This is a genomic window from Streptomyces sp. NPDC002403 (assembly GCF_053593015.1).
The window spans coordinates 56802-168384 of the sequence record NZ_JBSFBQ010000006.1; the positions used below are offsets into that span (position 1 = coordinate 56802).

Below are 111583 nucleotides of genomic sequence, written 5' to 3' on the forward strand. Positions count from 1 at the left end.
GCCACCCGTTCCGGACCCAGCGGCGGTCACCTGGCGCTACCTTCATGGCCATGGCTCAATGGCGCAATGGCAACGGCACGTTGACGGTCACCGACGGACAGGGCGGGCAGGGGGAGGAGATACCGCTGCGGATCGCGGCCTCGTACCGGGCCCGGAGCCGCGGGCTGCTCGGGCAGGACGGGATCGACGGTGCTCTTCTGATCACGCCGTGCGGGAGTGTGCACAGCTTCCGGATGCGGTTCACCATCGATGTGGCGTATCTGGACCGGAAGTTCAAGGTCGTGGCGGTCCACACGATGAAGCCCGGCCGACTGGGCATGCCCCGGCTGCGGGCCCGGCACGTGGTGGAGGCGGAGGCCGGGGCGATGGAGAAGTGGGGGATCCGGCCGGGGGTCCGGGTGGCAGTCGTCCAGAACGAGGCCGACCGGAAGTGAGCGTGCGGACCGGCGGCGTGCGACCGTTCGAAATCCCCTGCCGCTGAGATTCGGCAGGACCACCACGACGGCCCTGCGGGCCGAGAGCCAGGAGAACGGGGGCCGCGGCCGGCCCGGCCCCCGCCCCCGCTACGGCCGGAGCTTCGTGCGGGACAGCGGCAGGGCCGGCGCGATGGACCACAGGACCTCGGCCTCGTCCTCGCCGGGGTTGTCCCAGGCGTGGGCGGCCCGCGCCGAGAACGTGGTCGAGTCCCCGGCCTCCAGGATCCTGGGCTCGCCGTCCACGCTCAGCCGCAGCGTGCCGCGGACCATGTAGGCGAAGACCGTCTCGGCCTCCAGGCTGTACGCGCCGCCGGAGCCGCCGCCGGGCCGCAGGATCGTCCGCATGACCTGGACGTGCCGTTCCTCGGCGGGTGTGAGGAGGAACTCCTCGATGCCGTGCCCGCCCATCTCCAGCTTGGCGCCCAGGCCGCCCTTGACCACGTCCTGGTCCGGATAGTCGAAGAGCGTGGCGATGCCGGTGCCCAGGGCCTCGCAGATCCGGATCAGGGTCGGGACGGAGACCGAGGTCTTGCCGCGCTCGGCGAGGCTCACGAACCCCTTGGTCACACCTGCCGACTCGGCGACCTGAGCGAGCGTCAGCCCCTGCGCCAGGCGGAGCTCGCGCAGCCGCGGACCGATCGTGGACATGTGACTGTCAGGGGCTTCGGACATGGCGGACACGCTACCTGTCGGGGAGGTCACGGTCGGTGGCCGGGTGAAGACGCAGGTCAAAAGGGTTGCGGGAAGGGTCTTTACCCATCGAGTTTAGTGCTGTAAAACTTGACGAAAGTTTAATGGCGCTAAACAAGACGCCCTCGGCGGGCCGCTGTGCCGCCCTTCGCCGACCGTGCCGCCCTCCCCCTTTTGACCGTTCCGCACCACCCGAGGAGTAAGCCGATGAGCTCCCCGTCCTTCCAAGAGAGCACCGCGCGCACCGTGCGCGGCGTCGTCTTCCGCTCCCCGGGCCAGGAGGTGGCCGTCGCCGACGTCACCCTGGCCCCGCCCGGCCCCGGGGAGGTCGAGGTCGCCGTGGCGGCGGCCGGCGTCTGCCACTCCGATCTCCATGTCCTGCGCGGCGAGTGGGACCACCCCACCCCGGTCGTGATGGGGCACGAGGGCTCCGGCGTGGTCACCGCGCTCGGCGACGGCGTCACCGGCCTGGAGATCGGCGACCATGTCGTCCTGTCCTGGGTCCCCTCCTGCGGCACCTGCCGCTTCTGCCTGGCCGGACGCCCCGCCGCGTGCAGCCTGGTCGCCGAGGTCGTGGCGCCCGGCGGAGTGCTCTACGACGGCACCAGCCGGCTCTCGGTCGACGGCGAGAAGGCCCACCACTACCTGGGCGTCTCCTCGTTCGCCGAGCGTGTCGTGGTCCCCGCCTCCGGCGCGATCAGGGTGCGCAAGGACGCGCCCCTCGATGTCATCGCCCTGGTCGGCTGCGCCATCGCCACCGGTGTCGGCGCGGTCCGCAACACGGCGGGCGTCGAGGCCGGGGCCACCGTCGCGGTGATCGGCTGCGGCGGCGTGGGCCTGTCCTGCGTGCAGGGCGCCCGGCTGGCGGGGGCCGGCCGCATCGTCGCCGTCGACGTCGTCCCGGAGAAGCTGGAACTGGCCCGCCGGCTCGGCGCGACGGACGCGGTCGACGCCCGCGACGGCGATGTCGTCGAGGCGCTGCGCGCCCTGGTCCCGGAGGGCCTGGACTACGTGTTCGACGCCATCGGCAAGATCGAGACCACCGAGCAGGCCATCGCGGCGCTCGGCCAGGGTGGCGCCGCCGTCATCGTCGGCCTCCCGCCGACCGGCCGCACCGCCCGCTTCGACCCGCTCGCGCTCGCCGAGGCCGACCAGCGCATCCTCGGCTCCAACTACGGCTCGGTCGACGCCGGCCGGGACATCCCGGCGCTGGTGGACCTCGTGGTGTCGGGCGAGCTCGACGTGGAATCGATGATCTCGGCACGGCGTCCGCTGGACGAGGCGGCCGACGCACTCGCCGACCTCGCCGCCGGCCACGCCCTGCGCCAGCTGCTGATGATGGAGGACCGGACATGAGCACCGCCGGAAAGCAGCCCACCGCCGCGAAGCCCGCCGACGGCCTGGCCCACCGCTCCGTCTCCACCTTCGAGGTCGGTGCGCAGAGCGTCGCGAACGTCGCGCCCAGCGCCGTCATCGCGTTCGCCCCCGCCAGCATGGCGGCCTCCGCGGGCAACGGCGCCTGGTTCTCCTTCTTCCTGGCCATGGCCGCCGTACTCGCCATCGCGTACTGCATCTGCGTCTTCGCCCGCAGGCGCGCCGGGGTCGGTTCGCTGTACGCCTTCTCCCGGCTCTCGCTCGGGGCGCCCGGCTCGTTCGTCACCGGCTGGGCGCTGCTCATCGGTGCGGTCTGCATCGGCTCGGGTTCGCTCGCCGGGGCCGGCTACTACACGGCTCGCGCCCTCGACCAGATCGGCATCGGGATCTTCACCGGGATCACCGGTCAGATCCTGCTGGACGTACTGCTGGCCGCGGTCGCGATGCGGCTGACGATCGCCAGTGTGCGGACGGCGGCCCGGGTCGCCTCGGTGCTGGAGGTCGTGTCGATCGTCCTGATCGTGGTCGTGCTGCTCCCCGCCTTCTTCAAGAGCGGGAACATCATCGACACCGACCAGCTGAGCCTCAGCGGCTCCACCCTCGACGGCATCGTCTTCGCCGTGGTGCTGGGTGTGCTCGGCTTCGTCGGCTTCGAGGGCGCCGCCTCGCTGGGCGCCGAGGCCACCGACCCGTACAAGGCGATCCCCCGCTCGGTGATGGGCAGCGCGGTGCTGGCCGGTGTGCTGTACATGTTCGCCACGTACGCGCAGGTCGCCGGGTTCGGCGGGGCGGACGCGCTGGGGAGGAGCTCCGACCCGATGGACGAGCTGGCGGAGATGTCCGGTCTCGGCTTCCTGAAGTTCTTCCTGCACGCGGGCTTCGCGGCGTCGTTCGTGGCCGTGGTGATGGCCTGCATCACCGTCGCCGCCCGGCTGCTGTTCGGCATGGCGAAGGAGGGGGTGATGCCGGCCCGGCTCGGTGTCGCCCACCCGCGCCACCGCACCCCCTCCGCCGCGATCTGGACCATCACCCCGTTCGTCGTCGTCCCCGCGGTGCTCGTGGTCGGCGCCGGGACCGCGCCGCTGAACGCGACGTCGTACATCGACACCATCGGCGTCTTCGGCTACATGCTCAGCTACACCCTGGTGTGTCTGGCCGCTCCGCTGTTCGTACGCCGGATCGGGGCCCGGGGACTGATCGTCACCTGGGGCCTGGGGCTGATCGGTGCCGCCGCGATGGTCTACGTCTTCTACCGCAACCTGTGGCCGGTCCCGGCCTGGCCGCTGAACGTGCTGCCGTACGTGTTCGTCGGCGCGCTGGTCGTGGGCATCGTCGGCTTCGCCGTACTGCGGGTCCGCAGACCCGAGGTCGCCGAGCGCGCGGGAACGTTCGCGGACGACCTGGACTGACAGCCCGGCGCGTCCCGCTCCCTTCCCCCGATGCCCCGTCCCCCGCTCCTCGCGGTGGGGCGGGGCATCACCGTTGGGCCCGACTTTGGGGCCAAGGGCCCAGGTCACCCGGCTCGTACACCCGTACGCTCACGTCGACCCGCATGCGGAACTGCGGGCACAGGCATGGCGAGTGGGCGTCGGAGAGGAAGAACCGTGACTGGTGGCGGGGGCTGGGGAAGCGGAGGCGCGGGCCGGATACCACCGCGGAACGGGGGTGGTGGCTCCGGCGCGAGCAGTGGCGTGTTCTTCGCACTGACCCGCAGCTGGGCCGCCGGCGCCCTGGTCTACATCGCCGCCGGGTATCTGGTGTCGCGCGGGCTGGTCGAGCTGCTGGCCAGCGACGAACGGCTGACCAGCTTCGGCTGGCGCCTGGCCCTGATCCACGTACCCAGCGTCATCACGACCGTTCTCACGGTCCTGGCCTCCGCCCGCGTCCTGCCCGACGAGCACCGCGAGTCGCGTCCGCTGACCCTCGCCGCCGCCCTCACCGTCCCGGTGGCCGCGCTCGTCTACGGGCTGGCCGTGTCCTGGCATCTCGTGGACGTCGAGGGCACGTTGATGCCGTTCGTCGCGCTGGCGACCGGCTCGGCGGCGGGGCTGGCCGTCGACCGCCTCCTGGACGACCGCGCGGACGAGCCGGAGCCCGCTCCGTACCAGCCGTACTCCTGGCGGGACGGCGGCGCCACCGCCATGGAGTACCTCGGGGTGGTCGTCCTCGTCGTCACGCTGATCGGCGCGATGTCCATGGCGGGCGTCGGCGGCCAGATCGGCGAGCGCATCCGCTGCGCGATCAACTCGCTGGGCGGCGGCGGTGGCAGCTGCTCCACGGGCGGCGGCGACACCACCGCGAAGCCGAAGACGGACGCCGACTACGAACCCAAGATGTGCCAGGTCTCCAGCGTCTCCGACACCGTCGGCGACAAGGTCAAGATCGGCTGGTTCGAGTGGGGCAACGAGTACGGCTTCCAGCAGAAGGTCAGCCAGGCCAAGACGGATGTGAACGGCGACGGCAAGGTCGACGAGAACGACAAGCTGGTCTACATGACGTTCACGGACGCCGCCTCGGCCGGCGCCACCGCCAGCACCCCCGGCGTCAAGCTCGGCAAGCTGGGCAAGGCGGATGTGGACGTCGGTGGCGGCATCAAGATCACCAACGGTGACACCTGGGTCTTCAAGAGCGAGGAAGAAGCCAAGAAGATGCGGGACGACATCGAAGAGATGAAGATGTGGGAGACCTCGACCAAGTACAGCGGCGGCTACGGCGGCGGCTGGTACTCCGGGATGAAGTGGGCCGACAAGAAGAAGGACGTCGAGAAGAAGATCGGGGACAAGAAGATCTCCTACTCGACCATCGGTCTCAACGTCTACGCGGACGGCGGACTCTCCATCAGCGCGGGCGACGAGGCCAAGCTCGGCGCGAAGCTCGGCGGCAAGGCGAAGTTCTCCCCCGAGGTCACCATCACCAAGGACGACGTCAACGGCAACGAGTCGTACACGTACACCGCCAAGCTCGAACTGGAGGGCAAGGTCGGTGGTTCGGCCGGTCCGCTGGGCGGCACGGCCTCCGCGAAGGACAGCCGGACCGGGGCGGTCACCGTCACCCGTGACCAGAAGACCGGCAAGATCGTCCGCATCGACATGACCCAGACCGTCGAGACCGGCGCGACGACCGACAAGGGCGACATCAGCGGCGACAACGGCAAGACGGGCGACGACAAGCGCGGCGGCAAGGTCAGCGGCTCCGACTCCTCCGGCGACACCGGTATCGAGGTCCAGACGAACTCGATCGTCTTCGGCAAGGACACCGACCAGGCCACCGAGGCCAAGCGGGCCATCGCCGAGCAGTGGCTGGACGGCTCCGGCAACAACACCGCCCCGTTCGAGTACATGTTCGGCGATCATTCCCTGGAGCAGAAGCCCACCGGAACCGACCCCTTCGACCAGCTGATGTACCAGGACGGCCTGTCGAGCAAGATGAAGTACAACGGCCAGACGGACGCCCAGGAGTTCGGCTTCGAGGTCTCGCTCGGCATGAGTCTGGGATTCTCCATCTCCGACGAGCACAAGAAGGAGACACTGACGGACGCGGAGTTCCTCGGTGCTCCGCAGGGCGACAAGCGCTCGTACCTTCCGTACAGCTACTGCGCGAAGTAGCGGTACGGGACGCACCAACCGCGCACGACGAAGAGGCGATAGGCGATGACGACGAAGAAGACGTACCGGACGATCGGCGCGACCGCTGCCGCCGCCATCGGCTTCGCCCTGCTCACCGGCTGCGGCGGGGACTCCGCCGCACTCCCGGAGGGCTGGAGCAAGCTCGACACCAAGAGCCTCTCCGTCGGCTACCCCGGGGACAAGGGCTACAAGGAGCAGCCCGCGGCCGACCGGGCCAAGGGCAACGCGGCCGTCGCGCTCAAGGAGGAGGGCGGGCTGCGCACCGGAATGGTCTCCGTGCAGCTCGACTTCGCCACGGGCGTGGACAGCGCCGACGAGGCGGCGTCCGCGGCGGGCGCCGGCATCGGTCTCGGGGCGACCCGCAAGGGGACCGAGGATGTGCGGCTCGCGGGTGCGGAGAGCGCCCGTGACGCACGCCGGATCGACTACGAGTTCACGTCGAGCGGCGAGGAGCGGACCCCGGCACCGGGCACCCGGATGACGGGGGTCGTGGTGGCGGGGGTCGATTCGAAGGACGTGCCGTTCGTGGTCCGGATCAATGCGGTGAAGGGCTCGCTGAGCGCGCGGGACCTCGACGCGTTCGTCGACTCGATCACGGTCAAGTAGCGGACCGGGAGCGCTCGTCCATGCAGATCCTGCCCGGCGGCACGGCCACGTTCCTGCTGCTGTTCGGCCTGTTCCTCGGCGCGTTCGCGATCCGTTCCGCGCTGCGCCTGAACCGGGTGCTGCGGCTGGTCCGGCACGGCGAACACGCCGAGGGGCGGTGCGCGGACCGCCGCACGGTCGACCGGGGGCCGGGCATGGAGCGGAGTTACGCCACCGAGTACGTCTTCGCGTTCCGCACCCGTGACGGCCGCGAGATCGAGTTCACCGACCATGCCCCTGGCCCGTTCGGCTTCGAGATCGGGGCGCCGGTCCGGGTCAGTTACGACCCGGCCGACCCGGCGGGCCACGCCACGGTTGCCGGGCCCGGGGCGTGGGGTCCGGTGGTGATGCCCGCGCTGTTCGCGCTCGGGCTCGGGGTGTTCGCGGTGGGGCTGCTGCTGGGGTTCGCGGCGATGCGGGGCTGGCTCTGAGGCGTACGCCCGCTCGGGGAGCGAGCGGGCCCGCAGTCGTCAGAACTTGTCGCGGTCGATCGGCAACGGGAGCGGCGTCAGCGAACCGGCCGCCCGCAGTTCCCTGTTGGTCTCGATGATCGTCTCATTGTCCGGTGCGGTCGTGCCGCCCCGGGTGAGATCGATGACCAGGCCGCCGGCCTCGGTACGGGTGTACGTACCGTCGAGCCCTTCGGGCGCCTGTGCCGCCCGCCCGGCGGAGAGGTAGACCGCCCGGCCGCACCGGGGGTGGGAATTCTTCAGCTCGAATTGCTCTGCCACCGCTTCGTACTGGGAATCGTTGTACACCTGACCGGCGTCAATGTCCCAGGCATCGGCGATGATCCGCAGAATGTCGGGCGCCCGCCGGATCACCTCGGTCGATTCGTCCAGCTCGCGCGAGCGGAAAGCGAGCGAGATCGAATTCGTGACGTACGGCGACGACCCACCCGCGTGAATTGCCGCGGTGACACGCAATTTCCCGCGATTGTGCGCCCACAGGGAAGCCGTGTAGCCGACCACATCGAGATCGGGCCCTTGGTTCTTGCGCTCGATGTAGTCGACCAGTACGTCTTCCGACACCGCGTCCCCCGACGGCACCACCACGGGGTCGGACGCGTCACCGCGCCCGGCATCGTGCCAGTCGCCGAATGTGGCGCCGTCCACTTCCTCCAGCGCGGCGAGAGTCATTGCCCATCGTCTGCCGATCTCCCGGACATCCTCTTCCCGGACGCCCCAAGAACCGTTGACGACGACATAAAGCACGGAACTCTCCCTCAGCCTTCGGAATTGCGCCCGGCGCCCGCGTTCAGCCGACGACATCTCCCGGCGTGTTGATCACCTTAACGTCGATGTTCCGATCCCGGAACATCTTCCTGGCCGCATCGGCGACGTCGGGATCGGACAGGTGCCATTCGACCGGCTTGCCCCGCGCGGCGTCCAGCTGGCGGGTTGCCTGGTCGGCCCAGCGGCTGGCGAGATCCGGCGCGAGTTCCCCGGTCTCGGCGTTGTAGTACTTCTTGCCCGTGTACCCGTACTTCGCCTCCAGGTACGTGCCCCGCGAGGCGTCCCAGCCGTCGAAGTCGACCGGCTTGCCGGTGAGCTTGTCCAGCGCTACCCGGTACTCCTTGCCCCGGCCCACCTTGGAGATCTGCTCCTGGTAGCGGGCGCCCATCTCCGTCGGGTAGTTCCAGACGCCGGGCTTGATCTCCTGCCAGTTGCCCGCGCCGCCGTCCTTGGCCCCGGCCGGCGGGTCCTTGAGGTCCTTGTACCAGGCCGGCTTCGGCTGGTTCTGGGCGTCCTGCAGGGCCTTGCGGCGCTTGGCCGCGTCCGCGGCCTTCTTCGCCTCGTCGGCCAGCTTCTGGGCCTCGTCGGCGGCGGCCTTCTTCTCCGGGTCGACCTCGTCGCACTTCCCCATGAGGAAGCCGACGGGAACGGAGGCCGGCGGCGCGGCCAGGAGGCCGGTGCCGGAGCCGGACAGTCCGACGCCCGCGCCGCTGCCGTACGGGATCCGTACGCGGCCGCCCATCCCGACGGTGCAGCCCTTGAGTCCGGCCTGCTCGGCGGCGTCGTCGGCGTGCTGCTGCGCTTCCTTCGCGGCCTTCTCCGCGGCCGTGACATCGCCCGCCTTGGCGGCCTTCTTCGCCTTGGACGCGGCCTCCGAGGCCTTCTCCGCGAACTCGCCCAGCTTGCCGAGTTTCCCGAGCTTGCCCAGCTTTCCGAGCTTGCCGACGAGCTTGCCCTCGCCGTAGCCGGGGATGAACAGCGAGCCGATGTTCCAGAGACCGGTGCCGATCGCCTGGCCCTCGTTGCCGTTCTTCCACATGTCCCGGACGTCGTCGCCGATGAACACGTCGTCCAGGGCCTTGAGGCCGGTGCCGCCGGACGCCTTGGTCCAGTCCCAGACCGCGCCGAGGTAGTCGCCCTTGGACCACTTGTCCCCGGCGCCCTTGGAGTCCTGGCTCCACTTGTCGCCGAGGCTCTTGCCGTAGTCCTTCAGGCCGTCCCACGCCTTGATGGGGTGGAAGATCGTGTCGATCGTGCCGGTGATGTCGCCCCACAGCCCGTCGCCGACCAGGCCCTTGAAGAAGCCGCCGGTCTGGTGCGCGGCGCAGGAGAAGAACGCGCCGACGCCGGAGGTGCAGCTCTCGCCGGGCTTGTCGTCGCCGCTGTCGCCGCCGCCGTCCTGGTCGCCGCCGTCCGGCTCGCCGGAGCTGTCCACGTCGTCGCCGCCGTCGTCGACCTGGGTGACGGTGTCGTCCCCGCCGGAGCCTCCGGAGCCGCCCGAACCGTTGCCCGCGCTGCCCGCCGAGCCGGTCCCGCCGGAGGCGTCGGTCCCGCCGGCGGCGTTGTTGCCTCCGGCGGCGGTGTTGCCTCCGGCGGCGGTGTTGCCCCCGGCCGCGTCGGAACCCCCGCCGTCCGTGCCGCCCGTGGCGACCGATCCGCCGGCGTCCGTACCGGCGGAGTCCTTGCCGCCGGAGGCGGACGACCCACCGGAGTCCTTGCCGTGTCCGGCCTCCACATTGCTGCCGGGCGCGGGGCAGGCACTGCCGGTGAGCCGGCAGATCGCGTCCTGCATCCCGCCGGTCAGCTGGGCACCGATCCCCGTGACGACGAGCCCGCCGATGAGGGCCACGACCACCAGGACCATGCCGAGGTATTCCATCGCGGTCTGCCCGGCGTCGTCCCGGCGCCACCTGATCATGCGCGCGATGCTGAACCGCCGGTGCGGCGCCCGCTGTTCCAGGGGCAGCTCGAACCATTCGCGCGAGTTCGCCCGGAACAGCAGGACGATGACGGCGACCGGCATCACCAGTTGTGTGACACCGCGCCCGCCCCCGTCCCCGCCGAGGGTCGCCAGCGCTCCGAGGACGAGCCAGACGTGTACGGCGAGCAGACCGCGCCGGACCCAGGTGCCGCCGGTGCGCACGTACAACGAGAGCACGAACGCGAACACGCTCGGCAGCGCCGCGTACAGCAGCAGCCCGAGCAGCTGGCCGTCGACCTCGTCGACCGCCGACGCCACCGTCAGCACACCGATGCCGCCCAGGGCGGCGGCCGCGAAGAGGAGCCGTACGAGGATCAGCACCGCCTGCAGCGGGCGCGGCAGGGAGTGCCTGCCCCCCTGCCGGCCCATGGCGGCATCCCCACCGACGACTCCGCCGCCGGCACCGCCCGAAACCGCAAATCCGCCTATGCCAGACACGACGAGTCCCCCAGCTTGCCGGTGTACGGCCACAGTTCAGCCACTCCACGCATCCGACCACACCGGCACCCTTCGGGGCATGGGCCTCAGGACCCAATGCAAGGCTCAAAGTTGCCGAATACGACGGAAGTCACGAAGCGGATCACCGGGCGGCGGGGATGTCGCTACCGGACGGGCACCTCGCTCCCGAAGAGCATCCAGGGCGACTGGTCGTACGAGCTGACGCCCGCCAACTGCGGCTGCATCGCGGCGATCTCGTGCCGGACGGCCAGTGTGTCCGGCCAACTGTCGAAGTACGTCGTGCCGTTGACGACGACACCGCTCCAGTCGGTCGCCACGGAGGCGCCCTCGCGGTCGACGACGAAGCCGATGCAGAGGACGGAGGCCCGCCCTATCGCCTCCCTGATCGCCCTCGCGGCGACCTCCTGCTCGTCCCCGGAAAGCCGGCCGAAGCCGAATTCCAGTGCGACGACCCCGTCCCGCATCCGGCGGACCCGTGCGGGCACATCGGTCCCGCTGTTCACCCACAACAGGAACTCGACGCTGTCGAGCCGTTGCAGTCCGGCCAGGAGCACGAGCTGTTCCCTGGTCACCCACGACGGGGTCCCCCGCGGCCCCGGCCCCGGGCCGAGGAGCGTGACCCGCCTCGTGACCGGGTGGGCGAGCCGCAGCCCCGCCGCGTCGAGATCATTGAAGAGCGACTCGGAGTCCGGGCGACTCCAGCCGAGGTGGTACGAGTAGAAGAATCCGTCACTCATCGACACATCACCCCATGCGAGACAGGTGGAGCGTGAAGTTCCAGATGCGTGCGGGCATGCCGGACAGGCGCTCGTCCGGGCGCCGGTCAGGTGGCTCGCAGTTGGTCGTGCACGAGCCTAATGAGGCCCGATCCCCGGGGCGTGGGCCCAGGGACCCAGGGGCGGGCCCCAATGGACAATCCGGTGGACAGGAGGCGTCCCGTCGCAGATCGTGTACGCCGATGACACGCACCGATACGCCTCCCGCACGGGACGAGCGCACCCAGCTGGCCACCTTCCTCGACTACGCCCGCGACACCGCACGCGCGAAATGCGAGGGCGTCTCGCCGGACGACGCCCGCCGGGCCCCGCTGCCCGGCTCTCCGCTGATGACGATCGCCGGGCTGGTCAACCACCTCAGCTGGGTCGAGTACTACTGGTTCGAGGTGGCCTTCCTCGGCGGTGCGGACGAAGGCCCGTGGACGGACGAGGACCCCGACCGCGAGATGCGCATCGCGGTGGACATGCCGCTCGCCGACGTACTGTCGCTGTACGAGGAACGGACCACCCGCTACCGCGAGTTGGTGGCCTCCCACGACCTGGACACCCTGGCCGTGCGTCCGCGGGGCGACGGCGACCACCCCGATCTGCGCTGGATCGTCCTGCACCTGATCGAGGAGACCGCCCGGCACAACGGCCACCTCGACCTGATCCGGGAGATCGTCGACGGCACCACCGGCGCGTAGGACCGCCCGACGCCTCGCACCCGCCCGCCAATGCCTCCCGTTCGGATCACACCGGGCTCGCGGGGCCCGATCCGAACGAAAGGCCCTAGCCGATCGCGGCGACGGCGGGTGCGATGCGTTCGGCGATCTGGTGGGTGTAGCTGACCGGGTGCCGGTCGGGCAGCACCTGGATCTCGCTGATGCCCAGAGCGGCGTACGCCTCGGCGTCGGCGAGGAACGCGGCCGGCTTCTCCAGCACCGGGCCGTTGTACATCACGGTCTTGGTGATGGCGTCGTAGTCGCGGTCCTCCGCGGCGCAGTGGGCGCGCAGCACGTCGAGCTTGTGGGCCACTTCCTCCTGGCCGGTGGCGAAGAGATTGCAGGCGTCCCCGTAGCGGGCGACCAGGAGCAGGGTCTTCTGCTCGCCCCCGCCGCCGATCATGATGGGCGGGTGCCCGCCGATCGGTTCGGGTACGCACAGCGTCTCGGCCAGCTGGTAGTGCCTGCCCCGGAACGGGCCGTTGTCGTCGCTCCACATCTGGAGGCAGATCCGGATGGTCTCCTCCAGCCGCTCGAACCGTTCGGCGACCGGGACCACCGGCACCCCGAGCCCGTACTGCTCCCGCTCGTACCAGGAGGCGCCGATGCCCAGCCTGGCCCTGCCGCCCGACAGCACGTCGAGGCTGGTGACGATCTTCGCCAGCAGGCCGGGGTGGCGGTACATCACGCCCGTGACCATCAGGCCGAGCGTCATCCGCTGGCTCACCGCCGCCACGTAGCCGAGCGTGGTGTAGCCCTCCAGCATCGGTTCGTCGGCGACGCTCTGCCCGGTCTCCATCTGGAAGTAGTGGTCCATCACGGTGAAGGACGTGATCTCCGCCTGCTCGGCGATCCGCACCGACTCCGCGAGCGTGGGCGCGATGAGCGCGGGGTCGGCCGGCGTCGAGTAGTTCCAGTAGTGCAGACCGAGCTTCATGTCCCGCCTCCCGTCCGGCGCCGTCGACCACCTCGCGCAGTCGGCGCTCACGCTACGCGGGGTGCCGGTCGTCGGCATGTCGGGCGGCGCACCGCGGCGACGGCTTCCGCATGCCGGGCCCGGCGCTACTACGCACCGGGCCCGGCCGCGACGGCCCTGCCGCCGATGGCCGGAGCGGCCTTCATCGCCTCCACCCAGGTCGCCGCCCGGCTCTGCCACCGGCCGGTGCCCCGCACTCCGATCGTGCCGGGCCTGCTGCTGACGGCGGTAGGCCTGGCGATCCTGACCGGGATCGACGCCGACAGCTCGTACACCGCGCAGGTGCTGCCCGGCACGCTGCTCATCGGCTTCGGCACCGGTCCGGCCTTCGCACCGCTCCTCGCCACCGCGACCGGCGAAATCTCCCCGCAGGGCTCCGGCGGGACCTCGACGGTGGTTCTCGGGGCCCAGAGCCTGGGCGGCTGGGCCGCCTGGCCCCTGTTCGGCACCGTCCTCGCCTCGGTGATCTCCGCGCGGCTCTCCGATGTCCAGGGCATTCCCGGTCAGCTGATCGACGCGGCCCAGGCCGGTCTCCCGCTCGGGCAGCGCCTGCCGTCGCCGTAGTCCGGCACCCTGGAGCTGATCGACAGGGCGGTCGTGAGCGGGTACTCCGCAACCCTCTGGTGGGCGGCCTGCCTCACCCTGCTCGCGAGCCTGCTCGCCACCCTGCCGATCAGGGGCAGGGCCCCCAAGCTGTGACGCCCCCGGCGGACGGCGGCCCCGCGCACTGCCCCAACGATCAACCCGGAGGCCCCAGTTGCGCGTCAATGGCACCGAGGGGGCAGCCCTTGCCCCCTTCGGTGACCTGGAGGCACAACGCATGAGGCAACGGGCTGTACGCATCTCCGCACTCGCCCTGGCGGTGACCGCGGCCGTGGGAGCATCCGCATTCACCCCGCCCGCACACGCGGTGCAGGCACCGCACGCGGCGCGGTCGTCGGCCGGCCACGAGGCGACCTCGGCGGCCCTGCGTGATCTGGTCGAGAAGGGCGGACAGCCCGGGGTCGCCGCCAATGCCGTGGACGGCAGGGGAAGTTGGTACGGATCAGCCGGTCACGCCGACACCGCGACCGGTCGCGAACGTTCCCCCGGCGACCACTTCCGCGGGGCCAGCATCACCAAGACGTTCATCGCGACCGTGCTGCTCCAGCTGGAGGCGGAGGGGCGGCTGAGCCTGGACGACTCGGTCGAGACATGGCTGCCCGGCCTGGTGCGGGGCAACGGGTACGACGGCAGCCGGATCACCCTGCGCCGACTGCTCAACCACACCAGCGGGATCGCGAACTACACCGCGGACCCCGAGTTCGTGCACAACGCCGCGGGCCCCGGCTTCCCCGAGCACCGATACGACACCCACACACCCGAGGAACTGGTGGCGATCGCGCTCAGGTACCCGCCGCAGCCCGATCCGGAGAAGACACCGTCGTACTCGAACACCAACTACGTGATAGCCGGGATGGTCGTCGAGAAGGCGACCGGCCATTCGTATGCGCGGGAGGTCACCCGCCGCATCATCCGGCCGCTGAAGCTGCGCGGCACGTCGTTCCCCGGCACGTCCCCGCGGATGCCGGACCCGCACCCCGTCGCGTACTCCCGCTTCCACCAGGATGCCCCGGACGCCGAGATCCATGACACCACCGAGCAGAACATGACCTGGCTGGGCGCGGCCGGCGACATCATCTCCACCACCGGAGACCTCAATCGCTTCCAACGCTCCTTGATGCGCGGCGAGTTGCTGCCTCCGGCGCAGATGAAGGAGATGCTCGACGAGGTATCGCTGGGCGATGGGACCGGTTTCGGGCTCGGGGTCGAGTTCGCCCAGCTGTCCTGCGGCGTGAAGGTGGTGGGCAAGAGCGGCCGTACGAACGGTTCGCTGTCCGCGATGGTCGGTACGCCGGACGGGAGGCACCAGCTGACGTTCAACGTCAACGGCGACTGGCTGGAGAACGGATCGCTCTACGTCGACACCATCGAGGCGGAGTTCTGCGGCAGGACGTCGCCCTCGACGCGACGCGGCTCCGCCCCTCTCCCCGACTCGTTCGCCATGCTCCCCCGGTCCGAGGGCTGACCGGGCCCACCGAACGCCCTCACCCGAGCCCGGAGGCAGTCAACTCACCGTAGCGGCGCGGGAAGCCGCCGCTACGGTGTCCTGCATGACCGACAACAGCTTCTGGACGTCGCCCGCGGACCGGATGGTCCGCGGCAGCGGGACGCGCCACGACATCACCGTCCTCCTGCCGCCCTTCACCGTCACCGCCCGGAGCCTTCCGCCCCATGACCCGGCCGCGGCACGCCGGTTCGCCGAGTCCTTCCCCACCGTCGACGCGGTCCTGGAGGATCTCGGACTCCGCCCCGCGAGCGAGTCGCCCGAACTCGCCACGCGCGCCGATCTCGATGTGGTGCGGGCCGGCGTCTGGGGCAATGTGCTGGCCATCAGCGACCCGGCCCTGGCCGACAACGGCAACGACACCCCCCTGTTCCACGAGGCGCAGAGGCTGCGCGAGCGCTTCCCCGACGCCCGGATCGTGGGCAGGGTCGAGGTCGACTGCGGGGAGGACCACACCGAGGACATCGTCTGGCTCCCGGACGGCACCATGTTCCACGCCTCCGGCTGGCCCACCGGCGAACCCTGGGAGCTGTCCGGCGACCCGCACGCCGTGGCCGCCGCCCTCGGCATCACCGCGCAGGAACTGGAGGACATCGACGTCGACCTCGACGCCGAGCCCGGCGAGGTCGAATGGGAGGACTTCGTCTCCCTGGCGCTGGGCGAGGCCGACCCCTGGCCCTGGCCCCATCTGAAGACATCGGCCTTCGGCGTCCGTCACACCCGCTCCCGCACCCGCGCGATGGAGGAGCTGTACTTCCTCGGCGGATAACCAACCTGTGAGAACCCTGTGTTGACGCCACGCCGACTCCGTCAACGCCGTGCTTGGCATCCGGCCCCGCCCTAGGGTGAAGGCGCGGCGCGTACATGTCACGGGGGCCTCATCGCGCCGCCCACACACACCCTCCAGCCCCCATCAGTGAGGGAAGAGCGGCATCTTGAACAGAACTCTGCACATACCGAAGCGTTGGCGGATCGCCGCCCGCTTGACCGCAGCCCTCGGCCTGGCCGGGGCCGTGACGCTCACGGGGCTGCCCGGCAGCCCGGTCGAGACCGCTTCCGCCGCGCCCACGGCCAAGCTCAGGCCGGGCACCGGGAAGCGCTGCGACCAGAAGCACCTGGGCAGGACCTACGACAGGACACCGTCCAACTCAGGTTTCCCCTCCGGGCCGACGAACTTCGACAAGTGGGCGGGGAACCCGAAGAACTTCAACTACCCCTTGCCGGGAAAGGCGTTCGACGGACTGAAGGCCCCGACGGCGGCCGAGAAGGCCAAGGCCCTGTCCAAGGACCCCGACCCGGAGAAGAACGTCGACGCCTGGGAGGCCCAGGCCAAGGCCTCGGGGAAGCCCGCCGACAAGGCGATGGAGATCTACGCCCGCTACCTTTCCAAGCAGCGCCCGCAGACCTTCGAGCGCTGGTTCGACAAGATCTACATCCGCAACGAGATCAACAACAGCAAGGGCGCCTCCTTCGAGGGGCGCCTCGTCAAGGACTTCAACCTCGTCGGCCCCGACTGGCTGTGCGAGGTGTACGTGGACATCTTCGACGAGAACGGCAAGAAGACCGGGTACCGCAAGTACGACGCGTACAACAAGGTCACCAAGGAGTTCAACGAGTTCAAGTCCAACAGCCTGCTGCGCAACAAGCAGCTCGGCCAGGACCGCATCATCGCCCGGTCCATGCCCGACCACACCTTCCGCTACTCCGGCGCCAAGAACTTCAGCGCCGGGCAGATCAAGAAGATCAACGACTTCAACGCCGAGGTCGAGCGGATGCGGCCCGGCAGGACCAACCAGGTGCGCGGCTTCCAGCGCCAGTACAACGCGATCCCGCAGACCAAGCCCATCCGCGGCTACTCGCAGTACGACCGCTGGTTCGCCCCCGGCTGCGCCGGCAGCGGCACACCGACGCTCCAGGCCACGGGTGCCTCGTCGTGCGGAACCCGCGGACCGGTCAACGACCGGATCCGGGAGTCCGGGCGCACCCTGGAGGAGGCCAAGCGCTTCCAGGCCGAGGCCCGGCGTCTCGACACCCGCGGAACTCTTCCCCGGGGCGGCCCGGGCGGTGTCGACTTCACCACGCTCGAACTGCGTTACGTCGGCGGCCTGGCCAAGGGCAAGGGCATGGAGTACTCCATGAAGGCCGACATGATGCCCGATCCGGACAACAACCCGGGCTTCGGCGGCGAGGCCAGGATGACCCTCGCCTCGGACTCGCTGTTCACCTGGCTGGCGCTCACGCCCGAGAAGTTCTGGGTCAACCTGAACCCTGACCAGCCGGACAGGATCATGGACAGCTCGTTCGCGAAGACGGACGCGGGACGGGTCCTGCTCGAAGCCGACCTGGAGATGAAGCACGACTTCGCCGCGGCCATCAACCCGGAGAAGTTCGACTCCGCCAAGCGCTTCTGGGACAACGCACCGCGCCGGGACGGCATGCCCTGCTTCCCCGAGGTGCGCCTGTGGATCGAGCCGGAGCCGGCCCAGGTCCGCGAGCAGGACGGCGGGATCTACATCCTCGACGCGCCGCTGAAGGTGTCCACCGAGTGGATGGACATGGACTGGTCGGTGCCGGGCGCCCGTGAGTGCAAGCTGACCGACCCGGAGAAGCGGGCGAGCGAGAGCCTGCTGCGGACGAACGTGATGCCGGAGGTCGACAAGCGGGTCAACACCGACCCGAAATACGCCGACCTGCGACGCGTCTACACCTCCCGCGTCGCCGCGGAGTGGATCCGCCTGCAGGACGCGAAGAAGGAGACCGACTTCCGCCCGATCATCAACAGCAACAAGGCCGACCGGTGGCCGCTGCGCGCCCCCAACGAGACGTGGACCAAGCAGGGGACGTACGACCGGTACATGAAGTCGCTGCGCGAAGGCGTCGAGTGGTTCAAGCTGGAGTACGGCGGCCAGGTCTACAACCAGGGCGTCGGCGGTGTGGACTTCTCCAAGTCGCCGAAGCGCAACATCCCCCGGGTCCGGTTCAACGTGGAGAACCGGACCCTGGACACCACCACCAGGACGTCCCTGAAGTCGGACGACACGTCCTACCGGGACACCGACATCCTCTACATGGGCAGTGACTCGGTGGGCGACACCGGCGGCGCCGACCCCACCCCGACACCGACCCCCACCCACCCCGGGCCGACCGACCCGCCGTCCACCCCGGCACCGTCCCCGTCCCACCCGGCGGGCGGCGACCACAACAAGCCGACCCCGCAGGGCAAGGCCCCGGAGGGCAACCTCGCCCACACCGGCTCCGACACCCCGGTGGGCCTGCTCTCCGCCCTGGCGGCGGCGATCGTGGCAGCGGGCGGGGCCCTGGTGTGGTGGATGCGCCGACGCCGTACGGGAACGAGCTGACCGGACAGGCACCGGCACGCGCACCTGAGCACGCTTGATCGACGGGCCCCACTCCCTGACTCACGGGGGTGGGGCCCCGGTCGTTCCTGCCGCCGCCGGTCGCCGATCTCCGATCTCTGATCGTTTCGGCGACGACCGATGAGTCCTGTCACGATCGGCGGTCAGTCAGTAGTAGACAGTTCATGCACCACACCACGTGACCTCGGGAGACCTCAGATGCGCACCCTGATCAGCACCGCCTTCATCTCGCTCGACGGAGTGGTGGAGGCCCCGGGCGGGGAGCCCGGCTACCGGAACTCGGGGTGGACCTTCAAGGACATCGAGTTCGTCCCGGAGGCCTTCGAGATCAAGGGCCGCGAACAGCAGGAAGCCACCGCGATGATGATGGGCCGGGTCAGCTACCAGGCGTTCAGCCCGGTCTGGCCGGACATGGCGGACTTCGCCGACTACAAGGTGATGCCGAAGTACGTCGTCTCCACCACCCTCGCCGAGGACGACCTCGTCCAGAACTGGGGCGAGACCACGATCCTGCGCTCGCTCGACGAGATCGCCGCCCTGAAGGAGACCGACGGCGGCCCGATCATCATCCACGGCAGCGCCACCCTCAACCGCGCCCTCTCGGACGCCGGCCTGATCGACCGCTACCACCTCCTGGTCTTCCCCCTGCTCCTCGGCGCGGGCAAGCGCCTGTTCAGCGACACGGACAAGGACACCCAGAAGCTGAAGCTCGTCGAGCACGAGGCGTACTCCAACGGCCTGCAGAAGAACGTCTTCGACGTCGTCCGCTGAAGCCCGGAGGACTCCGGCCCTTGGATACGGACGCTGTGTGGTGTCATGGCTCCGTGAACCGCGCCGTGGAAGAGACCAACCGCCGGATGCTCAGGGCGCGGGACGCGATGGACCGCGCCTATGCGCAGCCGCTGGACGTCCCGGCCCTGGCCCGGATCGCGCATGTGTCCCCGGCGCACTTCACCCGTACGTTCCGGTCCACGTTCGGCGAGACACCCCACCGCTACCTGCAGCGCCGCCGGGTCGAGCGCGCGATGTTCCTCCTGCGGGAGACCGACCGCAGCGTGACGGACATCTCCTACGAGGTCGGCTTCGGCAGCCCGGGGACATTCAGCCGCACGTTCCACGACATCGTCGGCCGGTCGCCGAGAACGTACCGCAGGGAAGCGACGGCCACGGGCGTCCCGACGTGTTTCACCATGACATGGACGCGGCCGAGCAGCTGAGCAGTTCTGGATAAGTTTTCCGCAGGCCGGCCCCGTAGCGTGATGCACATGTTCAACGCCATCACGCACTCGCAGATTTACGTCCTCGACCAGGACGAGGCCCTCGACTTCTACGTCGGCAAGCTCGGCCTGGAGGTCGCCGCCGATGTGGACCTGGGCATCATGCGCTGGCTGGCCGTCAGCGTCCCCGGTCACCCCGAGCGCCAGATCCTGCTGGAGAGGCCGGGCGCCCCGGCCATGTCCGAGGAGACGGCCCAGCAGGTACGGGAGCTGGTGACCAAGGGCGCGATGGGCGGCTGGCTCATCTTCACCACGGACGACTGCCGCAAGACGTACGAGACTCTGCTGGCCCAGGGCGTCGAGTTCACCGAGGAGCCCACGGACCGCCCGTACGGAACCGACTGCGGCCTGCGCGACCCCTTCGGCAACCGCATCCGCTTCACCCAGCCGAAGAGCTGAGCACACTCCCGATCGCCCGGCGGGGGCCGGAGCGGGGACGCTCCGGCCCCCGCGTGCGTGTGTCCGGGGCGCGTATCGAGTCGTGATCGTTGGGTGGTCCGGTTGGGGAACGAGCTCTCCTGATACGGCTCCTCTGCGTGTCCTGGTCCGCGCCCCCAGTCGCACGCATGGCGGGCACCTCTGCGAAGATCGCCTCGAAGGCGGCCACCGATCACCGGGGCCGACCTACGAGAGGACAACTTCATGACGCTCATGACGAGCAAGCCCACGGTGGCCATTCTGGGTCCGGGCGGCATCGGCGGTCTGCTGGCCGCCCTGCTGTCCCGCTCCGGCCACCGCGTCATCTGCCTGGCCCGCGAAGCCACGGCACGCACCTTGCGCGGCAGCGGGATCGAGGTGCACAGCCGCCAGTTCGGCGACTTCACCGCAGCCGTGGAAGCGGACACCGAACTGCGAGAGCCGGTCGACGCGTGCCTGATCACCGTCAAGCAGACCGCCCTGGACACCGCACTCACCCGCGTCCCGCCCGCAGCCCTCGGCGACGCCCTCCTCGTACCGCTGCTGAACGGCGTCGAGCACCCCGCCACCCTCCGCGCTCGCTACCGGCCTGACCGGGTGGCCCCCGGAGTGATCCGCGTGGAGTCGACCCGGCTTGCCTCCGATGGCAGCGGGCCCGTCGTCATCGAGCACGGTAGCCCGTTCGTCGAGATCGACCTGGCGGCCGGCACGGCACCCCGCCCCCACATCGAAACCCTGGCGACCGCCCTCTCCGCCGCGGGCGTGACGGCCCGCCTGACCGAGGACGAGACCGCAGCCCTGTGGGCAAAGATGGCCTTCCTCGCCCCCTTCGCCCTCCTCACCACCCGGTACGGCGCGCCTCTCGGAGAGGTCCGCACCCGTCACTACGACGAGTTGGAGAGCCTGGTCGCCGAAACCGCCGCGGTGAGCCGCGCCTGCGGCGCACCGGTGGACGCCGCTCAGGCCCTGGCGCGCTACGACGCCTTCCCTCCCGACGCCAAGTCCTCCATGCAGCGCGACGCCGAAGCGGGCCGACCGCTGGAACTCGACGCCATCGGCGGGGCGCTGCTGCGCGCGGCCGACCGCCACGGTGTGCTCGTGCCGGTGGCGACCCGCGTGGTACGGGAACTGCAGTCCGCAGGCCACTAGGCCTCTCGTTCGGATCACGCCGGGCTCGCGGGGCCGGGCACGCGCACTCGCCGCGTTGTCGTCACTCGCCAGGGCTCCGCCCCGACTCCCTCCTCCGGCCGCAGCTCAGAGCTCCGGGAAGGGTGCCGCCTCGTCCATGGCCCGCAGCAGCTTGCGCGCCGCTTCGGCCTCTTCCGGCCGCACGGACGAGGCGAGGCCCTCGACGACAGGCCGGCCTGCGAGCACTGCCGCCCTGGCTGCCGCCTCCCAGGCGGGTTGTTCCTGGAAACTTGTGTTCCTCGAACCGCACGCCGCTGCGGCGGAGTGCCATTGCTCCGCCTGGAAGATGCTTTCCAGTAGGTCCAGCAACTCCGGCTTGCCCGAAATGTGCGGGGCCCCGACCAGTTCCAGAAGGAAGGGGACGGTCGGGGCTGTCGCCTCCCCGACGACAAGACCCAACGCGCAGAGGATGTCGCCGAGTTCATCCATCGCCAGGTTGACGGAATCTCCACTTCCATAGGCAATTCGGGAGAGCAGGGGCGGTATGGCTCCGGCGGGGGCCTGTCGCGCATCACGCAGCGCCTTCCAACGCACGCCGGCGACGCCCCTGAGCAGACTTCCCACGCACTGCCTCCTTTCGCCTGCTCGCCTTCTCGTCAGACCTCAGTGTCCTGCGCTCGCGATCGGCGTCAATCCCCGGCTCGCAATCCGACCCGCAGCCCTGAGCGTCGACTCCTCGCCGGGTGAATGATCTCCGCCATGCCGGGTGTGATCACTGCGGCGGAGCCGTCCTGGATCGGGTGGTCGGCGACATTCGCCACTACATAGCAGCGGTCCGAGCCGACGGTCACCACTGCAGCCATCGGCTCGGGGTCGGCCGGCTCCTCGTCCTCCGGTTCCAGCAACGGTCCGCAGGAAGTGCCGCGCCCGCGGTCACGTACGCGCTCCGGGTCCAGTCCCAGGTAGGTCCGCAGATCAGCCGGGTCAGGCTGACCGAGGGGCAGACTGCGGAATCGTCTCCTGGAGCCTCAACGAGGCAACTGCACCCATGACTTGATGCCGCGCTGCGGCGGTTTGGCCTCGACGGCACCCCACTCCCCGCCCCAGTCGTCCACAACGGCCGCCAGCAGCCAGAGCGCCCGTCGGCGCCGCGTCTCGCAGAGCGTGGCCAGGTCGGGTTCTGCGTGATGCGGGTGCTGGTCCCAGACCAGGAGCCTCACCGCTTCGTCCCGCTGGCGCAGGGACACGTAGAGCTCCTTCCCCGGGCTCATTCTGGCGGTGACCCCGACCAGCTCGTCCACTGCGTGCGTGGCCGGCCAGACGTACGGGGCGAGCCCGTGCGCCTCCAGCGCGGCGGCGACCACGGTCCGCCCGATGTACGCGCTGCGGACGTCACCCGGCAACGTGAAGCTCAGCCCGAGCCCGCGCCCGGAGCGGCCCTTCGGGCGGAGGTAGGGCCGGGGGTGCGGCTGCTGGCTCGTTCGCAGGGTGGGATGCGGATACGGATACGGATGCGGATACGGGTACATGGACGGGACCGGCATACGTGTCTCGGCGGCGGCCGGACAGAGTGCGGCGATCGGGGATGAGTGCATGGCTGATTCCCCTTATGCGGGTGATGAGTTGGCGGTGTCTCTCTCTTCGCGTGGGCGCGCACGGGTGGCTCACGTTGTTGTGTTGCGGACGAGCAGTGGCCTGTCTCCCTGACGCGGGACCGCCCCTCCCAGGACAGGAGGATGCGGGCAGGACCGCGTGATGCACTTCCAACTCGTCGGCGCTGCGTGAGCGGTGCGTTACCTAACGTAGCGCAGACATGGCACACGTGTCGCCAAGCTGGAGGCAATTACCTCCACACTGTTGGACTGGGCGCCCTGTGCAACGGCAGACTGTTCCCACAGTCCATGGAAGAGAGGGCCCATGCCCAGCAGTTCCACTCCGACGGAGCGCCAGAAGCGACTCGGCGCCGAGCTGCGCAAGATGCGCGTTGCAGCCGAGGCAACTACCGCGTACGCAGCCGGACTGCTGGGAGTCGACCGGACGAAGATCTCCAACATGGAAGGCGGGGTCCGCCCGATCGCGTCCGCACGCGTTCGCACCTTGGCCTGCAACTACGCCTGCGCCGAAACCGTTTACGTCGATGCGCTCGTCGAAATGGCCGAGCAGCGCGAACGCGGCTGGTGGGATCAGTACAGGGGCACACTCCCGCCAGGCCTCCTGGACATCGCCGAACTCGAATGGCACGCGACACGCATCCGTACCGCGCAGACCGTCCATCTTCCCGGCCTGCTCCACACCGATGGGTACGCCCGGGCGGTGTTCGGCGCCGTGCTGCCCGAGCTGTCCCGCCTGGAGATCGAACTGCGGGTCGCACATCGCATGGAACGGCAACAGGTGCTCGACCGCGAGGATCCCATCGAATACGTGGGCTACGTCCATGAGGCAGCCCTGCGCATGCAGTTCGGTGGCCGAGACATCACGCGCGAGCAGCTGTTGCATCTCTGCGAGATGTCGGAACGCAAGCACGTCGATGTGCGGGTGATCCCGGTGGACCGGGGCGCTTTCCCCGGAGCTGGGCACGCACTCCTCTATGCCCACGGCGTCGTGCCGCAGCTCGACACCGTGCAGCTCGATTCAGCTCATGGCCCGGAGTTCATGCACGCGGATGCGCAGCTGACCAAGTACCGCGCACACCTGAACTGGATGGAGGACGCCTCGCTGTCTTCCGCCGAATCCCGGGACTTCATTCGCGCCGTCTCCCGCCAACTCTGAGGAAGTTCAGCATGACTGACATCAACTGGGAAGAACCGTACTGCGGTGAGGGAAACAACTGTTTCCGGCTGGGCACCGACATAGAAGGCAACGGATTCATCGCCGTGAGAGGCGAGGAGGATCGTTACCTCGTCGACAGCCGCGAGGCCCTCCAGCAGCTGATCCGCGACATCAAGGCCGGCAAGGCCGACCACCTGATGTGAAGCGCGAAGGGCCCGGCACCGCGATGTGCTCGCGGTGCCGGGCCCTGTTGTGGCGCGGTTCCTCAGGAAGACGTGCCGCGCGGGAAGGAGACCTCCACGCGACGGTTCTTCTTGCGGCCCTCTTCCGTGCTGTTGTCGGCGATCGGGTACTGCTCGCCATAGCCACGGATCTCGAAGGTGACGGTCGAGCCGAGATCCTTCACCAACACCGCCTGCACCGCGTTGGCGCGCTGCTTGGACAGCACGTCACCGTGGGCCGACGAGCCGAGGTTGTCGGTGAAGCCGAAGACCCGCACCTTGGTGGCCTTCTGCTTCTTGATCTCGGCGGCGATGGCGGCGATACGGGAGTTGGCCGCGGAACTCAGCTTCGCGCTGTCCTTGCCGAAGAGAACCTCGGCCTGGAGCGCGAACTTGATGCTCGCGTTGCTGTCCTCGCGGCGCTCTTCGCCGCCCATGTCCTCGACGACCTGGATGATGTCGAGGACCTTGGCGGGGGCGAGCGTGGCACCGTCGACCATCTTGAGGTCGGGGTCCTTGCCGTCCACGGCCACCGGCGGGGCCGCCGATGCCTCGGTACCCGGCGGTACGCTCGGTCCGTCATCGGCCAGCGCGGCCGAGGCACCCATGACGGACGTGCCGGCCATCAGCACCATCGCCGCAAGGGTCATGCCTGCCAGTTGAATCGGACCACGCCGCATGCAGGTGTTTGTCATCTCGCCCGTCACCCGGAGATCTTCAGCGACGTGGTGGCGAACGTCGGCAGGTTGAAGTCGACCTCGGTCGTCTCGGCGGGCGGCGCCGGGAACTGCATGAACACCGGGACCGACGCGCCGGGCTGGACAGCGGACATCCCGGTCGTGCACAGGCAACGACCATCGGTGTCCCGGAGGATGTAGTAGCGCTTCTTTCCGGCCTTGTCCACGAGCGTGGCGCCACCGACGGAGTTCAGGTTCTTGCTGACAATGGCGGCCTCGCCCCCGGCCCAGGCGGACGGGTTGACCACGGTCTGGCCCTGGTTCTTCAACTCGCCCTGAACCGTGACGAAGCCGCCGGAGTCCCGCTTCACCTGATTGACGACCAGCAGCATGTTCTTGTCGCCCCTGGCCTCAGCGAGCTTCACATTCGGGTCCACGTTCTCTCCGGCCGCGGTGTCCTCCTGCTTCTTCCCCTTGTCCTCGTCGGAGGACTTCGGAGACGCGGGGGAAGACGGCGAACCGGTGTCCTTTGTCCCTCCGCCGTCGTCGGCACCGCAGCCGGTGACGGCCAGGGCCAGTGCCGCCGTCATCGAGACAGCTGCCACTACCCTTCGGGACTTGATGGAGCGCCGAATGCTCATCGCTTCTGATTCCTTTACTCGTCGTTCACTGTCAACTGTCGACCAGGTGCACGTCAAAGAGAATCTTGCTCACCTGTTCCCAGGGCGGAGGGCTGCTCGGACTGATCTGGAGCATCTCTCCTCCCCTGCACGAGAAGAAGTACATGTCCTGCACGGTGTCGTCGTTGTAGTCGACGGACCTCCACGTGGGGCAGCGCCACTCGATGACGGCGGTGGCGTGCCCCTTGGCGAACGTGCGCTTCATGCCGGGAACAACAGACGCACCCACAGGCTTGAGCGTCTTGACGTCAACCCTGATCTCGTCCCGCTCCCCGCCGGGCGTGGCGACACATCCGGGCGGGGTGAGCTTCGCGTCGTTCTCTGCGGCCATCGCCTGCGCCGCAGGGCACCCGGTGACAGGGTGTGCCTGGAGGAACATGTCCAGCATGCTCTCGGGAAGAGAAGCGAGGAACGGGCCTTCGAACTGCTCACGGGACTGCTGAGCGGCAGCCAGCGCGGCAGCATCTGCCGCACCCTGGGCCCCATTGCGCAAGGCAGCGGCCTTGCCGACGGTAAAGAAGGCAAACGCGAGGAAGAGCAGGCCCGCCACCATCACAACATAGATGGGGAAAGCCTGCCCTGCCTCGCCGCGAAGCTTCGCGGTCATTAGCCGGCCTTGATCTGCGACACCAGGTCGGAGATCTTGCTCGAGATCGAGCCGCCGATGCCGGAGGCCGCGATCGCGCCGATGATCGCCACGACCACCAGGATGATGCCCAGGTACTCGAACGCCGTCTGGCCGCGGTCCTTGGCCTCGTAGCGCTTCTGGATCGCGCTGACCGTGGTGTTGGCCCAGCCGTTGATGCGAACGGCGGTCTTCAGGGTGATGTTCGACATGGTGATCCCCTCCGGGTTCGGCCGACCGGTAGCCGGCCGACTCGCAAGTTTCATTGGTGTCGCCTGCGGTACCGGCTTCCTCCTGGCCGGTGCCGCTGGCGACATGAGAAACATACGGCGGCGCGACCCGCACGCCGGAGGGTCCCAGGGCCCATTCCCGGGCCCAAAGCGTCAGTTGGGTCTGCGGCACCCGCACATGTCGCCAGGACCCATGTCCCGTCACGGCTACGTTCACGCTCTTCTGCTCAGCCACGGTGACCACCGGCCTCGCGAACTCCGCTGCCCGTGGAGGGGGCCGTGCCGAGCCAGCGGGCGATGGCCTCGCTACGGCTCGCGCTGTGCAGCTTGGTGAAGATGCGGTTGATGTGGTTCTTGACCGTCTTCTCGCTGATGAAGCAGGTGGCGGCGATCTGCTGATTGCTCATGCCGGAAGCGATCAGCTCCATGACCTCCACCTCCCGTGAACTCAGCCCGTACTGCTGCCTGTTGAGCTTCGCGCCCGGTTCCCCGGCCATGGAAGACTGTGCCACAACTGGTTGCAGATGCGAAAGACCCTGCGATGAGTGGACCGGGCGCGGCGCAGGTCGAGGCGGTTCGGGCTTGAGTGCGTGTGCAGGCGCACCGTGTTGCTGAACGGAACTCGGGCCGTGGCCGTCGTACCCGGGACCCTGGTAGGGAACGCCTCTGGTCAGCGCCGTTCCGAGCCCCTCCGGAAGCGGTCGCGACTGCGGCCCTGGGCCCTGGCGCATGTGGGCAAGGAGGGCGTTCGCCGCGGTGGCGGTGAAGTGGGCCCGGCCGTCCTTCGTGTCGCGTACGGCCTGTACCAGCTGATCGGCCGTGAACTCGCCGTGGACCAGATAGCCGCTCGCGCCCAGGCGCAGCGCCTCGTGGACGATCTCGTTCTCCCGGCTGTAGGTCAGCATCATCACGGGGGCGATCTGCACGAGGTGCGGCAGTGCGGAGATGCCGTCCACGCCGGGCATCCGGACATCGAGCAGGACGACATCCGGACGGTGCTGGACGGCCATGTCGTAGGCCTGGCGCCCGTCCATGGCCTCCGCGACGACGTCGATGTCGTCGCGGCCGGAGAGCAGGACGCCGAGGCCGGCCCGGACCACCGGGTTGTCGTCGGCGACGACGACCCTCAGGGCGCCGGGCACGGCCATGGGTGCCGCCGCGGGAAAGGGGGACATGGGCTCGGATGCCGCGGGCTGCTGGGAGACAGGGAACGCGTGGGAGCTGGGCTCCGAGGTGAGCGGTGTGACGTGCGGGGACGTGTGCTGGGACGCGTGGTGCTGTGCGGCCCGGTTCTGGCCCGACGCGCGGGAGACGTCGTCCGGCATCTGCGACCTCCTCTCAAGGGTCTGATGGGGGGTGAGGGTGAAGACGGAGCGGTTCAGTCGGGCTGCTCCGCGCCGGCAGTGGCGAGCAGAGCTGCGATCGGGAGTTCCAGGCGGACCTCGGTGCCCTTGGTCGCCTTCCCCTTTCCGATACGGATACGGGCGCCGATGGAAGCGGCCCGCTCGACCATTCCGACCAGGCCGAAGTGCCCGGCGTGCCGGAGGTCGTCGAGCGTCGTGCCCGGGGGCAGGCCGCGCCCGTCGTCGTACACGCTGACGCGCAGGACGTCGCCCTTCACACCTGCGAGTACGACGAGGTAGGTGGGTTGTGCGTGACGGTGGGCGTTCTCCATCGCTTCGGAGGCGATGGTGAGCAGCTGCCGGGCGACCACCTGTGGGACCTGTGGGATCGGGATGTCGTTGATGAGTCGGAAGGTGGCGGTGAGCTCGTGGCGTCGGGTGAAGTCGTCGGCGCGGGCCCGGAGCTCGCGCGTCACGTCCACTCCTCCGTCCAGCCCGGACTCGCGGCGCAGGTCGGAGAGCAGTTCACGGGACTCGGCGGCGGCCCGGCGGGCGGCGCGGGCGACCAGCTCGGCCTGGTGCCTGACGGTGAGCGGGTCCATCCGGTCGGAGGACACCGCCAGGCCGTCGGCCGCCAGCGCGAGGCCGTGCAGGGTCTTGGCCACCGAATCGTGCATTTCCCGGGCGAGGCGCGCGCGTTCGCCCTCCACGGCCTCGCTGACAGCAAGCCGCGCCTTGGTTTCGGTGAGGGCCTGACTGGCGGAACCGAAGCGGAGGAGGAGGTTGCGCAACGTGACTCCGACCGCTCCGGCTATCACGCAGAAACCGGGAAGGAGAAACGCCGTCGCGCCCCCAGCCTCCAGCCTCGGATCGGTCCCGTACACACCGAGCACGATCGCGGTCTGAAGCGCCGCGAAGATGGCGGCACCCCGCCAGCCGTGGACCAGCCCGGCCAGCATCGGGGTGCACACGGTGACGTAGGCGAGAGTGGATTCCGGTGAGGCGGTGATCAGCAGCAGGGCCCCGAAGAAGGCGTCGATGCCGAGCAGCCAGGGGTGGCGCAGCAGAACCGGGCCGAAGCGTTCCCAGTCACGGAACAGCACGTAGCTGCCCATGAAGGTGACGAGGATGGCCGAGCCGATCAGCCAGGTGGCCAGGCCCGAGGCCGTGTGATCGATGGCGAACGGTGTGGCGACGGCGATCATGGCGAGCCGGAAGCCGAAGACCTGGCGGCACATCGCCTGGAGCGCGTTGAGCTGGATCGCGAACGCCGGTCGTGCCCCGGGATCGGCGATCGCCTGACGCACCTGCGCGTTCAGTCCCGACTGGATGCTGCCGAGTTGGAACGACATGGACGTCTCACCTCCCCCCGGCGGATCTGCCCACCGTCCGCCTCGTTCACGTCATCCGCCCATGAGGGTGCTGAAGTCGACGTTGACCCCGTAGACGAAGCCGACCGTCAGCATCACGAGCGTTCCGGGGAGAAGGAACGTGGTGACCGCGAAGGTCGCCTTGGGAACGGCCCTGGCCGCCTTCCGGCGGGCGTTCTGGGCATCCGTGCGCCGCATGTCGTTGGCTATCTGGATCAGCGTCTCGACGATCGGCGCACCGAGTTCCTCGCCCTGCTGGAGTGTGGTCACGAACATCGCGACCTGCTCCGAGTCATTGCGCTTGCGCAGCTGCTCGAATGCCTCCCGGCGGCTGACGCCCATATCCATCTGGCGCAGGGTGATACGCAGCTCGTCGGCCCAGGGGCCCTCGTACTTGTCGGCGACGCGGGCCAGTGCCTGCCGGAAGCCGAGACCGGCGGAGACCACGACGGCGAGCACATCGAGGAAGTCCGGAAGCGTCCGGTCGATGTGGTCACGTCGGATGCGGACCGCGGACCAGATGCCGACCTCGACCCAGAACAGTCCGAAGGCGATCAGCACCAGGGAGAGCAGGATCTGCCCGCGGATGATCATCGAGAAGGCGCCGAGCAGGCCGAGCCCGCCGTAGACGGCTCGGCGGGCGGCGTAACGGTCGATGGTCAGACCGCCGGGGTTACCCGCCATGTCGATCTGACGGCGCTTCTTGTTGACCGCCTTGGGGCCCATCATCCTCAGCACCATGGGGGCCCAGCGCATGCCGAGACGGTCGATGCCGGAGCCGACCGCACTGGTACGGGTCGAGCCGACTTCCAGAGCGATCGCGAGGTCACCGGGAAGCTTCGCGTCGGCCCGGTACATGCGGACACCCGCGATGGCTCCGAAGACCGCCAGTCCTATGACGCCTGCCAGCAGCAGGTCCATGTGTGCGCCGCCCATCAGACGTCGATCCTGGAGAGACGTCGGATCACTATGAACCCGATCGCATAGAGAGCGAGGGAGACGATCACCGCTACCTGGCCGATGAACGCGCCGGTCATACGGTCGAGAGCGCCGGGCATGACCGCGTTCATCAGGAGCATGGCACCCAGCCCGAAGGCGGGTACGGCATAGGCCGTGACCGTCACCTGGGAGAGCTGGGTCTTGACCTCGCGCCGGGTCTCCTTGCGCTCCTCCAGCGTCTCGGTGAGGTTGCGCAGCGAGCTGACGACCGTACCGCCGGCCCGGTTGGAAAGGACCAGGGTGGTCACGAGGACGACGAGCTCGCGGGAGGGCAGCCGGTCGGTGAGTTCGCTCATCGCGTCCTCGAGCGGCTCACCGACGGCAAGGCGCCGGGAGACCCGGGCCAGTTCCTCACCGGCCGGGTCCTCCATCTCGTCCGCCGCCATGCTGATGGACGTACGCAGCGCCAGGCCGGCCTGGGTGGCGTTGGCCAGGATGCGGGCGAGCTCGGGAAGCTGGTTGATGAAGTGCTCGGTGCGCTTGGTCCGCTGCCAGTTCAGGAAGGCGTTGGTTCCCCAGAGGCCGATGAGGGCGGCGACGGGGCCGAAGAAGCTGGCGAGCATGGCCGAAGCGATCATCCACAGCCCGGCCAGGGCGACGACGGCGTAGACGAAGAACTCGCCCGGGGTGATCTCGAGGCCGGTGGCGGCCAGCTTCAGTTCGAGCTTCCGGCCCAGGCCGGTCTTCCGTAGCCGGCTGTCCAGAGCCCGGAACCGGCGACGGCGGCCCGCCTCCGGTATGTGCCCGGTGTGCGAGAGCCGGTCCACCAGGGCGTCCCGGTCGGCCCTGCCACCGCTGTAGGCATGCAGACCTGCGACGCCGGTGACACCGGCGAGCAGCGTGACGCCGATGGAGAGTAGAGGGAGATTCGTCATGGCTCGGTACCTAGTTGGCCTCTCGGGTGGCGAGCTGTTCGGCGGATTCGGCAACCCCGAAGGCCTGCGGGATGGGCTGGCTGGCCATGTAGAGGCGCTCGGCGATCTTGCGCGGGATCGGGAGGTACTTGAACTCGCCGTTGATCCGTCCTTCGGCGTCCATGGGCTGGGCGTCGAACCGGGCAACGGACACGATGCGGTAGGGGTCCCTGCCGTGCGAGTCGAGAACGGCGATCTCGGTGATCTTGCGGGAACCGTCGGCGTGGCGGGTGAGCTGGACGATCACGTCGACGGCGCTGTTGATCTGGTCGTGCAGCGCCTCGAACGGGATCTCGATCTCGGACATCGAGGCCAGGGTCTGCAGACGCATGAGAGCGTCCTCGGCGTTGTTGGCGTGGACGGTGGCGAGTGAGCCGTCGTGACCGGTCGACATGGCCTGGAGCATGTCGAGCGATTCGCCGCCGCGGACCTCACCGACGACGATGCGGTCGGGGCGCATACGCAGGGAGTTGCGGACCAGGTCACGGATGGTGATCTGGCCCTTCCCCTCGACGTTCGCCGGCCGGGACTCCAGCCGGATGACGTGGCTCTGCTGGAGCTGGAGCTCCGCGGAGTCCTCGATGGTGACAATGCGCTCGCTGTCGGGGATCAGACCGGAGAGCGCGTTGAGGAGTGTCGTCTTCCCGGTACCTGTGGCTCCGGAGACGATCACGTTGAGTTTCGCCTGGACGAGCCCGGACAGCAGAATCAGCATCTGATCGTCGAGCGAGCCGACGTTGATCATTTCCTGGAGGGTGAAGGCCCTCGGGAACCGTCGGATGGTGAGCGTCGCACCGGTCAGCGACAGCGGCGGAATGATGACGTTGACACGCTCACCACTGGGTAGACGCGCGTCAACCATGGGGTTTGACTCGTCGACGCGGCGGTTGACCGTCGACACGATGCGTTCGATCGTCTGCATCAGCTGCTCGTGCGAACTGAAACGCATCGGCAGCTTCTCGACCTTGCCGCTGCGCTCGACGAAGATCTGGTCCGGTCCGTTCACCATGATCTCGGTGATGGACGCGTCCTCGAGGAGCGGTTCCAGAATGCCGAGCCCGAGGGCCTCGTCGACGACCCGGCGGATCAGCTGAGTGCGTTCGACGGTCGAGAGGACCGGCCCTTCGCGGCTGATGATGTGGCTGAGCACACGCTCCAGCCGCGCTCGCCGGTCTGCGGCGGCGAGCGAGGACATCTCGGCCAGGTCGATCTCTTCGAGCAGCTTGGCGCGGTACGTGGCCACCATGTGGCTGTCCTCCCGCGCCCCGCCGTTCTTCTCGGGGGCGGTCATGCGTGCCCGCAGACTCATTGCGTAACTCCTCGCTCAGACGTGCTAGTGGTGCTCCGGTGTTGCGATGCGGGCCCCGCTCACCCTCGCGGCATGGTGGAACTGCGGCTGGCCCAACCCCAGTCGTCGATCCCGGGCACAACGGAGGGAATCCGCACGCGGGTGGTGTAGGTGACGTCGCCGGATCCACCGTGGCGCCTGAACTTCGAGTTCTTGTGGCTTCCGAGCCAGTCGCTCATCGCGTCGCGCCCCGCCCGCTCCGAGTCCCCGCGCGGCACGTCCTGGGTGGCGGTACGCGCGGCCGCACGGGCACCGGTGCCCGCCTGGTTGGCGGCGTACGCGGCGACCCCCAGCTGAATCGCGAAGAGGCCCACCAGGAGCAGCAACGGGATGAATCCCATGTACTCGATGGCGACCTGGCCGCGATCCCGGCGGGATGCGGCGGCCTTCCGGTCCGGTGTGTGTGCGCGCATGCTCATCGCTCGGCCTCCAGCGGCGACGCGGCGTTGCCCTCGATGGTCATCGGCCAGTTGAGTACTCCAGGCACCAGTACCGGCACCCGCAGCTTCACCGTGGCCTTGTACAGCGCGCCCGAGCTCTCGCATGTCGTCCGCTTCATGGACTTCCGCCAGACCGGCGGCAGGTCTTCCTCGGCTGCGTCCCGGCACGCCTGTCCGCGCGTGCCCTGTGCGATGGCGCCCTTGTGTGCCGCCTGGTCCGCCGAGTTCCCCGCCAGGGAGAACGTGTAGCCGATCAGCGCGCACTGCCACAGTGCGACCAGCAGCAGGATGATCAGCGGTGTGACACCCAAAAACTCGATCGCCGTCTGCCCGCGGTCGCGCCTGCGGCCGAGGAGACGGGCGCGCATGCCGTCCCCCGCCGGGGCGGCGTCACCGTAACGCCTTCCCCGTGTCTCCGTGTCTTTCGTCTCGGTAAGTGCCATTGGTCAACTTGCCCCCTAGGTCGTCGGCCGTTTCCTGGAGTCGCCGTCGCGGTCGCGCCGGCGCCCGATCGAGCCTCGGTCGTTCTTGAACTTCGCGCCGGACTTCGCGCCGCTCTTCTCCTTCTCAGGAACCTTGACGATGCCGAGCTCGCCCGCAAGGGCCCAGAGGGCCTGTTTGACCGTGCTCTTGGAGTCGAGTTCGTGCAGCCGGCCGGCGTCGACGACGGCCTGGAGTTCCTTGAAGTTCGCCGGAATCGCGGTGTTGGCCGTGGTGGTGCCGGTGATCTTCTCGATCAGCTGCGGCTGGATCTCGGTGTTGCGGATGAAGCGGTTGACCACGGTGACCGTCTCCTCCGCCTTGCGGATCTGGAGCCGGTCCCACATCCGTACGACACGCTTGGCGCCGCGCACCGCGATCACATCGGGTGTGGTGACCAGCAGTGCCGTGTCGGCCATCTCGATGGCCGCCGCGCTGGCGCCCTGGAGCTGGCTGCCGCAGTCGACGATCAGGACCTCGTAGCGCGAACGCATGGCGCTGACGATCTGCCGGGCCGAGCGGTCGCTGACCTCCTCGGCGCTCTCGCCCTCGCCGGGTGCCAGCAGCAGCGCCAGACCGGTGCCGTGACTGAACACGGCGTCGGACAGGACGCGCGGTGATATGTCGGTGATCGTCGACAGGTCGACGATGGAACGCCGGAACTGCACATCGAGGTACGAGCCGATGTCACCGGCCTGGAGGTCCATGTCGACCAGGGCGACACTGCGCCCGGACGCCTGGGCGGCCAGGGCGATCTGCACGGCGGTGAGGGTGGTCCCCACACCGCCCTTGGCGCCGCTGACGGTGATGACCGTACCGCCGGGACCGGTGAAGACATCGTTCCCGGTGGTCAGGTGGCGGCGGACTCCGACGGACCATTGGGCCGCGGATTGAACCCTGTTGGCCAATTCCTCGTAGCTGAGGGGGAGGGTGACGACGCCTCGTGCGCCCGACTCCATCGCGTTCGAGAACAGACCGGGGGTGACATCGGCGGTGATCAGCACGACCCCTATGGCGGGGAAGCGCAGGGAGACCTCCCGGATCAGTTCCAGGGCCGGCACCGGTCCGATCCGCTCGTGGACCAGCACGACCTCGGGCAGATCGTCGAGCGACTCGCCCGCGAGGCGGGCGAGGGTGTCGATGAGCTGGGTCGAGTCGCTGACCGGAGCGGCCGGCTCCGCCTCGGGGAGCTGGCTGAGCAGGGTGGTGACGGATCTGGCCGCGTCGACGTCACCGACGGCCGGGAGGATCCTCGTGGTCATTCGATCCTCACTTGTCCTTGTCGAGCGTGTAGGAGCGGTCGCCCGGACGGATGGTGCTGTCGCTGCCGGAGGCGAGGAGCGCGAGACGTACGTGCTCCGCGAAGGACTCGGCGTAGGCGATGCGCTGGGTGTCGAGCGTGTTGAGCGCGAAGGTGATCGGGACGGCCTCGGTGCCCATGTTGGACTTGCCGTCGTGGTTGGGCTCCAGGGCGGTCAGCTTGCCGACGTCCAGGACCTTGGCGTTGGAGACGATGACCTTGGACTGGGAGGGCTCGCCGTCGCGCTCACCGGCGAAGGTGGCGTAGATGTTGACGGTGGCGCCGGGGGTGATCTTGCCGGCGACACCGGTCGCGGCGTCGATCATGATGGCGATCTCCTGCTCCCCGGGCTGCAGTTCGGGGCGGCGCTGCATCATGTCGGACTGGAGCAGGGAGCCCTTGCGCAGCTGGGTGACGGCGATCTTGCCGTTCACCTCGGAGAGATCGGTGACCGCGTTCTGGGACAGCCAGCGCTTGGGCATCGAGATCTTCTCGAACTGCCCGGAGGACAGGGCGGTATAGGGCGCTACGTCGGACTTCAGCTGGTAGGCCGAGACCTCCGGCCCGACCTTGGAATTGACATCGCTGATCACCGAGAGCACGCCGGCGAAGGCGCCGAAGGCGCACAGAACCGACAAAAGCAGGAGTATCACGCCGCGGCGCTGACGGGAGTTCATGGGCCGGACAACCTCGTTCGATTCGGATGCTTGGGGCAGCGGACAGAAGGGCGTCTACGGAGGAAAGCGGAAGCGCTAGGACTGCGGTGGTGCGAGCGCTCCATGGCTGAGGACACCGGCAGAGTGCATTCGGTTCGCGGCTGCGGGTAGCGGGGAGGAGCAGAACCCGCAGCGGTCACCGATGAGTTCCATTCCGCACCAGTGGCAGTTCTCACGGCGTACGGAGGCCACCAATTGGTACAGGACGGAGATGTCTGGCAGGTAGGCGGCGAATTCCACCAGTTTTCCGGTTCCCCACCATGCCGGGGATTCGGACGGAAGTGCGGACTCGTGAATGGACTGGACCTTCCACGCGGGCGCGAGGGTCTCCTTCACCCACTCCGACTGGGACTGCCCCTTGGCGGTCATCAGGTGGGTGCCGAATTCGGGTCCGGTCGGCGGGTCGGCCTTCGGGCCGACCCTGACGAGCTGCGGTTCGGGCCCCGCGACCACGGCGAACTGCGAGCCGGGTACCCAGGACTTCGCATGGGTCCTGAGGTCGACCGGGACCCGGTCGAACTTGGTGACGGAGTGGAGCAGGGCGCCGGCGTGGATGTAGTGCGTCAGCAGCCGGGCGGCGGAGGCGACCACTCCCGGGCTGAAGTCACAGATGGACAACTGGCGCAGCTGCCTGACGAGTACGGCGACGCCCAGCGGCGGGAGGTCCACCTTCACCAGGGCGACGCGGTCGCTCTCCAGGACCGAGCGTACGGAGTAGAGCCGGCGCTCGTGCGCGGGCGAGATGCCGGACGGGTAGACGGCGACTACATAGCCGTGCTGTTCGAGCAGCACGTGCATGTCACCGATGGCCATCTCCAGCGCCTGGGCATCGGGTGCCTGCAGCAGGGCGGCTGTCGGTGTCTGCTGATCGGTCGGAGGTAGTACCAAGTCAGCACTGGTCACTGCTATTGCGGTCGGCACGCTGTTCCCCGTTTCGGCTCCGGCCGGACGCCGGTCATGACGTCGGCCGCAATCGCTCCTGCTCCGCGGTTCTGCCTCAGCACTTTATCCACGTCCTACCTGGCAGAGAACACTTTTCGGAGGCCAGTCCGACAACATGTGCGAGGCGCCCGCGTATCGCCTGAGTGCTAAATCGGATCAAATCGAAAATGGTCAACTTCTGTACAACTGCGGAGGGTTACGGATCCACCTCCCGGCCACCTTGCTCCGGGAATTCATCCGTGCACGTCAGCGCGGATACGGAACCCTGCGCACCGGCGTCGCCCCGGAGGCCGGATCGTCACTGTCCGAGCACCCCACCCCTTCACCCGCACGCGACCCGGAGAGGTCAACAAAACGTCAATTCCCAGGCGCGCCGACTGGACTTCGACGGCCCGCGGAGGGCGTCGCGGGGCACAAGCGGAGCGCGTACGGGCGCATCCGGCGGACACGATCGCCGCGGGTCCCGTTGCCAGAGGTCTTGACAACTTGATTGGTCTGGACCAGTTTATCGGCCAGCGGTGGCCACCGTTCCTCAACTCCACATCCCCTTCTTCTCCCCGTCACCTCCAGGACGGTCCGGAGTACCGCCGGTCCCCCGCCGGCTCCTCCCCGGGCACCCCCGGCAGGCATCCCCAACTCCCCACGGAGGCAGCAAGTGGAACGTTCCCCCCTCAGCGGCCACAGAATCCACGGGCGCCGCCGAATCCGGCTCGGCGCCGCCATGGCCGTCCTCGCGGCCGGCGCGCTGACCGCCACGGGTCTCACCGGAAGCGCCCAGGCCGCCGACATCAACGTCGCCAAGAACGCGGGCTTCGAGTCCGGGCTCGCCAACTGGTCCTGTACGGGCGGCAGCGGCACCACCGTCTCCTCCCCCGTGCACGGTGGCACCGCCGCTCTCAAGGCCACGCCGTCCGGCCAGGACAACGCGCGGTGCACGCAGACCGTGGCCGTGAAGCCCAACTCGACGTACTCGCTCAGCTCCTGGGTGCAGGGCGGGTACGCGTACCTCGGCGCGAGCGGCACCGGAACCACCGACGTGTCGACCTGGTCACCCGGCTCCGGCAACTGGACCCAGCTCACCACCACCTTCAAGACCGGTCCGAGCACCACCTCGGTCGATGTCTACACGCACGGCTGGTACGGGCAGTCCGCGTATCTGGTGGACGACGTCTCGGTCAACGGCCCCGACGGCGGGGGCGGCACCGACCCGGAGCCGACCATTCCGTCCGCCCCGGCCGGGCTCGCGGTCGGCGCGACCACCACCTCCTCCGTGTCCCTGTCCTGGAACGCGGTGTCCGGCGCGACCGGCTACACCGTCTACCGGGACGGCCAGAAGGCGACCACGGCCACCGGGAACTCGACGACCGTCACGGGGCTGGCCGCCGACACGGCGTACCAGTTCGCGGTGACCGCCACCAACGCGGCCGGCGAATCCGTCAAGTCGACGACGGTCAGCGGCCGTACGGCCAAGGAGGGCGGCGGCAATCCCAACCCCGGCACCTCCGTCCCCAAGCACGCGGTGACCGGCTACTGGCAGAACTTCAACAACGGCGCGACCGTGCAGAAGCTCAGTGACGTACCCGCGAACTACGACATCATCGCGGTCTCCTTCGCCGACGCCACGACCACGCCGGGCGCCGTCACCTTCAACCTGGACACGGCGGGCCTGAACGGCTACACCGTCGACCAGTTCAAGGCCGACGTGAAGGCGAAGCAGGCGGCCGGGAAGAACGTCATCATCTCCGTCGGCGGCGAGAAGGGCTCCATCTCGGTCAACAGCGACGCCTCCGCGACCAACTTCGCGAACTCGGTCTACTCGCTCATCCAGGAGTACGGCTTCAACGGTGTCGACATCGACCTGGAGAACGGTCTCAACTCCACGTACATGACGAAGGCGCTGCGTTCGCTGTCCCAGAAGGCGGGCTCTGGCCTCGTCATCACGATGGCCCCGCAGACCATCGACATGCAGTCCACCGGGGGCGAGTACTTCAAGACGGCGCTCGGCATCAAGGACATCCTGACCGTCGTCAACACCCAGTACTACAACAGCGGTTCGATGCTCGGCTGTGACGGCAAGGTCTACTCGCAGGGCTCGGTGGACTTCCTCACCGCACTCGCCTGCATCCAGCTGGAGGGCGGTCTCGACCCGTCCCAGGTCGGCCTCGGTGTGCCCGCCTCCCCGAGCGGCGCGGGCAGCGGCTACGTGGCGCCCTCGGTCGTGAACGCGGCCCTGGACTGCCTGGCCTCCGGCACCAACTGCGGCACGTTCAAGCCCTCGAAGACGTACCCCGGCATCCGGGGCGCGATGACCTGGTCGACCAACTGGGACGCCAAGTCGGGCAACGCCTGGTCGAACGCGGTGGCCCCGCACGTGCACGGCCTGCCGTAACCAACGGCTGGTGCGTGTCCTGGGCCAGGTGCGTGTCCGACGCCCGGTGCGCACGACTCGGCCGGTACACACACGGCAAGCGGCCCTGACCTCCTGCCGGCATCAATGACCAGCAGCGCCGCCGCTCCCCCGGCGGCGCTGCTGCACGTTCCGGGTCCGGCGGCCGTCCCGCTCCTGTCCCGGACCGGCAACAGAGTGTCCGGGACTTCCCTCATTCCATGGCTGTTCGAGCGCGGGCGTGGCACCGTTGTCGGGCTCGACGGTGATGCGACAGGGGGAGAGTCATGGCCGGGGCGCGGGTGCAGGCACTGGGCGCGGACGATCCGGCGACGCTCGGACCGTACCGGCTGATCGGACGGCTGGCGTCCGGCGGCATGGGGCGGATCTATCTGGCCCGCGGCGGGGAACGCGGCGGGCAGGGGCTCGTCGCCGTGAAGACACTGCTGGCCGAGGGGGACGTCAGCCAGACCGACCGGCGGCGCTTCGCCCGCGAGGTGTCGCTCGCGCAGCGGGTCGACAGCGCGTACACGGCGCGCGTACGGGACGCCGACGCGGAGGCCGAGCGGCCGTGGATGGCCATCGACTACATCGCCGCGCCCTCGCTCGCCGAACTCGTCCGCACCTGCGGGGTGTTGCCCGCTTCGGCCGTACGGTGGATCGCCGCCGGGACGGCGGAGGCGCTGGTGACCCTGCACGGTCTGGGCATCGTCCATCGTGATGTGAAGCCGCAGAACGTGCTGCTGCCGCTGGACGGGCCGCGGGTCATCGACTTCGGCATCTCGCACGCCAGCGATCTCACGCTCACCGGGCTCACGCTCGGCACGATCGCCTTCACCTCCCCGGAGCAGGCGCGCGGCGAGGCGTCGACGGCGGCCTCGGACGTGTACTCGCTGGGCGCGACGCTGTTCCTGCTCGCCACGGGACGGCCGCCGTACGCCGCGGACGGCGACACCCTGCGGCTGCTGGCCCGCGTCCAGCGCGGTGAACTCGACCTCGACGGACTGCCCAAGGAACTCGTCCCGACGATCCGCCCCTGCCTCGCCGCCGACCCGGCCGGGCGCCCGGCCCCCGCCGCGCTGCTCGCCCGCTTCCGCCGGGACCAGGCGGGCCTGCCGGCGACGCACAGCGGTACCCGCTGGCTGCCGCCGCGGTGGACGGAACTGATCGGTGCGTACGCGACCCAGGGCCTGGAGCTCGCGAACGCCCGCCCCGCGAACCCGGCGGCCCCGACCGCCGACGCCCCCACGAACGTGGTGCCGCCGCCCCGCCCGACGATGGTCTACACGGAGCAGCGCAAGGCCCGCGCCGCCCGCGACCGCGCCCGCCGCGACCGTACGCGGCAGGAGCTGGCGGCGCTCGCGGAGCTGGCGGAGCGGCAGCGGGCGGAGCAGGCCGAACGGGAGCGCGAGGAGCGCGAACGGGCCGAAGGCGCCGAGCGGGAACGCGCGGAGCGCGAAAGGGCGCAGGCGGCCCGCCAGGAGGCTCAGCGCGCCGAGCGGGAACGCGCGGAGGCCGCCCGCCAGGAGGCCGCACGCGCCGAGCGGCAACGGGCCGCGCAGGACCAGGCCCGGCGGGAGGCGGCCGCGCGGGAGCGGGCCAGGCGGGAGCGGGCCGAGAGGCAGCGCGCGGAGGAGGCCGCCCGCGCCGAGCAGGCGATCCGCGCGGCGCGTGCGCGGGCGGCCGCTTCCTCCAACGCCTCGGCCGGCAACGCCTCGCCCGCCGGGAACGCGCGTCCGTCGGGCGGCTCCTCGGGCAGCTCCTCGAACTGGGGCTGGCTGATCGCCGTCGCCGTCGTCGTCGCCCTGATGATCTGGCAGCCCTGGAACACCTCGGGGAAGGCGGGCGGCAGCGGCGGTTCCTCCGCCGGCACCACCACTTCCGGTGCCGTCACGTCCGGCAGCGGTCTCGACACCCACTCCGACGACGAGAACACCGGCACCGACGACGAGAGCGGCGACTCCGGGGGCACCTCGGACGAGCCGACCCCGACCCCGACCCCGACCCCCACACCCACTCCGACACCCACCCCGACACCCGACGCCATCGACCGGGCGTTCCGCGCCGTGAGTGCCGGCGACTGCCTCGATGTGTACAACGACGGGCACGGCAAGATGAGCGCCACGACCCCGGTCCGGGTCAACTGCCGTGCTGGAAACGCCTATATGCATGTCAACCAGGTCACCTCACGGCCCGGGGAATCCAGCTCCTGCGACACGGGGCAGGGCTTCACCTGGTGGCACAAGTCCGGTGTGGACGGGGTCGAGCGCACGCTCTGCCTCGACCGCGTGTACCAGGTGGGCCAGTGCTTCCCCGCGCAGGTCCAGGGGGCCGTCGACGCCGATCTGACGGTGGTGCTGTCCTGCAACTCGTCGACCGTCCCCCGGGCCGGCCAGTCGATCCTCCGGATCACCGGGTACTACCGGGCGCCCTCCGCCGGTACCAAGTGGACCTGCCCGGCCGGGAGCGGGGAGCGGTTCTGGTACTGGCAGGTGAACAACGGCCGGAGCATCATCTGCGCCTCGGCGGCCTGACGGACGCGGCCCTTCGTCCCCGTGCGCCTCCCCCCTCCCCCGTCCCGGAATCCTCTGCGGCGCTGTCGGTGCTCTCTGCTAGCTTCGTGCGGCTCGTGTGATCCACGAGCCTTCAGCAAACACAGGGGAGGGCCACTTGACCAGGTTCGGGAGAAGACGCAGACGCGGTCGGATGGTGGTGGGGAGCTGCTTGGCGGCGCTGCTGGCCACGCCTGCCGGTACGGCGTACGCGGTGGACAATCTGCCGCCGAAGCAGCCGTTGGTCCAGGACCTCCAGACGCAGGGCAAGGCCTGCGCGACCGGCGACGACATGCCCTACGTATCGGAGCCGCCCAGGCTCAGCGCCATGCTGTACGACCCGGAGGAGGACAATCAGCCCTCCGAGTCCAGCCCGGTCAAGGGCGAGTTCGAGGCATGGTGGAAGGACGGGGCAGGGGCGGAGCAGCGCCGTGCCTACACCACCATCACGTTGTCGTCGGGGTCTCGCCACTACTGGACCTTGCCCGACGACATCCCGGCGAACACGGTCGTCTCCTGGCACGTCCGCGCGAACGACGGCAAGGCGACCTCCGCATGGAGCGATGAGGGCGACGGCTCGGTCTGCTCGTTCGTGTACGACGACATGAACCCTGAGAAGGCGACGCTCGGATCCCCCGAGTACCCCGAGCCGGAGGACGAGTTCTGGGTGGACGGGGTCGGCGTCTACGGCCACTTCACCATGGACTCGCCCTCCGACGACGTGGTGTCGTACACGTACCGATTCCTGGGCGGCCCGCAGGAGACCGTCTTCGCCGAGCAGCCCGGCGCGGCTGTGACCGTTCCGTACCTGCCGCTCACTTCCGGGCCCAAGTCGCTGACGGTCCGTGCGATCGACCGGTCGGGCCGAAGCAGTGGGGAGTCGCGGTACGACTTCAACGTGAAGTCCGGGCGTGCCCCTGTCGCCCGCTGGAAGCTGGACGATCCGGCAGGCTCCCGCTCGGCCGCTGCCGAGACGGGCGCCGTCGCCCGTGCCGGGACCGGCGTGACCTTCGGCGGCCCGGCGCCCTCGGGCACCGGAGCCACCGCCACGGCCCGCCTCGACGGCAGCGGCCACGGCTTCCTCACCACGGACGCCCCGGCCACCGACATCCGAGGGACCTTCGCCGTCAGCGCCTGGGTGCGGCCCGCCGAAACCGGTCGGGACATGACCGTCGCCAGCCAGGACGCGGCCGGGAGGCCCGGCTTCGGCCTTGGGCTGCGCGACCAGGACCCCGGCCCTGTCTGGTCGTTCGCGATCGCGGGCGCGCGGGTGTCCGGTGGCACGCCCGAGACCGGCGAGTGGGCCCATCTGCTGGGGCTGTACGACGCGGAGACCGGCCGCGCCCAGTTGTACGTCAACGGTCATGAGGTCGGCACCGCGGCAGAGGCGACTCCCGCCGAGGCGGCCGGCGCGTTCCAGATCGGACGCGCCCTCGGAGCCACCGGCTACCGTGACCGGTGGCATGGTGACATCGGTGACGTACAGGTCCACGACCGGGTCGTGGTCCCGGACGAGGTGGCCGAACTGGCACTGCGCAAGCCGAAGCTGCTCGGCCACTGGTCGATGGAGACCGCGGCGGACGGTACGAGCCCCGAGCAGTCGGACGGCGCACCCCTGCGGCTCGGTGCGGGAGCCTCGATCTACCGGGGCTCCGACAGTTCCTGCATCCCCGAAGCGGACCCCGACTGCCCCTACGTACCGCCGCCGCTCGTCGGCGACGGGCATCTCCGCCTGGACGGCGGGACCGGGTACGCCGCTGCCGACGGACCCGTCGTGGACACCGGGGACGGTTTCACCCTCGGCGTCGTCGTGCGCCTCGCGGACTCCGCGCCGGCCCACCCGATGACCGTGCTCTCGCAGGCCGGCGAGCACACCGACGCGTTCAAGGTGCGCTACGAGCCGTCCACGCACGCCTGGCAGCTGGTTGTGCCGGAGAGGGACGAGGCCGGGGCCCCCGAGAAGGTGGTGTCCCAGATCGCGGGCGCGGACGGCGGCGTGGGCCAGGGGCATCGCCTCGCCGTGGTCTACGACGACGGAACCGACACGATCAAGCTCTACCTCGACGGCTACACCAACGCCGCGGCGAGCGCGACTCTCCCTCACGGCCCGCACAGCACCGGTGCCCTCCAGATCGGCCGGGCCCAAGTCGGTGACGGTTGGGGCGAGTACCTCCACGGCGATGTGGACGAGGTGCAGGCCTACTCCGGTGCGCTGCGGGACGAGGACGTGCTCGGCCTGGGCTGGGGTACGGATCCCTGCCTGTGCTGATCCGTCCGTTGCTGACCCGTCCCCGCTGAGCAGGGACGCCGGCCTCCCGACGGCCCGCCGGAACCGAGGTTCCTGCGGGCCGTCGGGCTTCGGGCAGCCGCCGGGTATCACGGCCGGGACCCGATGAAGCCCTCGCCCTAGATCACCAGGCTGAGCAGCGCCGCCACCGCGAACCCCGCGACGCACAGGACCGTCTCCAGGACCGTCCAGGACTTCAGGGTGTCGCGTTCGGAGATGCCGAAGTACTTCGACACCATCCAGAAGCCGCCGTCGTTCACGTGCGAGGCGAAGATCGAACCGGCCGAGATCGCCATGATGATCAGGGCCAGATGGGCCTGCGAGAGGTCCTGGCCCTCGACCAGGGGGACGACGATGCCGGCGGTGGTGACGATGGCGACGGTCGCCGAGCCCTGGGCGACGCGCAGGACCACGGAGATCAGCCAGGCGAGCAGGATGACCGGCAGGCCGACGTCGTTGAAGGTCTTGGCGAGGGCGTCCGCGATGCCGCTGGCCTTGAGGACGGCGCCGAACACGCCGCCCGCGCCGACGACCAGCAGGATGTTGCCGACCGGCTTGAGGGACGAAGTGGACACCGATTCGAGGGACTTGCGGGACCAGCCGCGGCGGATGCCCAGCAGGTAGTACGCCAGTACCAGCGCGATCGTCAGGGCGACGAAGGGGTTGCCGAAGAACTCGATGACGGAGCGCGGGGTGGAGGGGTCCAGCGCGATGGAGGAGAACGTCGCGGCCAGGATCAGCACCAGTGGAGTGCCGGTGATCGTGAGTACGGTGGAGAGCGCGACCGGCTCCTCGCGCGGGGTGACTCCGGCGGCCCGCTGCTCGGCGACGACCGCCGCCCTGGCCTCCTCGGCGGCCTCGACCATGTCCTGCGGGACCGCGACGAATATGCGCTTCCCGATCCACGCGGCGTAGCCCCAGGCGGCGAGGACGGACGGGATGCCGACGACGGCGCCCATCAGGATGACCCAGCCGAGGGAGACGTGGAAGAGTCCGGCGGCGGCGACCGGTCCCGGGTGCGGCGGCAGGAAGGCGTGGGTCATCGAGAGGCCCGCCAGCAGCGGCATCGCATAGAGCAGGATCGACTTGCCCGAGCGTTTGGCGGCGGCGTAGACGATCGGTGCGAGGACGAAGATGCCGACGTCGAAGAAGACCGGGATGCCGAAGATGAGGCCGGTCAGGCCCATGGCGAGCGGGGCGCGCTTCTCGCCGAAGAGGTTCAGCAGGCGGGAGCTCAACACCTCGGCGCCGCCGGAGACTTCGAGGATCGAGCCGAGCATCGTGCCGAGCCCGATGATGATCGCCACATGGCCGAGGATGCCGCCCATGCCGGATTCGATGACGGAGACGGCGGCGGACCTCTGGACCGTGCCGAAGAGTTCGGTGACGGAGAGTCCGGCGCCCAGGCCGACGGCTATGGAGACGGCGAGCAGCGCGACGAACGGCTGCAGCCTGACCTTGATGATCAGGAAGAGGAGGAGCGCGATCCCGAGGGCGGCGACGGTGAGCAGACCGGCGGTGCCGTCGATCAGCGGAAGGATGCCGCCGGTGTGGGGCGGTGTCTCGGCCGGTGGTGGGTTTGCGGCGAGCAGCATGCGTGACTCCGTTGTCGGAGAAGGTTTTCGGGTGTGGGGGAGCGCGGCACGGCGCTCCTGCGAGGTGGAGCGCCGTGCCGTGCGCGTGGAGCCGGTGCGGCAAGTGGATCAGCTGGTTCAGCCGAGAACCGCGAGGGCGTCGATCTCGATCAGCAGGCCCTTGGGGAGGCCGACGTAGACCGTCGTACGGGCGGCGGGGGCCGCCTTGAGGTTCTGCTCGGCGAAGTAGGAGTTGTAGATCTCGTTCATCTCGGCGAAGTGGTCCACGTCCGTGAGGTAGACGCGCATCATCATCACGTCGTCCCAGCTCGCGCCGCCCTCCTCCAGGATCGCCTTGACGTTGGCGAAGGTCTGGAGGGTCTGCTCGCGCAGCGTCGGACCGGCGGGGGTCGGGGCCTGGCCCTCGACGGCGGGCAGGAAGCCGACCTGGCCGGCGACCTGGAGGATGTTCCCCTTCTTCACCCCGTGCGAGAACTTCGCGGGGGGCGTGGTGTGGGTGCTCGGGGTGAGGGCGATCTTCTCGGTCATGGCTTTCAGGCTTTCTTGGGTCGGGTGGTGCCGGAGTATTCCCGGCTGATGGTGTCGGCGGTGCGGCGCACCAGCGGGAGCAGGGTGAGGAGTTCCTCGGCCGTGACGACGACATTGGGCGCGGACACCGACATCGCGGCGACGACCCGCCCGTCCGCCCCCCGGATGGGGGCGCCGATGCAGTTGATGGACTCCTCGTGGCCGCCGAGGTCGGTGGCCCAGCCCTGTTCGCGGACGGCGGTGAGCTCCTTGAGGAAGGCACCGGCGTTCGGGGTCGAACGGGACGTGTACATGGGGTAGTCGAGCTTCTCGGCGACGGCGCGCCGCTCGGGCTCGGAGAGGTCGGCGAGGAGCAGCTTCGCGACGGCGGCGACGGTGATCGCGACGGGCTTGCCGATCCGCGAGTACATCCTGACCGGGTAGCGGCTCTCGACCTTGTCGATGTAGAGGACCTCCTGCTCCTCGTACACCGCGAGATGCACGGTGTGGCCGCAGCTCTCGTTGAGTTCGACGAGGTGGGGGTGGGCGATCTCCCGTACGTCGAGGTTCTCGACGGCCTCCTGCGCGAGGGCGAAGAGCCGGGCGCCGAGGCGGTAGCGCTGGTCCTGCTGGCGGTAGACGAGCCCGTGCTCGTGGAGCGTACGGAGCAGGCGCAGCGCCGTGGACTTGTGGACGCCGAGCCGCTCGGCGACCTGGCCGAGGTCGGCGGGTCCCTGGGCGAGCAGCGGCAGGATGCTCAGCGCCCGGTCGACGGTCTGACTCATGTCGTACGTACCTCCTGGTCGTCCCCCGTCCACCCGGGGCCGAGACGAAGTCTCCCCCAGGCCTCGTCGTCCAGTGCGGCAAGGGCGTCGGCGTGCGCGCGGGCCGGCGGGGCGGTGAGGTCGCCGGGGACGGTGAGGACGGCGGCGGCCATGAGGTGGCCGTGCCGGACGCGGTCGCGCACGGGGAGGTCGCGGAGGGTGGCGGAGAGGAAGCCGGCGGCGAAGGCGTCGCCGGCGCCGACGGGTGCGACGACGTCCACGCGCAGGGCGGGGACGGTGGTGACGTCGTCGGCCCCGGGCCCCTCACCCGTCCCGTCCCCGGGCCCGGTCCCGGAGAAGACCGTCGCGCCCTCCGCGCCGCGCTTCACGACCAGGACGGACGGCTCCGGCAGCGCCGCGCGGATCGCCTCCGCGCCGGTCACCCCCCATGCCTCCTGCGCCTCGTCCTCGCCGACGAAGACCAGGTCGCTGCGGCGGGCCAGGTCGAGGAGCACCTCGGGGGACGCGTCGGCGTCGCGCCACAGGCCGGGCCGGTGGTTGACGTCGAAGGAGATCAGCGGGCGGCCGGGGCGGGGCGTGGTCAGGTCGTGGAGCAGGTCCAGGCAGTCGGCGGAGAGCGCCGCGGTGATGCCGGACAGGTGCAGGACCCGGGCCGCGGGGAGCGTCTCGTACGGGATGTTCCGCGGCGACATCGCGGAGGCGGCGGAGCCGGCCCGGTAGTAGGCGACCTCGTGCACATCGGTGGCCCGGTCGGTGGCGGTGCGGAAGTAGATCCCGGTGGGCCGCGAGGGGTCGCGCCGCACTCCGGAGGTGTCGACCCCGTACCCGGCGATCGCCCCGACGAGGTGGTCGCCGAAGCCGTCCGCGCCGACCCGGCTGACCCAGGCCGCCCGGTGCCCGGCCGCGGCCAGCGCGCAGGCGACGTTGGACTCGGCGCCGCCGATGCCGCGGCCGAAGGAGGGCACGTCGGCGAGGCGTCCGGGCTGCGACGGCAGGAACGTCACCATGGACTCGCCGAGGCACACGACTTCGGCGGTCGTGGCGGCGTCGGCGGTCCTGGCCGGGGTTCCGGACACTCGGGGCTCCTCGCGGGTTCGGTGATGCGGTTCGGGGCGCGGCGGGGGTACACGCCATTGACCCGGCGTCGGCTCGGATGTTAGACAGCGTCAAGCGATATACGCAATGGGTGTTGCATATGATGCAACGACGACTTCGATCGAGGAGACCCCCTTGGGTGCCGACCGTCCTGTGTCCGGACTCGCCGACGAGCCCGTCGACCACCGCTTCAAGGCGCTCCCGCCCGACGCGGAGGGCCTGACCGTCGGCGCTCTCGCCGCCGAGCGGCGCAACCTCTTCACGGGCGGCTTCACCACCCCGGTGCTCGCCCTGTCCGCCGAGTCGGTCGAGCACAACCTCGCCCTCCTGGAGACGTACGCGGAGCGCCACGGGCTCGCCTTCGCCCCGCACGGCAAGACCTCCATGTCCCCGCAGCTCTTCGCCCGCCAGCTGGAGTACGGCGCCTGGGGCATCACCGCCGCCGTGCCGCACCAGGCGCGGGTGTACCGGGCGTACGGGATCCGGCGGATCTTCCTCGCCAACGAGCTCGTCGACGCCGCGGCGCTGCGCTGGCTCGCCGCCGAGCTGGACTCCGATCCGGAGTTCCGCTTCGTCTGCTACGTCGACTCGGTGCGCGGCGTGGAGCTGATGGACGAGGCGCTGCGCGCGGCGGGCGCCTCCCGCCCCGTCGACGTCGTGGTGGAGCTGGGCGCGGGCGAGGGTGCGCGCACCGGTGTCCGCACCGAGGCGGAGTGCGCGGCGGTGGCCGACGCGGTGGCGGCGACCGGGACGCTGCGTCTGGTGGGCGTGGCGGGTTACGAGGGCGAGGTGCCGGAGGCGTCCGGCGAGCGGGTACGGGACTGGCTGCGCCGGCTCGTCGCGCTGGCCGTCGGCTTCGACCGCGCGGGGCGCTTCGAGGCCGGCGAGGAGATCGTGATCAGTGCGGGCGGCAGCGCGTGGTTCGACGCGGTGGCGGATGTGTTCACACAGATCCCGGAGCTGTCGGCGCCGGTGCTGAAGCTGCTGCGCTCGGGCGCCTATGTCTCGCACGACGACGGCCACTACCGCCATCTGACCCCGTTCAACCGGGTGCCGGAGGAGGGGGAGCTGCAGCCCGCCTTCCGGCTGTGGGCGCAGGTCGTGTCGCGCCCGTCGGCCGAGCAGGCGTTCCTCAACGCGGGCAAGCGGGACGCGGCGTACGACCTCGACCTGCCCGAGGCGCAGGTCGTGCGGTCCGGCCGGGACGGCACGGTCCGGCCCGCGGCGGGTGTCTCGGTGACCGGGCTCTCGGACCAGCACACCTGGGTGCGTACGGAGCCGGGTGCGGAGCTGGAGGTCGGCGACTGGGTGGGGATGGGCCTTTCGCATCCGTGCACCAGCTTCGACAAGTGGCAGCTCATTCCGCTGGTCGCGGCGGACGGGACGGTCACGGACTACATCCGCACGTTCTTCTGATGCCCACGGGGGGAGCTGCCCCCGCGGGGCAGCTCCCCCCGCCCCGCCCCTTCCCGCAACCGGGGGCGCCGCCCCCGGAACCCGCTCCTCGATCGCCGGAGGGGCTTGAACTGGAGCCCCTCATGGACCTGGTCATCCGTAACGCCCATGTCGTCGACGGCACCGGCGCCCCCCGCCGCCGTGCCGATGTGGCCCTCACCGACGGCCGGATCGCCGAGATCCACCCGGAGGGCTCCCCCGGCCCGCGCCCCTTTGCCCGCCGCACGCTCGACGCCGACGGGCTCGTCCTGACGCCCGGCTTCATCGACATGCACGCGCACAGTGATCTCGCGCTGCTCCGCGACCCGGACCACAGTGCCAAGGCCGCACAGGGCGTCACCCTCGAAGTCCTCGGCCAGGACGGCCTGTCGTACGCCCCGGTCGACGACCGGACGCTCGCCGAGGTCCGCCGCTCCATCGCCGGCTGGAACGGCGGTGCGCCCGAGGACACGGACATCGACTTCGACTGGCGCACGGTCGGCGAGTACCTGGACCGCCTGGACCGCAACTTCGACGGCCGGGGCATCGCGGTCAACGCCGCCTACCTCATCCCGCAGGGCACGGTCCGGATGTACGCGATGGGCTGGGAGGACCGCCCCGCCACCGGTGCCGAACTGACCCGGATGAAGGAGCTCGTCGCCCAGGGCATGGCGGAGGGCGCGGTCGGCATGTCCTCCGGCCTCACGTACACCCCCGGCATGTACGCGGACGACGCCGAACTCACCGAACTGTGCCGGGTGGTGGCCGCGTACGACGGCTACTACTGCCCGCACCACCGTTCGTACGGGGCGGGCGCGCTCGGCGCGTACGAGGAGATGGTGCAGCTCACCAGGAACGCGGGCTGCGCCCTGCATCTCGCCCACGCCACCATGAACTTCGGCGTGAACAAGGGCAGGGCGCCCGAGCTGCTCGCCCTGCTCGACGACGCCCTCGGCTCGGGCGCCGACATCTCCCTCGACACCTACCCGTACACCCCCGGGTGCACGACCCTCGTCGCGATGCTGCCCAGCTGGGCGAGCGAGGGCGGGCCCGAGTCGGTGCTCACCCGGCTCGCGGACGACGCGACGGCGGAACGGATCCGGCACCACCTGGAGGAGCTGGGATCGGACGGCTGCCACGGCGTGCCGATCGAGTGGGACACCATCGAGATCTCGGGGGTCGGCACGCCCGCGCTCGCCGACCACGTCGGACGCACGGTCGCCGAGTCCGCCCGGCTGCGCGGCGAGGCGCCGTGGGTGACCGCGCGCAGGCTGCTCGTCGAGGACCGGCTCGGCTCGACGATCCTCCAGCACGTGGGCCACGAGGAGAACGTACGGGAGATCATGCGCCACCGGGTGCACACCGGGGGCAGCGACGGCATCCTCCAGGGCGACAAGCCGCACCCGCGCGCCTACGGCACGTTCCCGCAGTATCTCGGCCGGTACGTAAGGGAGTTGGGCATCCTGTCGCTGGAGGAGTGCGTCGCCCACCTCACCTCGCGCCCGGCCCGGCGGCTGCGCCTGGCCGACCGGGGGCACGTCCGCGAGGGCTACCGCGCCGACCTGGTCCTCCTCGATCCGGCGACGGTGGCGGCGGGCTCCACGTTCGAGGAGCCGCGCACCCTGCCGGCCGGCATCCCGCACGTACTGATCGACGGCCGGTTCGTCATCGAGGACGGCCGCCGCACCCAGACACTGGCGGGCCGGGCCGTCCGGGGAACGGGGCGCGCCGCCGGGTAGCGCGCCCGGCCCTCACTCCCCCGCCTGCTCCTTCGCCCAGGCCAGGTCCTCCTCGGTGGGGGCGTCGTCCTGGGTGAGGCTGCGCCGCCAGTACCCGCTGAACCGCACGGCCGCCCGGGGCAGCCCGCGCTCCTCGACCAGATGGCGGCGCAGGTCCCGTACCGCCCCCGCCTCACCGGCCAGCCACGCGGCCCCGGCCCCGGTGGGCAGCCGGGCCGCCCGCACCGCGTCCGCCAGTGACCCGCCCCGGTCGCGGTGCGCCCAGTGGACGGTCACATCGCCGGGCGAGCCGAGCGGCCGCTCCTCCGCCGCGTCGGCGACCTCGGCGCAGACGAGCGCCCGCGCACCGGCCGGCAGGGACTCCAGCAGGGTCGCGATCGCGGGGAGCGCCGTCTCGTCACCGGCCAGCAGCAGCCAGTCTGCGGCGGGCAGCGGCCGGGCGTACAGCGACGACGGGCCGACCATGCCGAGCACGTCGCCGGGTCGCGCGTCCCGTCCCCAGCGGGCGGCGGGCCCGTCGTCGCCATGGAGCACGAAGTCGACCGCCATCACGTCCAGTCGGCGGTCGTACCCGCGGACGGTGAAGCTCCGCATCAGTGGCCGCTCGGACCCGGGGATCGCGAGGTACGCCTCGTACCACCGCATGCCGTACGTGTCGTCGGCCTCCGGCTCCGGCAACCGGGGCACCGCTTGCCCCGTCCTGGGGAAGCAGAGCTTCATCTGCTGGTCGGGCCGGTCCTCCATGAGCCCCGCCAGCGCGTCACCGGCGAAGGTGACGCGCACCGTCCGCGGAGTGATCCGCTCCACACCCACGACCCGCACATACGAAACGGTCAACGCCTGCCCCATCGCGGCTCCCGCCCTCTCCGACTGATAGCTTACGCCGTAAGGAATTACCCGGGAGAAATTACTTTACGACGTAAGGAGTCGCAAGTGGTGGTCTTTGCCGGACAGGGCGACGCCCGCCGTTCGATGTCCCTGCTCTGGCGTTCCGGCCGGCCGGAGCAGCAGGGCCGGCGCCCCGGCCCCGGCCCCCGGCCCGGGCTGAGCGTCGACGTGATCGTGACCGCCGCGATCGCCGTCGCGGACGGGGACGGCATGGCCGCGCTGTCGATGCGCGCGGTGGGCGAGCGGCTCGGCCGCACCGCGATGGCGCTCTACACCTACGTCCCCGGCAAGAGCGAGCTGCTGGACCTGATGTACGACGCGGTCCACGCCGAGCTGCCCACGGAGTACGACGACACCGGCGACTGGCGTGCGGCACTGACCGACTGGGCCCGGGACACGCTGGAGTTCCACCTCCGTCACCCCTGGGTGCTCCAGGTCTCGCAGGCCCGCCCGGTCCTCGGCCCGCACGAGTACGCGGGACTGGACACCCTCGTACGCCTGCTGACCGCGACCGGGCTCGAAGCGCGGCTGCTGCGGCGGCTGACCGGCACGCTGTCCCACTTCGTCCGCGGCTGCGCCGGCACGGTCGCCGAGGCCCGGCAGGCCGCGGCGGCGACGGGCGAGCCGGACGAGGAGTGGTGGTTCGCCCGCTCGGCGCTGCTGGGCGAGGTGGCCCCCGACTTCGCGGAGCGCTATCCGCACCTGATGGCGATGGAGACCGGTTCCGCCCCGCAGCCACCGGCTCCGGCCCCCGCGCCCGGCGAGGAGGCGGTGCCGTACCTGGAGCGGGAGGCGAGGGAGACGTTCGACGTGGGACTCGGGGTGCTGCTGGACGGGATCGAGGCGGCGATCGGACGCGCGGCGGCCCCGTGAGGCGCGAACGGTGGACGGTGAGCCACGGGCCGTGCATCGCGAGAACGCGCGTCGCCGCCGCGACACCCGGTGACGGGCATCGCGGCGGCGGCGGGTCCTTCACACGGTCACGGCTTGGGCAGCGCACACCCCGCGCGGTCGAGGTCGAACTTGTTGCCGGTGCCGATGCACGGCACGATGCCGTACGTCTCCTGGGCGTAGTTGATGCCCTCACGCACCGTCACATTGCCGCTCTCGTCGACCTCGCACGGGTTGTTGTCCGTGCACTCCTGGCCGTCCTCGTTGCCGGTGTTGTTGACGGCGACGACCTTGCCGGTCGCGTTGTCGATCACCGGGGAGCCGGACGTACCGCCGATGGTCTGGCAGGCGGAGGTGTAGCGGACCGAGTCCTTCCAGGTCCACTCCCCTTCCTTGAGGCGGTAGACGAAGCCGTCGACGTTGCAGGCGTACGTGCGCTTCCAGTACCCGGACACAACGGTGATCGCGGTGCCCTGGACCGGGTGCGCGGTGTTGAGCTCCAGCGCCTTGATGCCGTACTTGCTCTCGATCTGGGCGTAGGTGCTGGTGAGTTGGTACACCGATATGTCGGTGTCGGTCATCGTCCCGTACGCGATCTTGCTCGCCCGCAGGGTGCCGACGCCGCTGCCCGAGGCGTTCAGCAGGGTGAAGCTACGGGTGGACGGCTGGTCGAACACGACCTCGCCGGGGCCCGGGAATCCCGTCTCCATGCAGTGCCCGTTGGAGAGCACGAGCGCGGGGTCGCCGGGCTGGGAGTCCGGGGTGCGGACGACGGAGCCGGAACAGTTGCTGAGCGCCACGGTCCCGGCGAAGTTGACCGCCTTGGGCCTGACCTTCTCCTTGACCGTGACGGACGCCGCCGCTTCGTGGCCGGTTGCCGCGGTTGCGGGCGCGACACCTGCCCCGAGGAGCAGGACGGCGAACAGCGCACCGACGAGAGGCTTCTTCATGTGGGGGTCCCCTCAAGTGACCTGGGCAGGGTCCTGATGGCCCCCGCCCACCGAAGTTTCCTTCGGATTTGACATGCGCATGTTGGCGCACTGAAGGGGCCCCCACAAGGGGCGGTTTCAAGCCGTCCGGACCCGGGGCCCGTCAGGCGGCGTCCGGCTCCACCGGGATCCACAGCTCGGCCGAGGCCTCCCCCGCGGCCGGCGACGGCCCGACGCGCAGGATCTCGGGACCGGGCCTGCTCCGGTACGGACTGGACGGGAACCACTGGGTGAACACGTCCCGCCACAGGTACTGGAGCGCCTCCGGAAAGGGCCCGGAGTTCCCGAAGACGGCCCAGGTGCCGGCCGCGACCACCAGCACGTCCAGGTCGTCCGGCGCGTCCGCACCGGTCACCACGGCGTGGTAGTAGTCGAGTTCGGTCCCCTCCGCACGGCTCTGAGCGAGATTGTCACTGACCTGGACGATGCCCTCCGGCTGCTGGTCGGAGAGTGCGGCGATGCGCGCCACGGTCTCCTTGCCGATGCCCCGGACGAACTCGGCGATGGCCGGGTTGACCCCCTCGTGCACCAGAGGAACCCGCGCCTTCCTGCCGACCACCCGGAACTCGTCCTTCGTCACGATCCGGTATTCCATGCTGCTGCTCCCTTCGACCACGAGACGGAAGGACATCCGGGGCTGCGACCGCAGAACCGCACCGGCCCGCCGGGCCTCGCCGGGACCGACACCGTGCATGGCACGGAACGCCCGCGCGAACGCCTCCCCCGAGGAGTAGCCGTATCGCACGGCGACCTCCAGCAAGGTCCGCTCCCCGTGGAGCACTTCGGCGCCCGCGAGCGTCAGCCGCCTGCGGCGTACGTACTCCGAGAGCGGCATCCCGGCCAGCGCGGAGAACATCCGCCGGAAGTGGTACTCCGACGTCGTCGCGATCCGGGCCAGCTCGGCCGCCTCGATCCGCTGATCGAGACGGCCCTCGATGTGCTCCATGGCCTGGTTCAGTCTCTCCAGCACCCCGGCCTCCTTCCCTTACGGGCACCCACGCTAGGAACCGCGCACCCCCGCGGGCCCGACATCCTGTGCCCGGTGCGGTCGGGTCGGGCACGGTGGGGCGCCGAAGCGGGCCAGGCAGTGCCAGACCTTCTTCAGCGACTGGGGGTCGTGGCGGCCGGAGCGGACGGCGTCACCGATGATCCGCGGGTCGAGGAGGCCGTCCTCGGCGATCTCGGTGCCGAGTTCGACGAACTCCGCTCCCCGGTAGCCGGGATGGCGCCGCAACCGCTCGACGGTCAGCCGGAATCCCGGGTGCCATTCCGTCCGGCAGGGAAGCCGGCGGGCCGCCTCCTCGACCGGCGTGGACCGGTAGCAGGGGTCGAGCACCAGGGCCTCCACATGGCGGCCGAGGACGACCGGGCCGTGGATCTGCGCCTCGATGTAGTCGTCGAGCGCGTCCCGCTCGTCGGCCTCGGCCAGCTCGATGAGGTGCATCCCGGACGCGACACCGAAGTCCACCGGCTCGGCCGCGCTGTCCGGGTAGCAGAAGGTGGCGCGCGGGAGGGTGTCCGCGGTCAGCCGGAAATACGCGGATCCGAACCTGGGGGCAGCGCCGGCGGCGGCGCCGCGGAAGTTCAACGCTCCGTAGACCGGACGCTGTTCGGCGGGCGCCGCGTCGTAGGCCCCGTCGAAGATCCGGCTCTCCCAACGCCATCTGTCCCCGCCCGGGTGTGCCGTGAGACCGCCGTTGCTCGTGCCGGTCACGAACTGCGAGCGGTAGACGCCGTCCCGCGCCAGAGCGACCAGGACCGGCCGGCCCGCCGCCTCCCGGTCGGGATGGAAGTTCAGCGTCAGCCGCAGCGAGGCGTCGACCGGCCGCCCCGACGAGAGGGACGCGACATGGCCGAGGGCCCGGCTCTGCGGGGACGGACCGGTGTGCGGCGGTGCGGTGGCGTCGCGCATCAGGGCCTCGCGTCCCGCGCGTCCACCCTCGCCGCCTTCAGGACGTCGTAGCCGACGAAGTCGAACATCCGCTGTCCCGCGGCGAGTTCGCCGGGCTCACCGGTGAAGCGGTGCGCGCCGACGCCGTACCCCGCGTCCGGTTGCGACAGCCACAGCCGCTCGAAGCCGCGCTCCTCGAACCAGTCGCAGACCAGCGGCACCCGGTCGGGTGCGGCGCGGTGGCGGGTCCAGACGACGGTGCCGCCGGGCGCGCACAGCCGGGTGCAGGTGTCGATGGTCCGCTCGATGCCGACATCGACGACATTGCCGAACACCCCGCATACCAGCACGAGGTCGGCCGGTGCGAGACGGGAGTAGTGATCGGTGAGCGAGGCGTCGCCCGTCACCACCTCCACCCGCGTCAGCCCGGCCCTGCGGACCGACTCCCGGGCCGCCGCGGTGTTCCCGGGGTCCAGCTCCACCAGCCGGGCCCGGACGTCGTCGCGCCGGGGGTGGTCCGCCAGTACGCCGATGAGGTCGCGGCCCTGGCCGGCACACACGCTGATCGCGCGCAGCGGGCCGGGCGGTGCGGTGTCCAGGGCGTCCCGGATGCGGTCCTGGACGGCGCGCAGCCGCCGCGCCGGCCATGAATCGGGGATGTCGTACGCGTCGTGCCACGCCTGCCAGTCCATGGCGGGGACCCTACGACCGGGGCACCGGGCACGTCATGCGAGTTCTGCCGCTCCCGTCGCACCCGTACAGCGGGTGCGGCCGGCACAGGGTTACGCGGCCTCCGTCGCGGCCGCCTCCCTCGACAGCTCCACCGCCTGGCGCAGGCTCAGGCCCGGCTCGGCCATGCGCAGCACCTTGACCGCCGCGACCGCGTCGAGCGGACCCTGGTGGCCGCCCGCCCGGATCCGGTGCCCCGCCCAGCGGCCCCGCAGCTCGGCGTCGGACGCGCCGGCCGCGTCGGCGACCACGGCGAGGGCCCGCTCCAGGCCGGGGCGTTCCTCCGCGCCCGCGGTCTCCAGCGCCTGCCGCAGCGCCGCGCCGATGGCTTCCGCGTCGCGCACCACGATCACGGCCATGTCCTGCTTCCCTTTTCCGATCATGCAGACATGGTGCCCGGGGACGTCCGCCCCCTCACCCGAGTTGAGCCACATCTGAGGTACGCGGGAGGCGCCCGGGGCCCGGCGACCGGGGTCCCGGGGACCAGGCCGCCTCCGTCCCGCCTTCCACGCCCGGATATCCCTCGGTCAGGCCGCGTGAGCTTCGAACCGGAGCGAGCCGAGGTCATGACCGGGCGTGAGGCGCACATCGGCGTCCAGGGCGGCCGCGAGTCTCCTGAGGAGTTCCATCGTCGGCGCTGTACCGCCCTCCTCGATGCACCCGATGTCGTCCTCCTCCATGCCGGCACGCCCGGCCAGCTCGGCCACGCTGAGCCCAAGCGCGGTGCGGCGGTCGTAGAGAGCCTTGCCGAAGGCCAGGGCCTCTCGAATGGCAATCCGTTCCGGATCCTCCGTCCGGACGCCCGAGGCAATCCAGCGGCTGTGCTGTCCGGCCATCACGCTTTCCTCCCGTACGTCGCGGTCACCGCTTCATGATGCTCGCTTTCGCGGACTTTCTGGGCACGCACGGCACGGTCGATCTGTCCCTGCTCGTGCTGCCTGGTCTTACGGAACACCGTCAGTAGCACGATGGTGCGCGCCGGGGTGATCCAGTAGGTCACACGGGGTGCGACATCGCGGAGCCGCAGCCGGAGCTCCCAGACCGGCCCTTCGAGGTGGTCGGCCCAGGGACCTCCCAGCTCCGGTCCGAGGACGGCGAGTATCCCCGCCACTTCGTCGACCCTCTTGAAGTCGTGGTCGCTCAGGCTCTCCAGCCACGCGCGCACCTCCGGTTCGATCTCGAAGTCGTACGGATCGCTCATACGACGGTCAACCGGACGTCGAGCCCGTACGTCACGCCCGCACGCCCCGAACGCCTCCCGCGCCGTGGCGCATCTCACCCGTCCGTGTCCGTCACGCCCCTGTTCCACCGCATTCGAAGCCCCGTCGCCGCCCCCGCCCGGCGTTCCCACGGCGCCGGGCGGTGGGGGCATGGCGATGGAAGACGGGGAGGGCACCCGGGTGGGGCAACCGGAGGGGAAAGGCGGGGCGGGGTGCGGGGTGCGGTCGTAAGCTCCCAGACATGCAGGTCATCCAGTCCACGAAGCTCGCCAATGTCTGTTACGAAATCCGGGGCCCCGTGCTCGAGGAGGCGATGCGGCTGGAAGCGGCCGGTCACCGCATCCTCAAGCTGAACACCGGCAACCCTGCCGCGTTCGGGTTCGAGTGCCCGCCCGAGATCCTCGAGGACATACTGCGCAACCTCTCCGGGGCGCACGGCTACGGCGACGCGAAGGGACTGCTGTCCGCGCGGCGGGCGGTGATGCAGCACTACCAGACCAAGGGGATCGACCTCGACGTCGAGGACATCTACCTGGGCAACGGTGTCTCCGAGCTGATCCAGATGTCGATGCAGGCGCTGCTCGACGACGGCGACGAGGTTCTCGTACCGGCTCCGGACTACCCGCTGTGGACCGCTTCGGTGTCGCTGGCCGGCGGTACGGCCGTGCACTACCGGTGCGACGAGCAGTCCGACTGGATGCCGGACCTCGCCGACATCGAGCGGAGGATCACCGACCGCACCAAGGCTCTCGTGATCATCAACCCGAACAACCCGACGGGTGCGGTGTACGACGACGAGATGCTGCGCGGGCTGACGGAGATCGCCCGGCGCCACAATCTGGTGGTCTGCTCCGACGAGATCTACGACCGGATCCTGTACGACGGGGCGACCCACACCCCGACCGCGACGATCGCGCCCGATCTGATGGTGCTCACCTTCAACGGGCTCTCCAAGAACTACCGGGTGGCCGGATACCGGTCGGGGTGGCTGGCGGTCTGCGGTCCGAAGGCGCACGCCTCCTCGTACATCGAGGGGCTGACGATCCTCGCCAACATGCGGCTCTGCGCCAATATGCCCTCGCAGTACGCCGTGGCCACCGCGCTGGGCGGGCGGCAGTCGATCGACGACCTGGTGCTGCCGGGCGGGCGGATTCTGGAGCAGCGCGACACGGCGTACGAGCTGCTGACGCGGATCCCGGGCGTGACCTGCGTGAAGCCGAAGGGGGCGCTGTATCTCTTCCCGCGCCTCGACCCCAAGGTCTACAAGATCAAGGACGACCGGCAGATGGTGCTCGATCTGCTGCGGGCCGAGAAGATCATGGTCGTGCACGGCACCGGGTTCAACTGGCCGGAGCCCGATCACTTCCGGGTCGTGACGCTGCCGTCGACCGAGGACCTGACGGACGCGGTGGACCGGATCGCGCACTTCCTGGACGGGTACGGCCAGCCCTGATCCCGCCCGCCGCCGATTCCACGGACACCAGTATCGATCGCAGACAACTTTAGACTAAATCCAAGGTAGGATGGTCCCACTGCAACACCAGGAGGCCATCCATGTATGAACCGATCCGCACCAAATCGGTCCACACACCGGCCGACCACGCCGAGGACTTCCCGCACCGCTCCCGCGGGGAGGAGCTGGACATCCAGCTCGCCGGGCACCTGGCCGCGCTCCTCGCGGTCACCGACGAACTGGGCCTCGGCGAGGCGGGCGACCGCATCGCCGAGCAGGTCGCCAGGCTGCGCGGCGCGCCGCCCGCCCGGCACGCCGGCCGGACCGACGCGCCCGCACCGGCGCTCCACCGCCGCGCCCACGCCCTCGCGGGCCGCGCACTGGTGGTCGCCGCGTCCCGCGCCGACACGGCCGTCGCGATCCTCGCGGCCGAGCGCATGGACGCGCACACCGCGGCGCTCGCCGCCTCCCCCGCCGCCCCGCTGGTCGGCGCCCGCTGACGGCCCCGGTCCGCGTGCCGTCGAGGCGCGTGGGCCGGGTGCCACCCATTCCGAGACGCCCGGGCGGACGCTTGCGTCCCCGTTGCGTACTGGGATCAGCGCTTAACCTTCCGTCCACCCGACTCCGCCTGGAATGTGGGTTTCCGCGAGCAGGCTACGCGTGTGAGACGCATCGTGGGAATCGTCCTGGCGGTGCTGCTGATCGGCGGAGTGGCAGTGGCCGTCGCAGCAGGCCGCGACAGCGAGGACAAGAGCACGGCAACGAAGACCGTGCGTGGAGTGATCGGTTCGGAGAAGGCAGAGTTCTTCGCCGATCCCGAAGTGGTGAAGGCCCTCGCTGCCAAGGGGCTCACCGTCAGGGCGGAGACGTCCGGGTCCTGGGCCATGGACCGGCTCCCCCTCAAGGGTTACGACTTCGCCTTCCCCGGCTCCAAGGCCCCGGCCGACGAGCTGCAGCGCCGGTCCGCCGTCAAGGGCGGTCCGCTCAGGCCCTTCTACTCGCCGCTGGTCGTCGTCGCGCACCGCTCCGCCGCCCAGGTCCTGGCCGGCAACGGGCTCGCGACACTGAACGGGAAGTCCAGCGGCAAGCTCCTCATGGGCCCCTACCTCCGGGCCGCCCGCACGGACCGGACCTGGCAGCAGCTCGAAGGGGCGGAGAAACACGCCGAGTTGACCGGGACGGTGTTCATCACCAGCACCGACCCCGTCTCGTCCAACTCCGGCGCCCTCTACCTCGCCGCCGCCTCGTACGTCGCCGACGGCGGCCGGGTCGCCGCCGACGAGGCCGCGATCGACCGCACCGCACCGCTGTTGAAGAAGCTGATCCAGGTACAGGGAGCGCAGCAGACCAGCAGCGACGCACCGTTCCGGGACTTCATCAGCGGGGTCGGCAATCCGCTGGTCCTGGTGTACGAATCCCAGGTCGCCTCGCTGCTGATGCAGCGGCAGGGCACCGGGGACCTGGTCCTCCTCTACCCCGACACCACCGTCTCCAGCGACCACACCCTCGTACCGCTGACCGACACCGGCCGCCGGCTGGGCGAACTGCTCTCCACCGACCCGGAGTTGCGCAAGCTCGCGGTACGGCACGGCTTCCGGCCGCAGGGCGCCGCGGCCGAGTTCACCGCGGCCACCGCGGACCACACCGACTACATCGACCAACAGCTGACCGGTGTCCGCCAGGCGCCCGTGCCCACCGCCACGGTGCTGCGCGCGATGGCGCGGCGGACCCGCGGCTGACGACACACGCCTCCCGGGAGACCTCAGCCATGACCGAAGAGCCTCAGCCGCTCACCCTCACCCCGCCGGGCGACTCCGCCCCGCCGCTCGTCCTCACCCCGCCGGAGCCGGTCGCCCCGGTCCGTGCCGAGCAGGCCGCCGGTCTCGTGCCGGTCGACGATTCGGCACGGGCGGAGATGGCGCGCCGCGCCGCCGAGTACGTCGGCGGCCTCGCCGGGCTCGACGCCCGGTCGCCCGAGTTCACCACCCGGATCGGGGAGATCACCGCGCTCGGGCAGGGCGACATCCGCAGCGCCGCCCAGCAGTCCAACCGGATGCTGGACCGCACCGTCCGTTCGCTGGCCGGGTCCGGGGGCGCGGACGCGCAGAGCAGGGTCGGCTCGTCCCTGGTCGAGCTGCGCCGCACCGTCGAGGACCTCGACCCGCGCGAGACCCCGGGCCGCGGTGCCCGCCGGCTGCTGGCCCGGCTCCCCGGCGGCAACAGGCTCCGCGACCACGTCGCCAAGTACGCCTCCTCCCAGGCCACCCTGAACCGGATCGTGGGCTCGCTGCGCGGCGGGCAGGACGAGCTGCGCCGTGACAACGCCGCCCTGCACACCGAGCGCACCCGGCTCTGGGAGACCATGGGCAAGCTCCAGGAGTACGTCGTGCTCACCGAGGCACTGGACGGCGCCGTCGAGCAGCGCATCGTCGAGACCGCCGCCACCGACCCGGCGCAGGCGGACGCGCTGCGGGCCGATGTGCTCTTCCCCGTGCGGCAGAAGCACCAGGACCTGCTGACCCAGCTCGCGGTCTGCGCGCAGGGGTACCTCGCGATGGATGTCGTACGGCGCAACAACGACGAGCTCATCAAGGGCGTCGACCGGGCCGCGACCACCACCGTCTCCGCGCTGCGGATCGCCGTGATGCTCGCCTCGGCGCTGGAGAGCCAGCGCAAGGTGACCGAACAGGTACAGGTGCTGCGCTCCACGACCGAGGACCTGATCCGTGGCAACGCGGAGATGCTGGCCGGTCAGAGCGGCGAGATCCAGCGCATCGCGGCCGATCCGGCGGTGGGCGCGGAGACGCTGCGCACCGCGTTCCAGCAGATCTACCGGACGCTCGACGCGATCGACACGTACAAGGTGCAGGCCACCGAGTCGATGGCGGCGACCGTGGAGGCGCTGACCGCCGAACTCCAGCAGGCCGGTGCCCATCTGGAACGCAGCCGGTCGGCCGGTTCGCTCGACGGCGGGGGGCCGGTATGACCGGCCCTTCCCGGCGGCGGCCGCCACGGCCGCGGCGCCGGATCGCCCGCCGGCTCGTCGCGCTGCTGGCCGTCGCCGCGCTCGCCCCGCTCGCCGCCTGCTCCGGATCGAAGGACGGGGCGTCCGGCGGGCCCGGGGCGGACGACGGCCGGCCGCGGGCCGGCACGCTGCGGATCCTGGCGTCCAGTGAACTCGCCGACATGAAGCCCCTGTTGGAGCAGGCCCGCAAGGCCACCGGAATCACGGTGCGGCCCACCTGGACCGGCACCCTGGACGCCGTCGGGCTGCTCGGCTCCGGGAAGGCGGACGGGGCGTACGACGCGGTCTGGCTGTCGTCCGACGACTATCTGCGGCTGCACCCGCAGGCGGCGCGGCGCATCACCTCGGAGACCCCGCTGATGACCTCACCGGTCGCCCTCGGGGTCCGCCCGGCGACCGTGAAGCGGCTGGGCTGGAAGCCCGGGGACGTGACGTGGTCGCAGGTGCACCGGGCGGTCGCCGAGGGCCGGCTGACGTACGGGATGACCGATCCGGACCGCTCCAACTCCGGTTTCTCCGCACTGGTCTCGGTCGCCTCCGGGCTCTCCGGCGCGCAGTCCGCGCTGACCGACGCCGATGTCCGCGGGGCGAGCGGCAAGCTGAAGGAGTTCTTCGCGGGGCAGCGGCTGACCTCCGGTTCCTCGGGCTGGCTGGCCACCGCGTACGCCCGGCGCGGCACCGTCGACGCGCTGATCAACTACGAGTCGGTGCTGCTCTCGCTGAACCGCGACAGCCACACGGGGCTGACCGTGATCCGTCCCCGCGACGGGGTGGTGACGGCCGACTACCCGCTCAGCGCGCTCGCGGCCGCCGCTCCGGACGCCAGGGACTCGGTGCGCGCGCTGACGGCGTACCTGCGTACGCCCGACGTCCAGCGACAGCTGACCCGGGACACCTTCCGCCGCCCGGTCGTGCCCTCGGTGCGGCCCGCGCCGCCGCTCGCCGCCGACGCCCGCCGCGAACTGCCCTTCCCCGGCACCCGGTCCGTCGCCGACGGGCTGCTCCACAGCTACGAGAACAAGCTCCGCCGCCCCTCGCGCACCGTGTACGTGCTGGACACCTCCGGCTCGATGGCCGGGGACCGGCTGAAGGCGCTGAAGGCGGCGCTGACCGGGCTGACCGGGGACTTCCGGGAACGGGAGGAGGTCACGCTGCTGCCGTTCGGCTCGTCGGTGAAGCAGATCCGTACGCACACCGTCGATCCCGCCGATCCGCAGCGGGGTCTGGCGGCGATCGGGGCGGACACCGCCGCGCTGACGGCCGGGGGCGAGACGGCGATCTATTCGAGCCTGAAGTCGGCCTACGAGCAGATCGGCGACGGCACCGAGTCCGCGTTCACCTCGATCGTGCTGATGACGGACGGCGAGAACACGACGGGCGACACGGCCGGCGGGTTCTCCTCCTACTACCGTGCGCTCCCGGCCGCGCGACGGGTCACCCCGGTCTTCCCGGTCGTCTTCGGCGACTCGGACCGCCGGGAGTTGGACCGGATCGCCGAACTGACCGGCGGCCGGCTCTTCGATGCGACGAAGGAGCAGGGCCCCGGCTCGCTGGACGGCGCCTTCGAGGAGATCCGTGGATACCAGTAGAGCGCCCGGCGGCAGGCCGGCGGGCCGGGTGGCGGCCTACCTGGAGTCGCGGAAGAACATCGCCGGGAGCGCCTGCGGGCTGGCCGGCCTCGTCCTCACCTTCAGCGGGCTCGCGGGGGCGTACTGGCCGGTGGTGGTCGCCGGGCTGTACGGCGCGGGGGCGCTGATCGCCCCGCCCGAACGCCCGCCGGTCCCGGTCTTCCCCGACCCGTCGACCCAGCTGGACGCGGTGCGCACCGACTACCACGCGCTGTGCGGGTATCTGGGCGAGGTCGAGCTGCCGCCCGCCGCGTCCGGGCGGCTCACCGAACTGACGGAGCTGCTCGACGGACTGCTGGCCCCCGGGCCGGTGGCCGAGGCGCTGGCCGCCGACCCGGAGGGCATTCATGTCCTGGCGCGCGCCGTGCGCCGGGACATCCTGGAGTCGGTCGACGCGTTCGTACGGGTCCGCCCGTGGACGCGGATGGTTCCGGGCACGGAACCGCCCGAGCGCCATCTGGAACAGCAGCTGGCACTGCTGCACCGGGAGGTCGAGCAGCTGGCGACGTCGCTGCGCGAGGCGGAGACGCGGCGCCAGCAGACGCATACCCGCTACCTGGAGGACCGGGGCCGGAACGGGTAGTGCCCGTCCCGGCCCGCGGGCCGTGGTTCCAGGGAGTCGCGAACGGCTCCCGTCAGCTGCGCACCCGTACCGTCGCCGACGCCGTCGATGCGCTGTGCAGGGCGTCACCGGCGTAGCCGACCTGGTACGTCACCTGGCCGGTGGCCCGGGGCAGGTCGTCGATGGTGAACGTGCCGTCGGCGGCGACGGCGGCCGAGGTCAGGGTGCCGGTGCCCTTCCGGTCGGTGCGCACCACGGACACCGTGATCCCGGCGGGCAGCGCCCGCCCCCGGCCGGTGAGGGTGCCGGTGATCGTCAGCCCGGCGCTCTTCGTCGCCTCCGCCGGGGCGGTGAGGGCGAGGGTGGTCGGGGCCTTGTCGACCGTGACGGTGAGCACGGTGTCCTCGGCCGGGCGGTGGGTGATGTCACCGGTGAACGAGACGGTGTAGGCGGCGTCGCCGACCAGCGACGGGACGTCGAGGACGGTGAACGATCCGTCGGCGTCGACCTCGACGGGGGCGAGCCTGCGGTCGCCGTTCGCGTCGTGCCGTACCGCCGTCACCCTGACCGGTTCGGCGGGCGCGGGCCCGTCGAGCTCCAGCCGGCCCCTGATCCCGACCGGCTCACCGACGACGGGCCGGCCCGGGGTGGTGGAGAGCGCGCCGGTGAAACGGGAGTCGTACTGGGCGGCCGGGGGCTGGACGACATGCAGCCAGAACTCGCTGCCGGAGGTGTTGGTGGTGACGGCGAACAGTCGCGAGCCGTCCTTCGACCAGCCGAGTCCGCGCGGCGCGATCCGGTCCCCGTCGAGCGCGCCGTCGAAGGCGAACTCCAGCGGGGCCGTACCGGCCGCCGGGTCGGCGGGCTGCACGAGCAGGTCCGGTGTGCTCCCGCTCGCGGCGGCGCCCCGCGCGATGTAGGTGCCGTCGCCGCTGAAGGCGACGGCTGACGCCTTCGCCCCCTCGGGCAGTGGCTGGTACCCGGCCGGCGCGTCGGACAGATCGGCGGCGTCCAGGAGCCGGGTGCCGTACGCGGCGTCGGCGACGGCGATCCGCCGGCCGTCGGGGGACTGGGCCACGTCCTTCATGTCGAGGGCGCCTCGGCCGTCGGCATCCGCGAACCGGCGCTCCGGGCCGCGCACGAGCGTGTCGCCGCTCGCGTCGAGCGTGGTGAGGAAGGGGTCGGCCTCGCCGGTGCTGCGGCTCTGCGCCATCACGATGCGGTCCGGGACCTCGGGCCCGCTCGTGAGCCGCAGCCGGCCCGCCGCGTTCCATCCGGTGTTGGTGCTCTGGCTGCCCGCCGCGCCGTACAGCCAGGTCTGGCGGTTGTCGCATTCGGTGGTGAGGTAGGGCGTCTCGGTGTGCCACTCCTTGCCGCCCGCGAAGGCGACGTCGCGCGGGCAGGGCACGTCGTACGCGGTGTACGTGACACCGGTGCGTTGCTGGGTCGCGGTGTCGAAGGCGAGGATGCCCGAGGACTGCGAGACGTAGAGCGTGCCGCTGTCCGCGCTCAGGGCCATCCCGGACGGCGCGGAGGCGGTGGGCAGCGAACCCACCTTCTGGCCCTGGAAGTTGTAGACATGGACCTGGTTCGCGTACTGGTTCCGGCGGTCGTCGGTGAGGTAGACCCGCTCGTGCGCCGAGTCGACGACCATCGCCGAGTACGACGAGATCGGCAGCTTGGCCACGGTGTCACCGGGCACCGGGCCGTCGGCCGCGAGGGCGGCGGACGGAGCGAGGGCGGTGAGCCCGGCGGTGCCGAGCGTCAGCGCGGCGAGAGCCGCCGCGATACGTATGCGGTGCTGATTCCTTCTCAACTGAGTCCCCCACAGGCTCGGTTGGTCCCCGGCCGACCGAGCCGGAGACATGTGGAGGAACATCGAATCTTGTGAAGGTGCCGTGCGCAAGAGAAGGGTGATGCCGGGCCGTTCTTCATGAAACCGGCAGGAAAAGGGCAGGGCGGGGAGCGGAACATGGGGAGGCCCCCGGAACCGTGAGGGGATTCCGGGGGCCGTACCGCGGCGGGCTGTTGACCCCACAGGTCAGGGCGGATGTCCGAGAGCCCGGCCGCGGGGCGTGCGGGGCGCACCCGCGCGGGGTGCGCCCGGGGGCCTCAGCCCAGGCGCTCGACCAGCGCGCGGTACTCGTCCCACAGCTCCTTCGGCGTGTGGTCGCCGAAGGTGTTGAGGTGTTCGGGGACCAGCGCCGCCTCCTCGCGCCAGACCTCCTTGTCGACGTCGAGCAGGAAGTCCAGGTCGGACTCGGAGAGGTCCAGGCCGTCGGTGTCGAGGGAGCCCTTGGCCGGCAGGATGCCGATCGGGGACTCGACGCCCTCGGCCTTGCCTTCGAGGCGCTCGACGATCCACTTCAGGACGCGGCTGTTCTCGCCGAAGCCGGGCCAGACGAACTTGCCCGCGTCGTTCTTGCGGAACCAGTTCACGTAGTAGATCTTCGGGAGCTTGGCCTGGTCCTTGTCGGCGCCGACAAGGATCCAGTGGTTCATGTAGTCGCCCATGTTGTAGCCGCAGAACGGCAGCATGGCGAACGGGTCGCGGCGCAGCTCGCCGACCTTGCCCTCGGCGGCGGCGGTCTTCTCGGAGGCCACGTTGGCCCCGAGGAAGACGCCGTGCTGCCAGGTGAAGGACTCGGTGACCAGCGGGACGGCCGAGGCGCGGCGGCCGCCGAAGAGGATGGCCGAGATCGGCACGCCCTTCGGGTCCTCCCACTCGGGCGCGATGATCGGGCACTGGCCGGCCGGGACGGTGAAGCGGGCGTTGGGGTGGGCGGCCGGGGTGTCGGACGCGGGCGTCCAGTCGTTGCCCTTCCAGTCGGTGAGGTGGGCCGGAGCGGTCTCCGTCATGCCCTCCCACCACACGTCGCCGTCGTCGGTGAGCGCGACGTTGGTGAAGACGGAGTTGCCCCACATGGTCTTCATGGCGTTGGCGTTGGTGTGCTCGCCGGTGCCGGGCGCGACGCCGAAGAAGCCCGCCTCGGGGTTGATCGCGTACAGCTGGCCGTCCTCGCCGAAGCGCATCCAGGCGATGTCGTCGCCGATGGTCTCCACGGTCCAGCCGGGGATCGTCGGCTCCAGCATGGCGAGGTTGGTCTTGCCGCAGGCGCTCGGGAACGCGGCCGCGACGTACTTCGCCTCGCCCTGCGGCGGGGTGAGCTTGAGGATCAGCATGTGCTCGGCGAGCCAGCCCTCGTCACGCGCCATGACGGAGGCGATGCGCAGCGCGTAGCACTTCTTGCCGAGCAGGGCGTTGCCGCCGTAGCCGGAGCCGTAGGACCAGATCTCGCGGTCCTCGGGGAAGTGCGAGATGTACTTGGTGGAGTTGCACGGCCACGGAACGTCCTCCTGACCCTCCTCCAGGGGCGCGCCCAGCGTGTGGACGGCCTTGACGAAGAAGCCGTCGGTGCCGAGCTCGTCCAGGACGGCCTGTCCCATGCGGGTCATGGTGCGCATCGAGACGGCGACGTACGCGGAGTCGGTGATCTCGACTCCGATCGCGGAGAGCGGCGAGCCGACGGGGCCCATGCAGAACGGGACGACGTACATGGTGCGACCGCGCATCGAACCGCGGAAGACACCGTTCTCGCCCGTAAAGATCTCCCGCATCTCGGCGGGGGCCTTCCAGTGGTTCGTCGGGCCGGCGTCCTCCTCCTTCTCGGAGCAGATGAACGTGCGGTCCTCGACGCGGGCGACATCGCTCGGGTCGGACGCGGCGTAGTACGAATTCGGGCGCTTGGTCTCGTCCAGCTTCGTGAACGTGCCCTTGGCCACGAGCTCCCCGCACAGGCGCTCGTACTCGGCCTCGGAACCGTCGCACCAGACCACCTGGTCCGGCTCTGTGATCGCTGCGATCTCGTTCACCCAGGAAACGAGCTCCTGGTGATCGGTGGGAACAGTGAGGGGAGCCGCGATGTCGCGCGCCACGATCGCTCCTTGTTGAGGGTGTCTGTTTGGTAGTTGCCCCGTGGGGGCTGCGACCCGGATGCTTCGACCCCTTCGAATCTCGTTGGCGCTCATCCGGTGCCGACCGCACTCATTTGATCATCCGACCGTTTCGCCCATATGTCCAGGGGGGTGCACACGTGAGCATTGCCACTCGTATCGGTTACCTACGGTCGCGTAGGTACGATGCGGGAATGACTGCTGCCGCCGCCGCGCCCGAGTCCGCCGGGCTGGAACCAGCCGAGTCCGACACCGTCCCGGCGAAGCCGCGGATGCGCGGCTGGCTGCACGCCGGAATGTTCCCCGCAGTGATCGTCGCGGGGGTGGCGCTGATCGCCTTCACGGACAGCGCCCGAGGCCGGATCGCCTGCGGGATCTACACCCTGACCGCCTGCCTGCTGTTCGGTGTGAGCGCGCTCTACCACCGGGGCACCTGGGGCCCGCGCGGCGAGGCGGTGCTCCGCCGGCTCGACCACGCCAACATCTTCCTGATCATCGCGGGCACCTACACCCCGCTGACCCTGCTGCTGCTCCCCGAGTCCACCGGGACCCCGCTGCTGTGGGCGGTCTGGGCGGCCGCCACCGCGGGGATCGCCTTCCGGGTGTTCTGGGTCGGCGCCCCGCGCTGGCTCTACACACCGTGCTACATAGCGATGGGCTGGGCCGCGGTCTTCTTCCTGCCGGACTTCCTGCACACCGGCGGGATCGCCGTGCTGGTGCTGGTCGTGGTCGGCGGGCTGCTCTACAGCGCCGGCGGTGTCATCTACGGCATCAAGCGCCCCAACCCCTCGCCGCGGTGGTTCGGCTTCCACGAGGTGTTCCACTCGCTGACCCTGGCGGCCTTCGTGGTGCACTACGTCGGCATCTCGCTGGTGGCCTACAACCACCACTGAGCCCGCTTCCCGACCGGTGCCGGCGGCCCGCCGATGCCCGACAATGACGACCATGGCCGCCACCTCCCGTACCCCTTCCGTTTCCGTTCCGGGAACGCCGCCGCAGCTGGGACTGCGCGAGCGGAAGAAGCTCAGGACCCGGATCGCGATCCGCCGGGCCACCTACCGGCTGATCGCCGAGCAGGGGTACGAGGCGACGACGGTCGAGCAGATCGCCGAGGCGGCCGAGGTGTCGCCCAGCACCGTCTTCCGGTACTTCCCGGCCAAGGAGGACATCGTCCTCACCGACGAGTACGACCGGGCCCTGGCCGCCGCCCTGCGCGCCCGCCCGGCCGGTGAACCGCCGCTGGAGTCGGTCCGGCAGGTGCTGACCGGCACGCTCGCCGCCTTCCTGGCCACCGGGGAACAGGAACTGCGGCAGCGCACCCGGCTGATGGTGGAGGTCCCCGCGATCCGGGTCCGGATGGCGGAGAGCATGGCGGGCACGGCGAAGGAGCTGGCCGGCGTGCTCGCCGCCCGCAGCGGTCGCGCCCCCGACGACCTGGCGGTCCGGGTCTTCGTCGCGGCGGTGCTGGGCGCACTGCGCGAGGCGACGCTGTACTGGGGCGAGCACGGTCAGAAGGGCGACCTCGTCGCGATGATCGACGAGGCGCTGGACACCCTGGAGGGCGGCCCGGCGCTCTGACCCGCGTCAGGCCCCGCCGCCCCCGAGGGCACGCGCCAGCTCCTCCGCGTCCGTGGTCGGCGCGTCGCACACGAAGTGCCTGCACACATACGCCGTCGGCGCCCCGTCCACCGTCGGCCGGTCCGCCAGCAGCGGGAACTCGGCCCCGCCCGTCTCCCCCGCCGCCACCACCGCACCCGGCGCCGTGCCCAGCAGCGCCGTACGGTGCAGCCCGCCGCCGACCGGCCCGGCGACCGCGACCTCGCGAGGCCCGTCGAGCAGTGCCTCCGCGACGGCGAGGCCCCAGCCGGTGAAGCGCGGCGCCCGCGGCCCGAGCGCCTTCACCACACCCAGCGCACCCTCCGCGGCGGTGCGGTGGGCCTCGGAGCCGGTGTGCGCGGCGTACGAGAGCAGCGCCCCGGCCGCCGCCGTCCAGCCCGCCGGGGTCGCGTTGTCGGTGGGGTCCTGCGGGCGGCGGATGAGCTGCTCGGCGTCGTCCGCCGTGTCGTAGAGCTGGCCGCCCTCGCCGGTGAAGTGCAGGAGCACGATGTCGAGCAGGAAGCCGGCGAACTCCAGCCAGACGCCCTCGCCGGTGACCGAGGCCAGGGCGAGGAAGCCCTCGGCCACGTCGCCGTAGTCCTCCAGCACCCCGGCGTGCCCGCCGGCCCGCCCGTCCCTGGACGTACGGTCCAGCCGGGCGGTGTCGCCCATGTGCACCCGTACCAGCAGGTCCGCCGCCTCGGTGGCGCGCTCGACGAGGTCGGGGCGGTCGAAGTACGCCCCCGTCTCGGCGAGCGCGGCGACCGCCAGACCGTTCCAGGCGGCGACCACCTTGTCGTCCCGGCCGGGGCGCGGGCGCAGCTCACGGGCGGCCGACAGCGCGGCCCGCACCCGGGCGACCCGGTCCGCGTCCGCCCCGTCGTCCGCCCGGGGCAGCCGCAGGACCGAGGCGCCCTCCTCGAACGTTCCCTCCGGCGTCACCCCGAAGTGCTCCGCGGCGAAGTCGGCGTCCTGCTCGCCGAGTACCTCCCGCAGCTGCTCGGGCGTCCACACGTAGTACGCGCCCTCGACATGCCGCCCGGCCCCGTCCTCGCTGTCCGCGTCGAGCGCGGAGGCGAAACCGCCCTCGGCGGTGCGCAGTTCACGCACCATGAAGTCGGCGGTCTCCAGCGCGACCCGGCGGGCCTGCTCCGAGCCGGTGGCCCGCCACAGGTGCGCGTACACCCGGCAGAGCAGCGCGTTGTCGTAAAGCATCTTCTCGAAGTGGGGCACCAGCGGTCCACCGGTACCCGGCGTGAGCACGTACCGGTGGAACCCGCCTCCCACCTGGTCGTACAGGCTCGAACGAGCCATCGCGCCGCACAGTCCCTCCGCCATCTCCAGCGCGGCCACGGAACCGGCCCGCGCGTGGTGGCGCAACAGGAACTCGATCACCATCGACGGCGGGAACTTGGTGTCTCCCTTGAACCAGCCGGTCACGGGATCGATGTCCCGGGTCAGCCGGAGGAGGGCCTGTGCCTGGGTCTCCTCGGTGGGCGTCCCGGACCCCGCCGTGCTCAGCTGCCGCTCGGCGAGGTCCCGGGTGATCTTCCCCGCGATCTCTCCCACCTCGTCCCGCCGGCTCGTCCAGGCGTTGTGCACGCCTTCGAGCACCTGACGGAAGGACGGCATGCCGTGGCGGGCCTCGGGCGGGAAGTAGGTGCCGAAGTAGAACGGCTCGCCGTCCGGCGTCATGAACACGGACATGGGCCAGCCGCCCTGTCCGGTGGCCGCCTGCACCGCCTCCATGTAGACGGCGTCGACGTCGGGCCGCTCCTCACGGTCCACCTTGACGGAGACGAAGTGCTCGTTCAGGTACGCGGCGGCCTCGTCGTCCTCGAAGGACTCGTGCGCCATGACGTGGCACCAGTGACAGGCGCTGTAGCCGACGCTCAGGAACACCGGGACATCGCGCCGTTCTGCTTCCTCGAAGGCTTCGGGTCCCCACGGCCACCAGTCGACCGGATTGTCAGCATGCTGAAGCAGATACGGCGAGGTCACACCAGCCAACCGGTTCATACGGACCAGCCTCTCACAGCGCCTGGCACGACCGGCGAAACCCTCACGAGCCCGCCTCGCTTGGCCGAATTGCACTGGTGAGCCATCACGTGGTGGGCGACTCCTCCCCCTCGGGGTCGGCGTCGACCCTTTCCCGGCGTTCGTCCGAGTCGGGGCGGTCCGACACCTCGGAACAGGAGGCTGGGCGCAGCAGCGCTGGACCTGCCGAGGCTCCTCGAAGGAGGTACACCATGCCCGCTGAGATGGTGGCGCCCGCGTGGATGCATACGCAGATCAGCGCGGAACAGTACGACTCCTGGTCCGAGGAGCAGTGCGCCGGCATCGAGATCGTGGACGGGATGGTCGTCGTGAGCCCGAGCGCCTCGAAGCGGCACAACCGGCCGGCCCGGATCCTGGCCAATGCCCTGGACGCAGCCGCGGGCCCGGACTGGAACGCAGACACGGACTTCGACGTCCGCCTGCAGGACGTTCCGCTCACCAACCGCCGCCCGGACGTCATCGTCTACCGGGCGGAGACCATCGACCTCACGCCTACCCGCCCCGAGCATGTACTCCTGGTCGTCGAGGTCGTAGCGCCCGGTTCGGAGACCACGGACCGGATCGTGAAGGTGGACCAGTACGCCAAGGCCGGCATCCCCTTCTACTGGCGGGTCGAACAGGCCGCCACCGGGGTCCCGATCGTCTACACCTACGTCCTCGACCCCGCCACCGAGGTCTACAGGGATGGCGAGATGTTCACCGGCACAGTGAAGGCCACCACACCTTTCTCCATCACGGTCGGCCTTGGGGCCATGTAAGGAACGGAGAAGTCGCCCCGCTACCGACGTCTGACCGTTGGCACCCGCGTCGTAGTTCGCGGACCGATCGATTGTCACCAACGTCCCGGGACAACACACCTGGGGCCTCTCGTTCGGATCATGCCGGGCTCGCGGGGCCCGGCACGCACACTCGCCGCGTTGTCGTCACTCGCCAGGGCTCCGCCCCGACTCCCTCCTCCGCCTTGCGATCGCACGCACCGGCTCCCGCTCCCCGATCCGGCCCGATCCCAGACGAAAGACCCTAGAAAGGCGCGTTCCTGGCCCGGAGGACTTCGCCCATGGACTTGTCGCGCCACTGTTCCAGGAGTTCGTGGAAGGCGACGGCTCCGTGCGGGTAGGCGGTCGGGCCGTTGGGCCGTCCTCTTCCTTCACGGTTGTAGTAGCCGGGGGTGCACTCGGCGTGGAACCACTCGTGGTCGGGGGCGCCCTCGGCCAGGACGGCGGTCCAGGCGTCCTCGGTCCCGGGGGACGGTTCGATGACGGCGCCCTTGGCCTCGGCGGCTGCGACGAGGGCGGCGGCGTGGATTGCCTGCTCGTCCAGGATGTGGGTGAAGTTGACGCTGCTGGCGTTCTGGAGGGAGCCCATCTGGATCAGGTTCGGGAAGCCGTTGCTGGTGAAGCCGTGGAGCGTGCGCGGGCCCCGCTGTGCCCATCTGTCCAGGAGCCGGACGCCGCCGCGGCCCAGGACGGGCAGCTTGCCCGAGTGGATTCCGGAGGTCCCGACGTTGAATCCGGTGGCGAAGACCAGGCAGTCGAGTTCGTACGTGGTGGTGCCGACCACGACGCCGTGTTCGGTGATGCGCTCGATGCCGTGAGTGTCGGCGGTGTCGACCAGGGTTACGTCGTCGCGGTTGAACGCCGGGTAGTACAGGTCGGAGAAGGTGGGGCGTTTGCAGGCGTAGCGGTACCAGGGCTTGAGCTTGCGCGCCGTCTCCGGGTCGGTGACGGTCTGTTCGACGCGGGCGCGGAGCTCGTTCATCTTGGCGGCGTCGGCGGCCTCGTAAGCCGCTTCGAACGTCCTTCGGTCGCCCTGGCGCCGGAAGCTCGGCAGGAGCTTCTCCAGCAGGCCCGCCGAAGCGGTCCACTGATCCGCCACGAGATCCTGTTCGGCGGGCTCGCCGGAGACTATGCGGAGGTAGTTCTCGCGTCGCTCCCGGGCCCAGCCCTCGCGGTCGGCGCCGACGTCCTGGGTGGTGGTGCGGCGGTTGGCCCGTACGTCCACGGTGGAGGGGGTGCGCTGGAAGACGTAGAGGTGCGCGGCGTCCTCGGCCAGCATCGGAATGACCTGGATGCCGGTGGCTCCGGTGCCGACGATGCCCACCCGCTTGTCCGCAAGGCCGGTCATCCCACCCTCCGGGGTGCCACCGGTGTAGGCGTAGTCCCACCGCGAGGTGTGGAACGTGTGGCCCTTGAAGTCCTCGATCCCGGGGATCCCGGGAAGCTTCGGGTCGGTGAGGGTGCCGGTGGCGTTGACGACGTACGTGGCCCGGAAGGTGTCACCGCGATCCGTGGCCACGATCCACCTCTCGGAAGCCTCGTCCCAGGTCAGAGCAGTGACCGCGGTGGAGAAGAGCGCGTCCGCGTAGAGGTCGTGCCTGCGCGCGATCCGCACCGCGTGGCGGCGGATCTCGTCGCCGGGGGCGTACTTCCACTCCGGTACGTAGCCGGTCTCGTCGAGCATCGGCAGGTACACGTGGGACTCGATGTCGCAGTGGACACCCGGGTACCGGTTCCAGTACCAGGTTCCCCCGAAGTCCCCGCCCCTCTCGACGACCCGGACGCGCCGCACGCCCTGCTGCCGCAGGTGTGCGCCGGCGAGGATGCCGCCGAATCCGCCGCCGATCACAGCGACATCGACGGTGTCGTGAAGGGGCTCGCGCTCGTCCGGCCCCGTTGTGTACGGGTCGGCGGCGTAGTAGCCGAACTCGGCGTCGGCGTCGCGGTACTGGGCGGCACCGTCGGGGCGGACACGCCGCTCGCGTTCGAAGCGGTAGCGCTGTCTCAGCTCGGTGAGCCCATGGGGATCCGGATGTTGAGGTGTCGTCATGTGGGGCCTCGGTCCTGGGTGTTGGAACCGCCCTCTGGCAGGCGGCGGTCCGCTACGGTAACAACTACCGGACAACACTGTCCGGTTGGAGCCCGGAGGTACCGCGACATTCGGCCAGGTGGCGTTCGCACCTCCGGCGCGCCGCGTGTCCCCGGCCCACAGAACCCCCGCAGCGGACAGGAAGAGTGATCCCCCCCATGCAGCGACCTTCGCCCCGGTCCTTCGCCGTGCTCGCAACGATCGGCACGCTGGTCCTTTCCGGATGCGGTACGCAGAGCGGCGATCCCGGGAGGGAGGAGGCGGCGTCCGTCGCCACGGGCAGGACCATCCGCGCGCAGAAGGTCATGCAGCTGACCCAGGTGCACACCGGGACCGGGATGACCTTGCTGGAGGGTCCGACATTCGGCGAGGACGGCGGTCTGTTCGTCGTCGACGTCACCGCGCCCGAGGGCAAGCCCAAGGTCATGCGCGTCGATGTCAGGAGGAAGACCTCCCGTGCCGTCCACACCGACGGCCGTGGGGCCTACACCTCGGCACAGTTCAGCCCGTACGACGGACGGCTCTACCTCAGCGACTTCGCCCACGGCGAGGTCGTGAGCCTGGCCCCCGACGGGGGCGATCCGCGGACCTTCTTCACCGGCGAGGTCGACGGAGCGCGGATGAACCCCGACGACATCGCCTTCGACCGGAACGGCGATCTGTACATCAGCGATTCACACGGCCTGTCCGAGGGCGAGGCGCACGGGCGTGTGGTGCGGATCGGCCGCGACGGCAGGAACGCCACTGTTCTGGCCAAGGATCTGGCCGCGCCGAACGGGATCTCGTTCGACGCGGACTACCGCGGGCTGTGGTTCAGCGAGCTCACCGAGAACCGGATCTCCTACCTGCGCCTCGACGACGAGGGCGAGGTGACGTCCCGGCACACCGCCATCCGCGTGGACGGCGGAATCGCGCAGACCGACTCGATCGCCGTGGACGCGGACGGCAACCTCTACCAGGGGCTGCACGGCCGGGCGGCCATGGCCGTGTACGACCGGCACGGTGAGCGGCTGGCGACGGTCGAGCTTCCCGCACGGACCGAAGGTCTGGAGTCGGCGACGAACGTGGCCATCACACCCGGCGGAACCAAGGCGTACATGACCGTCAGTGGCCCCGCCGGAGGATTCCTGTACGCCTTCGACGCGCTCGCGGAAGGCATCCGGCAGTCCAACGGCGGCTGACGCCGGCCTCCGCTCAACCGCCGAAGACCCGGACCGGCCCCACCTCGACGCCGAGCAGCCGCCAGGCGGCCAGCGCCCGGAGTTCCCGCTCCTTGCGGGTGGGGCCGGTCACGGCGGCGGAGACCATGGCGACCGAGAGCGTGAGGTCGTTCACGGCACTCAGCCGATGACCGCCGGGCAGCCGCCTCCGCAGGGCGCGCTCCACTCGTTCGGACAGGCCCAGGGCATGGGCGCGGATGTCGGAGCGACCGGCCGCCCGGTCGGCGTGCAGAAGGCCGATGAAAGCCGCCGACTCGGTCAGATGCCAGGTCAGCACGCCGAGAACGCCGGCGAAGGTCGCGTCCTCGGCCTCGGCCGCCTGCTCGATCTGCCGCACGTTCTCCTCCAGAACAGCGGCCACCGCGGCGGTCCGGTCCGGGAAGTGCCGGTAGAGAACGCCCTGTCCGACCCCGGCCCTGCGCGCGATCGCGGACAGCGGCGCCTCCAGACCGTGCTCCGCGAAGATCTCCCGGGCGGCGGTGACCAGAGCGGCCCGGTTACGGGCGGCAGCCTTCGGCCCGTCGTTCGCGGGCCGCCGCCCGTCCTGCCCGGTGTGCTCCATCACCCCGGAAGCGTACCGGCCGGGCGGATACGGCTTCCCCTGTTCCGCACCCGGGAGGAAGGGGCGCGATCCCTGCCGGTCCGCCCCTCCCCCACGCCACGGGTGCGACGTCTCGCGCTGACGGGCCGCAGACAGGAGACTGGGCCGTGACGTCGAACCACCGTCTGCCGTACGGGCAGTCGCAACCGTCGTATCCGTCGTACCCGGAGGGGGACACATATGCGGGACAGCCATCGGGCCGAAGCCGAAGGGCTGTTGGTACGGGCCGTGGAGGAAGAGGTGCGGCGCTCGGGCGGCCGGGCCGACGCGGCCACGCTGACGGCGCGCGGGCGGGCCGCGCTGGATTCGCTGGCGGCCGCCGCGGACGACGAGTACGCCGCGTACATCCGGGCGCTGGATGCGGCCGGGGCCGGGGCGCAGCCGCTGTCGCAGCGGTTCAGCCGGGCGGCGATGGGAACGCCCCTGCTGGTGACGGGAGTTGCCGCGGTCGCCGCCATCGGCGCGGATGTCGCCTTCGGTACGGCGGCCGGGCCGGCGCTCGGCGCGGGCGCCGTCGTCGCGGTCGCGGGGGCCACCGCCACCGTCGCCAAGGTCACCGCGTCCCACTGGCCCGCCGCCCACCGGCGGGCCGGCGCGCTGGGGCAGCCCGGCGGTACGGAACAGCTGCGGCTCCAGTGGCTGGCGGCGCTGGAGGTACGGGGCATCCGCCCCTTCATCGACCAGCAGCGGATGCTCACCGCCTCGTCCCGCACCCCGGCGAAGAAGGTCCCGGCGCAGTCGCGGACCGCCGTCCCGCCGCGCCGTACGGACCGCAGCGCGGCGGCCCGTACGCGTTCGCTGCTGGAGCAGTCGTTCGGTCATCTGCCCGCCTCCGACGGGCCGTTCGCGGGGCGGCGGGCCGAGCTGGAACAGATCGCCCGCTGGGTGCGGGAGGCCCGCGCGTCGACGGAGACCAAACCGACCGTGGTCGTCCTGCACGGCACACCCGGCTCCGGGCGCACCTCGCTCGCGGTGCGGGCCGCGCACAGTCTGAAGGACCTGTTCCGCGGCGCCTGTGTGGTGGATCTGCGCGGCGATGTGGCCGGTGAGGCGCCGCTGCCGACAAGGGACGCGCTGCTGCACCTGCTGAACCGGCTGGGCGCGCCCCGTGAGCAGCTGCTGTTCCGGGAAGGGGCCTCCGCCGAGCAGCAGGTGCGGCGACTGAGCGAGCTGTACCACCAGCATCTGACCGGCACCCCGGTGACGATCGTGCTGGACGACGCGGGCGACGCGGAGCAGGTCCGCACCCTGGTTCCCGAGCGTTCCGACAGCCTCGTCCTGGTCACCGCCCGCGAGCCCCTGGAGCTGCCGGCCGACATCCCGGCCCGGGTCCACCGGCTGCCGGTCGGGGCGCTGGACGCGGCCGGTGCGGAGGAGCTGCTGCGCGAGGCGGCACAGGCCGCGGAGGAGGAGCCGTACGACGCCCGGGCCACGGACACCGTCGCCGAGCTGTGCGGCGGGCTGCCGCTCGCGCTGCGGATCGCGGGCTCCTCGCTCGGGGCACGCACCCGCGGCGCGCTGGCCGCGGGCCTCGCGGAGTACGGGCAGGTCGCCCCGGTGGAGCGGGCACTGTGGCTGCGCTACACCGACCAGTCCGAGCAGGCGCGGCGGCTGCTGCGCCGGCTCGCGCTGGCCGGGCGGGCGAGCCTCGGCGCCGCCGCGGCGGCGGCGCTGCTCTCCGCCGACGAGCAGGAGGCCGGGCGGCTGCTGAAGGACCTGGCCGGGGCCGGGCTGCTGACCCATGTACGGGGCTCGCGCTACCGGCTGCACGACCTCGTACGGGGCTTCGCCCTGGCCCGGCTGCGGGACGAGGAGGAGGCGGCGGACCGTACCGCCGCGCAGGAGCGGCTGATCCGGAACTACGCGGACCTGGCCGGTGCGGTGATCCGCATGGTGGACGGCAAGATGTCCACCCGGGCCGGACAGTTCGGCTCGCACGGCTTCGGTTCGCTGGACTCGGCGCTGCGCTGGCTGGACGACGAGTCGAGCTTCATCACGTCCGCGCTGCGGCACGCCGAGGGCGTCGACCAGGGCGCCGTGCTGGACCTGCTGGGCGCGCTGTGCGACTACTGCCTGCTGCGCGGCGACCTCTACCGGCTGGGCGAGATCAGCGAGTTGACGCAGGCGGTGGACCAGGGGCTGCTGGAGCGGTCCGTGCAGTGGCGTACCGGCATCGCGGCCCGTCAGCTCGGTGAGCTGGACAAGGCCCGGACCACGCTGTCGTCGGTCGTCGGCCTGTACCGCGAGGCGCAGAACGAGGCGGGTACGGCGCTGGCGCTCTGTTCGCTCGGCATCACCCTGCACCACCAGGGCAATCTGACCGAGGCGTCGGCGCGGCTGCGCGAGGCGATCGAGCTGCAGTCCTCCGAGGAGCAGGCGGAGGACCGGGCCTGGTCGATGCACGCGCTGGCGGCCGTCGAGCGCGACCGGGCCCGGATCGCCGAGGCGCTGACCCTGCTGGACACCGCGCTGGCCCTGCACCGGGAGGGCGAGTCGCTGCACGGCGAGGCGTGGACCCGGTTCCAGCTCGGGCAGACCCTGCTGCGGATGGGCGAGGTGGAGCGGGCCGAGGACGCGCTGCGCCGGGCCCTGGAGCTGTACGGCAGCACCCGTGACGAGCGGGGCGAGGCGTGGGCGCTGACCCAGCTGGCCCGCGCCCGGCTCCTGGACGGCGACCCGGCCCCGGCGGTGGAGCAGCTGGACCGGGCGCTGGCCCGCCACCGGGACAACGAGGACGCGCGCGGCGAGGCGTGGACGCTGTTCTACCTGGGCCAGGCCCTGGAGGAGAGCGGCGACACCGACCGGGCGGTCCGGCAGCTGGAGCGGGCCCGCACGATGTTCTCCCGGATGCGGGACGTGTACGGGCTGGCCTGCGCACGTCATCACTCGGGCCGGGTCACCCGTGACCAGCGGGCGGCCCAGACCGGGAACCTGCGCAACTCCGGCTTCGCCCGCCAGCTCCTGGTGGACGCCCGCGCCGACTTCCGGCGCATCGGGGTCGCCCACGGTGAGGCGTGGACGTGCCTGGAGCTGGCCCTGATCGACGCGGGAAACAACCGGGCCCCGCAGGCGCTGGAGCTGTGCGGCGAGGCGGTGGAGCTGTTCGACTCGTACGGCGACGCGCGGGGCTCGGACTGGGCCCGCTTCCTGCGCTGCACGCTGCTGCCCTACGCGTCGCCGGGCGGCAGTGAGGTGGGTACGGCGGTGGCGCAGCAGGAGCTGGCCGAGCTGCTGGGGGCCGGGCACCCGGCGCGCGACCGCAAGCTGGAGGACTGCGCGGAGGCGTTCACGGTGGTGCTGAACCGCGGCGTGGACCTGGAGGACGGCTGGCAGGCATGGCGTCTGGGCATGACGCCGACACGCCATGCCCGGGAGGTCATGGGCGTACCGGTCCCGGCCGGGTACACCCCGTCCGGCGGCTGAGGGCGGCGCCGGACGGCCGCGGACCGGCCGGGCCGGCGCCGGACGGCGGGGCGGCCCCGGAACGCTCCGGGACCGCCCCGCCCCCCTTCTGTCCCTGCTGCTACTTCCGCTTCGCGGAGCCCGCCCCGGCGGTGGCTTCGGCCACCACCGCGTCCGGGTCCGGGGCCTCCTCGAAGTCGACCTTGCCCATGTGCCGGTTCATGGACTTCATCAGCAGCCACACGCCTGCGGCGAGCGCCGCGAAGACGATGAAGCCGAGAACGCCGGGGGTCACCTTGTTCTTGTCGAGCTCTTCGGCAAGCGGAACGAGGTCGGTCAGTGCCTGGGTCGCGTACATATCAGGCATTGTCGCGGATGCCCGCGAAGAGGTCGCTCTCGGGGAGGGAGGTATCGACGAGAGACTTCGCCAGCTCGTACTCCTCGGTCGGCCAGACCTCCTTCTGGATGTCCATCGGCACGCGGAACCAGCCGCCGTCCGGGTCGATCTGCGTGGCGTGCGCGATCAGCGCCTTGTCGCGGATCTCGAAGAAGTCCGCGCACGGAACGTGCGTGGTCAGCGTGCGCTCGTCGCGCTCGAACTCCTTCCAGCGCTTGAGCCACTCGCCGTACGGCGACTCCAGACCGCGGGCCAGCAGCGCCTCGTGCAGCGCCACCGTGCGCGGCCGGTTGAAGCCCTGGTTGTAGTAGAGCTTCTGCGGCTGCCAGGCCGGGCCGAACTCCGACTCGGGGAACGTCTCGGTGTCCGCCGCGCCGTCGAAGGCGATCATCGTGATCTTGTGGGTCATGATGTGGTCGGGGTGCGGGTACCCGCCGTTCTCGTCGTACGTGGTGACGACCTGCGGCCGGAAGGCGCGGATGCTGCGGACGAGACGGCCCGCGGCCTTCTCCTCGTCCTCCAGCGCGAAGCAGCCCTCGGGCAGCGGGGGCAGCGGGTCGCCCTCGGGCAGACCCGAGTCGACGAAGCCGAGCCACTCCTGGTCGACGCCCAGGATCTCCCGCGCCTCGTCCATCTCCTTCCTGCGCACCTCGTGGATGTTCTCCTCGATGTACGCGTCACCCTGGAGTTTCGGGTTGAGGATGGAGCCGCGCTCGCCTCCCGTGCAGGTCACCACCAGCACGTCCACCCCCTCGGACACATACTTGGCCATGGTGGCCGCGCCCTTGCTCGACTCGTCGTCGGGGTGGGCGTGGACGGCCATCAGTCGCAGCTGCTCGGTCAAGACTCGATCCTCAGTGATTCGGCATGTGGGCAGGCTTCTATAGTGACCGAACCGGGGGGTGGAAAATTCCTCGATCCCCGGCACGGGAGGAACGATCATGACCGCGGTGCGCGAAGCGCCTCCGGAGAACCGCTACGGCCGCTCCGCGGACCGGCGCGCGGACCGCCAGCTCAAGATCGTCGGCTCGGTGCTGGGCGTCGTGCTCCTCGGTGTGGTCGGCTGGATCGGCTACGACTACGTCGCCGGTCAGGGCATCAGCGCCGAGGTGATCAAGCGCCAGGTCGTCTCGGACGAGCGGGTCGACATCCATCTCGAGGTCCGCAAGGACAAGGACGCCAAGGGCTACTGCACCCTGCGCGCGCAGCACGAGGACGGCAGCGACGTGGCCCGCAAGGACTTCCGCTTCGACGAGCGCACCGACCGGATCGACCGGATCCTGACGCTGCGTACGACGTCCAGGGCCACCAGCGTCGAGCTGCTGGGCTGCACCGTCGACGACGGGGCGTCGCATTGACCGGCGCACGCCGGCCGTGACCCACCGTTCCCCGGCCTGACCTGCGCATACGCGGTCCCGGTGATTTACCTTCTCCCCCTTTTCCTGGGGAATTGTTAGGCTCGTGGTTTCGCCCACCCGTGGTGGCACATGCTTACGGGTAGGGCGATGCTTTGTATTCCCAGTACCGACGAGGAGCACCCTGTGACCCAGACCAGCGAAAACGTCACCTGGCTCACGCAGGAGGCGTACAACCAGCTCAAGGCCGAGCTGGAGTACCTGTCTGGTCCCGCGCGCACGGAGATCGCCGTAAAGATCGCGGCGGCCCGTGAGGAGGGCGACCTGCGCGAGAACGGCGGGTACCACGCGGCCAAGGAGGAGCAGGGCAAGATGGAGCTCCGGGTGCGCCAGCTGACCCAGCTCCTGGAGCACGCGAAGGTCGGCGAGGCACCTGCCGACGACGGCGTGGTCGAGCCCGGCATGGTCGTGACGATCGCCTTCGACGGCGACCCGGACGACACGATGACCTTCCTGCTCGCCTCCCGTGAGTACGCGAGCTCGGACATCGAGACGTACTCCCCGCAGTCGCCGCTCGGCACCGGCGTGAACGGCAAGCGGATGGGCGACGACGCCGAGTACGAGCTGCCGAACGGCAGGACGGCCACCGTGAAGATCCTCGCGGCCAAGCCGTACACAGGCTGATCACGCACCGGCGACGCGGGAGCCTCCGGCCTTCGGGCCGGAGGCTCCCCGCGTGTGCGGCGGTCCTCGGGTGCCCCCGGGTCCGGCGCGGCGCCGGTACGGGTCAGCTCATCACCAGATAGCCCGCGTCGCGCAGCGCCGCCGAGACCTCCGTGCAGTGCTCCGGTCCCTTCGTCTCCAGCTGGAGCTCCACCTCGACCTCGGTCAGCCCGAGCCGGGGATCGGTCCGCACATGACCGATGTCGAGCACATTGGCGTCGACCACCGAGAGCACACCCAGCAGCGTGGCCAGCGCGCCGGGACGGTCGGTCAGACGCAGCCGCAGGCTCAGGTAGCGGCCGGCCGCCACCATGCCGTGGGTCAGGATGCGCTGCATCAGCAGCGGGTCCACATTGCCGCCCGAGAGCAGCGCGACCACCGGACCGCGGAACGACTCCGGGTCGCTCAGCAGGGCCGCGACCGGGCTCGCCCCGGCCGGCTCCACCACCAGCTTCGCCCGTTCCAGACAGAGCAGCAGCGCACTGGACAGCTCGTCCTCGGAGACCGTACGGACCTCGTCGACCAGCTCCCTGACCAGCTCGAACGGCACATCGCCGGGGCGCCCCACCTTGATCCCGTCCGCCATCGTGTTCAGCGAGCCGATCGACACCGGATGGCCCACGGCCAGCGAGGGCGGGTAGCAGGCCGCGCCCGCCGCCTGCACCCCGACGATCCGCACATCGGGCCGGACCGCCTTGACCGCCACCGCGATGCCCGCCGCGAGGCCGCCGCCGCCGATCCCCACGACGATGGTGCGCACCTCGGGGCACTGTTCGAGGATCTCCAGGCCCACGGTGCCCTGTCCGGCGATGATGTCCGGGTGGTCGAAGGGATGGATGAAGACCGCACCGGTCTCCTGGGCGTACTCCTGCGCGGCGGCCAGCGTCTCGTCGACGACATGTCCGTGCAGCCGGACCTCCGCCCCGTAACTACGGGTGGCGGCCACCTTCGGCAGCGGCGCCCCGACCGGCATGAAGACCGTGGACCGTACGCCGAGCAACGCAGACGCGAGTGCGACACCCTGCGCATGGTTCCCGGCGCTCGCGGCGACGACCCCGGCCGCCCGCTCCACCGGGGACAGGCCGGCGATCCGTACGTACGCGCCACGCAGTTTGAACGAGCCGGTCCGCTGCAGGTTCTCGCACTTGAAATGGACCGGCGCGCCCACGAGCTCGCTCAGGTGGCGGCTGCCTTCCATGGCGGTCACCCTGGCCACACCGGAGAGCATCTTCTGCGCCCCGCGGATGTCGTCGAGGATCAGTGGGGGGAAGTGGGCGGTCGCGCGGAAGTTCATACGGTAAGTCTGGCAGCTCGGCCTGCGGGTTCCCGCCGTCCGGCGGGGCACCGGCAGCCGCGTCCGGTGTCCTCCTGGGCCGTTGTCCACAGGTTTGTGCAGCGCTGGTACACGTTGCCCCGTGGCCGCGTACTCTGTCCCCCACCCATCCGACACCGCACGAAGAGAGCCCCCGGCCATGCCCCCTCAGGACATGACGACAGCTGCGTCTCCTTCCGGGGGCGCCGCCCCCGAACCCACGGGTTCCGAACACGTCCTCGACGCTCTGCAGCACCAGGTCGCGGTATTCGCCCGCCGTGCCGAGCAGACCCGCCTCGGCGGGGTCGGCCAGGTGCGCAATTCCATGGACCGGGCCGCCTATCTGCTGCTCAACCGGCTGGACCGGGAAGGTCCGATGGGCGTCAAGGCCCTCGCCGCGGGCATGGGGATCGACTCCTCGACCGTGACCCGGCAGGTCGCGCCGCTCGTCGACACCGGCCTGGTCAAGCGCACCTCGCACCCCGAGGACGGCCGGGCCGTCGTGCTCCAGCTGTCGCCGCGCGGCCAGGCACGCCTGGAGGAGGTCCGCAGCTCCCGGCGCGAGCTCATGACCCAGGTGACGGACGGCTGGACGGCCGAGGAGCGCGACACGTTCTGCGCGCTGCTCACCCGGTTCAACACCTCGCTGGCCGCCCGCCAGACCTCGCACCAGGCGCCCCCGGCGGGCTGACGGGGGCTCCGGCCCCGGGCGGACTGCGGCATACCTCTTGACCGGGAGCCCCGCAGCGGCTCGTATGTGGACTGTGCGAGAGCGCCAGACGGGCCGGGAGCGGCGCCGCGCCCAGGATTTCGAGACCTTCGTCGCGGGCGCGGCCGGCCGATTGCTGCACACCGCCACGTTACTCACCGCCGAGCCCATGCAACCAAAGGGAGCCAATCCCCGTGCCCAGCGGCTGCTCACGGCCGCCCTGGCGCACACGTACGCGCAGTGGGACCGGCTGCGCGGCGAGGACCCGTACGACCGCACCCGGCGCGAGCTCGCCGCCCGGTTCGCCCACGAGGTCTGGCGCCACCACCGGCCGCGCGGCGGTCTGCTGGACCCCCTGACGCCGCAGGAACGCCTCGTCCTCGTGCTGCGGCTGTACGAGGGGGTCGCGGAGGAGCAGACCGCTGCGCTGCTCGGCCTGCCGGTGGAGCGGGTGCGGGCGGTCTGCAACCGCTCGGTGGCCACGATGCGCGGCACCCGCCGGCCCACGGCGCGGCACGCCGGGCCCGCTGGGGGTGGCGCGATGAGCCGCGGTGGCGACCGGGAGGACGAGGTCCGGCGGATGCTGGACGGTCCGCATCCGCAGGTGCCGGCCGATCTGGCGCAGCGGGTGGCGGAGCGCGGCGGCAGGATGCTGCGCCGCCGGCTGTTCGCCCGCCGGCTGATGCTGCTGGTGGCGTGCGCCGCGGTGGTGGCCTTCACCGTCTGGGCGGTCCAGGCGCATCCCTGGCAGGTGCCTCCCGCCGAGACGACGCCGCTGGAGGGCTGGTGATCACGGGCTCGCGCGCGTGCGATCTACCCTGGAATGGGCGGCACGCGGATCCGGCCGAGGAGGCTGCCATGACCAGGAAGATCGCCGACTGCCGCAAGCACCCGAGCGTGTCGCACTGCTCGCTCACCATCTGCGGTGAGGAGGAGGAAGTCGTCCGGGCAGCGACGGAGCACGCGGTCTCCGTCCACGAGCACACCGACAGCCCGGAACTGCGCGAACAGATCCGGGCGATGCTGGAGGACGAGAAGGTCGGCGCCTGACCCCGCCGCGCACGTCCGGGCGGGCCCGAGGCTTCGGACCCGCCCGGAAACGGAAGCCCCTAGCCGAGCGCCTGCGTCAGGTCGGCCAGCAGGTCGTCGGCGTTCTCGATGCCGACGGAGACGCGTACGAGGTCGGCCGGCACCTCCAGCGGGGAGCCCGCCGCCGAGGCGTGCGTCATGCGGCCCGGGTGCTCCACGAGCGACTCGACGCCGCCCAGCGACTCACCGAGGGTGAACAGCTTCGCCCGGTTGCAGACCTGGACCGCCGCCTCCTCGCCGCCCTCGACGCGGAAGGACACCATGCCGCCGAACGCCTTCATCTGCTTGGCGGCGATCTCGTGGCCGGGGTGCTCGGGAAGCCCCGGGTAGAGGACCTGGGTCACCTTGGGGTGCCGGGTGAGCAGATCGGTGACCTTGGTGGCGTTCTCGCTGTGCCGGTCCATGCGGACCGCCAGGGTCTTGATGCCGCGCAGCACCAGCCAGGCGTCGAACGGTCCGGCGACCGCGCCCATGGCGTTCTGGTGGTACGCCAACTCCTCGGCCAGTTCGGGGTCGTTGACGATCAGCGCGCCGCCGACGACGTCCGAGTGTCCGCCCATGTACTTCGTGGTGGAGTGGACCACCACATCGGCGCCCAGGGCGAGGGGCTGCTGGAGGTAGGGGCTGGCGAAGGTGTTGTCGACGACCAGGCGCGCGCCCGCGGCGCGGGCCACACCGGCGATCGCGGCGATGTCGGTGATGCCGAGCAGCGGGTTGGACGGCGTCTCCACCCAGATCGCCTTGGTGCGCGGGGTGATCGCCGCCCGTACCGCCGCCACGTCCGAGGTGTCGGCGACGGAGAACTCGACCCCCCAGCGCGAGACGACCTTCGCGAACAGCCGGAACGTGCCGCCGTAGGCGTCGTTCGGGATGACCACGTGGTCGCCGGGGGTCAGCAGCGTACGGAGCAGGCAGTCCTCGGCTGCCAGGCCGGAGGCGAAGGCGAGTCCGCGGCGGCCGCCCTCCAGGGCCGCGAGGTTCTCCTCCAGGGCGGTACGGGTCGGGTTGGCGCTGCGGCTGTACTCGTAGCCGCCGCGCAGTCCGCCCACACCGTCCTGCTTGTACGTGGACACCTGGTAAATGGGCGGGACAACGGCGCCGGTGAGGGGATCGGCGGTGTTTCCCGCGTGGATCGCGAGGGTTTCGAAGCTGTGCTGGTCGCTCATGGGGCCAGAGCGTAGTTCGTCGCGAGGGCGCCCACCGGACTACCGGGCCGTCCGGTGACAATGGGTGCATGGAGATTCTCTGGTTCCTGATCGCCCTGTGCATGCTCGCCGCGGTCGTCGGCCCCTTCGTGCTGCGCCGCCGGGGCGGAATCCGCCAGGTCGCGCCGGGTTCCCCGGACGCCGCCGACCCGGACGCCTACGGTTTCGTGCGCCAGGAGGAGCTGGACATCCGGCTGCCGGGCCCGGACCAGGATCTTCTCGATGTGCTCGATGTCGTGCAGCGTTCCCAGGACTGGCGGGCGGCCTCGCAGTTGCTGGCCGGTACGCCCAAGGAGGGCGAGGTGCGGTGGCAGCGGGTGCAGGCCTTCGCTGGTGCCGCCTCGCTGGAACTGGCGCAGCAGCCCGGGGTCGGTGGCGCGTGGCTGCGCAAGTGGCGGGCCGAGGCGCCGAAGGACGCGGGCGGTGCGGCGGTGCACGCCGAGTTCCTGGTGCAGCAGGCGTGGCGTTCGTCGACGGCGGGGACGGACGACTTCCGGATCATCCTGGAGGAGGCCCGTACGGTCTGCGGCGAGGCGGCCCTGCTGGCACCGGGCGACCCCGTCCCGTACATCGTCGAACTCGCGGTCTCCCGCGGACTCGGCTACTCCCACGAGGAGTTCGACCGGCTCTGGGCGAAGGTGATGGACCGGGACCCGGCCCACATGGGCGCGCACATCGCGGCGCTGCACTACTGGTGCGAGAAGTGGCACGGCTCCCGCGAGGAGGCCGACCGCTTCGCCACCTCGGCCGCCGCCCGCGCCCCGCAGGGCTCGCTGCTGGCCGCGCTGCCGCTCTTCGCGGTGTACGAGCACCTGCCCGAGGTCAATCTGGTGCAGGGCTTCTACCGCGGCCTGGTGGTGACCAAGGCGGTCGAGGGCGCCCTGTTCGCGGTGCACGCCGCCCGGCCGGACGACCCGATGCTCGCGCACGTGCGTCATCTGCTGGTCCTCTTCCTCGTCCGGATGGAGCGCTGGTCGGAGGCGATGGCCCAGCTCGTCCACATCGACGGCCACGTGGGCGCGCTGCCGTGGACGCAGGACGCCGACCCGGCCGCCGAGTACACGGTCTACCGGGCGCTGGCGGTGGCCGGCTACGAGGCGAACGGCGGCAGCCCGGCGACGCTGCCGCACTAGCCGGACGCGGGGCCGGGCGGAATCCGTGGCGCCTCCACCGCGTTGTACGCACTGCACACCGATCCCAGGAGGAGCCCCCGCATGTTCCTGCAACGCCGCACCCCCCAGCTCCCCACCCCGGAAGAGGCCCTGAAGGGCCGCCCCACCCCGGAATTCACCGTCCCCTCCCGCCACACGGTCCTCGGCAACCCGCTGCTGGGCCCGTACCCGGAAGGTCTGGAGGTCGCGGACTTCGCGCTGGGCTGTTTCTGGGGCGCCGAGCGCAAGTTCTGGCAGACGGACGGCGTCTGGACGACGCTCGTCGGCTACCAGGGCGGCTACACCGAGAACCCCGCGTACGAAGAGGTCTGCTCGGGCCTGACCGGCCACACCGAGGCCGTCCGCGTCGTCTTCGACCCGAAGACCGTCTCGTACGCCGAGCTGCTGAAGCTCTTCTGGGAGTCCCACGACCCGACCCAGGGCTTCCGCCAGGGCAACGACGTGGGCACCCAGTACCGCTCGGCGATCTACACCCACTCCCCCGAGCAGGAGGCCGCGGTGGCAGCCTCCCGTGAGGCGTACCAGAAGGTCCTCACGGCCGCCGGCCACTCCACGATCACCACGGAGATCCTCCCGGCGCAGGGCCGCACGTTCTGGCCCGCGGAGGGATACCACCAGCAGTACCTCGACAAGAACCCGGCGGGCTACTGCGGGATCGGCGGCACGGGGGTCTCGTGCCCGATCGGGGTGGCTCCGGCCGGGGAGTGAGCGTCGGGCTCGTATGTTTCTTCGTGGCCCCACGAGCCCTTGGACGCGTCGGGTGAAGCGGTTGCCTCTTCCCCGGCCGCCTGCAACCTCGCGAGGCTGTTCCGGCTGATCAGCATGTCGGGGCGGGTATCGCCCAGCACCTGCACACGCTGGGCAGGAGTGGCCTCTCGTATCAGGGACGATGCTGCGGGGTACGAGCAGACCGGCCTTTCTTGTCGCCGGGTGCCGGGTGGGACCCGCAGCTGCTGGAGTCCCCAGCTCCTGCGGTTGTGGCTCCGATCCGACGGTCAATGACAGTCGGATCGGTGCGCATACGGCAGACCGGGGCACTGGCGGCACAGGAAGATGTAGACGCCCCCTGCGTCCCCGATCTCCAGTTCCGGCCCAATGGTGTCAAGGACCTCCTCGGCCGCCGGAGCATCCCACTTCGGCTGCGTCGTCCCGGGTTCGTGCTCGTCCAGCGGAAGCCAGCGCCCGTAGGCCGGCTCACCCGTGATGCTGAACAGGTGCTCCATTCGGTGCCCCTGGCCGCAGCGCGGCCAGTCCGGGCTCTGGGTCCAGGCCGGATATCCACCGACCTTGTTCTGCAGAGCACTCGCCACTTCCGTGTACCAGAACCCGAAGCGGTCCTGGAGCGCTTCGAGGCGAGGACGCAGAACTGCCCGCAGTTCGTCGGGGAGGTCATGACTCGGGTACTCGACCGCGGGAGTCGGACAGACCGTGCAGGGGCGGGGCACGAAGTCGACTTCGTACTCGCCCTCGCGAGGGGCGGGAACGTCGTGCAACACCCCCCTGGCTGCCGCCTCGGTCTCGTTGCGCCAGTACAGCTTCGGCAGTACGGTCCCAGCTGGATCCTCGTCATGGACAAGAGCGCACCAGAGCAACTGCACCACGTCCTTGCCCTGGGGGAACTCCAGCCAGGGAACGTCACGGGCGAAGAGCTGGATCACCGGCACCATGGGCACAGCACCCGGCCTCGCCTCCTCCCCCGAATCGCCGCAGCCGAAGGCCCAGTGCCCGGACTGGACGCAGCGCGGCCATGGTTCGTCAGCAGGCCAGAGCAATGGACCGCCCATGGAGCTGTCCCGGACTCCGGGTTGCCCGCTCCTCGGGTACAACAAGATCGCCTCCCTGCCGAAGCCTGCGAACTCCGGTACGAGTTCAGCCAGGTCGAAGGGCGGTGAAGATATTCTGCGAGGCAAGGGTACGAATCCTCCAGGGACGAGCATGCCGGTACCGGCGGCGGGCAACCTGTGTCCGATCACCGACAGACGAGGATCACATGCCACAGCAGGCCGGCCGGCACGGGGGTCTCGCACCCGATCGCTCGCAGATCCCTCGGCCAAGACTCCGCTGGTGTCAAGAACCCCGAACCGAGGGCGCCGACGAGCATGTCCCACCGGGCAGAAAGCGCGTGGCCGTGCCAGTCGGAGGGTGCCAACCATCACGCCCCGGCACAGCTAGTCCGAAACAAGGGCGCGACGGGCCGGCAGCCATTCCCACAAGCGCACTTTCTTGTCGTAGCTGGCAGTGGCCAGGGTCTTGCCCTCCGGGCTGAACGCCAGATCCCAGATGGCCCCGGTGTGGTCGGAGAGGGGGGCGCCGGACTTCCTGGTCGCCACATCCCACAGCCTCACCGTCTCGTCGTAGCTGCCGGTCGCCAGGGTCTTGCCGTCCGGACTGAACGCCACCGCGCTGACCATCTCGGTGTGCTTGCTGAGGGTGTCGATGAGCTTCCTGGTCGCCACATCCCACAGCCTCACTGCCTTGTCGTTGCTGCCGGTGGCCAGGGTCTTGCCGTCCGGACTGAACGCCACCGAATAGACAGAGCCCGTGTGGTCCTTGAGCGGGGTGCCGGACTTCCTGGTCGCCACATCCCACAGCCTCACCGTCTCGTCGTAGCTGCCGGTCGCCAGGGTCTTGCCGTCCGGACTGAACGCCACCGAATGAATCCTGGCCGTGTGGTCGGTGAGGGGGGCGCCGGACTTCCTGGTCGCCACATCCCACAGCCTCACCGTCTCGTCGTTGCTGCCGGTGGCCAAGGTCTTGCCGTCCGGACTGAACGCCACCGAATAGACGAAATCCGTGTGACCGATGAGCGGGGCACTGGACTTCCCGGTCGCCACATCCCACAGCCTCACCGTCTCGTCGTAGCTGCCGGTCGCCAGGGTCTTGCCGTCCGAGCTGAACGCCACCGAATAGATCAAGCCCGTGTGGCCAATGAGGGGGGCGCCGGACTTCCTGGTCGCCACATCCCACAGCCTCACTGCCTTGTCGTCGCCGACGGTGGCCAAGGTCTTGCCGTCCGGACTGAACGCCACCGAATAGACCGTGTAGGGAGGGTCGGTGAGGACCATGGGGCTCCCGGCATTCTCTTTGCCTGATGTGCCCTTCCACAGAGGGAGTGCGGCAGTCGCTCCGCCCGCCAGGACCGCGGCTCCGAGGAAGAGGGCGGCCCGCCGTGGGACCGGTTTCCGGGCAGGCTCGGGTGTGTCCCCAGGCGTGTGTCCGCGGTCGCCGCTTGTGGTGGTCTGCGACTCGGCCGGCTGTGCCGACGAAGCCGGTGTCCGCTGCGCGGCCAAGAGGGAGGCCGAGGCGGGGCCGCCGCGCGCGGCACGGCGTTCGGCGGGGCCCGTGCCCGGTACGGGGCCGGGGTCTGCTGTGGTGGGTGGCTCGGTCTTCCGCGGCGGCGGTGGCGGTAGCGGCCGGCGGGCGAGGGGCACGTCGCCTTCCCCGGCGAACCTCAACTGCGGGGCGATGACTGCGTCCGCGGTCATCCAGTGGTGCACCTGCTGGTAGATCTCGACGACGGTCACGTGCCCGGCGGCCTTGCCGGGTCGGGCGGTGCGCAGGGCACGTACGAGCTGGCCGGTGAACGGGCTGGGTTGGCCGGGACGGTCGGCCGCACGGGCGAGTTGGGTGGATCTGCTGCTGGTGAGGACGTAACGGCCCCGGCCCGCGACGGGGGCCGGGGTGGCGGTGCCCTTGAACGCGCCGCTGTAGCAGCAGTCGAGAATGATGACCGTACTGGTCGCCGGTGAGCCGTCGATGATGTTGTTCATCTCGATCGCGCTCAGCGCCGTGGCCCGCAGGCGGGAGGTACGAGTGTCCTTGGCACACAGGTAGAGGGTGCCTCGTTCGTCGAGCTGGCCGTGGCCGCTGTAGTACAGCAGCAGCACATCCCCGCGAGTGGCAGTGATGAAAAGGTCGTCGACCCTTTCCCGAAGATCCTGCACGCCGTGGTCGGGCAGGGCATGGAGATCGGAGGGCTCGAACAGCCCGATCCGCGGATCTGTCAGCGCCTGCCGCAGTTGTGTGATGTCGTCGAGGGGGCCGTCGAGGTCGGGCAGGGCATGCGGGTCGCGGGGGAAGGTGGCGTTGCCGATCAGCAGGCCCCGGTAGCGCCGGCTCTCCGCCATCAGTTATCCCCTGACCAGCTCCCGAGGGCCTCGGTAAGCGCTTGGAAGGACGCCTGGTCGATGTTGTCGCCGGTGACGTGGAGCCGTTGCTCGGCTCCCGTACCGTCGGTCCAGGTCACGGTCAACGTCCGGGACTTGTCCCGGGCCAGCCAAGCCCTGAAGCATGCCACGGCGGCGGTCAGCGCCCCGGAAGATCCCAACGCGAGCAGCGTTGCCTCGACGGCGCCCTTTTGGCCGGGCTCCGGCACACGGCGCCGAAGGACCGCCCCCACCTCTTCGCGCAGCGAGGCGTGCAAACCCGCAACCTGGTCATGCCACGGCTGATCTTCCGGGTCGAACCGGCTGCTGCCCGGCTGCATCACCACTTCAAGCCCTGTGGCCATGACCTCCCCCTCGCCCGCCTACGGTAGGCAGCATATTGCTCGGGCAACCATCTCCCTGGCAAACCAGGAATTGGGCGAAGTCCCCCTTCCCAGAACCGGGTTCACGTCCGTGGCGCGCCCGCGAGAGCTGGGGAGGAAACCCACCGCAGACGCCTCGCACGCACGGTCGGGGCATCTGCCCGCCGGCCGGAACGCTCTGTCACAGCGGGCCGGTGAGCCGGCGAGCGTCACAGTGAGTGAGATGCGGGTCTCATGAGCGCTTGGGCAATAGGAGGGTGAGTGCTTCACCGCGGGGAAAGGCGTCGGCACACCGGTGCGAGATTTCCTGTGGTCAGGGTCAGGAACAGGAGCGCGAGGCATGTAGAGACGGATGGCAAGGACACCTGCGGAGCGGCTTGCGGAGCGGATCGGGTGGCGGGCCCCGATTTCCGTGAGGACCCGGCCCGCACGCCCGAGCGAGACACGCAGCTGAATCGGCGGGAGGACGACGACAGGGCATGCGAGTGACGATGACGAGTGTCGCGGCGCGGGCCGGCCGCGCGAACGAGGACTTCGTCGGCGCCGTGCCGAGGGCGGTGGTGCTGATCGACGGCGCCGGTATCCCCGGCACCGCATCGGTCTGCCGGCACGGCGTGGCCTGGTACGCGGGCCGTCTGGGAAGCAGCCTCCTCGGCCTGCTGTCGCACGTGCCGGACCGCAGCCTTCCGGCGCTGCTCGCGGAGGCCATCGAGCAGGTGACGGACGACCACCGGGACAGCTGCGACGTGGCCGACCCGGTCAGTCCGTCGGCGGCCGTGGCCGTCCTGCGCCTGTCCGGCGAACGCGTCGACCACCTGGTGCTCGGTGACGCGTTCCTCGTGCTCGACCGAGTGGGCGGTGCGCCGCTCGTCGTCTCCGATCCCCGAGAACCGATCATCAGCCGGCCGTACGCGTCCGCGCTCGGAGCCGTTGCCGAGGCGAGCGACGAGTACCACCGAATCCTGCGGGACCTGCGCGCCCACCGGAACCGGCCGGGCGGGTTCTGGGTGGCCAAGGACGACCCGAGGGCGGCGGACGAGGCGGTCACCGGAAGCTGTCCGGCCTCCGGGCTGACCGGTGTCGCGCTGCTCAGCAACGGGGCCGGCCGCATCGTGGACCGGTTCCGGCTCGTCGACTGGCCGGGGGCCATGGCGCTCCTGGCATCGAGCGGCCCCGCCGAGATCGTCCGCCGCGTCCGGCGGGCGGAGGCACGTGACGCGGTGGCGGCCGATGACGCGTCGGTCGCGCACTGCACCGGCCTCGGCACGATTTGACTCAACACTACATATCGCGAAAGCTGGATGCGTATCACCGGGAAAGCCAGAAGGACCTGGAGGCGTGGAGCGATGGACCCGCTGGCCGTGCACAAGGCGCTCGCCAATCCCGCACGCCTGCAGTTCATGCAGTGGCTGAGGGAGCCGGAGAAGCATTTCGACGAGGACTCCTACCGGCAGCAAGGGCTCGGCTTCCACATCGGCGTGTGCGTCGGCGACATCCAGAAGCGGTCCGGGCTGGCGCAGTCGGTGGTCTCCGGCTACCTCCAGACCCTGAGGGACGCGGGACTGCTCACCTCGGAACGCATCGGCAAGTGGACGTACTACCGGCGCAACGAGCCGGTGATCGCGGAGTTCGCCGCGCACGTCCGCGACGAGCTGTAGCCCGGCCCCGACACCGACCCCTCACCCGCACTCTCGACCGCCGACTCAATGCATCTATTTTTCTAGATTTGACGAAAGGTAACGACCGTTCCGATGAGAAAGACCTCCCTCACCGTTCTGGTGCTCGCCCTGGGCGTGTTCGGGATCATCACCACCGAGATGGGGATGGTCGGAGTACTGCCCCGGGTCTCGGCCGAACTCGGTGTCACACCGTCCGCCGCCGGCTGGCTGGTGGGGGTGTTCGCCCTGGTCATCGCGGTGACCGGGCCGTTCACCACGCTGCTCGCATCCGGCGTCGACCGCAAGAAGGTACTCGCCGCCGCGATCGCGGTGTTCGCGCTCTCCAACGCCGTCTACGCACTCACCACGCAGTACGAGGTGATGCTCGCCTTCCGCGTCGTTCCCGCCCTCTTCCACCCCGTGTTCTTCGCGGTCGCGCTCGCCACCGCCGCGCGGCTGGTACCCGCGAAGGACGCGACCCGCGCCACGACGACCGTGTTCGCCGGGGTCACCGTCGGCTTCGCGCTCGGTGTGCCGCTGACCTCGTACCTCGCCGGACACCTGTCGCTCGCTCCGGCCTTCTGGTTCGGCGCGCTCGTCAATCTGATCGCGTTCCTCGGCATCCTGCGGTTCGTCCCGTCGATGCCGGTCACGAGATCCCAACGCGTCTCGTACGGTGACCAGTTGAGCGTTCTCAAGCGGCTGCGGACGTGGTTGACCATCATCTCCGTCGTCCTCGTCTTCGCAGCGATGTTCTCGGTCTACGGCTACTCCGCCGAGTACCTGGGACAGGTCACGCACATGGACGGTTCGTGGGTCAGCGCCATGCTGATGGCGTTCGGCATCGTGATGATCCTCGGGAACTTCGCCTTCGGCGGCCTGTTGCGGCGCAACCTCGTCGGCACGGTGGTCGCGTATCCGGTGCTGTGCCTGCTGGTCCACGTCCTTCTGTACGCCGTCGGCCCGCTGTTCGCACCGATGGTTCCGGCGGTCCTGGTCTGGGGTGCCGTGCACTCGGGCGGGCTCATCGTGAGCCAGAGCTGGCTGGGGCGGGACGCGAGCGATGCGCCCGAGTTCGGCAACAGCCTCTTCATCTCCTTCTCCAACCTCGGCATCACTGTCGGCACCGCCGTCGGCGGCTGGGTCATGGCCGAGCACGGAGTCCGTCAACTCCCTTGGGCCGGAGCCGGGTTCGCGGTCGCAGCTCTGATCGTGATGGTGCTGCGGCTGGGGCTGGAGCGCGGCCGGGACCGGGACGGGGACCGGCAGGCCGTGTCGCGCGACCCGAGCGGGCAGGTGCTCGGGGAGGTGGGAATCTGACACGACCTGGCGGACGTTGTCGCTCCTCGAAGGGGCCGACTCGGGCTCCACAGGAACCCACGCACTCCGTCGGCGTTGCGCCGGCTCGATGCGCGCCTGCTGTGCGTCGGGCAACGGCACACACCAGCAACGACCGATGGGGCCGACCGGCACGGCGGTGCTCCTCAGGCCGTCGGCCCCGTGCGGAGCCGCCGCACATCCCGCACCAGCGCGCACGAGGCGCTGAGGAGGATCACAGCTCCGACCCCTGTCCAGAGGGCCGATCCCCCGGCACGCCACTCGCGAACGGCGAGGGCGAGCAGCAACATGGCGGCCAGGACACCGAGGGCCGAGATCAAAGCGCTGATGCGGTCTCTCACGCGGACATCGTCCGTGAGGCCCTGGCCGGTGCCAGTACGACGGCACGCATGGAAGCGGCCGCACGCGGCGGGAAGGGCGAAAGCGCAGCGGACCAAGTGGGCTGAACGGACTCGGATCCGTCGGCGTCGCCGCACGCCGGACATCCTCACCGATGACCCGGTACGGCCAAACGAGTGTCTCCCGGACCAACTCCGGGGCACGCCGCGGCCCAGTTCAGGAGACTGGCGGCCGGTGCTGACGGTGCTTCGCGGAACGCCGTGGTGGACGGGCGATTTCCGGCCACAACACAACACCCCTTACCCTGCGATACATCGGTCACCAACGGTCGGCCGGGACAGAAGGGCGACAACATGACCTCCGAGACCAGCACATGGGTCACCATCGATGCCACAACCACCCTGCTGGAGGCGGAACTTCCGGCGCTTGAGCAGCACCAGCAGACCCTGGAGAAGGAACTCGCGACCGTCACCGAGCGGCTGGAGTCGGTGCGGACCGCGCTGACCGCACTGCGCGCGCTGTCGGCCTCCCCCGCCTCCGCCCCTGCCCCCTCCGCGAGCGCGGCGGCGGCGCCGGTCGAGGCGGAGGACGCCAAGGCCGACGCGGCGAACGCTCCCGCTGCCAGGATTCCGCAGCAGGCGCAGGATTCCATCGACTCCGTCGAATCCGCCGTCCAGGCGGAAGCTCCGCAGGAGCAGGCCGCGGCCGCCCCCGCGCGCCGCACCGCCGCCCGCAAGGCGCCCGCCGCGCCCAAGGGCCGCAAGCAGGCCGCCGCCAAGCCGAGGACCCAGCGCGGCCAGACCAAGAAGACCGCCGCCAAGCCCGCCGAGGAGGTCAAGGACTCCAAGGACGCCAAGGACTCCAAGGCGACGGCCAAGTCCGCCGCACCGGCGAAGTCGACCAGGACGGCCAAGGCGACGACCAGGGCGACGGCCAAGGCCACCAAGCCCGCGAAGGCCAAGGCACCGAAGAAGGCCGCGGCCTCCGCCACCTCCGCGGACGCCGCACCGGCCGTCGACGACAGCGGCAGCCTCACCGAGCTGACCATGAAGGTGCTCGCGGCGTCCGGCGACACCCCCGTCCGCGCCCGCGACGTGACGAAGGCCCTGGGGCGTGAGCTCACCCCCAACGGCATCAACACCGTTCGCAGCACCCTCGACCGGCTCGTCGCGACCTCCCGGGCCCACCGTGCCGGCCGGGGCCTGTACCAGGCCCCCGCGAACTGACCTTCCGATAAAGGGAGTTCATCGAACACCCGGTGCCGCTACCTCGACGGCACCGGGTATTCGTTCGTTGCGGCGGGGCCTCCGTCTGTAGGTTGCCCGCATGTCTTCAACACTGCGGCTGGAAAAGGTCACGCCGGACAACGTCGAGGCCGCCTGCCGACTGAAAGTACGACCCGACCAGAACGGGCTCGTGAAGCCGGTCGCCTGGTCGCTGGCCCAGGCCTACGCGACCCCCGACATCGCCTGGCCCCGGCTGATCGTCGACGGCGAGCAGCTCGTCGGCTTCGTCATGGCGTTCTTCGACGTCCGGTTCTACCCGGACGACCCGAACGACGTCCGGCTGCGCTCCGGACTCTGGCGGCTGAACATCGCCGCCGACCGACAGGGTCAGGGATACGGACGCTTCGCGGTGGAGGCGGTCTGCGAGGAGATCCGGCGACGGGGGCAGACCCGCGCGACCGTGAGCTGGGCCCCCGGCGAGCACGGGCCCGAGCAGTTCTACTTCAAGCTCGGGTTCCGGTTGACCGGGGAGATGAGCGGAGATCAGGTCGTCGGTGAGCGCGAGCTCGGCGACGCATAGGGCTGGGCCGTGCGGCACCACACGGTGCTGTGATGCGGCGTGATGCGATGTGCTGCGGGACGGTGCGAGGCGCTGCGTACGGGGTGCTGTGGCCGGAAACGATCAGTGGGGTGGTGGCGAGGGGCGTGCGTCGGTGGGGCGCGCCCGGTCAGCCGAGGCGGGCCGCGATGATCCGCGCGCACTCCATGGACTCGCTCCGCGTCGTGTCCACCTCCACGTCGTACGTCACGCCCTGGTGGACCAGGTCCGCCTGGGCGGCCGCCATGCCCTGGACACGGTCGCCCCGCGCGATCTCACGGGCGGCGGCCACGGCGCTCTCGCACCGGACGCCGACCCACAGCACCCGGATCCCGCCGAGTTCCTTCTGCCACCGCTGCTGGGAGGCCTCGCCGCCGAGGAACACCTCGTCGACGATGACCCCGGCTCCCGCGCGGGCCATCGCGACGATCCCCTCGATCCACGCCGTCTCCAGCGTGCGGAACCCGGGGCCGACGACCACCTCGCCGTCCGGGGCGATCTCGATGCCCTCGTCCGACTCGCGCATGGACGTGGGCATCGCATCGATCAGTGTGTCGACGCCGAAGGTCAGCCACGGGTCCGGCAACACCGCCTGGAGGCACCGGGCGATCCCGGACTTGCCCGAGCTGGAACCGCCGTTGAGCACGATCATCTGTTTCTTCACCGGACCACACTAGAGCCCGACGGCGCAGCGGTGCACCGGTGCAGTGGTGTGGTCAACGCGGTGGGACCGGCCCGTGACCCACTTGGCCGTCGGCAGAACCGTTTCGGCAGTTCCCGTCCGGGTGACGGAACCTCGTATGCGGCAGTGACCGCAGGTCAGCAGCGCAAGCTGGGGGCGTTCCCGATCCCGTACAAGGAGTTCCCCCCATGCGTCTTCGTTCCACCGTTGCTGCCGCCTTCGGCGCGCTCGCGCTCATTGTCGCCGTGCCGACCTCGGCCGGCGCGGCCACCGGAGACTTCAGGTACACCTACACCGGCCTCGACGGATCGCCGCAGTTCGGCTTCCTCGTCGACCCGCCGAGCCGGATGTGCATCACCCTGCCCGAGGTGGCCGACCCCTCTTCGTCCAACCCCGCCCACACCCCGTGGAACTTCACCGACTCCCACGCGACGGTCTTCACCGGCCCCGACTGCGAGGGCGACTACTTCACCCTCCGGCCCAACGGCGGCCACGCCTCCGAGCGGCTGAAGCTGCGCTCGGTCGTCTTCAGCTGATCCCGCCGCACCCCGCGACCCCCACCCCGGTACGAGCCGCCCCGCCCCCGTACCGGGGTGGTGCCGTACACGGGGATCAAGTGCGGTCGTCGCCCTGACAGAATGGGCGAAATGACCACACCTCGCGCAGCCGTCCATCCCGACCTCCTCGCGGCGAGGACGCTGGTCCACGAACCGAGCGGGCTCGTGTGCACGCGGCCGGTGCCCGAGGCGGAGAGCGCCGAGTACGGGGCACACTCGTTCACCGTGGACGGCTCCGCCGTCAGGTTCCGGGTGGCACGGACCACGCCGACGAAGGCCGGCCAGTTCGTGACCGTGTGGAAGCGGTCCGCGCAGGGGCCGATCCGGCCCTACGACTCCGGGGACCCGGTCGACCTCTTCGTCATCAGCACCCGCGACGCCGACGGCTTCGGGCAGTTCGTGTTCCCGCGCGACGTGCTCTGCGAGCGGGACATCGTGTCGCGCGACGGTGTCGGCGGGAAGCGTGCCTTCCGTGTCTATCCGCCGTGGGTGACGACGGCCGGCCGCCAGGCCGGCCGTACGCAGGAGTGGCAGGTGGAGTACTTCCTGCCGGTGCGGGAGGGCGAACCGGTCGACGCCGTCCGGTGCCGGGCGCTCTACCGCCCGTGACGGCGCCCGCGGGACAGCGGTGGGCCGCGGTCAGCGGTAGTCCTCCGAGTGGCCCTGCATCCAGGTGTTGACGCGGTCGCGGGTGCCGAGCAGTTCGGAGCGGTGCTTCTCCAGGTTCTCCGTGGAGGTGTCGTCCTTCAGCGTCCCGCGCAGGGCGGCGATCCGGGCGATCGGCTCCTCGAAGTGGCCGGGGCCCTGGGTGTCCGCCTTCATGGCCCTGTCCAGGCGGACCAGTTCGTCGTGGACCCGGCCCAGGAAGTAGGCGCAGTTCGACGAGCCCGGGGCGCAGTCGTCGTTGAACGTCGCCTGGAGGCCCGCGAAGGCGTCGCGTACGGCCTCCGGCCTGTTGAGCTCCGCCTCGGCGCCCTCGGACGCCTCCGCCTGCGCACTGGCCTCGTCCGCGGCGTTCCGGGCCGTGTCGGCCCGGTCGGCGGCCTTGGACGCGGCGGCGGCGTTCGCGGACGGCGCCACATGGGGAACGTCACCGCCCGGCCCCTGCGAGGTCCCGTCGGAGCAGCCCACCAGGAACGCCCCGAGAACCACCGCCGCCGCCACGGCGGTCGCGGTGCCGCGTACTTCGGTACGGATAGACATGAGGCCCCCCTCGTCCGGTTGGCCCAGACCTTACCTCTGCGCCCGGCCGATTCAGGGGCGGTCGATCAGGGACTGCAGCGCGGGCGCGTAGAGGTCCGCGATGTGTTCGGGGGTGGCGTCCGCGCCGGCGCCCTCGCGGTGGAGGCTGAGGGTGGCGCCGAGGCCGAGGAGGTGGGCGGCGATCAGTTCGGCGCGCAGGGCGCGTTCGCGGCCGGGGAGGCGGGCGGTCAGTGCGTCGGTGACCTGTTGCTGGAAGCGGTCGCGCAGCAGGGAACGCTCGTCGCGGTTGCCGAGCGAGAAGACGACGCGCAGCAGCGGATCGGACTGCAGTTCGCGGCGGCGGGTCACCAGCGTCACCACCATGTGGCGGCCCAGCGAGCCGAGCGGGGCGTCGAAGAGTTCTGCGGCGGCGGGCCCGAAGTCGGCGACGGTGTTGAAGAGTTCTTCCTTGCGGCCGAAGTGCTTGACCACCAGGGACGGGCTCACTCCGGCGTCGGCCGCGATCCCCCTGATGGTGACCTCGGCGTACGGGCGCTGGGTGAACGCCCGGCGGGCCGCGCGCAGGATCGCGTCCCGGCCGGTGCCCGGGTCGGCGGCGGGCCGGGCCGGAGCCGGTGCGGTGGCCTGGCCACTGGTCATGCGCCCTCCTGGATCGGCATCGTCCCCACACCGTCCTTCCGGTCGGCGGGAACGTCATGGTGCTCTTCGACCGTACCCGTCGCGGATGCCCGGCTGCCCGGCAGGAACAGGGTGACCAGCAGCGCCGCGAGCGCCGCGCCCGCCGCGATCAGGAAGACCAGCTGGTACGCGTGGAGCGTCGGGGCCGTTCTGCCGCCCACCCGGAAGGTGATGTTGGCGAGGACGGCGGCCACCGTCGCGCTGCAGAAGGCCTGGCCGATCGAGCGCATCAGGGTGTTGAGGCCGTTGGCCGCGGCCGTCTCGCTCACCGGGACACCGCGCATGACCAGCGCCGGGAGTGCCGAGTAGGCGATGGCCGTGCCCGAGGCGACGACCGTCGCGCCGGCGATGATCAGCCAGAGGTTGTGGCTGGTGAAGTACCGCACCACGTAACCGGTGCCGATCACTCCGGCCGCCAGCGCCAGGCTGACCTTCGGGCCGTACTTCGCGGAGATCCGCGCCGAGACCGGCGAGAGCGCCACCATCATCACGCCGCCCGGCAGCAGGCAGAGGCCGCTGACGACGAGCGAGGCGCCGAGCCCGTACCCCGTCTCCTTCGGCTCCTGCACCATCTGCGCGGTGACCAGGGAGTTCGCGTAGAAGGCGAAGCCGATCAGCAGGGCGGCGACATGGGTGAGCAGGACCGTCGGGCGGGCCGAGACCCGCAGGTCGACCATGGGCGACGCCACCCGGAGCTCGTACGCGCCCCAGAACAGCGCCACGACGACGGCCGCCACCAGCAGGCCGACCGTCCGGGCCGAGGTCCAGCCCCAGTCGGCGCCCTGGGTGACCGCGAGCAGCAGACAGACCAGGGCGCCGGAGAGTCCGAGCGCGCCGAGGGCGTCGAAGCGGCCACGGGTGCGCACCGGTGATTCCGGCACGCACCGGAGCACCAGCACGATGTCGATGACGCCGATCGCGCCCGAGACCCAGAACATCGTGTGCCAGTCGAAGTTCTCGACGACGAGGGCCGCGACCGGCAGCCCGATCGCCGCGCCGATGCCGAGCGTCGAGCTCATCAGCGCGACGGCGGACAGCACCCGCTCGGGCGGGAGTTCGTCGCGCAGGATGCTGATGCCCAGCGGCAGGACGGCGAGGGCGGCACCTTGCAGGGCGCGGCCGGCGATCAGCACCCCGATGTGGGAGCTGACCGCGCACAGGACCGAACCCAGCACCAGCACCATGAGCGAGGCGACGAGCACCCGCCGCTTGCCGTACATGTCGCCGACCCGGCCCAGGACGGGCGTGAAGACGGCGCCGGTGAGCAGGGTGACGGTGACCAGCCAGCTCGCGGCGGCCGGGGTCGCGCCGGTCAGGGCGGGGATGTGCGGGAGCAACGGGACGACGATCGTCTGCATCACCGCGACCACGACACCGCAGAACGCCAGCACACCGACGGCGAAACGGGGGTGCGGGGCCTCGGTGGTGGTGGCGGCCGGGGCGGGTATGTCCGCGGGCATGGCTCTCCGTACGGTGCTCGGCGGCAGGGGTGGTGCGGGGTACAGGGGCGAAGCGACGCAGGGGTGCACGCGCGTTCACCCCAGGGTAAACGCTTGTGCACCCCCTCGGCGACCGGAATCCCGGGCGCCGCGTTAGCCTCGGAGACCCGGGCTCTCACGGCCCGGACGACACGGACGAGAAGGCGAAGGTGGCTGCGATGGCGAAGGTTCCGGCAGCGGCGGTGGCGGCGAGCGGGCTGGTCGGCGGGTACGCCGTGGCGCGGTGGACCAGGAAGCGGCCGCTGGGCGGGGTCGCCCTCGCCGCCGCGGGCAGCGTCGCCGCGTACGAGTGGAACCGGCAGGCCGGGCCGCGTGCCGCCGCCGGGCTGACCGCGGCGTACCTCGCCGCGTTCGCCGGCTCGCACCCGCTGGCCAAGAAGGTCGGCGCCTGGCCCGCCGTCTTCACCGTGGCGGGCAGCATGGCCGCCGCGTCCTGGGCGGTCACCCGCCGGGCCGCCTGAGCCGCACGTACGGAAGTACGGGAACACGGAAAGGGGCGGGGGCTCCGAAAAGCCCCCGCCCCTTTCCGCGCCGCGCCAGGGTCTTTCGTTTGGATCAGCCCGGCATGATCCAAACGAAAGACCCTAGGCCCCCAGCGCCCACGACACCGTGTAGATCAGCAGCCCCGCCAGCGCACCCACCACCGTGCCGTTGATCCGGATGAACTGCAGGTCGCGTCCGATGTGCGCCTCGATCTTCCGCGACGTCTGTTCCGCGTCCCAGCCGGCGACCGTGTCGCTGATCAGCGAGGTGATCTCCGCGCGGTACGTCGTGACGACATAGACCGCCGCGTCCTCCAGCCAGCCGTCCAGCTTCGCCTGGAGCCGGCTGTCGCTCGCCAGCCGCGCCCCCAGCGCCATCAGTGAGGCCCGTGCCCGCAGCCGCAGCTCGCTCTGCTCGTCCTCCGCAGCCGCGATGATCATCGTGCGTACGGACGACCAGGCCGAGGCGATGACGTCCTGGACCTCACCGCGCCCCAGGATCTCCGACTTCAGCCGCTCCACCCTGGCCCGGGTGTCCGAGTCCGTCTGGAGATCGGCTGCGAAGTCCGTCAGGAAGGTGTCGATCGAGGCCCGCGCCGGGTGCCCCGGCATGTCCCGCATCTCCGTGACGAAGCGCAGCAGCTCCTTGTAGACCCGCTCCCCCACCCGCTTGTCGACGAACCTGGGCGTCCAGCCCGGAGCCCCGCCCTGCACCGCGTCCATCACCGAATCGCCGTGCAGCACCAGCCAGTCGTGGGCGCGTACACAGATCAGGTCCACCACCTTGCGGTGGCCGCCGTCGGCGACGATCTTCTCCAGCATCTTGCCGAGACCGGGCCCGATCTCCGCCGCGTTGGCCCGCCGGGTGATCGCCTCACCCACCACGGCCTGCACATCGGAATCCCGCAGCACCCTCAGCGCACCGCGCAACGCCGTCGACAGCTCGGCGGTGACCCGGTCCGCGTGTTCCGGCTCGGCCAGCCAGGCGCCGAGACGGCCACCGACACCGAGCGCGTGGATCCGGCCCCGCACCACGTCGCCGGAGAGAAAATTCTCACCGACGAAGGAACCCAGGGAGGCCCCGAGCTGGTCCTTCTTGGTGGGGATGATGGCGGTGTGCGGGATCGGCAGGCCGAGCGGACGCTTGAACAGCGCCGTGACGGCGAACCAGTCGGCCAGCGCACCCACCATCCCCGCCTCGGCGGCCGCGGCGACGAAGCCCGGCCAGCCGCCCACACCCGCGTTCTTCGCCCAGGTGGCGAGCACGTACACCAGCGCGACCAGCAGAAGGAGGCCCGTGGCCGTGGTCTTCATCCGGCGCACCCCGCGCCGCTTCTCCTCGTCCGCCGCCGTGTACGCGAACGACGCGAGCGGAGCAGCCCGGCCACCGGGTGCCGGACGGGCCGCACCCGCCGCCTGCTCCCCGGCACGCTCCGGCTGCCGCGCCCCCGGCTCCCCGGGGCCGGTCCGATCGATCCGTTCCATCCGCTCCACCCGTCCGCGTACGACTCGCCCCCCATGTCCCGTACGCATTGTCCCTGCCTGACCTACTCCCGGGCCACGCGTCGAGTTCCCGATGACCTGCCCCATCATGGGACCAGTCCAATTGATCATGAGGAGAGACACCGCCCATGCCCAGGCGCCAGGGGTACGCCCTGCTCATCGCCCCCGTGGCGGGCACCGCCGCACTCGCCGCCGCCGTGGCCTTCGCCGGCTCCCTGCTGTTCTCCGGCCCCGGCACCCCGTCGGAGCGGATCAGCACACCCGACCCGCGCTCCGTGGCCCGTACACCCGCCGCCCCCGCCCACTCCACCGGCCTCTGGGCCGCCACCTGGGCGGCCGCACCCGTCTCCGGCGTCGCCGACTCCTCCAACGGCAGCACCCTGCACCGGCGCACCATCCGAAACGTCGTGCACACCAGCATCGGCGGCGACGCGGCCCGCATCACCCTCTCCAATGTCTTCGGCACCCGTCCACTGACCGTGGACCGCGCCACCGTGAGCAGCCGGCCCGTGACCTTCCGGGGCGCCGGCGGCGTGACCGTCGCGGCCGGCGGGCAGGTCGTCAGCGACCCCGTGGCCGTCCGCGTAGCCGCAGACTCCGATCTGGTGGTCACCCTGCGCACCCCCACCGCCGAGGGGCCCGTCACCGTCCACGGGCGCAGCCACCAGACCTCGTACGTGGACACCGCGTGGGGCTCCCGGCGGACCGAGGACTGGCGCTATCTCACCGCCGTCGACGTGCACACCCTGGCCGCCGCCGGAACCGTCGCCGTGATCGGCGACTCGCTCACCGCGGGCACCGGCTCCACCCTCGACACGAACAGCCGCTGGCCCGATGTGCTCGCCGACCGGCTGGGCGGCCGGTACGGGGTGGCCAACGCGGGCATCGCCGGCAACCGGATCCTGCGCGACGGAAGCGGCGTACGGGCGAGCGCCCGCTTCGAGCGCGACGTACTGGACATCGCCGGGGTGAAGACCGTCGTCGTCGCGCTCGGCATCAACGACGTACAGCGCTCCCCCCAGGAGACCGACCCGCAGCGCATCGCTGACGCCCTGCGGTCCCTGACGCGGCGCGCCCACGCACGCGGACTGCACGTGGTCGGGGCGACGCTGATGCCGTACGAGGGGTACCGCACCTGGACACCCGCGCGCGACGGCGTACGGGAACGGGTCAACGAACTGATCCGGGCGGGCGGGATCTTCGACCACGTCGTCGACTTCGACGCGGCGGCCCGCGACCCCCACCGCCCGACCCGGCTCCGGCCGGCGTACGACAGCGGCGACCATCTCCATCTGAACGACGCGGGCTACCGGCTCCTGGGCTCACTGCTGGACCTGACGGCACTGACGCCCGAACAGCCCAGGTCCGACCAGCTCTGACGGGCCACTTCGACAAGCGGTGCCCCGGGATGCTCCCGGGGCACCGCCACGCTCAGTCCGACGGGCCCTTCTCCAGCCGGCCGCGCCCGCGCTCCCGCTCCGCGTCCCGCAGCCGCTGCTTCTCCGTCTTGCTCCGCTTGCGCTCCACACCGATGCCGCCCAGCAGCGCGAGACCGGTGATCCGCACCCGCGGGGAGTCCGGCGACGGAACCCCGTCGTCCTTCGTACGCTCCCCGAAACCGCCCATGATGCCGATGCCCCGGACCTCGACATTCAGCTCCGGCGGAACCGTCACCTGCATACCGCCCATGATCGCGAAACAGCGGATGACCACCTCGCGGTCCTCGAAGTTCGCCTCGCGCAGATCGATCTCACCGCCGCCCCACATCGCGAACGCCGTGAACTTCCGGCCCACCGTCCAGTTCCCCCGGCGGCCGAAACCACCCCAGACCGCGAACGCGCCGCTCGACGTGGCGGGCTTGCCGATCCGGTCCGCCCACCGCTTCTGCGAACCGGTCCGCGCCGGAGCCGCCCCCACCGGGGCAACCTCCGCACCCGGCGCCGGAAGATCCCGCACCAACGGCTGCAACTCCCCGTGCGTACGGGCCTTGTAGGCCGCTTCGAGCCGCTGCTCGAACTCCTCCATCTCCAGCCGGCCCTCGGCAACCGCCTCGCGCAGGATCTCGGCGACACGCTCGCGCTCTGTATCGGAGGCACGCATCTCCGGAAGGTCACTTGTCATACCGCGCAGCCTATTGAACGTCCGCCCAGACGTCACAGTCCTACCTACCGGTGGCGGACTCATACATCTTCGCGATCACGGCCTCGATGTCCGGCTCCCGCACCGACAGATCGACCAACGGGTAGTCCGCGGCGATCCGCGCAACCAGCGGAGCAGCCGATTGCGAAGCCGGGAAGGCCAGCCACTGCCGCGGCCCCTCCACCTTCACCGTACGGACCGAGGGCGCCGACTCAAGCCGGATCGGCGGCAGTTGACGCTCCAGATCGACCACCAGCGTCCGCTCGCTCTCACCCACCTCATGCAGACCGGCCAGGGCACCGTCGTACATCAACCGGCCGCGGTCGATCACCATCACCCGCTTGCACAGCTGCTCGATGTCCGTCAGATCATGGGTCGTGAGCAGCACCGTCGTACCGCGTTCGGCATTCAGGTCGCGCAGGAAGCCACGCACCCTCGACTTGGAGACGACATCCAGCCCGATCGTCGGCTCGTCCAGATACAGCACCTCGGGATCGTGCAGCAGCGCCGCGGCGATGTCACCACGCATCCGCTGACCCAACGACAGCTGCCGCACGGGCACCTCCAACAGCTCGCCCAGATCGAGGAGTTCGACACAGCGGTCCAGATTCTCCCGGTAACGCGCGTCGGGAATCCGGTACATCCGGTGCATCAGACGGTACGAGTCGCGCAGTGGCAGATCCCACCAGAGCGTGGTCCGCTGACCGAACACCACACCGATCCGGTGCGCCAGCCTCGTACGCTCCCGCGAAGGGTCGATGCCCGCCACCCGCAGCCGGCCGCCGCTCGGGGTGAGGATGCCGGTCAGCATCTTGATCGTCGTCGACTTCCCCGCGCCGTTCGGGCCGATGTAACCCACCATCTCGCCACGCGCGACACGGAAACTGATCGAGTCCACCGCCCGCACCCGGTGGCGCTCACCCCGCATGAAACCGGTCTTGCGACGCACGTCGAAGACCTTCTCCACATCGTCCAGCTCGATGAATCCGGTGGTACTTCCCGCGTCCATGTCCGTTGCCCTGCCTCGTTCGTTGTCGTGGATCAACTTCCCGTACTGCGGTACGCACGCAGGCCCGCGCGCCAGGCCAGACCGGCCGGCAGCCAGAACAGGCCCGCCACCACCGGAGGCAGGAACGCCACCCAGTCCGGCAGACCCAACGGATACTCCCGGCCCAGCACATACAGCGCGGGCAGCCAGTTCACGAAGGCAAGCGGCACCACGAACGTCACCCCGCGCACCAGGTCCTTCGCGAAGACCGACGGCGGATACTGGAGCAGAGTGTTCCCGCCGTACGTGAAAGCGTTCTGCACCTGGGCGGCGTCCTGCGCGACGAACTGGAACGCCGCCCCGGCCACGAACAGCGCCCCGAAGATCGCCGCCCCGCTCAGCAGCATCAACGGCACCATCACCACCTTCAGCGGCGTCCACGCGATGTCCAGCGCCACCAGCGCGTACCCCAGCACCAGCGCCCCCTGGAGCACCCGCCCCAGCCTGCGCAGCGCGAACCGGTCCGCCGCCACCTGGGCGAGCACCGGGACCGGCCGCACCAGCAGCGTGTCCAGCGTGCCGTCGCGCACCCGCGCACCCAGCCGGTCCATCGAACCCAGCAACAGATCGGCGAAACCGAACGCCGTGCCCGACACCCCGTACAACAGCGCGATCTCGGGCAGTGTGTAGCCGCCCAGCCGGTCCACGTGCGAGAACATCAGCAGGATCGCGACGAAGTCGAACGCGGTCGCCGCGAAGTTCCCGAACGCCGTCAGGGCGAACGAGGCACGGTACGCCATCGTCGAACGCAGCCACATCATCGCGATCAGCCCGTACGCCCTGACCCCCTCGACGAGCCCCGGCCGCCGCGCGAACACCTCCTCGGGCCAGTCGGCGGGCCGGCCGCCGGATACGTCCGCCGCCCCGGCCACCTCCACCGCACCGGTCGTGTCAGCCACCCTGGACCACCACCCTTCGCGTCGCCACCGACTGCACCATCCGCCCCACCAGCAGCAGCGCCAGCGCCCAGCCGCCCTGGAAGGCGTACGCCCGTGCCAGCTCCCACCCCGGGTACTTGCCGAGGAACACATCGACCGGCACCTGGAGCAGCGACGACCACGGCAGCGCCCGCGCGACATCCCCCAGCACCCCGGGAAACAGCGTCAGCGGAAGCAGCATCCCGGAGAAGAACATCCCGGCCAGCCAGGCCATCTGCGCCATCCCCGCCCCGTCCAGCAACCAGAACGCCGAGAGCGCCACCAGATACCGGATCGCGAAACTGACCACGACACCGAGCGCCACCGACAGGAGGAAGGCCACCCAGACCCCCGGCGAGGAAGGCACCGCCAGATCGAAGGCCAGCGAGCCCACCAGCATCGGCACGATGCCACGCCCCAGCAGATGGAAGGCGGCACGGCCCAGATCACCCGCGAGCCACCACAGTTGGAGATCGGCCGGCCGGTAGAGATCGACCGCGATGTCACCGGTACGGATCCGCTCGATCAGCTCGTCCTCGAAGCCGCCGCCCATCATGGAACAGGTCATCAGCAGCGCCTGCCCCAGCCAGACATAACTGAGCGCCTGGGACATGTCGTATCCACCGAGCTGCGGCCGCTCGTCCCACAACGCCACATAGGTGTACGCGAGGATGAACCCGAAGACCGTGTTGGTGAAGACCCCCGCCGCCGTGGCGGTCCGGTAGGTGGCGTAGCGCCGGAACTGTCCCGCCGCCACCACCGCGTAAAGACGCACCGCATACACCCCCCATCACCGGGTGCCCAACGGCTTTGGACACCAAAGCGCACGACCCTAGTCCACCGGGAACGGCCGCCGCGACCGCTTTTCGGGGCCGATTCCGGGGTCGATCCGGCGCTTATTACACAGAAAGGGGCACTATGGGGGAACTGACCGCGGCCGAGGAGTCTGCACGGAAATGAGCGACGAGCCACAGCAGTCGAGCGGGGAACACGAACCCCGGGGCTGGGCCCCCAGGGATCCGGCCGCCCACGGCAGCGCCGGTGCGTCCGGCAATCCCGGTGATCCCGGTGGTCCGGGCGATCCCGGCGACGGAAGCGGAGGCGGCGAGGCGAAGAAGCCCAAGCGCCCCAAACGCACCGGATGGCGCCGCGCCGTCCCCACCTGGCGGATGGTCCTCGGCGCCGTCCTCCTCGTCGCCGTACTCCTGATCGGCGGCTTCATCGCCGGGTACCAACTCGTCCACATCCCGGCCGCCAACACCAGCGCCACCGCACAGTCCAACGTCTACCTCTACAAGGACGGCAGCGTCCTCGCGCGCTCCGGCGAGATCAACCGGGAGAACGTCGGACTGGCCCAGGTGCCGCTCACCGTCCAGCACGCCGTCCTCGCCGCGGAGGACCGCGACTTTTACTCCGAACGGGCCATCGACGTCAAGGCCATGACCCGCGCCGCCTTCAACACCCTCACCGGCAAGGGCAGACAGGGCGGCTCGACGATCACCCAGCAGTACGTCAAGAACTACTACCTCGGCCAGGAACAGACCGTCGTCCGCAAGATCAAGGAATTCTTCATCGCGATCAAGCTCAACCGCGAGGAATCCAAGAACCAGATCTTCGAGGGCTATCTCAACACCAGCTACTTCGGCCGCAACGCCTACGGCATCCAGGCCGCCGCCCAGGCCTACTACTCCAAGGACATCGGCGACATCACCACCGCCGAGGGCGCCTACCTCGCCTCCCTGCTCAACGCCCCCAGCGCGTACGACGTCGTCGTCCACCCCGAGAACAAGGCCGCGGTCCTCGGACGCTGGAACTACGTACTCGACGGCATGGTCAAGGAGAAGTGGCTCGGCGCGGGCGAACGCGCCGCGATGAAGTTCCCCGTACCCGGCAAGGTCAAGCCGCCCAACGGCCTCTCCGGACAGCGCGGCTACATCGTCCAGGCCGTCGAGGACTACCTCACCGGCAACGACGTCATCGACGAGAACACCCTCGCCACCGGCGGCTACCGGATCACCACCACCCTGGAGAAGAAGAAGCAGGACGCACTCGTCAAGGCCGTCGACGACAACGTCATGTCCCAGACCAGCCCCGACCGCCCGGCCGACCGCAACGTCCGCGTCGGCGGCGCCTCCATCGACCCCGGCACCGGCCGCGTCGTCGCCATGTACGGCGGCATCGACTACACCAAGCAGTACGTGAACAACGCGACCCGGCGCGACTACCAGGTCGGTTCCACCTTCAAGCCCTTCGTCTTCACCTCCGCCGTCGCCAACGGCTCCACCACCCAGGACGGCCGGCGCATCACCCCCAACACCCTCTACGACGGCACCAACAAACGCATGGTCCAGGGCCCCCACGGACCCACCGGATACGCCCCCGCCAACGAGGACGACATCGACTACGGACCCATCACCGTCTCCACCGCCACCGACAAGTCCGTCAACGCCGTCTACGCCCAGATGGCCGAGGACGTCGGCCCGGACAAGGTCAGACAGACCGCCATCGGTCTCGGCCTCCCGAAGAGCACCCCCGACCTCACCGCCACCCCGTCCATCGCACTCGGCGTCTCCACCGCCAGCGTCCTGGACATGACCGAGGCGTACGCCACCCTCGCCGACCACGGCCGGCACGGCGCGTACACCCTCGTCGAACGGATCAGCAAGAACGGCGAGGACCTCGCACTCCCCGACACCGGACGCACCGAACAGGCAGTCGACCGCCAGGCCGCCGACACCACGACCTCGATCCTCCAGAGCGTCGTCGAGGGCGGCACCGGCACCGCCGCCCAGGGCGCGGGACGCCCCGCCGCGGGCAAGACCGGCACCGCCGAGGAGGACAAGGCCGCCTGGTTCGCCGGCTACACCCCCGACCTCACCACCGTCATCGCCGTCATGGGCCAGGACCCCGAGACCGGCGTACAGAAACCGCTGTACGGAGCACTCGGACTGGCCCGCGTCAACGGCGGCGGCGCACCCGCCCAGACCTGGGCCCAGTACACCGAGGCCGCCCTGCGCGGCACCACGGCCACCGACTTCGACCTCGAACTCGAACGCGGCGCCGAGGAACCCGCCCCGCCCACCGCCGAGGAAACCGGCCCGCAGAACACCGGAACGCCCTCAGGAACCGCCCCCGGCACCCCACCGAACAGCCCCGGAACCACCGCGCCCAGCAAGCCCTCACCCCCCGGCCCCAGCGAACCCGCCGCCGGCGGCACCGGCACCGGCACTCCGACCGAAGGCCCCACCGGCAACGGCGGCGCCCAGAACGGCGGCGGGGAGAACACCGGCGGCGACAACGGCGGCCCCCGCGGCGGTGACAACGCCGGCGGAGAAGGCAACGGATTCCTCCCCGGACCCCGGGGCACCCCCGCCCCGCGTCAGTGACCCGAGGTGGCCTTCAGCCCGACGACGGCGACCAGCAGCAGACAGACGAAGAAGATCCGGGCGGCCGTCACCGGCTCGTTCAGCACCACCATGCCCAGCACCGCCGCACCGGCCGCACCGATCCCGACCCACACGCCGTACGCCGTACCGATCGGCAGCGTCCTGGCCGCATGGGACAGCAACACC

The 111583-nt window shown here is 70.6% G+C and carries 107 protein-coding genes and 1 pseudogene (1 of these 108 running past the window's edge); 51 read left to right on the forward strand and 57 right to left on the reverse strand.

From position 1 onward, the window contains the following. Nucleotides 1-50: 50 nt before the first annotated feature. Nucleotides 51-434: a DUF192 domain-containing protein gene (locus ACWCPY_RS09580; RefSeq protein ID WP_443051122.1), complete on the forward strand. Its 384-nt coding sequence runs from the start codon at nt 51-53 to the stop codon at nt 432-434. Between the two features lie 129 nt (nt 435-563). Here ACWCPY_RS09580 and ACWCPY_RS09585 read toward each other — a convergent pair whose 3' ends face one another. Next, nucleotides 564-1148 carry a helix-turn-helix domain-containing protein gene (locus tag ACWCPY_RS09585; RefSeq protein ID WP_451263773.1) on the reverse strand — a complete coding sequence of 195 codons (585 nt, stop codon included), beginning with the start codon at nt 1146-1148 and terminating at the stop codon, nt 564-566. A gap of 225 nt (nt 1149-1373) precedes the next feature. Here ACWCPY_RS09585 and ACWCPY_RS09590 point away from each other — a divergent pair, with 225 nt between their 5' ends. The 5 genes from ACWCPY_RS09590 to ACWCPY_RS09610 all read left to right on the forward strand — a co-directional run bounded on the left by ACWCPY_RS09590 (nt 1374) and on the right by ACWCPY_RS09610 (nt 7242). After that, nucleotides 1374-2522 (forward strand): zinc-binding dehydrogenase, encoded by a 1149-nt coding sequence (locus ACWCPY_RS09590; RefSeq protein ID WP_451263774.1) that lies wholly within the window; start codon nt 1374-1376, stop codon nt 2520-2522. Beyond that, nucleotides 2519-3949, forward strand: coding sequence for an APC family permease (locus tag ACWCPY_RS09595; RefSeq protein ID WP_451263775.1), 1431 nt, complete (start codon nt 2519-2521; stop codon nt 3947-3949). Before ACWCPY_RS09590 ends, ACWCPY_RS09595 begins: the two co-directional genes overlap by 4 nt. Before the next feature lie 195 nt (nt 3950-4144). Next, nucleotides 4145-6145, forward strand: a complete 2001-nt coding sequence (locus ACWCPY_RS09600; protein WP_451263776.1) for a hypothetical protein — start codon at nt 4145-4147, stop codon at nt 6143-6145. A 45-nt stretch (nt 6146-6190) separates the two neighbouring features. Continuing rightward, on the forward strand, nt 6191-6772 hold the full coding sequence (locus ACWCPY_RS09605) for a hypothetical protein (protein ID WP_451263777.1): 582 nt from the start codon (nt 6191-6193) through the stop codon (nt 6770-6772). A 20-nt stretch (nt 6773-6792) separates the two neighbouring features. Further along, the gene (locus tag ACWCPY_RS09610; protein ID WP_451263778.1) at nt 6793-7242 is read left to right on the forward strand and encodes a DUF3592 domain-containing protein; all 450 of its coding nucleotides are present in this window, start codon (nt 6793-6795) and stop codon (nt 7240-7242) included. Between the two features lie 39 nt (nt 7243-7281). On the opposite strand, the gene ACWCPY_RS09615 is transcribed toward ACWCPY_RS09610, so the two are convergent. The 3 genes from ACWCPY_RS09615 to ACWCPY_RS09625 form a co-directional block, all read right to left on the reverse strand. Further along, the gene (locus tag ACWCPY_RS09615; protein WP_451263779.1) at nt 7282-8025 is read right to left on the reverse strand and encodes an Imm52 family immunity protein; all 744 of its coding nucleotides are present in this window, start codon (nt 8023-8025) and stop codon (nt 7282-7284) included. A 43-nt stretch (nt 8026-8068) separates the two neighbouring features. Next, a complete protein-coding gene (locus tag ACWCPY_RS09620) occupies nt 8069-10396 on the reverse strand; it encodes a Tox-REase-5 domain-containing protein (RefSeq protein ID WP_451263780.1) in 2328 nt (775 codons plus the stop codon). A 233-nt stretch (nt 10397-10629) separates the two neighbouring features. Continuing rightward, nucleotides 10630-11223: a hypothetical protein gene (locus tag ACWCPY_RS09625; RefSeq protein ID WP_451263781.1), complete on the reverse strand. Its 594-nt coding sequence runs from the start codon at nt 11221-11223 to the stop codon at nt 10630-10632. 221 nt (nt 11224-11444) lie between these two features. Here ACWCPY_RS09625 and ACWCPY_RS09630 point away from each other — a divergent pair, with 221 nt between their 5' ends. Then, the gene (locus tag ACWCPY_RS09630; protein WP_451263782.1) at nt 11445-11948 is read left to right on the forward strand and encodes a DinB family protein; all 504 of its coding nucleotides are present in this window, start codon (nt 11445-11447) and stop codon (nt 11946-11948) included. 85 nt (nt 11949-12033) lie between these two features. Here the strand turns inward: ACWCPY_RS09630 and ACWCPY_RS09635 are convergent, their stop codons facing one another. Next, the gene (locus tag ACWCPY_RS09635) at nt 12034-12903 is read right to left on the reverse strand and encodes an LLM class F420-dependent oxidoreductase (RefSeq protein WP_451263783.1); all 870 of its coding nucleotides are present in this window, start codon (nt 12901-12903) and stop codon (nt 12034-12036) included. A 165-nt stretch (nt 12904-13068) separates the two neighbouring features. Between ACWCPY_RS09635 and ACWCPY_RS09640 the strand changes: the two genes are divergently transcribed. The 8 genes from ACWCPY_RS09640 to ACWCPY_RS09675 all read left to right on the forward strand — a co-directional run bounded on the left by ACWCPY_RS09640 (nt 13069) and on the right by ACWCPY_RS09675 (nt 21269). Beyond that, nucleotides 13069-13506 carry a hypothetical protein gene (locus ACWCPY_RS09640; RefSeq protein WP_451263784.1) on the forward strand — a complete coding sequence of 146 codons (438 nt, stop codon included), beginning with the start codon at nt 13069-13071 and terminating at the stop codon, nt 13504-13506. 256 nt (nt 13507-13762) lie between these two features. Further along, the gene (locus tag ACWCPY_RS09645; RefSeq protein WP_451263785.1) at nt 13763-15010 is read left to right on the forward strand and encodes a serine hydrolase domain-containing protein; all 1248 of its coding nucleotides are present in this window, start codon (nt 13763-13765) and stop codon (nt 15008-15010) included. Nucleotides 15011-15095: 85 nt separating this feature from the next. Next, the gene (locus tag ACWCPY_RS09650; protein ID WP_451263786.1) at nt 15096-15818 is read left to right on the forward strand and encodes a DUF6333 family protein; all 723 of its coding nucleotides are present in this window, start codon (nt 15096-15098) and stop codon (nt 15816-15818) included. Nucleotides 15819-15984: 166 nt separating this feature from the next. Continuing rightward, nucleotides 15985-18408 carry a hypothetical protein gene (locus ACWCPY_RS09655; protein ID WP_451263787.1) on the forward strand — a complete coding sequence of 808 codons (2424 nt, stop codon included), beginning with the start codon at nt 15985-15987 and terminating at the stop codon, nt 18406-18408. A gap of 216 nt (nt 18409-18624) precedes the next feature. After that, nucleotides 18625-19197 (forward strand): dihydrofolate reductase family protein, encoded by a 573-nt coding sequence (locus ACWCPY_RS09660; RefSeq protein ID WP_451263788.1) that lies wholly within the window; start codon nt 18625-18627, stop codon nt 19195-19197. A 53-nt stretch (nt 19198-19250) separates the two neighbouring features. Continuing rightward, nucleotides 19251-19643 carry a helix-turn-helix domain-containing protein gene (locus ACWCPY_RS09665; protein ID WP_451263789.1) on the forward strand — a complete coding sequence of 131 codons (393 nt, stop codon included), beginning with the start codon at nt 19251-19253 and terminating at the stop codon, nt 19641-19643. Between the two features lie 48 nt (nt 19644-19691). Next, a complete protein-coding gene (locus tag ACWCPY_RS09670) occupies nt 19692-20102 on the forward strand; it encodes a VOC family protein (protein ID WP_451263790.1) in 411 nt (136 codons plus the stop codon). Nucleotides 20103-20354: 252 nt separating this feature from the next. Further along, nucleotides 20355-21269 (forward strand): ketopantoate reductase family protein, encoded by a 915-nt coding sequence (locus tag ACWCPY_RS09675; RefSeq protein ID WP_451263960.1) that lies wholly within the window; start codon nt 20355-20357, stop codon nt 21267-21269. 105 nt (nt 21270-21374) lie between these two features. Here ACWCPY_RS09675 and ACWCPY_RS09680 read toward each other — a convergent pair whose 3' ends face one another. From ACWCPY_RS09680 to ACWCPY_RS09690, 3 genes are all read right to left on the reverse strand, one after another. Continuing rightward, nucleotides 21375-21872 (reverse strand): hypothetical protein, encoded by a 498-nt coding sequence (locus ACWCPY_RS09680; RefSeq protein WP_451263791.1) that lies wholly within the window; start codon nt 21870-21872, stop codon nt 21375-21377. A 65-nt stretch (nt 21873-21937) separates the two neighbouring features. Then, on the reverse strand, nt 21938-22153 hold the full coding sequence (locus ACWCPY_RS09685) for a hypothetical protein (protein ID WP_451263792.1): 216 nt from the start codon (nt 22151-22153) through the stop codon (nt 21938-21940). A gap of 123 nt (nt 22154-22276) precedes the next feature. Then, nucleotides 22277-22843, reverse strand: a complete 567-nt coding sequence (locus ACWCPY_RS09690; RefSeq protein WP_451263793.1) for an ATP-binding protein — start codon at nt 22841-22843, stop codon at nt 22277-22279. A gap of 322 nt (nt 22844-23165) precedes the next feature. Between ACWCPY_RS09690 and ACWCPY_RS09695 the strand changes: the two genes are divergently transcribed. Next, nucleotides 23166-24017 carry a DUF5753 domain-containing protein gene (locus ACWCPY_RS09695; protein WP_451263794.1) on the forward strand — a complete coding sequence of 284 codons (852 nt, stop codon included), beginning with the start codon at nt 23166-23168 and terminating at the stop codon, nt 24015-24017. Between the two features lie 11 nt (nt 24018-24028). After that, entirely contained in the window at nt 24029-24220 is a 192-nt protein-coding gene (locus ACWCPY_RS09700; protein ID WP_451263795.1) for a hypothetical protein, read from the forward strand. A gap of 62 nt (nt 24221-24282) precedes the next feature. Here the strand turns inward: ACWCPY_RS09700 and ACWCPY_RS09705 are convergent, their stop codons facing one another. The 14 genes from ACWCPY_RS09705 to ACWCPY_RS09770 all read right to left on the reverse strand — a co-directional run bounded on the left by ACWCPY_RS09705 (nt 24283) and on the right by ACWCPY_RS09770 (nt 36263). After that, nucleotides 24283-24888: an OmpA family protein gene (locus ACWCPY_RS09705; RefSeq protein ID WP_451263796.1), complete on the reverse strand. Its 606-nt coding sequence runs from the start codon at nt 24886-24888 to the stop codon at nt 24283-24285. A 53-nt stretch (nt 24889-24941) separates the two neighbouring features. Continuing rightward, entirely contained in the window at nt 24942-25556 is a 615-nt protein-coding gene (locus tag ACWCPY_RS09710) for a hypothetical protein (protein WP_385542636.1), read from the reverse strand. A gap of 31 nt (nt 25557-25587) precedes the next feature. After that, the gene (locus tag ACWCPY_RS09715; RefSeq protein WP_451263797.1) at nt 25588-26202 is read right to left on the reverse strand and encodes a pilus assembly protein TadG-related protein; all 615 of its coding nucleotides are present in this window, start codon (nt 26200-26202) and stop codon (nt 25588-25590) included. Then, nucleotides 26202-26432, reverse strand: coding sequence for a Flp family type IVb pilin (locus tag ACWCPY_RS09720; RefSeq protein WP_329818171.1), 231 nt, complete (start codon nt 26430-26432; stop codon nt 26202-26204). The genes ACWCPY_RS09715 and ACWCPY_RS09720 overlap by 1 nt, the downstream gene beginning before the upstream one ends. 245 nt (nt 26433-26677) lie before the next feature. Continuing rightward, a complete protein-coding gene (locus tag ACWCPY_RS09725) occupies nt 26678-27775 on the reverse strand; it encodes a response regulator (protein ID WP_451263798.1) in 1098 nt (365 codons plus the stop codon). 53 nt (nt 27776-27828) lie between these two features. Continuing rightward, entirely contained in the window at nt 27829-29145 is a 1317-nt protein-coding gene (locus ACWCPY_RS09730; protein ID WP_451263799.1) for a sensor histidine kinase, read from the reverse strand. Nucleotides 29146-29196: 51 nt separating this feature from the next. Continuing rightward, entirely contained in the window at nt 29197-30084 is an 888-nt protein-coding gene (locus ACWCPY_RS09735; RefSeq protein ID WP_451263961.1) for a DUF5936 domain-containing protein, read from the reverse strand. A 14-nt stretch (nt 30085-30098) separates the two neighbouring features. After that, the gene (locus tag ACWCPY_RS09740) at nt 30099-31037 is read right to left on the reverse strand and encodes a type II secretion system F family protein (RefSeq protein WP_451263800.1); all 939 of its coding nucleotides are present in this window, start codon (nt 31035-31037) and stop codon (nt 30099-30101) included. Between the two features lie 10 nt (nt 31038-31047). Further along, nucleotides 31048-32385, reverse strand: coding sequence for a CpaF family protein (locus ACWCPY_RS09745; RefSeq protein ID WP_329818175.1), 1338 nt, complete (start codon nt 32383-32385; stop codon nt 31048-31050). Nucleotides 32386-32444: 59 nt separating this feature from the next. Then, a complete protein-coding gene (locus ACWCPY_RS09750; protein ID WP_451263801.1) occupies nt 32445-32843 on the reverse strand; it encodes a TadE family protein in 399 nt (132 codons plus the stop codon). After that, on the reverse strand, nt 32840-33232 hold the full coding sequence (locus ACWCPY_RS09755) for a TadE family protein (protein WP_451263802.1): 393 nt from the start codon (nt 33230-33232) through the stop codon (nt 32840-32842). Before ACWCPY_RS09755 ends, ACWCPY_RS09750 begins: the two co-directional genes overlap by 4 nt. A 90-nt stretch (nt 33233-33322) precedes the next feature. Further along, entirely contained in the window at nt 33323-34606 is a 1284-nt protein-coding gene (locus ACWCPY_RS09760) for an AAA family ATPase (RefSeq protein WP_451263803.1), read from the reverse strand. Between the two features lie 7 nt (nt 34607-34613). Beyond that, nucleotides 34614-35321, reverse strand: a complete 708-nt coding sequence (gene cpaB / locus ACWCPY_RS09765) for a Flp pilus assembly protein CpaB (RefSeq protein ID WP_451263804.1) — start codon at nt 35319-35321, stop codon at nt 34614-34616. 75 nt (nt 35322-35396) lie between these two features. Beyond that, nucleotides 35397-36263, reverse strand: coding sequence for a hypothetical protein (locus tag ACWCPY_RS09770; protein WP_451263805.1), 867 nt, complete (start codon nt 36261-36263; stop codon nt 35397-35399). A 694-nt stretch (nt 36264-36957) separates the two neighbouring features. Here ACWCPY_RS09770 and ACWCPY_RS09775 point away from each other — a divergent pair. The 3 genes from ACWCPY_RS09775 to ACWCPY_RS09785 all read left to right on the forward strand — a co-directional run bounded on the left by ACWCPY_RS09775 (nt 36958) and on the right by ACWCPY_RS09785 (nt 43509). Further along, the gene (locus ACWCPY_RS09775) at nt 36958-38691 is read left to right on the forward strand and encodes a chitinase (RefSeq protein ID WP_451263806.1); all 1734 of its coding nucleotides are present in this window, start codon (nt 36958-36960) and stop codon (nt 38689-38691) included. Between the two features lie 284 nt (nt 38692-38975). Next, nucleotides 38976-41222, forward strand: coding sequence for a serine/threonine-protein kinase (locus ACWCPY_RS09780; RefSeq protein ID WP_451263807.1), 2247 nt, complete (start codon nt 38976-38978; stop codon nt 41220-41222). 172 nt (nt 41223-41394) lie between these two features. After that, nucleotides 41395-43509 (forward strand): LamG domain-containing protein, encoded by a 2115-nt coding sequence (locus tag ACWCPY_RS09785; protein ID WP_451263808.1) that lies wholly within the window; start codon nt 41395-41397, stop codon nt 43507-43509. Between the two features lie 137 nt (nt 43510-43646). Here the strand turns inward: ACWCPY_RS09785 and ACWCPY_RS09790 are convergent, their stop codons facing one another. The 4 genes from ACWCPY_RS09790 to ACWCPY_RS09805 all read right to left on the reverse strand — a co-directional run bounded on the left by ACWCPY_RS09790 (nt 43647) and on the right by ACWCPY_RS09805 (nt 47490). Then, nucleotides 43647-45122 carry a GntP family permease gene (locus ACWCPY_RS09790; RefSeq protein ID WP_451263809.1) on the reverse strand — a complete coding sequence of 492 codons (1476 nt, stop codon included), beginning with the start codon at nt 45120-45122 and terminating at the stop codon, nt 43647-43649. A gap of 117 nt (nt 45123-45239) precedes the next feature. Continuing rightward, complete coding sequence (locus ACWCPY_RS09795) at nt 45240-45650, reverse strand: RidA family protein (protein WP_189545226.1); 411 nt, start codon at nt 45648-45650, stop codon at nt 45240-45242. A 5-nt stretch (nt 45651-45655) separates the two neighbouring features. After that, complete coding sequence (locus tag ACWCPY_RS09800; protein WP_451263810.1) at nt 45656-46414, reverse strand: IclR family transcriptional regulator; 759 nt, start codon at nt 46412-46414, stop codon at nt 45656-45658. Then, nucleotides 46411-47490, reverse strand: a complete 1080-nt coding sequence (locus tag ACWCPY_RS09805; RefSeq protein WP_451263811.1) for a sugar kinase — start codon at nt 47488-47490, stop codon at nt 46411-46413. The genes ACWCPY_RS09800 and ACWCPY_RS09805 overlap by 4 nt, the downstream gene beginning before the upstream one ends. Before the next feature lie 106 nt (nt 47491-47596). Here ACWCPY_RS09805 and ACWCPY_RS09810 point away from each other — a divergent pair, with 106 nt between their 5' ends. Then, entirely contained in the window at nt 47597-48925 is a 1329-nt protein-coding gene (locus ACWCPY_RS09810; RefSeq protein ID WP_451263812.1) for an alanine racemase, read from the forward strand. A 122-nt stretch (nt 48926-49047) separates the two neighbouring features. Further along, nucleotides 49048-50682 carry an N-acyl-D-amino-acid deacylase family protein gene (locus ACWCPY_RS09815; RefSeq protein WP_451263813.1) on the forward strand — a complete coding sequence of 545 codons (1635 nt, stop codon included), beginning with the start codon at nt 49048-49050 and terminating at the stop codon, nt 50680-50682. 12 nt (nt 50683-50694) lie between these two features. On the opposite strand, the gene ACWCPY_RS09820 is transcribed toward ACWCPY_RS09815, so the two are convergent. After that, entirely contained in the window at nt 50695-51531 is an 837-nt protein-coding gene (locus ACWCPY_RS09820) for a siderophore-interacting protein (protein ID WP_451263814.1), read from the reverse strand. A gap of 84 nt (nt 51532-51615) precedes the next feature. Between ACWCPY_RS09820 and ACWCPY_RS09825 the strand changes: the two genes are divergently transcribed. Then, on the forward strand, nt 51616-52443 hold the full coding sequence (locus ACWCPY_RS09825) for a TetR/AcrR family transcriptional regulator (RefSeq protein WP_451263815.1): 828 nt from the start codon (nt 51616-51618) through the stop codon (nt 52441-52443). A 107-nt stretch (nt 52444-52550) separates the two neighbouring features. On the opposite strand, the gene ACWCPY_RS09830 is transcribed toward ACWCPY_RS09825, so the two are convergent. The 7 genes from ACWCPY_RS09830 to ACWCPY_RS09860 all read right to left on the reverse strand — a co-directional run bounded on the left by ACWCPY_RS09830 (nt 52551) and on the right by ACWCPY_RS09860 (nt 57271). Next, on the reverse strand, nt 52551-53411 hold the full coding sequence (locus tag ACWCPY_RS09830) for a S1 family peptidase (RefSeq protein ID WP_451263816.1): 861 nt from the start codon (nt 53409-53411) through the stop codon (nt 52551-52553). Between the two features lie 142 nt (nt 53412-53553). Next, complete coding sequence (locus tag ACWCPY_RS09835) at nt 53554-54420, reverse strand: AraC family transcriptional regulator (RefSeq protein ID WP_451263817.1); 867 nt, start codon at nt 54418-54420, stop codon at nt 53554-53556. A 30-nt stretch (nt 54421-54450) separates the two neighbouring features. Further along, the gene (locus ACWCPY_RS09840; protein WP_451263818.1) at nt 54451-55362 is read right to left on the reverse strand and encodes a DUF3626 domain-containing protein; all 912 of its coding nucleotides are present in this window, start codon (nt 55360-55362) and stop codon (nt 54451-54453) included. Beyond that, nucleotides 55362-56033, reverse strand: a complete 672-nt coding sequence (locus ACWCPY_RS09845) for an SAM-dependent methyltransferase (protein ID WP_451263819.1) — start codon at nt 56031-56033, stop codon at nt 55362-55364. The genes ACWCPY_RS09840 and ACWCPY_RS09845 overlap by 1 nt, the downstream gene beginning before the upstream one ends. A gap of 90 nt (nt 56034-56123) precedes the next feature. Next, nucleotides 56124-56453, reverse strand: a complete 330-nt coding sequence (locus tag ACWCPY_RS09850) for a hypothetical protein (protein WP_451263820.1) — start codon at nt 56451-56453, stop codon at nt 56124-56126. A 144-nt stretch (nt 56454-56597) separates the two neighbouring features. Beyond that, nucleotides 56598-56906: a helix-turn-helix domain-containing protein gene (locus tag ACWCPY_RS09855; RefSeq protein ID WP_451263821.1), complete on the reverse strand. Its 309-nt coding sequence runs from the start codon at nt 56904-56906 to the stop codon at nt 56598-56600. Beyond that, complete coding sequence (locus tag ACWCPY_RS09860) at nt 56906-57271, reverse strand: type II toxin-antitoxin system RelE/ParE family toxin (RefSeq protein WP_451263822.1); 366 nt, start codon at nt 57269-57271, stop codon at nt 56906-56908. Before ACWCPY_RS09860 ends, ACWCPY_RS09855 begins: the two co-directional genes overlap by 1 nt. A 260-nt stretch (nt 57272-57531) precedes the next feature. On the opposite strand from ACWCPY_RS09860, the gene ACWCPY_RS09865 reads away from it, so the two are divergent. The 6 genes from ACWCPY_RS09865 (at nt 57532) to ACWCPY_RS09890 (ending at nt 63979) form a co-directional block, all read left to right on the forward strand. Beyond that, nucleotides 57532-58743: a pyridoxal phosphate-dependent aminotransferase gene (locus ACWCPY_RS09865; RefSeq protein WP_451263823.1), complete on the forward strand. Its 1212-nt coding sequence runs from the start codon at nt 57532-57534 to the stop codon at nt 58741-58743. Between the two features lie 101 nt (nt 58744-58844). After that, entirely contained in the window at nt 58845-59243 is a 399-nt protein-coding gene (locus tag ACWCPY_RS09870; RefSeq protein ID WP_451263824.1) for an SCO4983 family protein, read from the forward strand. Between the two features lie 135 nt (nt 59244-59378). After that, nucleotides 59379-60482, forward strand: a complete 1104-nt coding sequence (locus tag ACWCPY_RS09875) for a hypothetical protein (protein ID WP_451263825.1) — start codon at nt 59379-59381, stop codon at nt 60480-60482. A 29-nt stretch (nt 60483-60511) separates the two neighbouring features. After that, the gene (locus tag ACWCPY_RS09880; RefSeq protein WP_451263826.1) at nt 60512-61729 is read left to right on the forward strand and encodes a toxic anion resistance protein; all 1218 of its coding nucleotides are present in this window, start codon (nt 60512-60514) and stop codon (nt 61727-61729) included. Continuing rightward, nucleotides 61726-63357 (forward strand): substrate-binding domain-containing protein, encoded by a 1632-nt coding sequence (locus ACWCPY_RS09885; protein ID WP_451263827.1) that lies wholly within the window; start codon nt 61726-61728, stop codon nt 63355-63357. The genes ACWCPY_RS09880 and ACWCPY_RS09885 overlap by 4 nt, the downstream gene beginning before the upstream one ends. Continuing rightward, the gene (locus tag ACWCPY_RS09890; RefSeq protein ID WP_451263828.1) at nt 63344-63979 is read left to right on the forward strand and encodes a hypothetical protein; all 636 of its coding nucleotides are present in this window, start codon (nt 63344-63346) and stop codon (nt 63977-63979) included. Before ACWCPY_RS09885 ends, ACWCPY_RS09890 begins: the two co-directional genes overlap by 14 nt. A gap of 52 nt (nt 63980-64031) precedes the next feature. Here the strand turns inward: ACWCPY_RS09890 and ACWCPY_RS09895 are convergent, their stop codons facing one another. After that, a complete protein-coding gene (locus ACWCPY_RS09895; protein ID WP_451263829.1) occupies nt 64032-65774 on the reverse strand; it encodes an Ig-like domain repeat protein in 1743 nt (580 codons plus the stop codon). A gap of 296 nt (nt 65775-66070) precedes the next feature. Then, a complete protein-coding gene (locus tag ACWCPY_RS09900) occupies nt 66071-67894 on the reverse strand; it encodes a phosphoenolpyruvate carboxykinase (GTP) (RefSeq protein WP_451263830.1) in 1824 nt (607 codons plus the stop codon). Nucleotides 67895-68106: 212 nt separating this feature from the next. Between ACWCPY_RS09900 and trhA the strand changes: the two genes are divergently transcribed. Both trhA and ACWCPY_RS09910 read left to right on the forward strand, forming a co-directional pair. Next, nucleotides 68107-68805, forward strand: coding sequence for a PAQR family membrane homeostasis protein TrhA (gene trhA, locus ACWCPY_RS09905; RefSeq protein WP_451263831.1), 699 nt, complete (start codon nt 68107-68109; stop codon nt 68803-68805). A gap of 52 nt (nt 68806-68857) precedes the next feature. Continuing rightward, nucleotides 68858-69490 (forward strand): TetR/AcrR family transcriptional regulator, encoded by a 633-nt coding sequence (locus ACWCPY_RS09910; RefSeq protein ID WP_451263832.1) that lies wholly within the window; start codon nt 68858-68860, stop codon nt 69488-69490. 6 nt (nt 69491-69496) lie between these two features. Here the strand turns inward: ACWCPY_RS09910 and ACWCPY_RS09915 are convergent, their stop codons facing one another. After that, nucleotides 69497-71527, reverse strand: a complete 2031-nt coding sequence (locus ACWCPY_RS09915; RefSeq protein ID WP_451263833.1) for a thioredoxin domain-containing protein — start codon at nt 71525-71527, stop codon at nt 69497-69499. Nucleotides 71528-71757: 230 nt separating this feature from the next. Between ACWCPY_RS09915 and ACWCPY_RS09920 the strand changes: the two genes are divergently transcribed. Next, nucleotides 71758-72324, forward strand: a complete 567-nt coding sequence (locus ACWCPY_RS09920) for a Uma2 family endonuclease (RefSeq protein ID WP_451263834.1) — start codon at nt 71758-71760, stop codon at nt 72322-72324. A 262-nt stretch (nt 72325-72586) separates the two neighbouring features. On the opposite strand, the gene ACWCPY_RS09925 is transcribed toward ACWCPY_RS09920, so the two are convergent. After that, nucleotides 72587-74392 carry a flavin-containing monooxygenase gene (locus tag ACWCPY_RS09925; protein ID WP_451263835.1) on the reverse strand — a complete coding sequence of 602 codons (1806 nt, stop codon included), beginning with the start codon at nt 74390-74392 and terminating at the stop codon, nt 72587-72589. 197 nt (nt 74393-74589) lie between these two features. Between ACWCPY_RS09925 and ACWCPY_RS09930 the strand changes: the two genes are divergently transcribed. Further along, on the forward strand, nt 74590-75612 hold the full coding sequence (locus ACWCPY_RS09930) for an SMP-30/gluconolactonase/LRE family protein (RefSeq protein WP_451263836.1): 1023 nt from the start codon (nt 74590-74592) through the stop codon (nt 75610-75612). A gap of 13 nt (nt 75613-75625) precedes the next feature. Here the strand turns inward: ACWCPY_RS09930 and ACWCPY_RS09935 are convergent, their stop codons facing one another. After that, nucleotides 75626-76213, reverse strand: coding sequence for a TetR/AcrR family transcriptional regulator (locus ACWCPY_RS09935; RefSeq protein ID WP_451263962.1), 588 nt, complete (start codon nt 76211-76213; stop codon nt 75626-75628). Nucleotides 76214-76432: 219 nt separating this feature from the next. Between ACWCPY_RS09935 and ACWCPY_RS09940 the strand changes: the two genes are divergently transcribed. Then, nucleotides 76433-79675, forward strand: coding sequence for a tetratricopeptide repeat protein (locus tag ACWCPY_RS09940; RefSeq protein WP_451263837.1), 3243 nt, complete (start codon nt 76433-76435; stop codon nt 79673-79675). A 100-nt stretch (nt 79676-79775) separates the two neighbouring features. On the opposite strand, the gene ACWCPY_RS09945 is transcribed toward ACWCPY_RS09940, so the two are convergent. Both ACWCPY_RS09945 and mca read right to left on the reverse strand, forming a co-directional pair. After that, nucleotides 79776-80012 carry a hypothetical protein gene (locus ACWCPY_RS09945; RefSeq protein ID WP_451263838.1) on the reverse strand — a complete coding sequence of 79 codons (237 nt, stop codon included), beginning with the start codon at nt 80010-80012 and terminating at the stop codon, nt 79776-79778. A 1-nt stretch (nt 80013) separates the two neighbouring features. Beyond that, a complete protein-coding gene (mca, locus tag ACWCPY_RS09950) occupies nt 80014-80895 on the reverse strand; it encodes a mycothiol conjugate amidase Mca (protein WP_362446853.1) in 882 nt (293 codons plus the stop codon). Between the two features lie 97 nt (nt 80896-80992). On the opposite strand from mca, the gene ACWCPY_RS09955 reads away from it, so the two are divergent. Beyond that, entirely contained in the window at nt 80993-81409 is a 417-nt protein-coding gene (locus ACWCPY_RS09955; protein WP_451263839.1) for a DUF4307 domain-containing protein, read from the forward strand. Between the two features lie 183 nt (nt 81410-81592). Then, nucleotides 81593-82090, forward strand: coding sequence for a transcription elongation factor GreA (gene greA / locus ACWCPY_RS09960; protein ID WP_124716732.1), 498 nt, complete (start codon nt 81593-81595; stop codon nt 82088-82090). A 103-nt stretch (nt 82091-82193) separates the two neighbouring features. Here the strand turns inward: greA and ilvA are convergent, their stop codons facing one another. After that, on the reverse strand, nt 82194-83423 hold the full coding sequence (gene ilvA, locus ACWCPY_RS09965; protein WP_451263840.1) for a threonine ammonia-lyase: 1230 nt from the start codon (nt 83421-83423) through the stop codon (nt 82194-82196). A gap of 178 nt (nt 83424-83601) precedes the next feature. Here ilvA and ACWCPY_RS09970 point away from each other — a divergent pair, with 178 nt between their 5' ends. The 3 genes and pseudogenes from ACWCPY_RS09970 to ACWCPY_RS09980 all read left to right on the forward strand — a co-directional run bounded on the left by ACWCPY_RS09970 (nt 83602) and on the right by ACWCPY_RS09980 (nt 85200). Then, the gene (locus ACWCPY_RS09970) at nt 83602-84132 is read left to right on the forward strand and encodes a MarR family winged helix-turn-helix transcriptional regulator (RefSeq protein WP_451263841.1); all 531 of its coding nucleotides are present in this window, start codon (nt 83602-83604) and stop codon (nt 84130-84132) included. A 73-nt stretch (nt 84133-84205) separates the two neighbouring features. Next, nucleotides 84206-84679, forward strand: a pseudogene (locus tag ACWCPY_RS09975) (sigma factor-like helix-turn-helix DNA-binding protein); the annotation flags it as partial. 329 nt (nt 84680-85008) lie between these two features. Then, nucleotides 85009-85200, forward strand: coding sequence for a DUF1059 domain-containing protein (locus ACWCPY_RS09980; protein WP_451263842.1), 192 nt, complete (start codon nt 85009-85011; stop codon nt 85198-85200). Between the two features lie 59 nt (nt 85201-85259). Here ACWCPY_RS09980 and ACWCPY_RS09985 read toward each other — a convergent pair whose 3' ends face one another. Then, nucleotides 85260-86405, reverse strand: coding sequence for a cystathionine gamma-synthase (locus ACWCPY_RS09985; protein WP_072484072.1), 1146 nt, complete (start codon nt 86403-86405; stop codon nt 85260-85262). Nucleotides 86406-86473: 68 nt separating this feature from the next. Between ACWCPY_RS09985 and ACWCPY_RS09990 the strand changes: the two genes are divergently transcribed. Next, nucleotides 86474-87577, forward strand: coding sequence for a hypothetical protein (locus tag ACWCPY_RS09990; RefSeq protein WP_451263843.1), 1104 nt, complete (start codon nt 86474-86476; stop codon nt 87575-87577). A gap of 81 nt (nt 87578-87658) precedes the next feature. Beyond that, nucleotides 87659-88324 carry a peptide-methionine (S)-S-oxide reductase MsrA gene (gene msrA / locus ACWCPY_RS09995; protein ID WP_451263844.1) on the forward strand — a complete coding sequence of 222 codons (666 nt, stop codon included), beginning with the start codon at nt 87659-87661 and terminating at the stop codon, nt 88322-88324. 287 nt (nt 88325-88611) lie between these two features. Here the strand turns inward: msrA and ACWCPY_RS10000 are convergent, their stop codons facing one another. From ACWCPY_RS10000 to ACWCPY_RS10010, 3 genes are all read right to left on the reverse strand, one after another. Further along, complete coding sequence (locus tag ACWCPY_RS10000) at nt 88612-89283, reverse strand: hypothetical protein (RefSeq protein ID WP_451263845.1); 672 nt, start codon at nt 89281-89283, stop codon at nt 88612-88614. Nucleotides 89284-89784: 501 nt separating this feature from the next. Continuing rightward, nucleotides 89785-91743 carry a caspase, EACC1-associated type gene (locus ACWCPY_RS10005; RefSeq protein WP_451263846.1) on the reverse strand — a complete coding sequence of 653 codons (1959 nt, stop codon included), beginning with the start codon at nt 91741-91743 and terminating at the stop codon, nt 89785-89787. After that, nucleotides 91743-92126 (reverse strand): effector-associated constant component EACC1, encoded by a 384-nt coding sequence (locus ACWCPY_RS10010; protein WP_451263847.1) that lies wholly within the window; start codon nt 92124-92126, stop codon nt 91743-91745. Before ACWCPY_RS10010 ends, ACWCPY_RS10005 begins: the two co-directional genes overlap by 1 nt. A gap of 497 nt (nt 92127-92623) precedes the next feature. On the opposite strand from ACWCPY_RS10010, the gene ACWCPY_RS10015 reads away from it, so the two are divergent. The 3 genes from ACWCPY_RS10015 to ACWCPY_RS10025 all read left to right on the forward strand — a co-directional run bounded on the left by ACWCPY_RS10015 (nt 92624) and on the right by ACWCPY_RS10025 (nt 95122). After that, nucleotides 92624-93418, forward strand: a complete 795-nt coding sequence (locus ACWCPY_RS10015) for an integrase (RefSeq protein ID WP_451263848.1) — start codon at nt 92624-92626, stop codon at nt 93416-93418. Between the two features lie 72 nt (nt 93419-93490). Beyond that, the gene (locus ACWCPY_RS10020; RefSeq protein ID WP_451263849.1) at nt 93491-93802 is read left to right on the forward strand and encodes an ArsR/SmtB family transcription factor; all 312 of its coding nucleotides are present in this window, start codon (nt 93491-93493) and stop codon (nt 93800-93802) included. A gap of 93 nt (nt 93803-93895) precedes the next feature. Beyond that, complete coding sequence (locus ACWCPY_RS10025) at nt 93896-95122, forward strand: MFS transporter (protein ID WP_451263850.1); 1227 nt, start codon at nt 93896-93898, stop codon at nt 95120-95122. Between the two features lie 164 nt (nt 95123-95286). Here ACWCPY_RS10025 and ACWCPY_RS10030 read toward each other — a convergent pair whose 3' ends face one another. Further along, on the reverse strand, nt 95287-95481 hold the full coding sequence (locus tag ACWCPY_RS10030) for a hypothetical protein (RefSeq protein WP_451263851.1): 195 nt from the start codon (nt 95479-95481) through the stop codon (nt 95287-95289). 351 nt (nt 95482-95832) lie between these two features. Here ACWCPY_RS10030 and ACWCPY_RS10035 point away from each other — a divergent pair, with 351 nt between their 5' ends. Continuing rightward, entirely contained in the window at nt 95833-96705 is an 873-nt protein-coding gene (locus tag ACWCPY_RS10035; protein WP_451263852.1) for a hypothetical protein, read from the forward strand. 100 nt (nt 96706-96805) lie between these two features. Next, nucleotides 96806-97285, forward strand: a complete 480-nt coding sequence (locus tag ACWCPY_RS10040; protein ID WP_451263853.1) for a GNAT family N-acetyltransferase — start codon at nt 96806-96808, stop codon at nt 97283-97285. A 148-nt stretch (nt 97286-97433) separates the two neighbouring features. Here ACWCPY_RS10040 and cpt read toward each other — a convergent pair whose 3' ends face one another. Continuing rightward, on the reverse strand, nt 97434-97955 hold the full coding sequence (gene cpt, locus ACWCPY_RS10045) for a chloramphenicol phosphotransferase CPT (protein ID WP_451263963.1): 522 nt from the start codon (nt 97953-97955) through the stop codon (nt 97434-97436). Between the two features lie 218 nt (nt 97956-98173). Here cpt and ACWCPY_RS10050 point away from each other — a divergent pair, with 218 nt between their 5' ends. Both ACWCPY_RS10050 and ACWCPY_RS10055 read left to right on the forward strand, forming a co-directional pair. Then, nucleotides 98174-98521 (forward strand): hypothetical protein, encoded by a 348-nt coding sequence (locus tag ACWCPY_RS10050; RefSeq protein ID WP_451263854.1) that lies wholly within the window; start codon nt 98174-98176, stop codon nt 98519-98521. Nucleotides 98522-98632: 111 nt separating this feature from the next. Further along, on the forward strand, nt 98633-99151 hold the full coding sequence (locus ACWCPY_RS10055; RefSeq protein ID WP_451263855.1) for a MepB family protein: 519 nt from the start codon (nt 98633-98635) through the stop codon (nt 99149-99151). Between the two features lie 30 nt (nt 99152-99181). Here ACWCPY_RS10055 and ACWCPY_RS10060 read toward each other — a convergent pair whose 3' ends face one another. The 3 genes from ACWCPY_RS10060 to ACWCPY_RS10070 are packed head-to-tail and all read right to left on the reverse strand — an operon-like array spanning nt 99182 to nt 101883. Further along, a complete protein-coding gene (locus tag ACWCPY_RS10060; protein ID WP_451263856.1) occupies nt 99182-99745 on the reverse strand; it encodes a hypothetical protein in 564 nt (187 codons plus the stop codon). A gap of 51 nt (nt 99746-99796) precedes the next feature. Next, nucleotides 99797-100384, reverse strand: coding sequence for a TetR/AcrR family transcriptional regulator (locus ACWCPY_RS10065; RefSeq protein WP_451263857.1), 588 nt, complete (start codon nt 100382-100384; stop codon nt 99797-99799). Continuing rightward, nucleotides 100381-101883 (reverse strand): MFS transporter, encoded by a 1503-nt coding sequence (locus ACWCPY_RS10070; RefSeq protein WP_451263858.1) that lies wholly within the window; start codon nt 101881-101883, stop codon nt 100381-100383. Before ACWCPY_RS10070 ends, ACWCPY_RS10065 begins: the two co-directional genes overlap by 4 nt. A 197-nt stretch (nt 101884-102080) precedes the next feature. Between ACWCPY_RS10070 and ACWCPY_RS10075 the strand changes: the two genes are divergently transcribed. Continuing rightward, the gene (locus tag ACWCPY_RS10075) at nt 102081-102383 is read left to right on the forward strand and encodes a hypothetical protein (RefSeq protein ID WP_451263859.1); all 303 of its coding nucleotides are present in this window, start codon (nt 102081-102083) and stop codon (nt 102381-102383) included. A 123-nt stretch (nt 102384-102506) separates the two neighbouring features. Here the strand turns inward: ACWCPY_RS10075 and ACWCPY_RS10080 are convergent, their stop codons facing one another. Further along, nucleotides 102507-103889, reverse strand: coding sequence for a DUF445 domain-containing protein (locus tag ACWCPY_RS10080; RefSeq protein WP_451263860.1), 1383 nt, complete (start codon nt 103887-103889; stop codon nt 102507-102509). Nucleotides 103890-104035: 146 nt separating this feature from the next. On the opposite strand from ACWCPY_RS10080, the gene ACWCPY_RS10085 reads away from it, so the two are divergent. Beyond that, a complete protein-coding gene (locus tag ACWCPY_RS10085; RefSeq protein ID WP_451263861.1) occupies nt 104036-105286 on the forward strand; it encodes a GDSL-type esterase/lipase family protein in 1251 nt (416 codons plus the stop codon). Between the two features lie 52 nt (nt 105287-105338). On the opposite strand, the gene ACWCPY_RS10090 is transcribed toward ACWCPY_RS10085, so the two are convergent. The 4 genes from ACWCPY_RS10090 to ACWCPY_RS10105 all read right to left on the reverse strand — a co-directional run bounded on the left by ACWCPY_RS10090 (nt 105339) and on the right by ACWCPY_RS10105 (nt 108786). Next, the gene (locus ACWCPY_RS10090) at nt 105339-106007 is read right to left on the reverse strand and encodes a DUF1707 SHOCT-like domain-containing protein (RefSeq protein ID WP_451263964.1); all 669 of its coding nucleotides are present in this window, start codon (nt 106005-106007) and stop codon (nt 105339-105341) included. Nucleotides 106008-106068: 61 nt separating this feature from the next. Beyond that, nucleotides 106069-107055, reverse strand: coding sequence for an ABC transporter ATP-binding protein (locus ACWCPY_RS10095; protein WP_451263862.1), 987 nt, complete (start codon nt 107053-107055; stop codon nt 106069-106071). 32 nt (nt 107056-107087) lie between these two features. Continuing rightward, nucleotides 107088-107912 carry an ABC transporter permease gene (locus ACWCPY_RS10100; RefSeq protein ID WP_451263965.1) on the reverse strand — a complete coding sequence of 275 codons (825 nt, stop codon included), beginning with the start codon at nt 107910-107912 and terminating at the stop codon, nt 107088-107090. Nucleotides 107913-107985: 73 nt separating this feature from the next. Next, on the reverse strand, nt 107986-108786 hold the full coding sequence (locus ACWCPY_RS10105) for an ABC transporter permease (RefSeq protein ID WP_451263863.1): 801 nt from the start codon (nt 108784-108786) through the stop codon (nt 107986-107988). Between the two features lie 181 nt (nt 108787-108967). On the opposite strand from ACWCPY_RS10105, the gene ACWCPY_RS10110 reads away from it, so the two are divergent. Continuing rightward, complete coding sequence (locus ACWCPY_RS10110; protein WP_451263864.1) at nt 108968-111397, forward strand: transglycosylase domain-containing protein; 2430 nt, start codon at nt 108968-108970, stop codon at nt 111395-111397. Here ACWCPY_RS10110 and ACWCPY_RS10115 read toward each other — a convergent pair. Continuing rightward, nucleotides 111391-111583, reverse strand: the 3' portion of a protein-coding gene (locus ACWCPY_RS10115) for a DMT family transporter (RefSeq protein ID WP_124723313.1). The gene runs 128 nt beyond the window's last position; 193 of the gene's 321 nt are visible here — the last part of the coding sequence; its start codon lies beyond the right edge, outside the window; it ends in the stop codon at nt 111391-111393. The two genes, ACWCPY_RS10110 and ACWCPY_RS10115, sit on opposite strands and share 7 nt — an antisense overlap.

Bases quoted from the DNA above. Each gene is read 5' to 3' on its own strand.
- ACWCPY_RS09865 (WP_451263823.1), top strand. From the start codon at position 57,532: ATGCAGGTCATCCAGTCCACGAAGCTCGCCAATGTCTGTTACGAAATC.
- trhA (WP_451263831.1), top strand. From the start codon at position 68,107: ATGACTGCTGCCGCCGCCGCGCCCGAGTCCGCCGGGCTGGAACCAGCC.
- cpt (WP_451263963.1), bottom strand. From the start codon at position 97,955: ATGATCGTGCTCAACGGCGGTTCCAGCTCGGGCAAGTCCGGGATCGCC.
- ACWCPY_RS10015 (WP_451263848.1), top strand. From the start codon at position 92,624: ATGCGAGTGACGATGACGAGTGTCGCGGCGCGGGCCGGCCGCGCGAAC.
- ACWCPY_RS10085 (WP_451263861.1), top strand. From the start codon at position 104,036: ATGCCCAGGCGCCAGGGGTACGCCCTGCTCATCGCCCCCGTGGCGGGC.
- ACWCPY_RS09660 (WP_451263788.1), top strand. From the start codon at position 18,625: ATGCGCACCCTGATCAGCACCGCCTTCATCTCGCTCGACGGAGTGGTG.
- ACWCPY_RS09725 (WP_451263798.1), bottom strand. From the start codon at position 27,775: ATGCCGGACGACGTCTCCCGCGCGTCGGGCCAGAACCGGGCCGCACAG.
- ACWCPY_RS09830 (WP_451263816.1), bottom strand. From the start codon at position 53,411: ATGAAGAAGCCTCTCGTCGGTGCGCTGTTCGCCGTCCTGCTCCTCGGG.
- ACWCPY_RS10050 (WP_451263854.1), top strand. From the start codon at position 98,174: ATGCGTCTTCGTTCCACCGTTGCTGCCGCCTTCGGCGCGCTCGCGCTC.
- ACWCPY_RS09590 (WP_451263774.1), top strand. From the start codon at position 1,374: ATGAGCTCCCCGTCCTTCCAAGAGAGCACCGCGCGCACCGTGCGCGGC.
- ACWCPY_RS09610 (WP_451263778.1), top strand. From the start codon at position 6,793: ATGCAGATCCTGCCCGGCGGCACGGCCACGTTCCTGCTGCTGTTCGGC.
- ACWCPY_RS09885 (WP_451263827.1), top strand. From the start codon at position 61,726: ATGACCGGCCCTTCCCGGCGGCGGCCGCCACGGCCGCGGCGCCGGATC.
- ACWCPY_RS09880 (WP_451263826.1), top strand. From the start codon at position 60,512: ATGACCGAAGAGCCTCAGCCGCTCACCCTCACCCCGCCGGGCGACTCC.
- ACWCPY_RS09580 (WP_443051122.1), top strand. From the start codon at position 51: ATGGCTCAATGGCGCAATGGCAACGGCACGTTGACGGTCACCGACGGA.
- ACWCPY_RS09625 (WP_451263781.1), bottom strand. From the start codon at position 11,223: ATGAGTGACGGATTCTTCTACTCGTACCACCTCGGCTGGAGTCGCCCG.
- ACWCPY_RS10080 (WP_451263860.1), bottom strand. From the start codon at position 103,889: ATGGAACGGATCGATCGGACCGGCCCCGGGGAGCCGGGGGCGCGGCAG.
- ACWCPY_RS09955 (WP_451263839.1), top strand. From the start codon at position 80,993: ATGACCGCGGTGCGCGAAGCGCCTCCGGAGAACCGCTACGGCCGCTCC.
- ACWCPY_RS09635 (WP_451263783.1), bottom strand. From the start codon at position 12,903: ATGAAGCTCGGTCTGCACTACTGGAACTACTCGACGCCGGCCGACCCC.
- ACWCPY_RS09925 (WP_451263835.1), bottom strand. From the start codon at position 74,392: ATGACGACACCTCAACATCCGGATCCCCATGGGCTCACCGAGCTGAGA.
- ACWCPY_RS09705 (WP_451263796.1), bottom strand. From the start codon at position 24,888: ATGACCCTTGCGGCGATGGTGCTGATGGCCGGCACGTCCGTCATGGGT.
- ACWCPY_RS09780 (WP_451263807.1), top strand. From the start codon at position 38,976: ATGGCCGGGGCGCGGGTGCAGGCACTGGGCGCGGACGATCCGGCGACG.
- ACWCPY_RS09640 (WP_451263784.1), top strand. From the start codon at position 13,069: ATGGCCGGAGCGGCCTTCATCGCCTCCACCCAGGTCGCCGCCCGGCTC.
- ACWCPY_RS09855 (WP_451263821.1), bottom strand. From the start codon at position 56,906: ATGGCCGGACAGCACAGCCGCTGGATTGCCTCGGGCGTCCGGACGGAG.
- ACWCPY_RS10055 (WP_451263855.1), top strand. From the start codon at position 98,633: ATGACCACACCTCGCGCAGCCGTCCATCCCGACCTCCTCGCGGCGAGG.
- ACWCPY_RS09755 (WP_451263802.1), bottom strand. From the start codon at position 33,232: ATGCGCGCCCGTCTCCTCGGCCGCAGGCGCGACCGCGGGCAGACGGCG.
- ACWCPY_RS09800 (WP_451263810.1), bottom strand. From the start codon at position 46,414: ATGAGTCAGACCGTCGACCGGGCGCTGAGCATCCTGCCGCTGCTCGCC.
- ACWCPY_RS09820 (WP_451263814.1), bottom strand. From the start codon at position 51,531: ATGGGGCAGGCGTTGACCGTTTCGTATGTGCGGGTCGTGGGTGTGGAG.
- ACWCPY_RS10035 (WP_451263852.1), top strand. From the start codon at position 95,833: ATGACCTCCGAGACCAGCACATGGGTCACCATCGATGCCACAACCACC.
- ACWCPY_RS09735 (WP_451263961.1), bottom strand. From the start codon at position 30,084: ATGGACCTGCTGCTGGCAGGCGTCATAGGACTGGCGGTCTTCGGAGCC.
- ACWCPY_RS09760 (WP_451263803.1), bottom strand. From the start codon at position 34,606: ATGACCACGAGGATCCTCCCGGCCGTCGGTGACGTCGACGCGGCCAGA.
- ACWCPY_RS09990 (WP_451263843.1), top strand. From the start codon at position 86,474: ATGGAGATTCTCTGGTTCCTGATCGCCCTGTGCATGCTCGCCGCGGTC.
- ACWCPY_RS09785 (WP_451263808.1), top strand. From the start codon at position 41,395: ATGGTGGTGGGGAGCTGCTTGGCGGCGCTGCTGGCCACGCCTGCCGGT.
- ACWCPY_RS09750 (WP_451263801.1), bottom strand. From the start codon at position 32,843: ATGAGCATGCGCGCACACACACCGGACCGGAAGGCCGCCGCATCCCGC.
- ACWCPY_RS10075 (WP_451263859.1), top strand. From the start codon at position 102,081: ATGGCGAAGGTTCCGGCAGCGGCGGTGGCGGCGAGCGGGCTGGTCGGC.
- ACWCPY_RS10070 (WP_451263858.1), bottom strand. From the start codon at position 101,883: ATGCCCGCGGACATACCCGCCCCGGCCGCCACCACCACCGAGGCCCCG.
- ACWCPY_RS09620 (WP_451263780.1), bottom strand. From the start codon at position 10,396: ATGGGCCGGCAGGGGGGCAGGCACTCCCTGCCGCGCCCGCTGCAGGCG.
- ACWCPY_RS09985 (WP_072484072.1), bottom strand. From the start codon at position 86,405: ATGAGCGACCAGCACAGCTTCGAAACCCTCGCGATCCACGCGGGAAAC.
- ACWCPY_RS09650 (WP_451263786.1), top strand. From the start codon at position 15,096: ATGACCGACAACAGCTTCTGGACGTCGCCCGCGGACCGGATGGTCCGC.
- ACWCPY_RS09815 (WP_451263813.1), top strand. From the start codon at position 49,048: ATGGACCTGGTCATCCGTAACGCCCATGTCGTCGACGGCACCGGCGCC.
- ACWCPY_RS09605 (WP_451263777.1), top strand. From the start codon at position 6,191: ATGACGACGAAGAAGACGTACCGGACGATCGGCGCGACCGCTGCCGCC.
- ACWCPY_RS10110 (WP_451263864.1), top strand. From the start codon at position 108,968: ATGAGCGACGAGCCACAGCAGTCGAGCGGGGAACACGAACCCCGGGGC.
- ACWCPY_RS09910 (WP_451263832.1), top strand. From the start codon at position 68,858: ATGGCCGCCACCTCCCGTACCCCTTCCGTTTCCGTTCCGGGAACGCCG.
- ACWCPY_RS10095 (WP_451263862.1), bottom strand. From the start codon at position 107,055: ATGGACGCGGGAAGTACCACCGGATTCATCGAGCTGGACGATGTGGAG.
- ACWCPY_RS09930 (WP_451263836.1), top strand. From the start codon at position 74,590: ATGCAGCGACCTTCGCCCCGGTCCTTCGCCGTGCTCGCAACGATCGGC.
- ACWCPY_RS09870 (WP_451263824.1), top strand. From the start codon at position 58,845: ATGTATGAACCGATCCGCACCAAATCGGTCCACACACCGGCCGACCAC.
- ACWCPY_RS09795 (WP_189545226.1), bottom strand. From the start codon at position 45,650: ATGACCGAGAAGATCGCCCTCACCCCGAGCACCCACACCACGCCCCCC.
- msrA (WP_451263844.1), top strand. From the start codon at position 87,659: ATGTTCCTGCAACGCCGCACCCCCCAGCTCCCCACCCCGGAAGAGGCC.
- ACWCPY_RS09845 (WP_451263819.1), bottom strand. From the start codon at position 56,033: ATGGACTGGCAGGCGTGGCACGACGCGTACGACATCCCCGATTCATGG.
- ACWCPY_RS09915 (WP_451263833.1), bottom strand. From the start codon at position 71,527: ATGAACCGGTTGGCTGGTGTGACCTCGCCGTATCTGCTTCAGCATGCT.
- ACWCPY_RS10025 (WP_451263850.1), top strand. From the start codon at position 93,896: ATGAGAAAGACCTCCCTCACCGTTCTGGTGCTCGCCCTGGGCGTGTTC.
- ACWCPY_RS09940 (WP_451263837.1), top strand. From the start codon at position 76,433: ATGCGGGACAGCCATCGGGCCGAAGCCGAAGGGCTGTTGGTACGGGCC.
- ACWCPY_RS09840 (WP_451263818.1), bottom strand. From the start codon at position 55,362: ATGCGCGACGCCACCGCACCGCCGCACACCGGTCCGTCCCCGCAGAGC.
- ACWCPY_RS09790 (WP_451263809.1), bottom strand. From the start codon at position 45,122: ATGCTGCTCGCCGCAAACCCACCACCGGCCGAGACACCGCCCCACACC.
- ACWCPY_RS09850 (WP_451263820.1), bottom strand. From the start codon at position 56,453: ATGATCGGAAAAGGGAAGCAGGACATGGCCGTGATCGTGGTGCGCGAC.
- ilvA (WP_451263840.1), bottom strand. From the start codon at position 83,423: ATGAACTTCCGCGCGACCGCCCACTTCCCCCCACTGATCCTCGACGAC.
- ACWCPY_RS09595 (WP_451263775.1), top strand. From the start codon at position 2,519: ATGAGCACCGCCGGAAAGCAGCCCACCGCCGCGAAGCCCGCCGACGGC.
- ACWCPY_RS09935 (WP_451263962.1), bottom strand. From the start codon at position 76,213: ATGGAGCACACCGGGCAGGACGGGCGGCGGCCCGCGAACGACGGGCCG.
- ACWCPY_RS10005 (WP_451263846.1), bottom strand. From the start codon at position 91,743: ATGGCGGAGAGCCGGCGCTACCGGGGCCTGCTGATCGGCAACGCCACC.
- ACWCPY_RS09695 (WP_451263794.1), top strand. From the start codon at position 23,166: ATGCCCAGCAGTTCCACTCCGACGGAGCGCCAGAAGCGACTCGGCGCC.
- ACWCPY_RS09810 (WP_451263812.1), top strand. From the start codon at position 47,597: ATGGGTGTTGCATATGATGCAACGACGACTTCGATCGAGGAGACCCCC.
- ACWCPY_RS09715 (WP_451263797.1), bottom strand. From the start codon at position 26,202: ATGACCGCGAAGCTTCGCGGCGAGGCAGGGCAGGCTTTCCCCATCTAT.
- ACWCPY_RS09710 (WP_385542636.1), bottom strand. From the start codon at position 25,556: ATGAGCATTCGGCGCTCCATCAAGTCCCGAAGGGTAGTGGCAGCTGTC.
- ACWCPY_RS10020 (WP_451263849.1), top strand. From the start codon at position 93,491: ATGGACCCGCTGGCCGTGCACAAGGCGCTCGCCAATCCCGCACGCCTG.
- ACWCPY_RS10090 (WP_451263964.1), bottom strand. From the start codon at position 106,007: ATGCGTGCCTCCGATACAGAGCGCGAGCGTGTCGCCGAGATCCTGCGC.
- ACWCPY_RS09670 (WP_451263790.1), top strand. From the start codon at position 19,692: ATGTTCAACGCCATCACGCACTCGCAGATTTACGTCCTCGACCAGGAC.
- ACWCPY_RS09720 (WP_329818171.1), bottom strand. From the start codon at position 26,432: ATGTCGAACATCACCCTGAAGACCGCCGTTCGCATCAACGGCTGGGCC.
- ACWCPY_RS10010 (WP_451263847.1), bottom strand. From the start codon at position 92,126: ATGGCCACAGGGCTTGAAGTGGTGATGCAGCCGGGCAGCAGCCGGTTC.
- ACWCPY_RS09860 (WP_451263822.1), bottom strand. From the start codon at position 57,271: ATGAGCGATCCGTACGACTTCGAGATCGAACCGGAGGTGCGCGCGTGG.
- ACWCPY_RS09675 (WP_451263960.1), top strand. From the start codon at position 20,355: ATGACGAGCAAGCCCACGGTGGCCATTCTGGGTCCGGGCGGCATCGGC.
- ACWCPY_RS09700 (WP_451263795.1), top strand. From the start codon at position 24,029: ATGACTGACATCAACTGGGAAGAACCGTACTGCGGTGAGGGAAACAAC.
- ACWCPY_RS09980 (WP_451263842.1), top strand. From the start codon at position 85,009: ATGACCAGGAAGATCGCCGACTGCCGCAAGCACCCGAGCGTGTCGCAC.
- ACWCPY_RS09645 (WP_451263785.1), top strand. From the start codon at position 13,763: ATGAGGCAACGGGCTGTACGCATCTCCGCACTCGCCCTGGCGGTGACC.
- cpaB (WP_451263804.1), bottom strand. From the start codon at position 35,321: ATGAACTCCCGTCAGCGCCGCGGCGTGATACTCCTGCTTTTGTCGGTT.
- ACWCPY_RS10040 (WP_451263853.1), top strand. From the start codon at position 96,806: ATGTCTTCAACACTGCGGCTGGAAAAGGTCACGCCGGACAACGTCGAG.
- ACWCPY_RS10060 (WP_451263856.1), bottom strand. From the start codon at position 99,745: ATGTCTATCCGTACCGAAGTACGCGGCACCGCGACCGCCGTGGCGGCG.
- ACWCPY_RS09920 (WP_451263834.1), top strand. From the start codon at position 71,758: ATGCCCGCTGAGATGGTGGCGCCCGCGTGGATGCATACGCAGATCAGC.
- ACWCPY_RS09730 (WP_451263799.1), bottom strand. From the start codon at position 29,145: ATGTCGTTCCAACTCGGCAGCATCCAGTCGGGACTGAACGCGCAGGTG.
- ACWCPY_RS10000 (WP_451263845.1), bottom strand. From the start codon at position 89,283: ATGGTGCCGGTGATCCAGCTCTTCGCCCGTGACGTTCCCTGGCTGGAG.
- ACWCPY_RS09630 (WP_451263782.1), top strand. From the start codon at position 11,445: ATGACACGCACCGATACGCCTCCCGCACGGGACGAGCGCACCCAGCTG.
- ACWCPY_RS09585 (WP_451263773.1), bottom strand. From the start codon at position 1,148: ATGTCCGAAGCCCCTGACAGTCACATGTCCACGATCGGTCCGCGGCTG.
- ACWCPY_RS09970 (WP_451263841.1), top strand. From the start codon at position 83,602: ATGCCCCCTCAGGACATGACGACAGCTGCGTCTCCTTCCGGGGGCGCC.
- ACWCPY_RS10065 (WP_451263857.1), bottom strand. From the start codon at position 100,384: ATGACCAGTGGCCAGGCCACCGCACCGGCTCCGGCCCGGCCCGCCGCC.
- ACWCPY_RS09745 (WP_329818175.1), bottom strand. From the start codon at position 32,385: ATGAGTCTGCGGGCACGCATGACCGCCCCCGAGAAGAACGGCGGGGCG.
- ACWCPY_RS09740 (WP_451263800.1), bottom strand. From the start codon at position 31,037: ATGACGAATCTCCCTCTACTCTCCATCGGCGTCACGCTGCTCGCCGGT.
- ACWCPY_RS09945 (WP_451263838.1), bottom strand. From the start codon at position 80,012: ATGTACGCGACCCAGGCACTGACCGACCTCGTTCCGCTTGCCGAAGAG.
- ACWCPY_RS09690 (WP_451263793.1), bottom strand. From the start codon at position 22,843: ATGCACTCATCCCCGATCGCCGCACTCTGTCCGGCCGCCGCCGAGACA.